This is a genomic window from Pseudarthrobacter sp. TRD_SC_9, assembly GCF_055361265.1.
In genome coordinates this window covers 455923-567502 of the sequence record NZ_CM143956.1, presented here as the reverse complement: position 1 = coordinate 567502, position 111580 = coordinate 455923, and the positions used below count along the sequence as shown (strand labels likewise).

General features: G+C 63.8%; 114 protein-coding genes and 1 pseudogene (2 of these 115 running past the window's edge). 60 read left to right on the top strand and 55 right to left on the bottom strand.

Annotated features, from left to right (window positions below; genetic code table 11):
* The 3 genes from ACWA13_RS02695 to ACWA13_RS02685 all read left to right on the top strand — a co-directional run.
* On the top strand, nucleotides 1–338 hold the 3' portion of the coding sequence (locus tag ACWA13_RS02695; protein WP_463936651.1) for a winged helix-turn-helix transcriptional regulator. 40 nt of this gene lie to the left of the window's left edge; 338 of the gene's 378 nt are visible here — the last part of the coding sequence; its start codon lies beyond the left edge, outside the window; the stop codon is at nucleotides 336–338.
* Nucleotides 322–675, top strand: coding sequence for a hypothetical protein (locus ACWA13_RS02690; protein WP_463936650.1), 354 nt, complete (start codon nucleotides 322–324; stop codon nucleotides 673–675). The genes ACWA13_RS02695 and ACWA13_RS02690 overlap by 17 nt, the downstream gene beginning before the upstream one ends.
* Nucleotides 676–853: 178 nt before the next feature.
* On the top strand, nucleotides 854–1117 hold the full coding sequence (locus ACWA13_RS02685) for a hypothetical protein (RefSeq protein WP_463936649.1): 264 nt from the start codon (nucleotides 854–856) through the stop codon (nucleotides 1115–1117).
* A 53-nt stretch (nucleotides 1118–1170) separates the two neighbouring features.
* Here ACWA13_RS02685 and ACWA13_RS02680 read toward each other — a convergent pair whose 3' ends face one another.
* Together ACWA13_RS02680 and ACWA13_RS02675 are read right to left on the bottom strand one after the other, a co-directional pair.
* Nucleotides 1171–1920 (bottom strand): 3-hydroxybutyrate dehydrogenase, encoded by a 750-nt coding sequence (locus ACWA13_RS02680; protein ID WP_463936648.1) that lies wholly within the window; start codon nucleotides 1918–1920, stop codon nucleotides 1171–1173.
* Between the two features lie 42 nt (nucleotides 1921–1962).
* The gene (locus tag ACWA13_RS02675) at nucleotides 1963–3363 is read right to left on the bottom strand and encodes an MFS transporter (RefSeq protein WP_463936647.1); all 1401 of its coding nucleotides are present in this window, start codon (nucleotides 3361–3363) and stop codon (nucleotides 1963–1965) included.
* A gap of 140 nt (nucleotides 3364–3503) precedes the next feature.
* Here ACWA13_RS02675 and ACWA13_RS02670 point away from each other — a divergent pair, with 140 nt between their 5' ends.
* Complete coding sequence (locus ACWA13_RS02670) at nucleotides 3504–4409, top strand: LysR family transcriptional regulator (RefSeq protein ID WP_463936646.1); 906 nt, start codon at nucleotides 3504–3506, stop codon at nucleotides 4407–4409.
* Between the two features lie 87 nt (nucleotides 4410–4496).
* Here the strand turns inward: ACWA13_RS02670 and ACWA13_RS02665 are convergent, their stop codons facing one another.
* The 3 genes from ACWA13_RS02665 to ACWA13_RS02655 are packed head-to-tail and all read right to left on the bottom strand — an operon-like array spanning nucleotide 4497 to nucleotide 8402.
* A complete protein-coding gene (locus ACWA13_RS02665) occupies nucleotides 4497–5387 on the bottom strand; it encodes a spermidine synthase (protein WP_463936645.1) in 891 nt (296 codons plus the stop codon).
* A gap of 55 nt (nucleotides 5388–5442) precedes the next feature.
* Entirely contained in the window at nucleotides 5443–6951 is a 1509-nt protein-coding gene (gene rfaE2 / locus ACWA13_RS02660) for a D-glycero-beta-D-manno-heptose 1-phosphate adenylyltransferase (RefSeq protein ID WP_463936644.1), read from the bottom strand.
* The gene (locus ACWA13_RS02655; protein WP_463936643.1) at nucleotides 6948–8402 is read right to left on the bottom strand and encodes an aldehyde dehydrogenase family protein; all 1455 of its coding nucleotides are present in this window, start codon (nucleotides 8400–8402) and stop codon (nucleotides 6948–6950) included. The genes rfaE2 and ACWA13_RS02655 overlap by 4 nt, the downstream gene beginning before the upstream one ends.
* 155 nt (nucleotides 8403–8557) lie before the next feature.
* On the opposite strand from ACWA13_RS02655, the gene ACWA13_RS02650 reads away from it, so the two are divergent.
* Nucleotides 8558–9718 carry a glycosyltransferase family 9 protein gene (locus tag ACWA13_RS02650; RefSeq protein ID WP_463936642.1) on the top strand — a complete coding sequence of 387 codons (1161 nt, stop codon included), beginning with the start codon at nucleotides 8558–8560 and terminating at the stop codon, nucleotides 9716–9718.
* Nucleotides 9719–9785: 67 nt separating this feature from the next.
* Here the strand turns inward: ACWA13_RS02650 and ACWA13_RS02645 are convergent, their stop codons facing one another.
* On the bottom strand, nucleotides 9786–10541 hold the full coding sequence (locus ACWA13_RS02645; RefSeq protein ID WP_463936641.1) for a ZIP family metal transporter: 756 nt from the start codon (nucleotides 10539–10541) through the stop codon (nucleotides 9786–9788).
* Between the two features lie 216 nt (nucleotides 10542–10757).
* On the opposite strand from ACWA13_RS02645, the gene ACWA13_RS02640 reads away from it, so the two are divergent.
* Nucleotides 10758–11684, top strand: a complete 927-nt coding sequence (locus ACWA13_RS02640; protein WP_463936640.1) for a ketopantoate reductase family protein — start codon at nucleotides 10758–10760, stop codon at nucleotides 11682–11684.
* 26 nt (nucleotides 11685–11710) lie between these two features.
* Here ACWA13_RS02640 and ACWA13_RS02635 read toward each other — a convergent pair whose 3' ends face one another.
* Nucleotides 11711–12586, bottom strand: coding sequence for a LysR family transcriptional regulator (locus ACWA13_RS02635; RefSeq protein WP_463936639.1), 876 nt, complete (start codon nucleotides 12584–12586; stop codon nucleotides 11711–11713).
* A gap of 88 nt (nucleotides 12587–12674) precedes the next feature.
* On the opposite strand from ACWA13_RS02635, the gene ACWA13_RS02630 reads away from it, so the two are divergent.
* A complete protein-coding gene (locus ACWA13_RS02630; RefSeq protein ID WP_463936638.1) occupies nucleotides 12675–13616 on the top strand; it encodes a DMT family transporter in 942 nt (313 codons plus the stop codon).
* A gap of 213 nt (nucleotides 13617–13829) precedes the next feature.
* Nucleotides 13830–14180 carry a glycosyltransferase family 9 protein gene (locus ACWA13_RS02625; RefSeq protein ID WP_463936637.1) on the top strand — a complete coding sequence of 117 codons (351 nt, stop codon included), beginning with the start codon at nucleotides 13830–13832 and terminating at the stop codon, nucleotides 14178–14180.
* Between the two features lie 7 nt (nucleotides 14181–14187).
* Here the strand turns inward: ACWA13_RS02625 and ACWA13_RS02620 are convergent, their stop codons facing one another.
* The gene (locus tag ACWA13_RS02620) at nucleotides 14188–14358 is read right to left on the bottom strand and encodes a hypothetical protein (protein WP_463936636.1); all 171 of its coding nucleotides are present in this window, start codon (nucleotides 14356–14358) and stop codon (nucleotides 14188–14190) included.
* A 234-nt stretch (nucleotides 14359–14592) separates the two neighbouring features.
* Between ACWA13_RS02620 and ACWA13_RS02615 the strand changes: the two genes are divergently transcribed.
* Entirely contained in the window at nucleotides 14593–14949 is a 357-nt protein-coding gene (locus ACWA13_RS02615) for a VOC family protein (RefSeq protein ID WP_463936635.1), read from the top strand.
* 25 nt (nucleotides 14950–14974) lie between these two features.
* Here ACWA13_RS02615 and ACWA13_RS02610 read toward each other — a convergent pair whose 3' ends face one another.
* From ACWA13_RS02610 to ACWA13_RS02600, 3 genes are read right to left on the bottom strand one after another with little or no spacing between them, the layout of a single operon-like run.
* Nucleotides 14975–15295 (bottom strand): DMT family transporter, encoded by a 321-nt coding sequence (locus tag ACWA13_RS02610; protein ID WP_463936634.1) that lies wholly within the window; start codon nucleotides 15293–15295, stop codon nucleotides 14975–14977.
* Nucleotides 15292–15633 (bottom strand): DMT family transporter, encoded by a 342-nt coding sequence (locus ACWA13_RS02605; protein ID WP_463936633.1) that lies wholly within the window; start codon nucleotides 15631–15633, stop codon nucleotides 15292–15294. Before ACWA13_RS02605 ends, ACWA13_RS02610 begins: the two co-directional genes overlap by 4 nt.
* Entirely contained in the window at nucleotides 15630–16262 is a 633-nt protein-coding gene (locus tag ACWA13_RS02600; RefSeq protein ID WP_463936632.1) for an isochorismatase family protein, read from the bottom strand. The genes ACWA13_RS02605 and ACWA13_RS02600 overlap by 4 nt, the downstream gene beginning before the upstream one ends.
* A 136-nt stretch (nucleotides 16263–16398) precedes the next feature.
* Between ACWA13_RS02600 and ACWA13_RS02595 the strand changes: the two genes are divergently transcribed.
* Entirely contained in the window at nucleotides 16399–17364 is a 966-nt protein-coding gene (locus ACWA13_RS02595) for a GlxA family transcriptional regulator (protein ID WP_463936631.1), read from the top strand.
* A gap of 26 nt (nucleotides 17365–17390) precedes the next feature.
* Here ACWA13_RS02595 and ACWA13_RS02590 read toward each other — a convergent pair whose 3' ends face one another.
* On the bottom strand, nucleotides 17391–17984 hold the full coding sequence (locus ACWA13_RS02590; RefSeq protein WP_463936630.1) for a CGNR zinc finger domain-containing protein: 594 nt from the start codon (nucleotides 17982–17984) through the stop codon (nucleotides 17391–17393).
* A 95-nt stretch (nucleotides 17985–18079) separates the two neighbouring features.
* Here ACWA13_RS02590 and ACWA13_RS02585 point away from each other — a divergent pair, with 95 nt between their 5' ends.
* Nucleotides 18080–19144 carry an LLM class flavin-dependent oxidoreductase gene (locus ACWA13_RS02585; protein ID WP_463936629.1) on the top strand — a complete coding sequence of 355 codons (1065 nt, stop codon included), beginning with the start codon at nucleotides 18080–18082 and terminating at the stop codon, nucleotides 19142–19144.
* On the opposite strand, the gene ACWA13_RS02580 is transcribed toward ACWA13_RS02585, so the two are convergent.
* Nucleotides 19141–19524 (bottom strand): winged helix-turn-helix transcriptional regulator, encoded by a 384-nt coding sequence (locus ACWA13_RS02580; protein ID WP_463936628.1) that lies wholly within the window; start codon nucleotides 19522–19524, stop codon nucleotides 19141–19143. The genes ACWA13_RS02585 and ACWA13_RS02580 overlap by 4 nt on opposite strands.
* Nucleotides 19525–19606: 82 nt before the next feature.
* On the opposite strand from ACWA13_RS02580, the gene ACWA13_RS02575 reads away from it, so the two are divergent.
* Nucleotides 19607–20008 (top strand): nuclear transport factor 2 family protein, encoded by a 402-nt coding sequence (locus ACWA13_RS02575; RefSeq protein WP_463936627.1) that lies wholly within the window; start codon nucleotides 19607–19609, stop codon nucleotides 20006–20008.
* 36 nt (nucleotides 20009–20044) lie between these two features.
* On the opposite strand, the gene ACWA13_RS02570 is transcribed toward ACWA13_RS02575, so the two are convergent.
* Nucleotides 20045–20317 carry a helix-turn-helix domain-containing protein gene (locus ACWA13_RS02570; protein ID WP_463936626.1) on the bottom strand — a complete coding sequence of 91 codons (273 nt, stop codon included), beginning with the start codon at nucleotides 20315–20317 and terminating at the stop codon, nucleotides 20045–20047.
* A gap of 56 nt (nucleotides 20318–20373) precedes the next feature.
* On the opposite strand from ACWA13_RS02570, the gene map reads away from it, so the two are divergent.
* Nucleotides 20374–21144: a type I methionyl aminopeptidase gene (gene map / locus ACWA13_RS02565; protein ID WP_463936625.1), complete on the top strand. Its 771-nt coding sequence runs from the start codon at nucleotides 20374–20376 to the stop codon at nucleotides 21142–21144.
* A 17-nt stretch (nucleotides 21145–21161) separates the two neighbouring features.
* Here the strand turns inward: map and ACWA13_RS02560 are convergent, their stop codons facing one another.
* The 7 genes from ACWA13_RS02560 to ACWA13_RS02530 all read right to left on the bottom strand — a co-directional run bounded on the left by ACWA13_RS02560 (nucleotide 21162) and on the right by ACWA13_RS02530 (nucleotide 28174).
* Nucleotides 21162–21875 carry an SDR family oxidoreductase gene (locus tag ACWA13_RS02560; RefSeq protein WP_463936624.1) on the bottom strand — a complete coding sequence of 238 codons (714 nt, stop codon included), beginning with the start codon at nucleotides 21873–21875 and terminating at the stop codon, nucleotides 21162–21164.
* Nucleotides 21876–21924: 49 nt separating this feature from the next.
* Entirely contained in the window at nucleotides 21925–23295 is a 1371-nt protein-coding gene (locus ACWA13_RS02555) for a PfkB family carbohydrate kinase (RefSeq protein WP_463936623.1), read from the bottom strand.
* Nucleotides 23292–23909 carry a D-sedoheptulose-7-phosphate isomerase gene (locus ACWA13_RS02550; RefSeq protein ID WP_463937996.1) on the bottom strand — a complete coding sequence of 206 codons (618 nt, stop codon included), beginning with the start codon at nucleotides 23907–23909 and terminating at the stop codon, nucleotides 23292–23294. The genes ACWA13_RS02555 and ACWA13_RS02550 overlap by 4 nt, the downstream gene beginning before the upstream one ends.
* Nucleotides 23910–23995: 86 nt before the next feature.
* Nucleotides 23996–25318: a glycosyltransferase gene (locus ACWA13_RS02545; RefSeq protein ID WP_463936622.1), complete on the bottom strand. Its 1323-nt coding sequence runs from the start codon at nucleotides 25316–25318 to the stop codon at nucleotides 23996–23998.
* Nucleotides 25315–26367 (bottom strand): glycosyltransferase, encoded by a 1053-nt coding sequence (locus ACWA13_RS02540; protein WP_463936621.1) that lies wholly within the window; start codon nucleotides 26365–26367, stop codon nucleotides 25315–25317. Before ACWA13_RS02540 ends, ACWA13_RS02545 begins: the two co-directional genes overlap by 4 nt.
* A complete protein-coding gene (locus ACWA13_RS02535; RefSeq protein WP_463936620.1) occupies nucleotides 26367–27530 on the bottom strand; it encodes a glycosyltransferase family 9 protein in 1164 nt (387 codons plus the stop codon). Before ACWA13_RS02535 ends, ACWA13_RS02540 begins: the two co-directional genes overlap by 1 nt.
* Nucleotides 27527–28174: a D-glycero-alpha-D-manno-heptose-1,7-bisphosphate 7-phosphatase gene (locus tag ACWA13_RS02530; protein ID WP_463936619.1), complete on the bottom strand. Its 648-nt coding sequence runs from the start codon at nucleotides 28172–28174 to the stop codon at nucleotides 27527–27529. The genes ACWA13_RS02535 and ACWA13_RS02530 overlap by 4 nt, the downstream gene beginning before the upstream one ends.
* A 215-nt stretch (nucleotides 28175–28389) precedes the next feature.
* Here ACWA13_RS02530 and ACWA13_RS02525 point away from each other — a divergent pair, with 215 nt between their 5' ends.
* Nucleotides 28390–29301, top strand: a complete 912-nt coding sequence (locus tag ACWA13_RS02525) for a glycosyltransferase family 9 protein (RefSeq protein WP_463937995.1) — start codon at nucleotides 28390–28392, stop codon at nucleotides 29299–29301.
* A gap of 53 nt (nucleotides 29302–29354) precedes the next feature.
* Here the strand turns inward: ACWA13_RS02525 and ACWA13_RS02520 are convergent.
* Nucleotides 29355–30122: pseudogene (locus tag ACWA13_RS02520) on the bottom strand (sigma-70 family RNA polymerase sigma factor); the annotation flags it as partial.
* Nucleotides 30123–30372: 250 nt separating this feature from the next.
* Here ACWA13_RS02520 and ACWA13_RS02515 point away from each other — a divergent pair.
* The 4 genes from ACWA13_RS02515 (at nucleotide 30373) to ACWA13_RS02500 (ending at nucleotide 33464) form a co-directional block, all read left to right on the top strand.
* Nucleotides 30373–31245, top strand: a complete 873-nt coding sequence (locus ACWA13_RS02515; protein ID WP_463936618.1) for a hypothetical protein — start codon at nucleotides 30373–30375, stop codon at nucleotides 31243–31245.
* Nucleotides 31242–31670 (top strand): phage holin family protein, encoded by a 429-nt coding sequence (locus ACWA13_RS02510; protein WP_463936617.1) that lies wholly within the window; start codon nucleotides 31242–31244, stop codon nucleotides 31668–31670. Before ACWA13_RS02515 ends, ACWA13_RS02510 begins: the two co-directional genes overlap by 4 nt.
* On the top strand, nucleotides 31667–32275 hold the full coding sequence (locus tag ACWA13_RS02505; RefSeq protein WP_463936616.1) for a DUF3618 domain-containing protein: 609 nt from the start codon (nucleotides 31667–31669) through the stop codon (nucleotides 32273–32275). The genes ACWA13_RS02510 and ACWA13_RS02505 overlap by 4 nt, the downstream gene beginning before the upstream one ends.
* A 115-nt stretch (nucleotides 32276–32390) precedes the next feature.
* Nucleotides 32391–33464 (top strand): YihY/virulence factor BrkB family protein, encoded by a 1074-nt coding sequence (locus ACWA13_RS02500; protein WP_463936614.1) that lies wholly within the window; start codon nucleotides 32391–32393, stop codon nucleotides 33462–33464.
* Between the two features lie 3 nt (nucleotides 33465–33467).
* Here ACWA13_RS02500 and ACWA13_RS02495 read toward each other — a convergent pair whose 3' ends face one another.
* The gene (locus tag ACWA13_RS02495; protein ID WP_463936612.1) at nucleotides 33468–34145 is read right to left on the bottom strand and encodes an O-methyltransferase; all 678 of its coding nucleotides are present in this window, start codon (nucleotides 34143–34145) and stop codon (nucleotides 33468–33470) included.
* 77 nt (nucleotides 34146–34222) lie between these two features.
* Nucleotides 34223–34603, bottom strand: a complete 381-nt coding sequence (locus ACWA13_RS02490; RefSeq protein ID WP_463936610.1) for a thiamine-binding protein — start codon at nucleotides 34601–34603, stop codon at nucleotides 34223–34225.
* A gap of 111 nt (nucleotides 34604–34714) precedes the next feature.
* Here ACWA13_RS02490 and ACWA13_RS02485 point away from each other — a divergent pair, with 111 nt between their 5' ends.
* Nucleotides 34715–35350 carry a TetR/AcrR family transcriptional regulator gene (locus ACWA13_RS02485; protein ID WP_463936609.1) on the top strand — a complete coding sequence of 212 codons (636 nt, stop codon included), beginning with the start codon at nucleotides 34715–34717 and terminating at the stop codon, nucleotides 35348–35350.
* Nucleotides 35351–35417: 67 nt separating this feature from the next.
* Here the strand turns inward: ACWA13_RS02485 and ACWA13_RS02480 are convergent, their stop codons facing one another.
* The 4 genes from ACWA13_RS02480 to ACWA13_RS02465 form a co-directional block, all read right to left on the bottom strand.
* Nucleotides 35418–35600, bottom strand: a complete 183-nt coding sequence (locus tag ACWA13_RS02480) for a hypothetical protein (RefSeq protein WP_463936607.1) — start codon at nucleotides 35598–35600, stop codon at nucleotides 35418–35420.
* A 455-nt stretch (nucleotides 35601–36055) separates the two neighbouring features.
* Nucleotides 36056–36367 (bottom strand): AzlD domain-containing protein, encoded by a 312-nt coding sequence (locus ACWA13_RS02475; RefSeq protein WP_463936605.1) that lies wholly within the window; start codon nucleotides 36365–36367, stop codon nucleotides 36056–36058.
* Entirely contained in the window at nucleotides 36364–37179 is an 816-nt protein-coding gene (locus ACWA13_RS02470) for an AzlC family ABC transporter permease (RefSeq protein ID WP_463936604.1), read from the bottom strand. Before ACWA13_RS02470 ends, ACWA13_RS02475 begins: the two co-directional genes overlap by 4 nt.
* A gap of 14 nt (nucleotides 37180–37193) precedes the next feature.
* A complete protein-coding gene (locus tag ACWA13_RS02465) occupies nucleotides 37194–38099 on the bottom strand; it encodes a glycerophosphodiester phosphodiesterase family protein (RefSeq protein ID WP_463936602.1) in 906 nt (301 codons plus the stop codon).
* Between the two features lie 50 nt (nucleotides 38100–38149).
* Here ACWA13_RS02465 and ACWA13_RS02460 point away from each other — a divergent pair, with 50 nt between their 5' ends.
* Nucleotides 38150–39493 carry a DUF445 domain-containing protein gene (locus ACWA13_RS02460; protein WP_463936600.1) on the top strand — a complete coding sequence of 448 codons (1344 nt, stop codon included), beginning with the start codon at nucleotides 38150–38152 and terminating at the stop codon, nucleotides 39491–39493.
* 29 nt (nucleotides 39494–39522) lie between these two features.
* On the opposite strand, the gene ACWA13_RS02455 is transcribed toward ACWA13_RS02460, so the two are convergent.
* The 4 genes from ACWA13_RS02455 to ACWA13_RS02440 form a co-directional block, all read right to left on the bottom strand.
* The gene (locus tag ACWA13_RS02455; protein ID WP_463936598.1) at nucleotides 39523–40272 is read right to left on the bottom strand and encodes a LamB/YcsF family protein; all 750 of its coding nucleotides are present in this window, start codon (nucleotides 40270–40272) and stop codon (nucleotides 39523–39525) included.
* On the bottom strand, nucleotides 40256–41083 hold the full coding sequence (locus tag ACWA13_RS02450) for a hypothetical protein (protein WP_463936596.1): 828 nt from the start codon (nucleotides 41081–41083) through the stop codon (nucleotides 40256–40258). Before ACWA13_RS02450 ends, ACWA13_RS02455 begins: the two co-directional genes overlap by 17 nt.
* A gap of 118 nt (nucleotides 41084–41201) precedes the next feature.
* Nucleotides 41202–41702 carry an SRPBCC family protein gene (locus ACWA13_RS02445; protein WP_463936594.1) on the bottom strand — a complete coding sequence of 167 codons (501 nt, stop codon included), beginning with the start codon at nucleotides 41700–41702 and terminating at the stop codon, nucleotides 41202–41204.
* A gap of 9 nt (nucleotides 41703–41711) precedes the next feature.
* Complete coding sequence (locus ACWA13_RS02440) at nucleotides 41712–42089, bottom strand: ArsR/SmtB family transcription factor (RefSeq protein WP_463936592.1); 378 nt, start codon at nucleotides 42087–42089, stop codon at nucleotides 41712–41714.
* 90 nt (nucleotides 42090–42179) lie between these two features.
* On the opposite strand from ACWA13_RS02440, the gene ACWA13_RS02435 reads away from it, so the two are divergent.
* Complete coding sequence (locus tag ACWA13_RS02435) at nucleotides 42180–43478, top strand: MFS transporter (protein ID WP_463936590.1); 1299 nt, start codon at nucleotides 42180–42182, stop codon at nucleotides 43476–43478.
* Here ACWA13_RS02435 and ACWA13_RS02430 read toward each other — a convergent pair.
* The 4 genes from ACWA13_RS02430 to ACWA13_RS02415 all read right to left on the bottom strand — a co-directional run bounded on the left by ACWA13_RS02430 (nucleotide 43475) and on the right by ACWA13_RS02415 (nucleotide 47884).
* Nucleotides 43475–45817 carry a glycoside hydrolase family 65 protein gene (locus tag ACWA13_RS02430; RefSeq protein ID WP_463936588.1) on the bottom strand — a complete coding sequence of 781 codons (2343 nt, stop codon included), beginning with the start codon at nucleotides 45815–45817 and terminating at the stop codon, nucleotides 43475–43477. The genes ACWA13_RS02435 and ACWA13_RS02430 overlap by 4 nt on opposite strands.
* Nucleotides 45818–45900: 83 nt before the next feature.
* Entirely contained in the window at nucleotides 45901–46638 is a 738-nt protein-coding gene (locus ACWA13_RS02425; protein WP_463936586.1) for an HAD family hydrolase, read from the bottom strand.
* A 171-nt stretch (nucleotides 46639–46809) separates the two neighbouring features.
* On the bottom strand, nucleotides 46810–47433 hold the full coding sequence (locus ACWA13_RS02420) for an alpha/beta hydrolase (protein ID WP_463936585.1): 624 nt from the start codon (nucleotides 47431–47433) through the stop codon (nucleotides 46810–46812).
* A gap of 61 nt (nucleotides 47434–47494) precedes the next feature.
* The gene (locus ACWA13_RS02415) at nucleotides 47495–47884 is read right to left on the bottom strand and encodes a MerR family transcriptional regulator (protein WP_463936583.1); all 390 of its coding nucleotides are present in this window, start codon (nucleotides 47882–47884) and stop codon (nucleotides 47495–47497) included.
* A gap of 58 nt (nucleotides 47885–47942) precedes the next feature.
* Between ACWA13_RS02415 and ACWA13_RS02410 the strand changes: the two genes are divergently transcribed.
* The 4 genes from ACWA13_RS02410 to ACWA13_RS02395 all read left to right on the top strand — a co-directional run bounded on the left by ACWA13_RS02410 (nucleotide 47943) and on the right by ACWA13_RS02395 (nucleotide 51223).
* Complete coding sequence (locus tag ACWA13_RS02410) at nucleotides 47943–49259, top strand: MFS transporter (RefSeq protein WP_463936581.1); 1317 nt, start codon at nucleotides 47943–47945, stop codon at nucleotides 49257–49259.
* Complete coding sequence (locus ACWA13_RS02405) at nucleotides 49256–49846, top strand: NADPH-dependent FMN reductase (protein WP_463936579.1); 591 nt, start codon at nucleotides 49256–49258, stop codon at nucleotides 49844–49846. The genes ACWA13_RS02410 and ACWA13_RS02405 overlap by 4 nt, the downstream gene beginning before the upstream one ends.
* Before the next feature lie 133 nt (nucleotides 49847–49979).
* A complete protein-coding gene (locus tag ACWA13_RS02400; protein WP_463936577.1) occupies nucleotides 49980–50801 on the top strand; it encodes an alpha/beta fold hydrolase in 822 nt (273 codons plus the stop codon).
* Between the two features lie 164 nt (nucleotides 50802–50965).
* Nucleotides 50966–51223, top strand: coding sequence for a DUF6458 family protein (locus tag ACWA13_RS02395; RefSeq protein ID WP_463936576.1), 258 nt, complete (start codon nucleotides 50966–50968; stop codon nucleotides 51221–51223).
* A gap of 165 nt (nucleotides 51224–51388) precedes the next feature.
* On the opposite strand, the gene ACWA13_RS02390 is transcribed toward ACWA13_RS02395, so the two are convergent.
* Nucleotides 51389–52339, bottom strand: coding sequence for a helix-turn-helix transcriptional regulator (locus ACWA13_RS02390; protein ID WP_463936574.1), 951 nt, complete (start codon nucleotides 52337–52339; stop codon nucleotides 51389–51391).
* Nucleotides 52340–52400: 61 nt separating this feature from the next.
* Between ACWA13_RS02390 and ACWA13_RS02385 the strand changes: the two genes are divergently transcribed.
* The gene (locus tag ACWA13_RS02385; protein WP_463936572.1) at nucleotides 52401–53555 is read left to right on the top strand and encodes an epoxide hydrolase family protein; all 1155 of its coding nucleotides are present in this window, start codon (nucleotides 52401–52403) and stop codon (nucleotides 53553–53555) included.
* A 56-nt stretch (nucleotides 53556–53611) separates the two neighbouring features.
* Here the strand turns inward: ACWA13_RS02385 and ACWA13_RS02380 are convergent, their stop codons facing one another.
* Nucleotides 53612–54403 (bottom strand): ZIP family metal transporter, encoded by a 792-nt coding sequence (locus ACWA13_RS02380; RefSeq protein WP_463936571.1) that lies wholly within the window; start codon nucleotides 54401–54403, stop codon nucleotides 53612–53614.
* Between the two features lie 197 nt (nucleotides 54404–54600).
* Here ACWA13_RS02380 and ACWA13_RS02375 point away from each other — a divergent pair, with 197 nt between their 5' ends.
* The 7 genes from ACWA13_RS02375 (at nucleotide 54601) to ACWA13_RS02345 (ending at nucleotide 61683) form a co-directional block, all read left to right on the top strand.
* The gene (locus tag ACWA13_RS02375; protein WP_463936569.1) at nucleotides 54601–55422 is read left to right on the top strand and encodes a DeoR/GlpR family DNA-binding transcription regulator; all 822 of its coding nucleotides are present in this window, start codon (nucleotides 54601–54603) and stop codon (nucleotides 55420–55422) included.
* Nucleotides 55419–56426 (top strand): 1-phosphofructokinase family hexose kinase, encoded by a 1008-nt coding sequence (locus ACWA13_RS02370; protein ID WP_463936567.1) that lies wholly within the window; start codon nucleotides 55419–55421, stop codon nucleotides 56424–56426. Before ACWA13_RS02375 ends, ACWA13_RS02370 begins: the two co-directional genes overlap by 4 nt.
* A gap of 2 nt (nucleotides 56427–56428) precedes the next feature.
* Entirely contained in the window at nucleotides 56429–58480 is a 2052-nt protein-coding gene (locus tag ACWA13_RS02365; protein ID WP_463936565.1) for a PTS fructose transporter subunit IIABC, read from the top strand.
* Nucleotides 58481–58529: 49 nt separating this feature from the next.
* Complete coding sequence (locus ACWA13_RS02360) at nucleotides 58530–58808, top strand: HPr family phosphocarrier protein (protein ID WP_463936563.1); 279 nt, start codon at nucleotides 58530–58532, stop codon at nucleotides 58806–58808.
* Between the two features lie 158 nt (nucleotides 58809–58966).
* Nucleotides 58967–60148, top strand: coding sequence for a metallophosphoesterase family protein (locus ACWA13_RS02355; RefSeq protein ID WP_463936561.1), 1182 nt, complete (start codon nucleotides 58967–58969; stop codon nucleotides 60146–60148).
* Between the two features lie 117 nt (nucleotides 60149–60265).
* Nucleotides 60266–60919: a maleylpyruvate isomerase family mycothiol-dependent enzyme gene (locus ACWA13_RS02350; protein WP_463936560.1), complete on the top strand. Its 654-nt coding sequence runs from the start codon at nucleotides 60266–60268 to the stop codon at nucleotides 60917–60919.
* Nucleotides 60920–60963: 44 nt separating this feature from the next.
* Nucleotides 60964–61683, top strand: coding sequence for a hypothetical protein (locus ACWA13_RS02345; protein WP_463936558.1), 720 nt, complete (start codon nucleotides 60964–60966; stop codon nucleotides 61681–61683).
* 127 nt (nucleotides 61684–61810) lie between these two features.
* On the opposite strand, the gene ku is transcribed toward ACWA13_RS02345, so the two are convergent.
* Nucleotides 61811–62896 (bottom strand): non-homologous end joining protein Ku, encoded by a 1086-nt coding sequence (gene ku, locus ACWA13_RS02340; protein ID WP_463936557.1) that lies wholly within the window; start codon nucleotides 62894–62896, stop codon nucleotides 61811–61813.
* Nucleotides 62897–62936: 40 nt separating this feature from the next.
* On the opposite strand from ku, the gene ACWA13_RS02335 reads away from it, so the two are divergent.
* Entirely contained in the window at nucleotides 62937–65507 is a 2571-nt protein-coding gene (locus ACWA13_RS02335) for an ATP-dependent DNA ligase (RefSeq protein ID WP_463936556.1), read from the top strand.
* Between the two features lie 126 nt (nucleotides 65508–65633).
* On the opposite strand, the gene ACWA13_RS02330 is transcribed toward ACWA13_RS02335, so the two are convergent.
* Entirely contained in the window at nucleotides 65634–65957 is a 324-nt protein-coding gene (locus tag ACWA13_RS02330) for a hypothetical protein (protein ID WP_463936554.1), read from the bottom strand.
* 59 nt (nucleotides 65958–66016) lie between these two features.
* Nucleotides 66017–66277: a hypothetical protein gene (locus tag ACWA13_RS02325; protein WP_463936553.1), complete on the bottom strand. Its 261-nt coding sequence runs from the start codon at nucleotides 66275–66277 to the stop codon at nucleotides 66017–66019.
* Between the two features lie 626 nt (nucleotides 66278–66903).
* Here ACWA13_RS02325 and ACWA13_RS02320 point away from each other — a divergent pair.
* The 5 genes from ACWA13_RS02320 (at nucleotide 66904) to ACWA13_RS02300 (ending at nucleotide 71695) form a co-directional block, all read left to right on the top strand.
* Nucleotides 66904–68487 carry an MFS transporter gene (locus ACWA13_RS02320; RefSeq protein ID WP_463936552.1) on the top strand — a complete coding sequence of 528 codons (1584 nt, stop codon included), beginning with the start codon at nucleotides 66904–66906 and terminating at the stop codon, nucleotides 68485–68487.
* 148 nt (nucleotides 68488–68635) lie between these two features.
* Nucleotides 68636–69148, top strand: coding sequence for a MarR family winged helix-turn-helix transcriptional regulator (locus tag ACWA13_RS02315; RefSeq protein ID WP_463936550.1), 513 nt, complete (start codon nucleotides 68636–68638; stop codon nucleotides 69146–69148).
* A 147-nt stretch (nucleotides 69149–69295) separates the two neighbouring features.
* A complete protein-coding gene (locus tag ACWA13_RS02310) occupies nucleotides 69296–70069 on the top strand; it encodes a mechanosensitive ion channel family protein (RefSeq protein WP_463936548.1) in 774 nt (257 codons plus the stop codon).
* Nucleotides 70070–70115: 46 nt separating this feature from the next.
* Complete coding sequence (locus ACWA13_RS02305) at nucleotides 70116–70901, top strand: DUF2382 domain-containing protein (RefSeq protein WP_463936546.1); 786 nt, start codon at nucleotides 70116–70118, stop codon at nucleotides 70899–70901.
* A gap of 176 nt (nucleotides 70902–71077) precedes the next feature.
* Nucleotides 71078–71695 (top strand): hypothetical protein, encoded by a 618-nt coding sequence (locus ACWA13_RS02300; protein ID WP_463936545.1) that lies wholly within the window; start codon nucleotides 71078–71080, stop codon nucleotides 71693–71695.
* Between the two features lie 88 nt (nucleotides 71696–71783).
* Here the strand turns inward: ACWA13_RS02300 and ACWA13_RS02295 are convergent, their stop codons facing one another.
* Nucleotides 71784–72299: a MarR family winged helix-turn-helix transcriptional regulator gene (locus tag ACWA13_RS02295; protein ID WP_463936543.1), complete on the bottom strand. Its 516-nt coding sequence runs from the start codon at nucleotides 72297–72299 to the stop codon at nucleotides 71784–71786.
* Nucleotides 72300–72412: 113 nt separating this feature from the next.
* Here ACWA13_RS02295 and ACWA13_RS02290 point away from each other — a divergent pair, with 113 nt between their 5' ends.
* The 3 genes from ACWA13_RS02290 (at nucleotide 72413) to ACWA13_RS02280 (ending at nucleotide 75072) form a co-directional block, all read left to right on the top strand.
* Nucleotides 72413–73204, top strand: coding sequence for an SDR family NAD(P)-dependent oxidoreductase (locus ACWA13_RS02290; protein WP_463936542.1), 792 nt, complete (start codon nucleotides 72413–72415; stop codon nucleotides 73202–73204).
* Nucleotides 73205–73503: 299 nt separating this feature from the next.
* A complete protein-coding gene (locus ACWA13_RS02285; RefSeq protein ID WP_463936541.1) occupies nucleotides 73504–74280 on the top strand; it encodes a GAF and ANTAR domain-containing protein in 777 nt (258 codons plus the stop codon).
* A 177-nt stretch (nucleotides 74281–74457) separates the two neighbouring features.
* Nucleotides 74458–75072, top strand: a complete 615-nt coding sequence (locus tag ACWA13_RS02280) for an NADPH-dependent FMN reductase (RefSeq protein ID WP_463936539.1) — start codon at nucleotides 74458–74460, stop codon at nucleotides 75070–75072.
* A gap of 63 nt (nucleotides 75073–75135) precedes the next feature.
* On the opposite strand, the gene ACWA13_RS02275 is transcribed toward ACWA13_RS02280, so the two are convergent.
* From ACWA13_RS02275 to ACWA13_RS02255, 5 genes are read right to left on the bottom strand one after another with little or no spacing between them, the layout of a single operon-like run.
* Entirely contained in the window at nucleotides 75136–75897 is a 762-nt protein-coding gene (locus ACWA13_RS02275; RefSeq protein ID WP_463936537.1) for an SDR family NAD(P)-dependent oxidoreductase, read from the bottom strand.
* Between the two features lie 16 nt (nucleotides 75898–75913).
* Nucleotides 75914–77803, bottom strand: coding sequence for an IucA/IucC family protein (locus ACWA13_RS02270; RefSeq protein ID WP_463936535.1), 1890 nt, complete (start codon nucleotides 77801–77803; stop codon nucleotides 75914–75916).
* Nucleotides 77800–78360, bottom strand: a complete 561-nt coding sequence (locus tag ACWA13_RS02265; protein ID WP_463936533.1) for a GNAT family N-acetyltransferase — start codon at nucleotides 78358–78360, stop codon at nucleotides 77800–77802. The genes ACWA13_RS02270 and ACWA13_RS02265 overlap by 4 nt, the downstream gene beginning before the upstream one ends.
* Complete coding sequence (locus ACWA13_RS02260) at nucleotides 78357–79718, bottom strand: lysine N(6)-hydroxylase/L-ornithine N(5)-oxygenase family protein (protein ID WP_463936531.1); 1362 nt, start codon at nucleotides 79716–79718, stop codon at nucleotides 78357–78359. Before ACWA13_RS02260 ends, ACWA13_RS02265 begins: the two co-directional genes overlap by 4 nt.
* Nucleotides 79715–81280, bottom strand: coding sequence for a pyridoxal phosphate-dependent decarboxylase family protein (locus tag ACWA13_RS02255; RefSeq protein WP_463937994.1), 1566 nt, complete (start codon nucleotides 81278–81280; stop codon nucleotides 79715–79717). Before ACWA13_RS02255 ends, ACWA13_RS02260 begins: the two co-directional genes overlap by 4 nt.
* 388 nt (nucleotides 81281–81668) lie before the next feature.
* On the opposite strand from ACWA13_RS02255, the gene ACWA13_RS02250 reads away from it, so the two are divergent.
* A complete protein-coding gene (locus ACWA13_RS02250; RefSeq protein WP_463936529.1) occupies nucleotides 81669–82055 on the top strand; it encodes a hypothetical protein in 387 nt (128 codons plus the stop codon).
* Between the two features lie 58 nt (nucleotides 82056–82113).
* Here the strand turns inward: ACWA13_RS02250 and ACWA13_RS02245 are convergent, their stop codons facing one another.
* The 5 genes from ACWA13_RS02245 to ACWA13_RS02225 form a co-directional block, all read right to left on the bottom strand.
* On the bottom strand, nucleotides 82114–82437 hold the full coding sequence (locus tag ACWA13_RS02245) for a GNAT family N-acetyltransferase (protein ID WP_463936527.1): 324 nt from the start codon (nucleotides 82435–82437) through the stop codon (nucleotides 82114–82116).
* A 15-nt stretch (nucleotides 82438–82452) separates the two neighbouring features.
* Nucleotides 82453–83772: an acyltransferase family protein gene (locus ACWA13_RS02240; RefSeq protein WP_463936525.1), complete on the bottom strand. Its 1320-nt coding sequence runs from the start codon at nucleotides 83770–83772 to the stop codon at nucleotides 82453–82455.
* A gap of 134 nt (nucleotides 83773–83906) precedes the next feature.
* A complete protein-coding gene (locus ACWA13_RS02235) occupies nucleotides 83907–84890 on the bottom strand; it encodes a LacI family DNA-binding transcriptional regulator (RefSeq protein WP_463936523.1) in 984 nt (327 codons plus the stop codon).
* 50 nt (nucleotides 84891–84940) lie between these two features.
* On the bottom strand, nucleotides 84941–86518 hold the full coding sequence (locus ACWA13_RS02230; RefSeq protein ID WP_463936521.1) for a glycoside hydrolase family 43 protein: 1578 nt from the start codon (nucleotides 86516–86518) through the stop codon (nucleotides 84941–84943).
* Entirely contained in the window at nucleotides 86515–87453 is a 939-nt protein-coding gene (locus ACWA13_RS02225) for a DUF6807 family protein (protein WP_463936519.1), read from the bottom strand. Before ACWA13_RS02225 ends, ACWA13_RS02230 begins: the two co-directional genes overlap by 4 nt.
* A gap of 289 nt (nucleotides 87454–87742) precedes the next feature.
* Between ACWA13_RS02225 and ACWA13_RS02220 the strand changes: the two genes are divergently transcribed.
* The 6 genes from ACWA13_RS02220 to ACWA13_RS02195 all read left to right on the top strand — a co-directional run bounded on the left by ACWA13_RS02220 (nucleotide 87743) and on the right by ACWA13_RS02195 (nucleotide 94809).
* Nucleotides 87743–89047: an ABC transporter substrate-binding protein gene (locus ACWA13_RS02220; protein WP_463936517.1), complete on the top strand. Its 1305-nt coding sequence runs from the start codon at nucleotides 87743–87745 to the stop codon at nucleotides 89045–89047.
* 49 nt (nucleotides 89048–89096) lie between these two features.
* Entirely contained in the window at nucleotides 89097–90050 is a 954-nt protein-coding gene (locus ACWA13_RS02215; protein WP_463936515.1) for a carbohydrate ABC transporter permease, read from the top strand.
* A 10-nt stretch (nucleotides 90051–90060) separates the two neighbouring features.
* Nucleotides 90061–90966 (top strand): carbohydrate ABC transporter permease, encoded by a 906-nt coding sequence (locus tag ACWA13_RS02210; RefSeq protein WP_463936513.1) that lies wholly within the window; start codon nucleotides 90061–90063, stop codon nucleotides 90964–90966.
* A 64-nt stretch (nucleotides 90967–91030) separates the two neighbouring features.
* Nucleotides 91031–93040 (top strand): pectinesterase family protein, encoded by a 2010-nt coding sequence (locus ACWA13_RS02205; protein ID WP_463936511.1) that lies wholly within the window; start codon nucleotides 91031–91033, stop codon nucleotides 93038–93040.
* Nucleotides 93009–94520 (top strand): pectinesterase family protein, encoded by a 1512-nt coding sequence (locus ACWA13_RS02200; RefSeq protein WP_463936509.1) that lies wholly within the window; start codon nucleotides 93009–93011, stop codon nucleotides 94518–94520. Before ACWA13_RS02205 ends, ACWA13_RS02200 begins: the two co-directional genes overlap by 32 nt.
* Nucleotides 94521–94599: 79 nt before the next feature.
* Nucleotides 94600–94809 carry a dodecin gene (locus ACWA13_RS02195; RefSeq protein ID WP_463936507.1) on the top strand — a complete coding sequence of 70 codons (210 nt, stop codon included), beginning with the start codon at nucleotides 94600–94602 and terminating at the stop codon, nucleotides 94807–94809.
* A gap of 67 nt (nucleotides 94810–94876) precedes the next feature.
* On the opposite strand, the gene ACWA13_RS02190 is transcribed toward ACWA13_RS02195, so the two are convergent.
* The 3 genes from ACWA13_RS02190 to ACWA13_RS02180 all read right to left on the bottom strand — a co-directional run bounded on the left by ACWA13_RS02190 (nucleotide 94877) and on the right by ACWA13_RS02180 (nucleotide 97651).
* Entirely contained in the window at nucleotides 94877–95095 is a 219-nt protein-coding gene (locus tag ACWA13_RS02190; RefSeq protein WP_463936505.1) for a hypothetical protein, read from the bottom strand.
* A gap of 163 nt (nucleotides 95096–95258) precedes the next feature.
* The gene (locus ACWA13_RS02185) at nucleotides 95259–96722 is read right to left on the bottom strand and encodes a protein adenylyltransferase SelO (protein WP_463936504.1); all 1464 of its coding nucleotides are present in this window, start codon (nucleotides 96720–96722) and stop codon (nucleotides 95259–95261) included.
* Nucleotides 96719–97651, bottom strand: coding sequence for a helix-turn-helix domain-containing protein (locus tag ACWA13_RS02180; protein ID WP_463936503.1), 933 nt, complete (start codon nucleotides 97649–97651; stop codon nucleotides 96719–96721). Before ACWA13_RS02180 ends, ACWA13_RS02185 begins: the two co-directional genes overlap by 4 nt.
* A 247-nt stretch (nucleotides 97652–97898) precedes the next feature.
* Between ACWA13_RS02180 and ACWA13_RS02175 the strand changes: the two genes are divergently transcribed.
* From ACWA13_RS02175 to ACWA13_RS02125, 11 genes are all read left to right on the top strand, one after another.
* Nucleotides 97899–98720, top strand: coding sequence for an aldo/keto reductase (locus tag ACWA13_RS02175; protein ID WP_463936502.1), 822 nt, complete (start codon nucleotides 97899–97901; stop codon nucleotides 98718–98720).
* Nucleotides 98721–98813: 93 nt separating this feature from the next.
* Nucleotides 98814–99785, top strand: coding sequence for an aldo/keto reductase (locus ACWA13_RS02170; RefSeq protein ID WP_463936500.1), 972 nt, complete (start codon nucleotides 98814–98816; stop codon nucleotides 99783–99785).
* A complete protein-coding gene (locus ACWA13_RS02165) occupies nucleotides 99779–100810 on the top strand; it encodes an NAD-dependent epimerase/dehydratase family protein (RefSeq protein WP_463936499.1) in 1032 nt (343 codons plus the stop codon). The genes ACWA13_RS02170 and ACWA13_RS02165 overlap by 7 nt, the downstream gene beginning before the upstream one ends.
* A gap of 83 nt (nucleotides 100811–100893) precedes the next feature.
* Nucleotides 100894–102009 (top strand): alpha/beta hydrolase, encoded by a 1116-nt coding sequence (locus tag ACWA13_RS02160; protein WP_463936498.1) that lies wholly within the window; start codon nucleotides 100894–100896, stop codon nucleotides 102007–102009.
* Nucleotides 102010–102134: 125 nt separating this feature from the next.
* Nucleotides 102135–104702: a rhamnogalacturonan lyase gene (locus ACWA13_RS02155; protein ID WP_463936497.1), complete on the top strand. Its 2568-nt coding sequence runs from the start codon at nucleotides 102135–102137 to the stop codon at nucleotides 104700–104702.
* A gap of 25 nt (nucleotides 104703–104727) precedes the next feature.
* Nucleotides 104728–105558 (top strand): aldo/keto reductase, encoded by an 831-nt coding sequence (locus tag ACWA13_RS02150; protein WP_463936496.1) that lies wholly within the window; start codon nucleotides 104728–104730, stop codon nucleotides 105556–105558.
* A gap of 179 nt (nucleotides 105559–105737) precedes the next feature.
* The gene (locus ACWA13_RS02145; protein WP_463936495.1) at nucleotides 105738–106004 is read left to right on the top strand and encodes a GlsB/YeaQ/YmgE family stress response membrane protein; all 267 of its coding nucleotides are present in this window, start codon (nucleotides 105738–105740) and stop codon (nucleotides 106002–106004) included.
* Between the two features lie 109 nt (nucleotides 106005–106113).
* Entirely contained in the window at nucleotides 106114–106740 is a 627-nt protein-coding gene (locus ACWA13_RS02140; protein ID WP_463936493.1) for a hypothetical protein, read from the top strand.
* Between the two features lie 74 nt (nucleotides 106741–106814).
* Nucleotides 106815–107477 carry a DUF2510 domain-containing protein gene (locus ACWA13_RS02135; protein WP_463936491.1) on the top strand — a complete coding sequence of 221 codons (663 nt, stop codon included), beginning with the start codon at nucleotides 106815–106817 and terminating at the stop codon, nucleotides 107475–107477.
* Nucleotides 107478–107543: 66 nt separating this feature from the next.
* Complete coding sequence (locus ACWA13_RS02130) at nucleotides 107544–108596, top strand: lactonase family protein (protein WP_463936489.1); 1053 nt, start codon at nucleotides 107544–107546, stop codon at nucleotides 108594–108596.
* A 161-nt stretch (nucleotides 108597–108757) separates the two neighbouring features.
* Nucleotides 108758–111580: the 5' portion of an alpha-amylase family glycosyl hydrolase gene (locus ACWA13_RS02125; protein WP_463936488.1), read on the top strand. Its footprint extends 249 nt past the window's final position; 2823 of the gene's 3072 nt are visible here — the first part of the coding sequence; the start codon lies at nucleotides 108758–108760; its stop codon lies beyond the right edge, outside the window.

The window sequence follows — 111580 nt, the reverse complement described above, 5'->3', positions numbered from 1 at the left end:
TGGAAAACGGAATTTTTCCTGCCGGCTGTCCCAGCCGTACCGTCCTGGATCACGTCACCAGCAAATGGGGTGTGCTGATCCTGCTGGCGCTGTCCGAACGGGAACACCGGTGGAGCGAACTGCGCCGCCGGGCGGACGGCATCAGCGAGAAGATGTTGGCCCAGACCCTGAAGACCCTAGAACAGGACGGCCTGGTGCACCGCCACTCGCAACCGGTCATCCCGCCCCGGGTGGACTACAGCCTCACCGGGTTGGGCCAGGAAGTAGCGGCCCTCCTGGTACCGCTGGCAACGTGGGCCTTCGAGAATGCTGAGAAAATCGTTGGCGACCGGAACTGAAACGCGGGCCGTCCGCAGCTACTGGCTGATCCTCACCGGCCTGATGGCCGCAGCGGTCCTGATAGTTGGCCTTGTTCCACCGCCCTGGGTTTTTTACGCCGGGCTGGCCGTCCTCACCACGGTGTTGATTGTCGGCTGGAAAATGGGCTGGCAACCGCCGGGTTCCCGGAGCACCACGAACGGACAGTCCACGAAATTTCCGGTCTACGCAGCTTTCCTGGCCCTGCTGGCAGCGCAGCTGCTCCAGGGCTCCGGAGCCGCCGTCGTGCTTGTTCCGGCCGTGGCGCTGGCACTGATCGCGTCAACGGTTGTGTGGCTGCGGCGCGGGGAAAGCTAGCGCTGGCCTTCCACACCAAAAAACAGGTACTTGTTACTGGTGTGACTGCTGGGATTAGTGGATAACCTTGTTTATAGGGTGCCGACCGGAATGGGAAGGCCGTACTTCGCTGGGAGCATTCAGGTTACCTGCACCCCCAAGTGCGCGGCTGGCTGCCGCCCGCGAGGAGATGGTATGCATGGTCAAAGCCCCGGTCCAGGACCTGTCCAGGATGGGCCAGCCAGTCAGCTTGGCCACGGCTGCCGCGCGAGCCTGGAAGAGGCTGGCGAGATTGCCCGCCCCAAGATCGCCTTACAAGATTGGTGACGCAGTAGTGGGAGACGATCCCTTCAACGCCCGGCGTGAGGGGGTGGTGGTGTTCCGGCAGGGCACGTCAATGGGTGTGGATATCGCCCAAGGAGTGTTTTTCTACGATCACCGTCAGCTCAAAGAGCTGGACTAGCCGCTCAGGCGGCCAGCCCAGCCTCGTTCTTTTGCGGACTTTTGCGGACCGGTTCAGCGCGCCGACCAGCCACCGTCCATGGTGTAGCTGGCCCCCGTAACCATTCCGGCAGGATCGGACACGAGCCAGCCCACCAGGGACGCTACTTCCTCCGGTTCCACCAGCCTCTTGATGGCAGATTCCGTCAGCATCACCTTGGTCAGTACCTCTGACTCGGGGATCCCGTGCACCAGTGCCTGGTCTGCGATCTGTTTCTCCACCAGCGGGGTCCGCACGTAACCCGGGTTGATGCAGTTGGACGTAACCCCGTGCTCCCCGCCCTCCAGCGCCGTCACCTTGCTGAGCCCCTCAAGGCCGTGCTTGGCGGAAACGTAAGCGCTTTTGAACGGGGAGGCCCGGAGGCCGTGCACCGAGGAGACGTTGATGATCCTGCCGAACTTGTTCGCGTACATGTGCGGCAACGCGGCCCGGATCAGCAGGAACGGTGCCTCCAGCATCAAGGTGATGATGCGTCGGAAATCCGCCGGATCGAACTCCTCGATGGGGCTGACCCGCTGGATTCCGGCGTTGTTCACCAGGATGTCGCAGTCCAGACTCAACGTTCCGAGCGAGTCCACGTCCAGCAGGTCAATGCCCCAGGCAGTTCCGCCCACTTCATCGGCGAGGCCGGCAGCTCCGGCGGAATCGACGTCGGCCACCACCACCTTTGCTCCGCGGGCGGCGAGTTCGCGCACGCACGCCGCCCCGATGCCGCTGGCACCACCGGTGACCAGGGCCTTGCGGCCGTTCAAATAATTTTCCATAACAGTGCCCTTCCGGCAGTCACCCTGACCGTTCCCTTCCGTTCAGCGGACGACGGCGGCAGAAGCCAGGCCTTCGCGTTTGGCGTCCGCCAGGTCAACCTGCTCCAGGGCGATCCCCTTGGTTTCCTTCAGGCTCAGCACTACCGCGGCGGTGATGCCGCAGGCCACCAGGAGGTAGATGGCGGTGGGAACCCAGGAACCGGTGTCCTTGAGCCACTGGGTGGCCAGAAGCGGAGCCAGTGAACCGGCAAAGATGGACGTCACTTGCGAGCCCAGCGAGACGCCGGAGTAACGCATCCGGGTGGGGAACAGCTCAGCCATGATGGCCGGCTGGCCTGCGTACATAAACGCGTGCAGGCAAAGGCCGATTGTCACTGCTGCAACGATCACCACGGCATTGCGGGTATCGAACATCGGGAAGGCGAAGAACGGCCAGGTGGCACCGGCAATCGCGCCGAACAGGTACACAGGTTTGCGGCCCCAGGAATCTACCAGGCGGCCTACCTGCGGGATGACCAGGAAATGGATAACGTGCGCGATCAGCAGGGCCAGCAGGAGCGAGGACGTGTCGTACTGGTGGACGCTCTTGAGGTAAACGATGGAGAAGCTGACCACCAGGTAGTACATGATGTTCTCCGCAAAGCGCAGTCCCATCGCCTGCAGAATGCCCTTGGGGTACTTGCGGACCACTTCGAAGACGCCGTAGCTGACGGCCTGCTCCTTCTCCACCAGCGCCTTGGCTTCGAGGAAAATGGGAGCTTCGGTCACGTGCGTGCGGATGTAGTAACCAACGAACACGATCACCGCGGACAGCCAGAACGCAACGCGCCAGCCCCAGCCAAGGAACGCCTCGCTGCTGAGGGTGGTGGACATGATGAACAGGACCAGCGTGGCCAGCAGGTTTCCTACCGGTACGGCGGCCTGCGGCCAGCTGGACCAGAATCCGCGGGATTCGTTAGGGCTGTGCTCGGCCACCAGCAGCACGGCACCACCCCATTCACCGCCCAGCGCGAAGCCCTGGATGAAGCGCAGCGCCACCAGCATGGCCGGAGCCGCGTAGCCGATTTCGGCAAAGCCCGGAAGGCAGCCCATCAGGAACGTGGCAACGCCGACGAGCACAATGGTCAGCTGGAGGGTGGGCTTACGGCCGAGTTTGTCGCCGATCTGGCCGAACACAATGCCGCCGAGCGGGCGGGCCACGAAGCCCACGGCGTAGGTGAGGAACGCCTGGATGATGCCGTCCAGTTCGTTGCCGGTGGCGGGGAAGAAATACTTGCCAAAAACGAGGGTGGCTGCGGTGGCGTAAAGGAAGAATTCGTACCACTCCACCACTGTGCCCGCCATGGAAGCCGCCACGATCTTCTTCAGCCCGGAGCCCTTGGCTGCGGATCCGGCAGGGCCCACGTTGTGTGCGCTGCCCGCCCGGTGTTGCTCTGTGCTCATGATGTCTCCTCGGTGTCCACATTGACACGTGCCGACCCCCGGTTTGTGAGCCACGGCACTGTTGTTGTGACTGAGTATTCCTGCACAGCCACAGCCCTTCAATGACCACTTCGGCACCTTATATGTGCACAATTGCAGATATGAAAGTCAACCCTGACGACCTCTTGATCCTGCTCGCGGTGTCCCGCTCAGCAAAATTCACGACGGCGGCACAGAACCTGGGCCTCAGCCACACCACCATCTCACGCAGGATAGCCGCCCTTGAGAAGGAACTGGGCGGCAGGGTCCTCGCCCGGGCGTCCGGCGGCTGGGAGGTGACCGAGTTGGGCGCGGAAGCGGTGCACGCAGCAGAACACGTGGAGGCTGCAGTGGGCACGCTGGGACCGGCGGGCGAGGCACCCGATCCCATTGCCGGCGTCGTACGCATGACCGCAACTGACGGTTTCAGCGCCTACATTGCCGCACCGGCGGTGGCGAAGCTGAGGCGCAGGCACCGGGGACTGAGCGTCGAGGTGGTGACCATGACGCGTCGGGCGCTGCAGCAGCGATCCGGGCTGGACATCGAGGTGGTGGTAGGCGAGCCGCAGGTGCATCGGGCGGAGGCGATCCGGCTGGGTGAGTACATGCTGGGGATGTACGCGTCACGGGCGTACCTCGCCGAAAACGGCACACCCTCCACTGTGGAGGAAGTGACGGAGCACCCGCTGGTGTACTTCGTGGATTCGATGCTGCAGGTGGACGATCTGGACGCGCCGCGGCGGTTGGTTCCCGCCATGCGTGACGGCCTTACCTCCACCAACGTTTTTGTGCACGTGGAAGCGACGCGGGCCGGCGCCGGGATCGGATTCCTGCCGTGTTTTATGGGCAACCGCCATGAGGACCTGGTCCGGCTGCTGCCGACGGAGTTCGCCGAGCTGCTTCCCTACTGGATGGTGCTGCGGCCGGATTCGATGCGCCGGCCCGCCGTGGCCGCCGTCGTCCATGCCCTGCAGGAGGAAATGGCCGCCTATAAGGACGCGTTGCTGGGCCGCGGATCCGGTGGTTGAGACCCGGTGGTTGAGCCCTCTGGTGGTTGAGCTTGTCGAAACCGGGATCTCGGCAGGCTCGATCACAGGCCCGCTCGATCACCGTGATTACGCCGGGTCGTGGCGCACCGGCGAGTTCCTGGCGAAGGAGCGGACCTGGGCGTCGTTCCAGATGTGCGCGGGAACGGCGCCGCCCAGGAGCCGGCGGGCCAGGGACGGATCGTCGTCGAACGGCCGGTCCGAGCCGGCCATCACCATGTTGCCGTAACGCCTGCCCTTGAGCATGGCGGGGTCGGCAATGAGTGCCGTGTATTCGAAGGCGGCTGCGATGGTGGCGGCATCCTCGCGCGCGTTCAACAGGTCCGGAGCATCGCCGGAGTTCACCACGTAGATTCCGCCGGGCGACAGAACGTTGCGGACATGTCCGATGAACTCCAGGGTGGTCAACGGGCGCGGAGTTAAGGAACCGGCAAAGACGTCTCGAATGATGAAGCCGCGGGTGTCCGGAGTCAGCGATTCGGTCACCTCACGGGCCTCCCCCACGCGGAGCCGGAGCATGGGCGCCTTGGGGAGGTTGAACCAGCCGCGGACGTATTCGGCCAGCTTGCCGTCCAGCTCCACCACCACTTGGCGGGCATCCGGATAAGCCGCATGGAAGTACCGTGCGAGGGAGCAGGCACCACCGCCGAGGTGCAAGCCGCGCAGTTTATGGTGCTCATCCGCCGGCCACCGGGACTCAATCAGGGCCGCAATCCAGCGCATGTACTCAAAGTCCAGGAACAGCGGATCGGCAAGGTCGATGTGCGAACTCATCACGCCGTTGATTTTCAGCAGCCAGCCGGTGGAATTGTCCTGGTCCTGGATCAGCTGGCAGTCGCCGGTGTCAATGTAGTAGACACCCTCAACGGGACCATCGGCACGGCTGCCCTTGGGCAGCTCGATGACTCCCGGGATCGAACTTCCCTGGTTCCTGCCGCCGCTTTTGCCGCGCCGCGCCACTATTCCCGCACCCGGTCCCGGAGGGTTTTATTCATGCTTCAACCCTAATCCAGTCTCAGGCGCCCACCTCCCGTGAGCCCCCGTTGCGAATCCTTTCCACCACGGCACTGGTTGACTGCTCCGGCACGTACTCCAGGATGGCCACCTCGCCGCCGCATTCCTCCACCGCGGCAGTCTCCGCCAGCATGGACGCCGTGTAGTCCCCGCCCTTGGCATAAATTTCGGGGCGGATCTGCTGGATCAGCGGGATGGGCGTGGGAGTGTCGAACACTGTCACATAGTCCACGCAACTGAGCGCCCCGATCACTGCCGCCCGATCAGCGACACCGTTGATGGGCCGCCCGGGACCTTTCAGGTTGCGGACGGACTCGTCGCTGTTCAGGGCCACCACCAGCACATCACCCAACTGCCTGGCCTGGTTGAGGTAGCGGGTGTGGCCCCGGTGCAGGACGTCAAAGCAGCCGTTCGTCAGGACAATCCGCCGCCCCTGTGCCCGCTCAGCTTCCAGCCTGGACACCAGCTCCGAAGGCTCCAGCGTAGTTTCCGCGAAACTGCCCAGGTAGCGGCTGAGCTGCTCCGTGCGGCAAATCGCAGTTCCGGCCTGCTGCACCACAACGTCTGCGGCCGCCTGCGCCAGGTCCAGGCTGGTGGTGAGCGGCAGCCCGCACGCCCGGCCAATCGTCAACGCGGCCACAAAGGTATCGCCTGCACCGGATGCCTGTTTCTCGGTTGCCGGCCGGGCCCAGGTGCGGTGCGACGGGCCGTCCGTCAGCAGCATGGTGCCGTCGCGGTCCAACGTGGCCACCACGGCTTTGGCACCCGTGAGTTGCAGCATTTTTTCCCGCTGTCCGGCCAGGAATCCTGCGCGCGCCGCGCCCTCGGGAAGCTTAACGCCCAGCATCCGCGACGCTTCCAAGGCATTGGGGGTAACCAGGTCCGGTTCCAGCACTGACCAGTTCCGGGGATCGTGCGCATCCACCACAGTCAGGGGGCGTCCCTTTGCCAATCCGACGGCGGCACTCACCTTCCCGATCATGCCGTTCTCGAGGGTGCCGGTGCCGTAGTCACAGATAATCACGGCGTCGCGCCCGGCAACAGCCTCCGGCAGCAACGCGGCCAAAGTATCCGTGGCTTCCGCCGGTACAGGGGCGGCACAGTCATCCATCCTGAACATGATCTGGCCGGCGCTGCTCACCCGAATTTTGGTGGGGGTGACCACACCCGGAAGCTGCAGCAGGTAACGGACGTCCACGCCGCCTTCCTGCAACAGGGAACGCAACCTTTCACCGTTGGCATCCATCCCGACGACGCCGGCCAGCGTCACCTTCGCGCCAAGGGCAGCCAGATTCATGGCCGTGTTGGCGGCCCCTCCGGGCGAAAACTCACGCCGCAACAGGTCCACCACCGGCGCCGGGGCTTCACGGCACATCCGCTCGATGTTGCCCGTCCACCAGCCATCCAGCATCACGTCGCCGATCACGGTCACGGCGGGTTGACGCTGGGCGAGAATGTGCGGGAGCGTGTCCGAGAGTGCCCGCTGCGTGGACAGATCCGGGGTTGTCATTGGGCACCGCCGTCTGGTTGTGGGGGTAGCGTGACAGGCGGCGCGCTCAGGTGAACCACCTTCACTCTGGTGAATTCGTCCAGGAGTTCAGGCCCGTAGCCGAAGCCCTGGCCGCTGATGCCGCGCGGCTGGGCTGATCCGCCGGGTGCGCCGCCGAACACCGCGTTGATCTTGACGGTCCCCACGGGAAGTGCGGCGATGGCCTGCTGCGCGTGTTCCAGGCCCGCGGTCAGGACGGTTGCCGCCAGTCCGTAATCACCGGCGGCTGCCAGCGAGAGTCCCTCCGCGAAGGAATCCACCACCCGGACCGGTGCCACCGGTCCGAAGGTTTCCTGGAGCATGATGTCCATGGTGTCCGCGCACCCGGCCAGTACCGTAGCGGGATAAAAGGCGCCCGGACCTTCGGGAACCTCGCCGCCCACCAATGCCTCGGCGCCCCGTGCCAGGGCCTCCGAAACCTGGGCCTCCACTGCGTCGCGCATGCGCGTATCCACCAGTGGAGCCAGGCTCCCGTCCGCATTCCGGCGTCGTGCTTCTTCCGCGAGCGCTTCGCAGAAGGGTCCTGCAATCTCACGGTGCACGTAGATGCGTTCAACGGACGTGCAGATCTGTCCGCTGTTACTGAACGCACCGATCGCCGCCTGTTCAGCAGCCCAGCGGGGATCGACGTCGGCGTCCACCAGGAGCGGATCATTCCCGCCATTTTCGCGGATGACGTGCGCCCCCGTGAGCATGCCGGCACGGGCAATGCGCGCTCCCGCATCACTGGAACCAACGTGCGCGATGACGGCGACAGCGAAGTCCTGGGTAAGGAGCATGCCGACGTCGGGCCCTCCGGAGAGCGTGCTGAACACACCCCCCGGAAAGACCGGCTCCAGTACTTCGCCGAGTTCACGTCCCAGGCGCGGGCACCGTTCGCTGGGTTTGTGGATCACGGTGTTTCCGGTGACCAGCGCGGCGCCGATCAGTCCGCAGGCGACCGCCACAGGATCGTTCCAGGGTGTCAGCACAGCGGCAACGCCACGAGCCTCGGGCACCGTGTAGTCACTGGCGAAGGTGCCGCCGCGGAGGCTGTGTCCCCGGTGCAGCGGGCCCAGTTCGGCGTACTGCCTGAGCGTGCCGATGCCGGCCTCGATCCCTGCCCTGGCTTCGTCCACCGGGCGGCCGGTTTCCAGGGCATTGGTTTCAGCCAGCTGCTGGGCCGAAGCGCTAAGGGCGTCGGCGGCATGATGCAGCATGGCGCCGCGGTCCGCCGCGGGAGTGACTTTCCAGTCTTCCCACGCGGCAACTGCCGCGCCGATAGCGCGGCTGACCTCTTCCTCGGAGGCCACCGGCACCTCCGAGGCGACGTTCCCGGTGCGGGGATTGAAGACGGTCAGGACGGCCGGAACGCCTGCTTCGGTTCCGGTCCTGGTATTGCTTTCCGTTTCCTGCTGCATGTTTGCTTGCATGGCTACCTCCTGGAAGTCAGGTACCCAAGCGGACGGTACTTCACACACCCCGGCGGGGCCTCCCCTCAAGGTGGCGCGTGGGGGCGGCCTGTCATGGCGCGTCTGAAGAAGAAGCACTATGGTGATTTCACAAGATACTAAGGGGGCTTACTGTTTTGCTGATCAAGGAAGCGGGCGCACCCGGCGAAGGTTCCGGCGTCGGGCCCGTACTGGAAAAATTCGACGGCGTCTCCCGGATTGCCGTGCTCCGCGGGGGCGGTTTGGGAGACCTGATGTTTGCCCTGCCTGCCGTTGCCGCGCTCAAGGCGGCCTACCCGCAGGCCACGGTGACCATGCTGGGGACACCACTGCACGCGATGCTGGCTACCGAGATTGACACACCCATGGACGAGGTTTGCGTGCTGCCGTTTGCGGAGGGGGTACGGCCCCCGGGCCCCGGGGACGCCGAGGACCCGGCGGCATCTGAACGTTTCTTCGCGGACATGCAGTCCCGCCACTTTGACCTGGCCGTCCAACTGCACGGCGGCGGGCGCTACTCCAATCCTTTCCTCCACAGGCTGGGCGCCCGGTACACCGTAGGTGCCAGGACTCCCGACGCCGTCCCGTTGGACCGCTCGCTGCCCTACCTCTATTACCAGCACGAGGTCCTCCGCGCCTTGGAGACGGTGGGCCTGGCGGGGTCCGCCCCCGTCGGCCTGGAGTGCCGCCTGCACCCGCTCCCCCGGTTTACGGCTGAGGTCCGCGGGATCCTGGCCAACGGGGCCACGGAAGGAGCTCCCGTCGTCGTGATCCACCCCGGCGCCACCGATCCGAGACGGCGGTGGTCCGCGGAGGCCTTTGGTGAACTTGCCGCAAAGGCGGCCGACGACGGCTGCCGGGTTCTGGTGGTTGGTGCCGGCGAGGATGCGGAACTGGCCGGCGAAGTGGTGGACCAGGCGCGGCAGCAGGCGGCGCCCGGACGGGCCGTGATGGTGGAGTCTCTGGCTGGCCGGCTGGGGCTGGGCCAGCTCGCCGCATTGCTCGCCGCCAGCGACGTGATGGTGGCGAACGACAGTGGCCCCCGGCACCTCGCACAATTTCTGGGGACGCCGACCATTGGCATCTATTGGGCGGGAAACGTCATCAACGCCGGTCCGCTGGGCCGGGCGCTGCACCGGATCCACCTCTCATGGCAGACGAACTGTGCGGTGTGCGGCGCGAACCTCAGCCAGGTGGGTTGGACCGCGCCGCGCTGCCCGCATGACGAGTCGCTGGTGGACTCGGTGGCCGTGAAGGACGTCTATGCGGATGTGGTGGAGCTGCTGTCGGCGGGCTGATCTTCACAACGAGTGATGAGCAGGCACGAGGAGCCCTCGACGCAGCCGCGCGGGCCGGCCGAGCCCTTCAGCCCCCTATGTGGTGGATGGTGAAGGCGGCCAGGAAGCCCACGGCTGCGGTAAGGCCGGTGAGGTTGTGATGCTCTTCGAAGGCTTCAGGGATCATGGTGTCAGCCACCATGGCAAGGATCCCGCCTGCTGCGATGGCTGTGATGAAAGCTATGAGTTCAGCCGGGGCGTTTTCCAGGGCCGTATAGCCAAGGAGCGAGGCAAGCCCGGAGAATACGGCGATCGCCGTCCATACACCGAAGACGTAGCCTGCGCTCCTGCCGGCCCGCTTCATCCCGGCCGTGCTGGAGAGACCTTCGGGGACGTTTGAGATGAAGACGGCGGCGAGCATAGCCGGGCTGACGGTCCCCGAGGCGAGCAGCCCCACCCCGAGAACAACGGATTCGGGGATCCCGTCGATGAGCGCTCCGATGGCGATCGCGGTTCCACTGCCGGGTGAGTCCTTCTCGGACGGATGCTTCTGCCCTGACCGTTTCCGGTGCTTGGCTCCTGCGCGGGACAGGAGAGCGTTGGAGCCGACAAAGATCAGGGCCCCTGCCAGGAAACCCGCCGCGGTGGGCAGTAGTCCCCCACTGTCAACGGCCTCATCAACCAGTTCGAAAGCCAATGCCGAGATCAGCACCCCGGCACCGAAGGCCATCACGGTCGAGACAATCCTGGGCGGGACTTTCCACCACCAGGCGATGCCGGCCCCCAGGACGAGGGCAGCTCCGGCCACGGTGCCCCACATCAGTGCCTGAATCCACGTCGGCATTACCCGCTCCCTCCACAGCACTCCTGCCGTACAAACGGCGGATCATGACGGCCCCTACCCGTAGCGGACCTTACCAGCGAAGGAAGCAGGGCGCTTGTCAGGGGCTCACCCGCAGCCGCGCCCGCTGGGCGTGATCACTTCGCCTGCATGCCGACGTCGGAGGGCAGGACTTGCAGCTGCTCAAGTCCGTTGCGCCCACAGTGAGAGGATGAGCGGATGAGAACGCTTGTTTACGGCGCCGGGGCCATGGGCCTGTATTTTTCCGCACGTCTGGCTCAGGCAGGGCACGACGTGGTCCTCAAATCCCGTTCGGCCACAGAGGGTGCCGAAATTCAGCTAAAGAGTGCACACCGGCAGGAATCCGTAACAGGGGTGCGCGTCATCTCAGAAGTGAGCCGCCAGCTGGACGTCGACGCGGTACTGATCGCCACCAAGGCCTGGCAGGTCAAAGAGGCGCTGGAGGACCTGCGGGGAAAGATCGATGATCGAACGACTTTGGTGACTCTCCAAAACGGCGTTGACGCCCCCGAGGTTGCCCGACGCATCTTCCCTGACTGTCCTGTAATTGCAACAACGTGCGTGGTGATCGTCAAGCGTACCGCCCCGCTGGCTGTTGAACTGGTGGGCGGCGAGGCGAGCCTCGCCGCAGGGCTCTTCGATGCAGTCGGCGCCGGCAGTGGCATCGCCGAGCAGGTAGTGGGCGCCCTCAATGACAGCTCCGTGACCGCCACCCTTGTCCAAGACGTGCACCGGGCGCTATGGAAGAAAATCGCCCTCATTGCCTCTTATGGCGGAGTGGGTGCCGTATCCGGTGTCCCTGTAGGCGTGACTCGGGCCCACCCCGAAACCCGGTCCATGGTTTTGGAAGGCATTACCGAGTGCGCCTCGGTTGCTCATGCCTGTGGCGTGGAATTTTCCCCTGAGGATATTGAGGAGGTGTTCTCTGTGTATACCGACACGTTCGACCCATCCACGACCTCGTCCATGCAGCGGGACCTCGCCGCCGGGCTGCCGTCAGAGCTGGCCGATCAAAACGGGGCAATTGTTGCCCGCGCCGAACTGGTGGGAGTACCCACCCCTACGCACTCCTTCATCCTGCGGTCCCAGTTACCCCGCGAGCGGCAAGCCAGGTCCCGTCCATAACGACCGCTCCGGTCCTGGATAGGATGTCAGTCTGTTGCCACGCTCCCAATCAGCCCGAGCAGGCGTTTAACCTGCGGGTGCCAAGGCCGGTCGGATGGACCGGTGAAAACGAGCCGACGCTCGAGGCACGGGTCGATGTCCACCATCACGAGGGTGCTGGGGAGCATTGAGGACGCAAGCGATGGCATAATCGCCACCCCTATATGGCTCTCCACCATGCTCAAGAGGGTCGAAAGCTCACGCACCCGCTGTGCAGGGTTGTAGCGGACTCCGCTGAGCGCATGAAGTTCTCTGATTTGGCGTTCACACCCGCCTGAGGACACCAACAGCGGCTCCTCGAGCAGCTCGGGCAGCCCCACCTGCGCCAGGGAGCTGAAAGGGTGATCCTCGCGGAGGACAGCCTGAAACCTGTCCTTCACCAGTTCCACGCCGCCGGCCGGCATGGGATCAGGATCGATGAGGATGGCACAATCCACCACTCCGCTGCTGAGCCAATCTTCCAGTTCGTCATCGCCACCTTCAAAGACCCGCACGTCGACATCCGGGAACGCTTGTATCCAATGATTCAGCAGTCTGGGCAGCATGCGGTGCGACGCAGTAGGGGACGCGGCGATCTTCACGGTTCCTGAGGGCCTGCTTTGGCGATGCTCGCTGATCAGGGACTCGATGGCACGTGTTGCGGCCAGCGCGGTGCGCGCGTGCGGTAACAGCGCGCTCCCGAACTCGGTCGGTCGAAGCGGAGCAGAGCGGTTCACCAGCGGAGCACCTGCTGTTCTCTCCAGTGCTGCAACGCTGTGTGACACCGACGACTGATCGACGCCAAGCGCCTCGGCTGCTGCCCCGAACCCGCTCTGCTCCACCACCGCCGTGAGGACCGCCAACTGCTTCAAAGTCACCTTCATTCAATTACCTCATGTCCCGGATGGTGTGGATGCATTGGACTCATACTGCCCCCAACAAGCACGCTACTGGAAGAGGCTAGGAGCGCACATGACAATCGGCACGGAAAAACCAGCAAAGGCATCACTATCCATCGGAGCACAGTACATCGCCGCGGCAGTTGTCTGGGGAGCGAGCTTCCTGTTCATCAAGATCGCAATCGAGGGACTCTCACCCGCTCAGGTCGTCCTCGGCCGGCTGATGGGAGGGGCGCTTCTGTTGGCGGTCATCATGACTATCACGCGCCGCCGGTGGCCGACAGGCACCATTACCTGGTTACACCTGTTCGCCATCGGGATCCTGATGTGCGTCGCCCCGTTCCTCCTTTTCTCATGGGCGGCTCAATACCTGCCATCCGGGCTTTCGAGCATCTTCAACGCGACAACCCCGATCGCAACGATGATCATCGCCCTGGCGGTCCTGCCTGAGGAACGACTCACCAAAATCAAAACCACCGCGATGGTCACAGCAGCCGGGGGAATCACGCTCGTCCTCGGACCGTGGCGACTACTGGCAGACCTGCAGGAAGCAAACATCCTTGCGCAACTGGCATGCTTGGGAGGGACCACCTGCTACGGGCTGGGATTTACCTACACCCGCCGGTTCTTCAGGTCTCACAGCTACGATTCCACGACAGTCGCCGCCAGTCAGATCGGCGCCGGCGCACTCGTGATCGCCGCCCTTGCACCCTTCATCGGCCGCGACCCGGCCATCCTTTCACCTGCGATAGTGGTCAGCATCGTCCTTCTCGGTGCGGTCGGTACCGGCATCGCTTACGTCTGGTACACCAACGTCATCAATGCCTGGGGTGCGACCGTCGCCTCAACCGTCACTTATCTGACGCCTCTCGGAGGCGTGATCCTCGGGATCCTGGTCCTGCAGGAGCAGATTCACTGGAATGAGATCGCTGGCGGAATCGTCGTGGTTCTGGCCGTCCTCGTCAGCCAAGGCAGGCTCACCCTGCGCCGGCAACGCTCCGGCGGGGCAGCGTGAGGAACTGTGCCGGCATCCAGATTCGCGCTACGACGCTTCCTCAAGTGCTTCCATGCCTGGGCTTTGGAGCCGGCTCCAAACGTGGTCGAGGGAGAGATCCAGCTCCTGCGCCAGCGCGGCGGTGGTCCGCGGACTCTTTCGGCGAACTTGCCGCAAAAGCGGCCGACGACGGCTGCCTAGGCACGGCAGCTGGCAGCGCCCGGGCGGGCGGTCATGGTGGAGTCGCTGGCGGACCGGCTGGGGCTGGGCCAACTCGCGGCATTGCTCGCCGCCAGCGACGTGATGGTGGCGAACGACAGCGGCCCCAGGCACCTCGCACAGTTCCTGGGGACGCCCACCATCGGCATTTACTGGGCCGGGAACGTCACCAACGCCGGCGCGCTGGGCCGGGCGTTGCACCGGATCCACATTTCATGGCAGACGCAATGCGGGGTGTGCGGCTCAGACCTCAGCCAAGTGGACTGGACCGCGCCGCGCTGCCCACACGACGAGTCAGTGGTGGGCTCGGTGACCGTGAAGGACGTCTACGCGGATGTGGTTGAGCTGCTGGCAGCGAGGGTCTGAGGCGGAGTCAGGGCTGCGGTATCACGAAGTGCGCGACGACGGTCAGGACCAGGATTACCGGCACGGCGAAGACGGCACTCCGGGACATCGTGCCCAGCCAGCCGCTTGCCCGGGGTCGCAGCAGAAGTCCGACGATGACAGTAACGAACAGTGCGAAGAGAACGCCTGCGCTTATCACCGATGCACGAACTGGCAGCAAATGCGGAGGGCAAATTCCCGGAAAACTAGCAGCACATCCCCAACCGGGCAGGACTGGCTGCGCCATCCAAAGGGCCAGCAAGCCCAGAATGACGACGGAAGCCGCGACTGCAGGTGACCGTGTGGCATCGTGCGTCTGGCGGGGCATGCTGCCAGACTACGCTGGCTCAAACCCATCCATCGCAGGACCACGGCTCAGCTGTAGTCTCGGACAATGATTGGACGAGTGGATGAAGTAGTGGTGGATTGCCAAAACCCGGCGGCACTTGCAGCGTTCTGGGCCTCGATCCTGGGTGGCGAACCCGTGCACCGAAGCGACGCCTGGTCCTACGTTGATCCCCCGGGATGGACACGTCTGGCATTCCAGCGGGTACCCGAGCATAAGCAAGGGAAGAACCGTCTCCATATCGATGTCCATGTTGAAGACATACCGGCAGCCACCGCTGCCGCCGAGGCGCTCGGAGCCGTCCGGACCGGCACGATTCACAGGGACAGTGTCGGCACGTTCCAGGTACTCCAGGATCCGGAAGGCAACGAATGGTGCGTGGTGCGATCGGCGGCAGGAGACTGATCGGGCAGCGGCGGTAACAATCCTGCTAGTGGCCCGCGCTTAATTCAATGAGCAGCACGCCGGTAATGATGAGGCCCAGGCCAACCATCATTACCGGCGTCAGATGCTCCTTGAAGAAAACGCGGCTTGCCACCGCCGTAAGAGCCACGCCGGCAGCTGCCCAGGTTCCGTAAGCGACTCCCAGACTCATCCCTTGCTCCAGCGTGAGGCTCAGCAGAGTGAAGGCAAGCAGGTATCCGGCGCCGACACCTATGTACCAGAGCCTTCTCCCTTGGACGGCCACTCGGAGGCAAAGGGTGGCGCTCACCTCGACCAGGATTGCCGTGGCGAGCAGCAGCCACATCATGCCGCAACCTCGGTTTTGGCGTGTTTTGGCGACCCGAGTTCAACGCACAGCACGCCGCCGATCACCAGCGAGACACCCACAAGCATCATCGGCGTCAACGGTTCCCTGAAGATGGCTGCGGCCAGCAACACGGTAAGGATGACCCCGAGTGCAGCCCAAATTCCGTAGGCGACTCCGAGTGCCATCCCGGCACGGAGGACCCCCGCTAGAAAGATAAAGGACGCGGCGTATCCGGCAACGACGATGATGAAGAACGAGGGCTCAACCAGCGCAGCTTTCAGGGAGAGCGATGCGCCCACCTCGCTGATGATCGCGCCGCCCAAAAGGATCCATTTCATGCCAGGCGTGCAGCCCCGGCCATGGCCGAGCTGCCCAGGTCGCTCTTCACCAGAGCATGCTGCGATTCAATGGCATCGATCCAGGCGTCGGTGGTGTCAACGGCTGCCCAGTTGGAGTTCAGCAACGCCATTAGTGTGGTGTGGACTGTTTTTGCATCCGCGAAACCCGCGTCGTTGCCAATATTGATGGCCCCGGTGGCGTCCGAGAGGACCTCGGTGGAAAAGCCGAGGAACTCCGCCTCAACCGACGATGCCAGAATGCAGTTATTGGTCATGTAGCCCACGAGGGTGACGGTGTCGACGTCGTGCTCCCGCAGCCAACCGGCAAGGCCAGTGCCCGCGTAGACGGAACCGTACTGCTTAACGAGGCTCATCCACTCGGCGGTCCTGCGGCGTTCGACGTCGGGGTGCAGCTCGAACTCCGGCGTGCCGGGCGCGAAGACCGGCGCGTTCTCTCCTGCTGTGTGCTGTACTGCCACGACGGGAAGGCCTGCGGCAGTGGCGGCGTCGATGGCTCGCCCGATCATCGGCAGGGATTCCTTGTGGTGTGGGTACTGGATCTCAAGGGGACCTGCGAAATACTGCTGCTGGATATCAACCAGGACAAGGGCGCGGCGCGGTGTGCTCATTGGTTATTACTCTCCTGAATGGTTCGGGTTCTCTGCCTGATGGCTCCCTTCCATCATTCGCCGTTCACACATCTGCCACCAGTGGCACGAATGCCTTGATACGATTGATTTGCGCCAATAAGGAAATGAGACCCGAATGCGAATTGCTGTGTACGCCTTCGACGACGTAACGATGTTTCACCTCTCCGTCCCGCAGATGGTGTTCCGCGAGGTCACACGCCAGGGCCTGGCGACGTGGGATACGGCCTTATTCTCCGACCACGCAGGCAGCATCCGCACCAGCGAGGGCTATCAACTGGGAGGAATCCAGGGCCCTGAAGCGGCGGCAGACGCTGATGTTGTGGTGGTGCCTTCCTGGTTTGATGACGGCCGGCAGCCCAGTGAAACCCTGCGCGGAGCACTGCAGCAGGCACACGAACGCGAAGCGGCGATCGTGGGGCTTTGCCTGGGTGCCATTCCCGTTGCCGACGCCGGCCTGCTCACCGGACGCTCTGCCGTGACGCACTGGCAGGCGTTCAACACCCTCGCCTCCAGGCACCCCGACGTCTCACTCGATCAGACAGTGCTCTACATTGACCACGGTGATGTTTTGACCTCCGCCGGCACCGCATCCGGGCTGGATGCCTGTCTGCATGTTGTCAGGTCCCGCCTTGGCGCGGACGCGGCGAACCAGGTGGCGCGCAGCCTGGTGATCGCCCCGCACCGGGAGGGCGGACAGGCGCAGTACATCGAGCACCCGGTTCCCGCGCGTTCCACGGAGGATCCGATTGCCCGCCTGCTCGAATGGGCGCTGGCCCGGCTGGGCGAACCCCTGAATATCGATCATCTCGCCGCCCAGGCCCACATGAGCCGCAGAACGTTTATCCGAGCATTCCGGGCTTCAACGGGAACGACGCCGTCTGCCTGGATTCGAACCCGGAGGCTGGATGCTGCCAGGAGGCTCCTGGAAACAACAGACCTGTCCGTTGATCAGGTCGCTGTTGATTGCGGGTTTGGAAGTGCCGTGACGCTCCGGCAAAACTTCGCAGCCGCGTTCTCCACCACGCCGACGGACTATCGACGCCGCTTCGACGCGCGGCTGGAGTCTGGTCCCGCCACCTGATCCGATCGGAAGCCCAGGCGCAAGAGTCAGCCCGCCTGCGAGCCAGCCTCCTGCTTACGGGCATACGCACGGCTGGCCCGATGCCTGGCACCACACCGGCTGGAGCACCACTGACGCCTTCCATGCGTCCGGACCATAAACCTGTCACAAGGCGCAGACGCACATCTCGCGACCCGGTCAGCATCAGGACCCGTCAAAAGCGCAGCTGCATCTTCTGCGATCTGCGCCATGGCATGGTCGACTATCCGGGTCAACGGATGATTGGCAACACGGCTCATGCCGCCACCGGGCACATATTGCAGTAACGCGGCACTGGGCACGGCCGAAAGGGCGCGATTGAGCCCCTCCAGCGACCCAGAGTCCGGGGCCACGCCCTCGGCATGTGCCGTCAGCACCGCCCGGAGCTTTCGCCTGAGGTCGGCGAGTTGAAGCTGGCAGTATTCCAGCAGCCCCGTTCCCTGCGGGGCCAGATCATGATTGACCAGCCATGCCGTGGCGTTAGCAGGTGTGTCGAGCTCATCCACCCGCCGCCCGCCTGGAAGCGTGACGATGCTGTTGGCAAGCGCCAGACACAAGTGCTCGGGTGTTCCCGGAGCGCTGGGGAGCGGAACCAAAGTCATGCAATCACGGTATCAGTTGCAATTTAACGTGATAACCATCTACGGTAATAATCACGCTAAAAACATTCATACACCGTGATAGATGAGGTAATTCCATGATTCGTCCGCACAATTCCGGCACAGCACCGTTCGTCCTATCGGTGCTAGATAACGCCCTTACGGGGGTCGGCTATTCGGCCCGCGACGTCCTCAAAGATGTCATCGGGCTCGCCCGACTGGCCGATCAACGCGGATACCAGCGGTTTTGGATGTCGGAGCATCACGCCATGCCCGGGGCCTCCATCCCGTCCCCTCAGCTGATGGTGGCCCGCCTCATCGGCGAGACCCGGAATATCAGGCTCGGCGCTGGCGGAATCATGCTGCCCAATCACGTCCCACTCGTAGTTGCCGAGCAAATCGGCCTGCTGGGCGAATTGGCCCCGGGACGAATCGATCTAGGCCTGGGCAGGGCTCCTGGGACTGACGGCGCAACGGCATCCGCCCTGCGACGCCACCATGGGGCAAATGATGACTTCCCCGGACAAGTAGAGGAATTACTGGGTTTTTTGGAGAACGACTTTCCAGACAGCCACCCCTACCGTGGGGTGCCGGCTGTACCCGGCCCCTGGCAGGCGGAGCAGAACCGAGTGTCGCACACCGGTTCACCCGCTGACATTTGGATCTTGGGATCCTCCACATATTCGGCGCATCTCGCGGCAAGCTTGGGCCGGCCCTACGCCTTCGCCCTGCAGTTTGGCAGCGCGGATGTCCTGGGTGCCATGCGCATCTACCGCGAGAATTTTCAGCCCTCCCAGTTCCTGGACCAGCCCTACAGCCTGGTGAGCGTTGGAGTTGTCGCGGATGATGACGCGGCGGAGGCGCGGCGCCAATCCTCGTCCACGGCGCTGGCAATGCTGAGGATGTTCCAGCGCAAGACTTTTTCGATCTTTCCGCCTGAAGATGTGGCAGCTTTCCAAGGCACACCCCAGGAGCGGCAGGTAATTGATGAGTACACCGATCGGGTCATCCATGGCACGGCAGCTGAGGTAGCGCAGGGGTTGGAAGAACTTCACAGCCAGACCCGAGTTGATGAGGTAATGCTGGTGGTGCAGGGTCACGCCCGTACCGCGCAGGCCCGCACAGTTGAACTGCTGGCTGACCACTACAACATGTCCGCCTAGGCCAGGGCAGCCGGGCTTGTCCTGTCGTCATAGGAGTCCCGGGCCCGCAGGACTTCCTCGATGTACTGCTCGGCCCAACGGCCCAGCGCCGTCAGGGGTTCACGCAGCGTTTGCCCAAGAGGGGTCAGTTCGTATTCAACGCGTGGCGGCATCTGATCGTAAGCGGTCCGGCTAATGATGCCGTCACGCTCCAAATCCCGCAGGGTGTCCGCGAGAACTTTTCCGCTGATGCCCGCAACGGCGTCGCGCAGTTCACCGAACCTCAGTGAGCCATCACTGAGGGCTATGACGATCATGGCGGTCCACTTGTTGGCGATCTTCGCCAGGGAAGTCCGGGAGGGGCAGGTAGCCAACATGACGTTCCAAACGGGCGTGCTCACCGCACAGCCTCCTTAGTTACGTTGAGGTAACAGGTTACCAAATGTAACCATGAATACATACCCACCAAACAAGGAGATCACCATGACTGTCCAAACACCTGCCGCAGTAGCCACTTCCTATTTCGACGCACTCGGCCGCGGAGACGTCCCTTCGGCAATGGCGCTGATCAGCCCCGACGTCGAATGGCACCAGCCGGGCCTGAACCGCTTCTCCGGTGATCACCAGGGCCTCGACGGCGTGGGCGCACTGCTGGGCGGAATGATGGAAACGAGCCAGGGCACCTTCCAGCTCGCGGTCACCGGGCCGATAATGGTCAACGGCGAGCTCGTGGCGGTGCCGGTTCAGTTCTCCGGCAACCGGGCGGATGCTTCCATGGATATGCCCGGCGTGGACCTCCTCACGGTCCGCGAAGGAAAAATCGTGGGGGTCCGGCTCTTCTCAGCCGACGGCCAAGCGGAGGACGCCTTCTGGGGGCAGCCCTGATCCCAGCCTGCCGGCAACTCTAGCGAAAAGACAGCCCTAGGACGCTTCCTCGAGCGGTTCCACAGACGGGCTCTGAAGCTGCGTCCAGACGGAGTCGAGAGACAACCCCAACTCGTCAGCAAGTACGGCGACGATCCCGAAGGACGGCGTGGCAATCCGTCCAGTCTCAATTTTCCGGAGGGTTTCCGGGGAAACGCCGGCGCTCAAAGCCACTTGGCCCAAGGTGCGATCCCCCCTTGCTTCGCGGAGCACTTCGCCCAAGAGCTTGCCTCGGTGGATCTCTTCAGGACTCAGGGGGATTCTAACCATCCCCCAATAGTAATACCGTTATAGTAATACCGGTATATCTATAACGGAGGATGACTGTGATCGAAGTACTTACGCCCCGGGAAGTGAAAGCCGCGCGCCCTTCAGGCCAGTTTGTGGCACGGACACTCGCCGAGCTCAGGAAGAAAGCCAAGCCCGGCGTCAACCTGCTGCACCTGAACGCCTGGGCAGCGTCCATGATCGAGGAAGCCGGGGCCCGCTCCTGCTATGTGGACTATGCGCCGTCGTTCGGCCGTGGACCGTTCGGGAAAGTCATCTGCACGTCCGTGAACGATGCCGTGCTCCACGGTCTCCCCCACGACTACGTGCTGAAGGACGGGGACCTGCTCACGCTCGACTTCGCGGCCAGCCTCAATGGCTGGGTCACCGACGCCGCCATCAGCTTCACCGTGGGAGATATGGCCAGGGACGAGGACCGTCGCATGATCGACGCCACCCAACGGGCGCTGGCCGCGGGGATTGGGGCAGTCCGGCCCGGAGCACGAATTGGCGACATCTCATACGCGATCGGCTCAGTCCTGGAAGGAGCCGGCTTTGACGTCAACACCGAATTTGGCGGCCATGGGGTGGGCAGCACCATGCACCAGGATCCGCACATCGCCAACAAGGGACTTCCGGGCCGGGGCTATAAGCTGCGCCCCGGCCTTCTCCTGGCCATTGAGCCCTGGGTGATGGACGGCACCAGCGAACTCATTGTGGATCCTGACGGCTGGACGCTGCGCAGCGCCAACGGCGGCCGGACGGCGCACCACGAACACACCGTCGCCGTCACAGAATCCGGTCCCGTCATCCTCACTCAGCTGGACTGAGCGAAGACTAAAGGGATTTACGGCCAGGAGCCTTCCTCTTCGTGGCAGATCAGCATCTCCCGTACTTCGCAACCCTTCGGCTGGGACAGCGCAAACAGGATCGCCTGCGCCACGTTTTCGGGATCGTTGAGCCGGGAGTCGTCCTGAGGCTTATACTGCTCGGTGCGGTCGTCGAAGAAGCGCGTCTTCATGCCGCCCGGAATCATGGTGGTGACACCGATTGATCCGCCGGTTTCCGCGGCGAGCGCGTGACTGAAGCCGACCACCCCGAACTTGGACGCGCAGTACGCTGTGGCATCCGCAACAGCCCTCTTGCCCAGCGTAGAGGCCACGGTAATCACCCGGCCGTGGGTTTCCACCAGGTATGGCAACGCCGCGCGAACCACGGACACCGTACCCATCAGGTTCACGCCGATCACCCGCTCCCACTCACCGGCGTCCACGTCCGCCAGCTTTCCGCAACGGTCAATCCCCGCAGCGGTCACCACGGCGTCCAATCCGCCCAAGGTCTCTGCCGCCTCACGGACGGCTGCTTCCACAGCCGCCCGATCAGAGACATCCACCTCGTACGCTTTTGCCTCGGCAACCGCGCTGATATCCCGGTCCAGCACCACGGGCGTTCCGCCTGCCTGAATCACGGCGTGGACGACGGCGGCGCCAAGCCCGGACCCGCCGCCCGTCACGAGAACGCGGCCCGGGTTGGCGGTGAAAGTTGGAGAAGGCTGGTTCATGGGGTTTCCTTTCGTCAGGGGAAATCGGGTAAGTGAAGCAGGGAGGAGCTCAGCTCACCTTCGCGAGCGCCTCGGCCAGTCCGGTAGTGGAGCGTGCCGGGTGGTACGGCACCGTTTCACAGCGGCCACCCCAGCTCTCGACGAGGGCCGCCTCAGGCAACCGTTCGCCGTCGTAATCTCCGCCCTTGACCCAGATATCCGGACGGAACCGGGCCAGGCACGCCTCCGGGGTGTCCTCCTCGAAGATCTCGACGGCGTCAACGCACTCAAGTGCCAGGAGCAGCTCCAGCCGGTCCTGTTGGTTCATAATGGGCCGCTGGTCCCCCTTGAGCTGGCGCACCGAGGCGTCCGAGTTGAGGCAGACCACCAGGCAGTCGCCCATTTGGCGTGCGGCGGCGAGCGCGCGGACGTGGCCGGCGTGCAGGAGGTCGAAGCAGCCTCCAGTCGCCACCACCACCCCGCCGTCTGCCCGGACGGCGGCGGACAGGGCCGCGGCCTCCGAAGGAAGGACGACGGCGGCCGGCCGCTCCGGAAGCGTTCCCACCCCGCCGCGGCCCAGGAAATCTGCCGCTTCGTGGACTGCCAGAACCGCTGCGTCCGGCACCGACTGCCCGTCGGCCAGATGCGCTGCCAGACTTGCGGCGAGACGGTCACCGGCGCCACAGGGATCGCTGACGGCAGTCCGGGGTGCCGGGAGAACCAGGGGCTCAGGATTACGCCGGCTAACCAGCGTGGCCCCCTGCGCCCCCATAGTCACCAGCACGGCCCTGCTGGCCCAACGCCACATCAGTCCTGCGGCCAGTTCGCCGGGCTGCGCGCCGTTCAGGGCGGCCCCCGCCTCACCTGCTGAAGCGGCGAACTTCTGCGCCTCACCAAGGTTCGGGGTGACGACCGCGACACCCGGCACCGGATCGGCCCCGGACGGATGCGGGTCCCACACAATAGGGACGTCGTCCGCCAGCTCAGCAAGCAGCTCACGCAGCTCCGAATTCCGGGCCAGCCCCCGGCCGTAATCCGCGACGACGATCGCTCCGGCCTGCCTGATCGCAGCCAGCATCGCCGGGGTCACGGCCGGGACGGGTACAGGCGCACAGCCTTCATCCACACGCACGACGGCCTGCTGCCCCGCCTGCACCCGCGTCTTCACCGGCGTACTGGTTCCCGAAGGGCCCGCCACAACCCGCACCCCTGAGAGGGCGCGTTCCAGCGGCAGCCGGGAATCGTCGGCGGACATCACTGTTACCAAGGTGACGGCATGGCCGTCCTCCAGCAGCATCCGGGCCACCAGCCCGGCCCCGCCTGCCCGGCGCCGGGTACTGGAAACGTCCACCACCGGCACTGGCGCATCCGGGCAAAGGCGGGTGGCCTCCCCCTTGATGTCTACATCCAGCAGGACATCACCCACAACTACAATCCTCATGCCCGCCCTCCTTTCACCACGGTCCGGAGGGGGATCCGGGCCGGGGTCCGATGCACCGGAACCTGCCGGGATCCGCGGCGCGCCACTTCAGCATCGAAAGCCCGGCACACCGCATGGATGGCGATGAGGTGGCCTTCCTGCGCGTTGGCCGCGATGCCGCTGACACATACGGATTCGTCACAGGCCGCAGCCAGCGGATTCGGCCCCGAACCGGTCAGGGCCCACGTGGTAACCCCTACCCGGCGGGCGGATTCGGCGGCGCGCAGCAGGTTAGGACTCTTGCCGCTGGTGGACAGGAGCAGCAGCACGTCACCGGCACGCCCATGGGCCCGGACCTGGCGGGCAAACACTTCCTCATAGCCGTAATCGTTGCCGATCGCCGTCAGCGCCGAACTCTCCGCATGCAGGGATATTGCGGAAAACGGGATGCGCTCGCCGTCAAACCGCCCTACCAGCTCCGCGGTAAGGTGCTGGGCCTCTGCGGCTGAACCGCCGTTTCCCGCGGCCAGGAGCCGCTGTCCGGCCAGCAGCCGCTGAGCCAGCTCAACGCCCCATCCCGCCAGCGTTCCGGTCTGTTCCCGAAGTGATTCAAGGGCCGGGAGCACGTTGTCCAGGTGGGCTGAAACGAGCCCGACGGCGGTCGCGGCACCAGAAGTACCGCCGGGAGTACCGGTGCCGGTTGGAACTACAGCCTGCGTACTCACAGCGCCACCTCCTGCATCGATGCGTACTCCGTTGCGGCCGTTCCCTGCAGTGCCTTCCGGTAGGCCTTCTCCGTCTCCTGCGCCACCCGGTCCCAGGAGTAACGCGCCCGCGCCCGGCGCTCGCCGGCCTGGCCATAAGCCGCCGCCATCTCCGGATTATCCAGCAGGCGGGCGATTGCTGCCGCGGTTGCCTCCGCATCCTTGGGCGGGACGTGCAGGCCCGTGCGGTGGTTCAGGACAGTGTCCCCCAGCCCGCCGACGGCCGCGGCCACAACCGGAACCCCGCAGGCCATAGCCTCGAGCGGGACAATGCCAAACGGCTCGTACCATGGCGTGCACACCACGGCGCTGGCGCTGCGGAAGATGCCCGGCATGGCGTCCCGGGACACCTGCCCGCGGAAAACCACCCGGTCCCCAACGCCCAGTTCCCGAGCCAGCTCCTGCAGCCGCCGGCCCTCGGGGTCTGCAGCGAGGTCATCGGCAGTGCCGCCGCCACCTACAATGACGAGTTCGACGTCGTCACGCCCCTTTTCGGCCAGCTGCGCCAATGCGGAGATCACCAGGTCCACGCCCTTCCGGGGGACAAGCCGGCCTACCGACAGAATGCGATGCTTACGACCCCTCTGCTCTGCGGAACCCTGATCCGAAAACAGGTCAAGGTCCACACCGCAGGGCGCCACCGAGATTTTGGCCGCAGCGATCCCCATCGACTTGAGCTCGAACACTTCATCGGAGCAGGTGGCAATGATCCTGTCCACGGCCTGCCCCACGGACGGTTCAAGGAACTGCCTGTCCGCCGGGCTGGTGTCCTGAACGCCCTGGTGCCGCCGCTTCACGGTTCCCAAAGCATGGAATGTCTGCAGGACAGGAATCCGGGATACCGTACGGGAGGTCCGGCCGCGGCCGTTACGGCCGGCGGCCTGCAGCCGGACCGCGTCCAGCGCTGCCAGTCCGGACATCCAGAAATGTGCATGCACCACGTCCGGCGGCCCTGATTCTCCAGCTCCACCCGTCTGGAAGGCAGCCGACTCCCAATCGGCGGCCACGCCTGCGCCGAGTGCCGGGATGAACGGCAGGAGCTCGTCCTTGGGCACATGCGTGGGCGGTCCGGCGTCGATATGGACAACCTCCACCCCCCTGCCCACTTGCACCCGCGCCGGCAGGTCCACCGAGTCCCTGCGGGTGTACACGGTCACGCTGTGGCCGCGCCGTGCCAGTGCCGTTGCCAGTGCCGCAACATGGACATTCTGGCCACCCGCATCAACCCCGCCCAACGCTGCCAGCGGGCTCGCGTGTTCGGAAATCATGGCGACTTTCATGGGATGTTCCTTTCCGCAGGGAGCAACAGTGGGTGGGTGGACAACGCGGGGTTGGCCCGGGTGTTACTGGCCCGATTGGTGCTTCCCCTGCCTGAGGCGAGGTCGGCCAGGATCGTGTCCCAGTCCGACAGGAACCTGGCCAGGCCGTACCTGGCCAGGGCTGCCTCGCGGGCGGCGAGGCCACGGCGCCTGGCTTCCTCCGGATCCTTCATCAGGAGGGCGGCGCAGCGCTGCAGTTCGGTGATGTTGTTGCTGACCAGTCCGGCTTCCGGCGGCACGGCCCTGGACGCCTCGGTAGTGTCCAGGGCCAGCACTGGCATGCCCAGGTGCATCGCCTCCAGGAGCGCCAGGCCCAGCGACGTCCAGCGCAGCGGGTGAAGGTATGCCCGGCAGTCGGCCAGTTCGCGGTGCAGCCGGGCGGTGGGCAGATCACCACGGATGGTGAGCCGGTCTGCAGAAAGTCCGACCGCGGCGGGCAACCCGTCGCCACCCATCCCGAACACCTGCAGCGGGGCCGTCTCAGCGAAACGCGGCAGCAGGTCAGTTCCCGTCACCCTGCCCCGCCGCACGGGTTCATTCACCACCACAGCCAAGGATTCGTCATCGCCGGTGTACAGGTATCCGGGATCCGCGATGCCGTGCTCCACCACAGTTGTCAGGGCCTCGCCGGAGTCCCAAAAGAGATCATTAAAGTAACTGACGTGGACTATCGGAATCCTGCGCTGCTCCGCCAACGGATGACGGGTGGAGGGAACGTCCCCCTTCGGGGTGTTGTGCTCAACGTAGACGGCCGGCAGATCAACGCCCGGGCGCCTGCCCAAGGTACGCTGCACTTCCGCCACTTCTTCCGGTCGCTGCAAAACCACCACATCAACGCTGTCCGGGTCGAGCTCGGCCAGGACCGCCTCCGTGGCCGCCGGCCAGTCCCGGCCGGCCCGTCCGAGCCCCCACGGTCCGCCCTCCGGGAACACTGGAAGCAGGTACTCGTGACTGCCCCTCACAAAGGCATCCGTCCATGAACCATGGACATGCCACAACAGAATGCGCATCAAATCCTCCCTCTTCGCTGCCTTGCGGCAGCACGCCGGTGACCGGTGCTCAGCCGGGTGCTCAGGGAGCTGACTCCACTGATCAGTCGTTCGACCGCTTCGGCCACCTGCTCAGGAGATACTGAATCCAGGCAAGGATGGCCGGGCACCGGGCAGTAACGCGCCCGCGTCAGCCGGCATTCGGCCGTCTGGTCCCCCAGCAGCTCCAGCGGAACGCCGTACGGCGCCCATTTGATAGCCGGCACCACGGGCGAAAACAGGCAGGCCACCGGGGTGCCAACCGCTGCGGCCAAGTGGGCCGGTCCGGTGTTCCCCACCACGACGGCGTCAGCCCCCGCCAGCACCCCTGACAGGGTCCGCAGGTCCGTTCGTCCGCCCAGGTCAAGGGCTCCCGGTCCCGCCACCGTCGCGGTCAGGGCTGTCTCCCCTCTGCCACCGGTCACCACCACGCGGTGTCCGGCACCTTCAAGAAGTTCGACGGCGGCAGCATGATGCAGCGGCGGCCAGGCCCTGGCCGGTGCGCTGGCACCGGGGTGCACCACCACGTAGGGACCCTCGCCCACAAGGTCTGTAACGTCCGGCGGATCGACGACTCTAAGGAGGCCTTCATCGCCAGCGGGAAGCTGGAAACCCGCAGCTTCAGCGATGGTGAGGGCACGTAATGCCTCGGGCAGATCCTCGGGGAAGTCCTCCCCGGGTTTCAGCCGCACATCCAGGAGACTGCCGGCGTAGTCAGTGGAAGCAGCAGTAATTTTCGCCACCCCGGCGAGCCGCAACAGCAGGGCCAGCGGCAGCGGTGACTGGTGGAAAGACGTCAGGATTACGGCCTCGGAGATCCTGGAATTGCGGACGTAGGCGATGAGGGACTGCACGGATTCGGCCGTGATGTCCGGCGCCGGGTTCATAATCCACGGGCTCGGCCAGGTATAGACGTCTGTCACACCGGGGAGGAGCTGGGCCGCTGCTTCGCCCTGGGGTCCGCAGAGCACCAACACGTCATTGGTGCCGGTTTTGCCGGTCAGACTGATTGGTGTTGGGTGGCCGTTCTTGTTGGTGATGCTAGTGGCGCCATCGGGCCTGCCCGCAGCGACCGCACGGATTGCAGGGCCAGCCAGCAGCATGTCGCCCACACTGTCCAGCCGGGCCACCAATACCCGGCTCACGGTGCACTCCCCGGGGATGGGAGTGAACGACGATTCAAGCCATGCAGTTCGTGCAGTTCCGGGTCTGGCATTTCTGATATCGGCTTTGCTTCCTGCTCTTTGGCTTCCGGTGCCGCTCCCAGGATCAGGTCCACGGCTTCTTCGAGAGAGGCGGCCACCTCCGGCGCGGCTGCTATTTCTTTGGGCAGGGTGACCGGCGTCGGCACCAGGATTCCGCGGACTCCTGCTGCGGCAGCAGCCTCCATGTCGGAGCCGATGTCTCCTACAAAGACGGCCTGCTCCGGTTGGATGCCAAGGTGATTGCAGGCCGACAGCAGCATTCCGGGTTGTGGCTTACGGCAACGGCAGGCGTCCTCTGGCCCGTGCGGACAGTATTCCCAGACATCGAAGGGGCCCAGCAACGACTCCACCCGGAGATTCACGGAGTGCATCTGATGCACGGTCAACAGGCCCTTCGCAATTCCCGACTGGTTGGTGACTACACCCGTGAACAGGCCCGATTTCCGCAGGCGGGAAACAGCGGCCAGGGCACCGGGTGATGGGCGGACCAAATCCGGTTCGTTGTTGTAGGGCACATCAAGGACCAGCGTCCCGTCTCGGTCGAACAGGACGGCCTTGAGCTGGTGGCGCCAAGAGATTGCCATACAGGCTAGGTTCCCCGCCTCCGGAGAAGCTAAACAGTAGACTTACTACTTCTTCTACTGATCCTCGTTTGAGGGTCAGTTTTCCGCAGCCGCACCACTTGCCGAACGGAAGGAAGCACCGCGTGGCCCCAGCACCTTCATCAGCCCCGTCCGCCACACATTCCGCAACGCCCTTCACTGCGTCCTCACCTGGATCCTCCCGCAGCGGGCAGCCCATACTCCTTGTGCTGCGGGCCCTGAAGCTCGGCGATCTGCTGGTGGCGGTCCCGGCCCTGCACGCCCTGCAGCGGGCCTTCCCGGAGCACCGCAGGCTGTACGCGGCCCAAGGCTGGCTCGCTGACGCCGTCGAGCTTGTGGGAGGTTGGGAACTGCTCCCCACGCACGGCCTGGACGTACCCGTACCGCTGCCACCTGGCGTGGTGGATATTGCCGTAAACCTGCACGGTAGCGGGCCGGAGAGCCAACACCGGATCGGCGCCCTGGATGCTGCCCGGGTGATTACCCATGAGGGAGCAGGATTCAACGGCCCGCCTTGGTGCGACGAACTAGCGGAACGGGAGCGCTGGACCCGCCTGTTGCAGTGGCACGGCATCGAAGCGGACCCCCTGGACTGCCGGCTCCAGCCGCCCGGCGTCGCCAGTCCCGCTCCAGGAGCGGCCGTGGTGCACGTGGGCGCGGCGTACGGCAGCAGGCTATGGCCGGTTGATCGGTTCGCGGCCGTGGCGACCCAGCTGGTTGGCGCCGGCCATGAGGTCATCTTTACAGGAAGCCAGGCGGAGCGAGAGCGTGCCCTGAATGTGGCGGAGCAGGCAGGGCTGCCCTCCGGTACGGTTGTGGCCGGCGAGCTTTCCTTGGCCGAATTCGCCGCAGCCGTTGCAGCAGCCTGCCTGGTTTTTTCCGCGGATACCGGCGCGGCCCACCTGGCTTCCGCCTACGGAACGCCGTCGGTGGTGTTGTTCGGCCCCGCGCCTGTGGAAATCTGGGGGCCGCCACCAGGTCCTCACCTGGCGCTGACGCGTCCCGAGTTCCGCCGCGGTGACACTTTTGCTGCGACACCGGACCCGGCACTGCTGGCCGTGACCGTTGACGATTCCCTGGCCGCCATCCGGGAGCTCAAGCTGCTTTGAGGGTTTTCCTGGAAGCTGCCCTGAAAGTCAGAATCGTCCACCAACCGTCGCTGCAGGGCCACCAGAATGCGGGCGAGCCTCCGGGAGACCTGCATCTGGGACATGCCAAACTTCCGGCCCAGCTCTGCCTGTGATTCCTCGCAGTAGTACCGGCCGTACAGCAGCGCCCGGTCTGCGGGGTCCAGTTCGCGGATGGCCTGACCCAGGCAGAGGACGTCCACCAGATCGCCGTCTTCGTTGGTGCCGTGCGGCAGCGATTCGGCCAGGGACGGTACCTGGTCATGGCTCGCGGCGCTGTCCAGGGAATCCGGCCGCATGCTCGAATAGGCCATGTAGGCCTCGCGGATCTCGCGAACATCCACGTCAAGTTCTGCAGCCAACTCAGCTTCGGTGGGTTCCCGGCGAAGCTGCTGGCCCAATTCCCGCTCGGCCCGCAGGAGCTGCGAGCGCAGATCCTGGATATGCCGGGGCGGACGAACCATCCAGCAGCGGTCACGCAGGTAGCGCTTCAGCTCGCCGGTAATGGTGGGGGCTGCGTAGGCGGCGAAGCTGTCCCCCTTGGACTCCTCAAAGCCCTTGGCCGCCTTGACCAGGCCAAGGTAGGCAACCTGCGTCAGGTCCGCCCGATCGCGGCCATGCGTGGCGAACTTCGAAGCAATGGACTCAGCCAGGTTCAGGTAGTCAAGAACCAGGTGCTCCCTGAACGTCTGCTGAAGCCGGCCCGCTCCCCGCGGCGGGACCGTCACACGTTGAATTTCCGCGACCTGAAACGCTTCTGCCGGCGGCGGGCAATCAACGAGTGCAGCTTGAAAGTCGGGCATGGGCTGGCTCCTTCTGTTCCCCGGGTCACGGGAAGCCTGCGGCAAGACTTATCAAACAGGAAACCATAAGCCTACTTATTAAACAACGTTCTCCTGAACGTCCCTTAACGGGCGAAAAATTTGTCGCCTGCTGTGTAGAAAGCCCCTTGCGGGGGTAGGTACCCTATTGATAGTAATCATGCTTACTATCTTGCGGCCAGTACCGCTGGTTCTGCATCAGTACCCTGCTTCCTGGAAAGAGAGAGCGAAGATGACAGAGAACCAATGGACCGAGGACCCCGCCTACACGCGTCCTCCGGACCCACTAAATCCAACACCGGCTACCGGTACCACCGGCACGGCATCCACCACCGGCGCGAACCAGGGTTCCTCCACCAAGGAAGCCGTTAAGGGTGAGGCCGCAGAGGTTGCCCAGACCGCCAGGCAATCCGCGCAGCATGTGGCGGAGACCGCCAGGGATGAGGCCTCCACCGTCGCTGCCGAGGCCAAGAACAACGCCAAGGACCTCCTCCACCAAGCGCGGGAGGACCTGGCCGGCCAGGCGGGCGCACAGCAGCAGAAGGTCGCTTCCGGAATCCGGTCCATCTCTGATGAGCTGCAGTCCATGGCCTCATCCTCGGACCAGCAAGGAATGGCGACCGACCTGGTCCGCCAGGCCGCGGACCGTTCCGCTTCCGTTGCCCAGTGGCTGGAAGGCCGGGACCCCGGATCCCTCCTCGACGAGGTCAAGTCATTTGCCCGGCAACGGCCCGGCACGTTCCTTCTGCTGGCTGCCGGAGCCGGCGTCCTGGCCGGGCGGCTTAGCCGGAGCCTGGCCGGGGGCGGGGATTCCGGCGCAGATGACCGGACACGCAGCACCGCCTATGGCGCAGGAGCACCGGTGCGGCCTGCCTATGGTGGCGCAGTACCGCCGCCTGCCGTCGAACTGCCGGGCCCCGCGACCACAACCGCGGGCTACACCGGCGCCGGTACCGATCCGCACACCGGGGCCGGTACCGATCCGTACACCGGAGCAGGCACCAGCACGGGAGCAGGCCCCTACCCGGGAACCGGCCCAGGCACCGGAACTCCGCTTGCGGATGACCCCGAGACGGGCTGGCCGGAAACAGGGGGTCCCCGATGAGTTCGTCGTCCGAGATGCCCCCCAGCGAGGCGCACGTCAAGGCGGACAACACCTCGCTCGGCGACTTGCTCGGTGACGTCACCCGCGATATGTCCACCCTGATCCGTCAGGAAGTGGAGTTGGCCAAGGCGGAGATGAAGCAGACGGCAAGCCGTGCCGGAAAAGGCGGCGGCATGCTGGCCGGCGCCGGCGTTGCCGGGCACTTCGTACTGCTCTTCCTCTCCATCGCCCTTTGGTACGCCTTGGGTGAGCTGATGGGACTGGGTTGGTCCGCCGTCGTCGTGGCAGTGCTCTGGGGCATTGTGGCAGCCATTCTGGCCAGTATTGGCCGTAAGAAGCTCAAGGAAGTACAGGGCCTCCCCCAAACCACCGAGACCCTTCAGGAAATTCCATCAACACTCAAACCCGGTGAGGACAGAAAATGAGCGAGAACCCGGACGCCATCCGTGCAGATATCGAAGCAACCCGCCGTCGGCTTGGTACCAACGTCGACGCCGTGGCCGACAAGGTCACTCCATCAAACGTCGTCCACCGGCAGACGGATAAGGTCAAAAGCGCCATTTTCGGCGCCAAGGAAAAGGTGATGGGCACTGCCGACAACACCGGATCCAGCATGGGCTCGGCAATGCACGACGCCGGATCCAGCATGGGTTCGGCAATGCACGACGCCGGCGATGCCGTTAAGGACGCACCGTACCAGGTCAAGGCCAAGACGCAGGGAAACCCGCTCGCCGCCGGCCTGGTTGCCTTCGGCGCCGGGCTCCTGCTGGGGTCCCTGCTCCCGGCCAGCGAAAAGGAGCGCCAAGCCGCCCAACAGCTGAAGTCCGCAGCGGAACCGGTCACCAGTGGACTGACCGAGGCCGCCAAGGATATGGCCGAGGGTCTGAAGGAACCGGCCATGGAAGCCGTCGAAAACGTCAAGGCCACCGCGGCCGAGGCCGCCGAGCACGTCAAGGCCGAGGGCCAGGACGCTGCCTCGGAGGTCAAGGGCCGGGCCGACGACGCCAGGGGTAATCTCAGCAACTCCTGATCCTCAGCATCCTGCCACCGGCCGGCTGTCCCGCACCATGGGAGGGCCGGCCGCGCTGCTTGACCGGCAGGAACCATTGCCTGCAGGAACATGCCAGCATCGAAAGGATAGCCAAGTGGCCGCCAGTAACAACCAGCCCGAAACCAGCACTGCAAAAAGTGCCAACGCACCCGCACCGGACGATTCACGGAAGCCGGACAGCCCAGCGGACCTCAACAAACCGTCCTGGAAATATATCGCCGGAAAAACCTTCCGTGAATTCAGCCAGGACCAGTGCCCGGACCTCGCCGCAGCCCTGACGTATTTCGCCGTGTTGTCCCTGTTTCCCGGCATCCTTGCCCTCGTCTCCATCCTTGGCCTTTTTGGAGATCCCTCCCGGACAACCTCCGCGCTGCTGGAGATTGTCCAGGGCGTCGCGCCAGGCTCCACGATGGACACCATCCGCGGACCCATCGAGGAACTTGCGGCATCACCTGCGGCAGGATTCACCTTCGTGATCGGCCTCCTGACGGCCCTTTGGTCAGCCTCCGGCTATGTGGGGGCCTTTGGCCGGGCAATGAACCGCGTCTACGAAGTGGACGAGGGCCGGCCGTTCCTTAAACTCCGTGGCACCATGCTGGCGGTAACGCTGCTGTCCCTTGTCGCCGTCGCACTTTTGGCAGGCATGCTGGTGCTCAGCGGGCCGGTGGCCGAGGCGGTGGGCGGCGCACTTGGCCTCAGTGAGGTGTTGTTGACGGTGTGGAACATCGCTAAGTGGCCGGTAATTGTGGTCCTGGTGGTGCTCCTGATTGCGGTGCTGTACTACGCCACGCCCAACGTCAAGCAGCCCAAGTTCCGGTGGATGAGTATGGGCTCATTCATCGCGCTGCTGGTATTTGTGGTCGCGTCGCTCGGATTTGGCTTTTACGTGGCAAACTTCGGCAACTACAACAAGACCTACGGAGCCATCGGTGGCGTGATCATCATGCTGCTGTGGCTCTGGATCTTGAATATGTCACTTCTGTTCGGTGCCGAATTCGACGCCGAGACCGAGCGGGGCCGCCAGCTTCAGGCCGGCATCGAAGCGGAAGAAACCATTCAACTGCCGCCCCGCGACACGAAGAAGAGCGAGAAACTGCAGGCGCAGGAAGAGGAGGACGTCAGGCGCGGGCGGGAACTGCGCGAACAGCAGAACGGGGATAAGAGGTAGCCGCTAGCGCACCACTGCCAGGGCGAATCCGTCCCACCCCTTGGCGCCGACGGTCTGTATCACCGTTGCCTCCAGGCGGGGGTCCTCTCCCAGCATCTGCAGGGCCTTTTTGATGCCGGGTCCGTTGACATCGTCGATCGACGGGTCCAGCATCACGCCTTCCCAGACCGCGTTGTCCAGGACGATGACAGTTCCCGGCCTGCCCAGCCTGATGGCCCAATCAAGGTAATCGGTGTTGTGCTGCTTGTCCGCGTCGATGAACACGAAATCGAAGGGCTCGGACCCGTCAGCTTCCAGCGTCGGGAGGATATCCAGGGCCGCGCCCACCCGGATCTCCACTTTCTGGTCCACGCTGGCCACCTCCAGGTTTGCTTGCGCAACGGCTGCGTGCTCGGGCAGGTATTCGCACGTGACAAGGCGGCCGGCCTCCGGCAGGGCCTGTGCCATCCAGATGGTGCTGTATCCGGCCAGGGTGCCGATCTCCAGGACCCTTTTAGCGCCGGAAATCCGCACCAGCAGGTTGAGCAGCTTTCCTGCGTTCGGTGCCACCTCTATGGCAGGCATCCCGGCTTCGGTGGCAGACTCCACCGCACGCTGAAGCGACGAATCAGGACGGACGACGGCGGCACTGAGGTACTGCTCCACCGCCGCCCAGGATGGCTGGACCTTGTGTTCGAACATGGCCCACAGTCTGGCACCGGATGGTCCAAGGCGGAAGGGCCTGCTTGAGATTTGCGGCTTTCGTCGTGCGCGGCGCGCTAGTCCTGCTTGCCGAGCGCTTCCTCGAGCCGGTCCACTTTGGCTGTGAGCTCGCCGGAGTAGCCCGGGCGGATGTCGGCCTTGATCACCAGGGAGACCCGGCTGCCGTAGCGGCCCACTGCCTCGGTGGCGCGTTTGACGACGTCAAATACCTCGTCCCACTCACCCTCGATCTCCGTGAACATGGAGCTGGTCCGGTTGGGCAATCCGGACTCCCTGACCACTTTGACGGCGGCCGCAACGGCGTCGTGGACTGACGCGCCGGAGGCGCCCGGAGTGGAGGCGCCTGCCGGGGTGGCCCCTGCAGGACCGGCGCCGCTACCGGAGGCAACGGATTCGGATGGCGTTCCGGACGGGGCAACAGAAAATGCAAGCAACATAAGGCCAGTCTGCCATGCGTCTGCAGCCTGCAGCAGGCCCGCCAGCGTCACAAATTTGGGCTACTGCAGGGTAACCCACCACCGGTGGCACGCGTTGGCTAATCTGGTGGAATGAACGTCGCTGCAGACCGCAAGCCCCTCCGCGCGGATGCCGCCCGAAACGTGGACAAAATCATTTCCGCAGCCACCCAGTGCTTCCGGGAATACGGCCCCGATGTGCCCTTGCAGACCATCGCCACAGCGGCGGGAGTGGGTCCCGCTACGTTGTTCCGGAATTTCGCAGACAAGGAGGACCTGGTCTTGGCGGCCCTGGACCGGCAGTTGCGCAGCCGCGTCGATCCGGTGATCGCCCAGGCACTCCAGGAGGAAGATTCGGCAGCCGGACTCTTCCAGGTGATGGAGGCCATCATGTCGGCCTCCAGCGAGGACGCCAACCTGTTGGGAGCGGTGGCCGGCCGGCGTCAACTGCTGATCGGCATTACCGAAAGCCTCATCGAATCAGTTGGTGTCCTGTTAGGCCGTGGCCAGCGCCAGGGGACCCTGCGCGACGATGTTTCACTGACGGACATGGTGCGCCTGCTGGCAATGCTGATTGGCGCTGTGGACACCATGGAACCCGGCTCGGATGCCTGGCGACGCCCGCTGGCGCTGGTGGAGGATGCCCTCCGCACCCAGCGGCTGGCCCGTAAGCTTCCGGCGCAGGTGCCCCTGCCCGGTGATCCCTTCCCGGGAACCACGCTGGGCTGACCGGCCGGGATCTACACGTACCTGAGCTATAAGTACAGGGTTCTTCCCGCGTACTTGCCGGTATGCGTTACTCGCGCACGTGATCGTGGCCCTCGTGCAGCCCTTCGTTGGGCGTGTGGTGCTCAGCTTCCTTGAGGTGCTGCTGTAGCTTCTCCTCGGCTTCCCGACGACGGCGGGCAAGGTCGCGGAGTTCGCGCGTAGACAGGGATCCGGTGGAGTCCCCGGGGCGAGCGGCTGATTCGTGGTTCATGGAATGGCGGTCCTTCCAGTTCGCGGCTTGGTTGCTACGGCATGCTTCCCGCTTCTCCCTTACTGGCAAACGGGTCCGGTGACCGGCCTGCCCGCAGTCTCAATTCCTGGTCGACCGCCGCTAAGAGCACCCATGAGGAGCTTGAGGCCTCCGGGCCTGCAGCGTCCTGAAGATAGAACTGCAAGGTAACCAGTTCGTCTACGGGTACAGCCTGCAGCGCAGGAAACTCCCGGTAGAAGCGTTTGGGCCTTGTTCCGGCCACTGCCTGGACGGCTGGAACACAAATGGAATTGTCAGCTTTGGAATTATTGGTGCGATGCCGATTCTTGTCCATGCTCCCCACTTACAACGACGAAGTCCGCCGACGGTCAGGTTCATGGCCAACTGCATAGCCACTCTCATGCTAACCCGGGTGGCCGTTTACCACCACAGCACCAGAGGTGCGGGCCCTTGCCCTAACCCCAGCCGAGAAGCCTTAGTCCTGCCGCTGTCCCCGCGCCGGCGAGCACTACCACCAGGAAGGGGGCGCGAAGGGTGAGGTCAATCGCAGCGGCCGCCAAGGCACCAATGCGCGCATCCAGAACCAGCGACTGCCCCGTGGCCAGGGCATTGACCACGGTCAGGGATGCCAGCAGGCCGATGGTCATGGTCCCGGCAATCCGGGACATCCGGGGGTTCTCCATCAGCTTCGTTGGCACAAGGTAGCCGGCCACTTTCCACGCATAGGCTAGGGCACAGGCGATCAGGATCCACAGCCAGAGGTTCATAGTAGGTCCTCCTGCTGGTGCCTTGCTGCCGGGCTCCCCTGGCTCTCGCCCTGAGCCTTCCCTTCGGTCTTCCCTTTGGTGTTCCCTCTGGGACGGTGCGTGTGTTCCTCGTCGTAAGGGTCGACGTCGGGCTCCAGTCCTTCATCCCTGCGCCCGTGGCTGAACCACCCCACGGCGGCAGCCACCACAGCGGCCACCAGGATCGGGACGCCGGCCGGAACAAAGGGGACCGCCAGGACAGTGGCCAGAGCACAGACGACGGCAATCGCCACCGGTTCGCGGCCCTTGAGCCTCGGCCACAACAACGCCAGGAAAGCAGCGACTGCTGCGCCGTCCAGCCCCCACTGTTTCGGATCGCCAAGGCCGCTTCCGGCCAAAGCCCCGACGGCGGTGAACAGGTTCCAGAGGACGTAAATGCCGATCCCGGCTGCCCAGAAACCACGGCGCTGTTCGTCAGGATCGGTCTGCCCGGTGCTGGTGGCTGTTGATTCGTCGATGGTCACCTGCGCGGCGGCGAACCTGCGCCAGCCCTTCGGCCGCAACAGGGCGTTGAGCTGCATGCCGTATATGCCGTTGCGCATGCCCAGCAGGGTGGCGGCACTCATAGCTGCAACCCCGGAGCCACCACCGCCCACCACGCCGATGAAGGCAAACTGCGAGCCGCCGCTGAACAGGAGCAGGCTCAGCGCCATGGTCTGCCAGAAATCAAGGCCTGAGGTGACGGACAGCGCGCCGAAGGAGACGCCATAGAGGCCTGTGGCAACGCTGAGGGACAGTCCAACCCGGACGGCCGGCGATTCCAGCAGCTTCACACGCATCCCCCTACTCAATCACAGGCTGCGGTGGCTACCCGACTGCCGATCTGGGCCAGGACCTTGGCTGGCTTGTTGGTGGTGATCTCATGGATGCCCAGTCCCTGGCACAGCGCCACGTCCCTCTCGCTGTCCACTGTCCAGACGCGAAAACGGCGACCCGAGTCCATCCAGCGCTGCACCGTCCGGGCGTGCTGGCGTACATACTCGATGCCGGGGCCGGCGAGCAGCACCTGGCAGTCGTCCAGAACTCGTTCTGCATCCAGCTGGGCGGCCCTCATCACGTTGGCCACGGCGCTGCCGGCGATCGGGCCAAGCCCGTGGTCCTCGCGAAGGTCCTGCAGATCCACCTCGTGGACGAGCTGGCAGATGAAATCGCCCGGAACAGTGCGCAACAGGTGGGAAATGGAGTCGGAGCTGAAGCTCATAAAAGAGACGCTGATGTTATCCACCACAGATCCCTCCGGAGTCCAGCCATGTTCCTCCAGAACCTCCAGCACCCGGTCCTCCAGCTTGAGCTGATACGGGCTGGGATGCTTGAGCTCGATGGCAAGGCCAACAGGACGGCCGGCGCCCAGCAGGATTTCCAGGAGGTCCTCCAGCGTCAGGAACTGTTCCGATTTGGCCCCGTAAGCCTCCGGAATTCGAGTGCCCTTCCACGAAGAAAAATCCAGCTGGCGCAGTTCATGCAACGTGTGCTCGGCTACCGGTCCGGTACCGTCCGAGGTGCGGTCCAGTGTGGTGTCGTGAATCAGCACCACATGGCCGTCGCGGGTCAGGTGGACATCGCATTCCACGCCGTCAGCGCCTTCTGCCAGGGCCTGCATAAATGCGGCACGGGTGTGTTCGGCAAACGCGGCACTGGCTCCCCGGTGGGCGTAGACCAGCGGACGGGCAGGTGAGGACTCGTCAAATGTCATGAAGAAACCTTAGCCAACCCTGTGTCAGTGACCGGCACTAGGCTGGGCACATGCAGGTGAACACTGAGCCAACACCCCCCGCAGGTCCCGGCCACCACGAGGCTCCGCCCTTCCGGAAGCCTCCCGCCGCCGTAGGACCCTCCGATCTCAGCGCCGGCGATGCCGAAAAAGCTGCCGCGCTGCGCCGGATGAAAGCCCTGGCGCTGGCCCTGCTGCTGTTCATGGCAGTGATCTTTGTCGTCGCGTTCGCGCTTCAGGATGACTATCCGTGGCTTGAGTATGTGCGCGCCGCGGCCGAGGGCGGCATGGTGGGCGCCCTCGCGGACTGGTTCGCCGTGACGGCGCTTTTCAAGTACCCCATGGGCATCAAGATCCCGCACACGGCCATCATCCCGCGCCGCAAGGACCAGATCGGTGCGTCCCTGGGCGAATTCGTGGAGACCAACTTCCTCTCCGAGCAGGTGGTCCAGGAAAAACTGGCCAGCATCAACGTCGCCCGCAAGGCCGGGCAGTGGCTGTCCGGTCCCGGCGGTGCCGAGCGGGTGGCCAAGGAGGGTGCAGCCGCCATCCGCGGGGCATTTAAGGTTTTGAACGACGACGACGTCCAGGCAGTGATCGAGGCAATGGTGCGTAAGCATCTGCTGGCTCCGCCATGGGGGCCTCCCGTGGGCCGGCTCGCCGAACGGATTTTCACCGAAGGCCACCATCACTCGTTGGTTGACTTGCTGGTCGACCGTGCAGCCGACTGGGTCCGCGACAACCACCAGACGGTCACCAGGCTGGTGGCGGACCGCTCGCCGACGTGGGTTCCGCAGTTCGTGGATGGGATCGTTGCGGACAAGGTGTACCTGGAAATCCTGAGGTTTGCCCAGGCAGTGCAGGCAGACCAGGAGCACCAGGTCCGGAAATCCATCGACACCTACCTGAACACGCTGGCCAAGGATCTGCAGCATGATCCAGCCATGATCGCCCGCGCTGAGCACATTAAGTCCCAGATCCTGGGCGATCCCGAGGTCCGCGAACTGGCCTCACGCACCTGGGCTACCGTCAAGAACGCGCTCCTCACCGCCGTCGAAGATCCGGAGAGCGAACTCACCATCCGGTTCAAGAGCGCTGTGCGCGACTTCGGCAACCGGCTGGTTGACGACGTCGAGCTGGCCGGAAAGGTGAACACCTGGATTGGCGACGCTGCGGGGTACCTCGTGCGCACCTATCGTTCGGACATCGCCGGCGTGATCACTGATACCGTGTCCCGCTGGGATGCCGAGGACACTTCACGGAAGATCGAGCTCCAGGTGGGCAAGGACCTGCAGTTCATCCGGATCAACGGCACCGTAGTGGGATCGTTGGCCGGGCTGGCGATCTTCACGGTGGCACACCTGGTGTTCGGGTAGGGACCCCGGCCGGGCGGCCGCTGGAGCTGTTAAGCGAACGGCCCGAGTTCCACGCCGGAACGCTGCAGTGCATCCCGCACGGCAACGGCCATGTCCACCGCACCCGGAGTGTCGCCGTGGATGCACAGCGAGTCGGGGCGGACGTTCACCACGCTGCCGTCGATCGCGACCACCTCGCCCTGCGTCGCCAGGCGGACGGCCCGCTCGGCGATCATGCCGGCGTCGTGCAGCACTGCACCGTCCTGGCTGCGCGGCACCAGAGTTCCATCCGGCTGGTAGGCGCGGTCCACGAAGGCCTCGATAAAGACCGGATGGCCTGCCTCGCGCGCCTGCTCCAGCAGTTGTGATCCGGGGAGGCCCAGGATTGGCAGGCCGGGATCGTAGGCCTGGATGGCGGCCACCACCGCGGAGGCCTGCTCGATGTCGTGGAAGGTCCGGTTGTAGAGCGCTCCGTGCGGCTTCACGTAGTCAACGGAGGCACCCACGGCGTGCGCCACGCCGTCGAGTGCTCCCAGCTGGTAGAGGACGTCGCCGAACAGCTCGTCGAAGGACATCTCGATGGCCCGGCGGCCGAAGCCCGCCAGATCGCGGTACCCCACGTGGGCCCCCACCGTGACGTCGAGTTCAAAGGCCGCACGGCAGCTGTCCAACATGGTCACAGGATCACCGGCGTGGAATCCGCAGGCCACGTTGGCGCTGGTGACAATCTGGAACATGGCTGGATCGTTGCCCATGGTCCAGGAGCCGAATGATTCGCCGAGGTCAGCGTTGAGATCCAAGGGTGTTGCCTTCCGGGCCGGGCGTTTCAATCGCCGGTGGCTCCGCGGCGGTGGCCACCGCACGGAGTTCGCCCGGAATGGTGTCCGGGAGCGGACCGAACGCCTCCTTCGCATTGGCGATGACGGCGCGGCCCATCACGAGGTTACCGGCACCGCCCACCACTGCCCCAATGCCGAACGGCAGGGCCCGGCCCAGCAGCGCTGTGCCCTGCCGTTTGAGCAGGCTGCGCAGGAAGGCTTTCTGGATCCGTGCGCGGACTGATCCGAAACCGGAGAGCGGCATGGCCTTGGACAGGATGCCACCCCAGGCTTTGGGTGCGCCGCCGCCCGCGCCCCGTGCCTGCCCGCTGAGGCTGCCGAGCAGGGTGGTTCCTTCCTCGCCCAGCATGATGGCCATGACCATGGTGCTGGCTTTGTCCGGGTTGGTCAGCCGGATGCCGTGCAGTTCAGCGAGCGAGGTCGCGTACAGGGCCGTAGCTTCGAGGAACCCGACGGTCGCCACTGCGGACAGTCCCAGCGACGCCACCGTTCCCACCCCAGGCACGACGGCGGTAGCGCCCACGAGTGCCCCGCCCCCGGTTACTGCGCCGAGGTAGTTGCGTTCAAGGATGGCGGCCAACTGCGCCGCTGTGGCTTGAGGATGCCTTCGCTGCAACCGGCGAAGGTTGGCCAGCACCAGCGGACGCTGGATTTCGACGGCGCGGAGCAGCATATTGTGGACGCCGGGCTTGGGTTTGCCCTCGGCGTCGAATACGGCATCGTGGGCCTTCTGCTGGGCAATTTTTACGGCAGGGTTTGCGCGCTTGGCCATGGTCACCTTCGTTCAGGTCCGCTTCGTTTACGTGCACGGCAGCGGTTGCTGCCTGCGCCTCTCCATCCTAAGCCGATCGACACTAAGCACGCTTAATACTTCTCCTATCTTCCGGCCATCAGTCCTCCGCTCCCTTCCGAAGGATCTCTGCGACGTAGGCAGCCAGGTTGCCCAGCGTCTGCTGACCACCCTCGATCGCGCCGTGCTTCTCGATCGCCTCATTGCGCAATTCTTTGGTGGGGAACACCGTGAGCATCTCCATCCGGGTCTTCTCCCCGTCGGCTGCAAACGTGATGACCGATTCGAATGCATCCGGGTCACCGCGGTACTCTCCGTGGAGCATCACTATCCGCTCCGGCGAGACGATCTCCGTCCAGGTGATCCACTCGCTGTAGTCGGTGCCGTCCGGTCCGTGCATCACGAAGTCCCACTCAGCGCCGGTGCGGAACTCGAAGGACCGGGTGGTGGTGGTGAACCCTTCCGGGCCCCACCACTGCGACAGGTGCCGAACGTCGGTGAACGCTTCAAACACCAGCTCCCGCGGGGCGTCGATCACTCGGGAGATCACGATCTCCCGGTCGGCCGTCGCGGACGGCGCCAGCGATTCTCTTCCAGTCATATTCATCATCTACTCCTCTTGCCTTTCCTGTTTAAGATCCTGTACGTATGCCTCCAGGCGATCGAAGCTCGCGTTCCAGAACTGCTCGAACCCGCCGGTCCACTCGTGAACCGCCTGCAGCCCGCGGGCGTCAAGGCCGTACAGGCGTTGCTTGCCAGCCTTGCGGTCACGCACCAGCCCCACCTCCCGGAGCACCCGCAGGTGTTTGGATGCCCCCGGCTGGGTCATCGCCAGCTCCCGGCACAACTCGGCCACAGGACGCTCACCGGTCCGCAGAAGCGCCAGGATCTCCCGCCGCCGGGGCTCGGCAATCGCGTTAAAGACGTCCGACGTGGTCGCTGCTCGTGCCATGGCAACAAACATATACCCATATGGGTAAGCGTTCAAGGGTTCCTCCTTGATCGGGTAAATCTGCAGTTTTAACCTGCAGCACGAGAGGTGGCGCTACCCGGTTGGCCGCCGCCTAGACTTGCTTCCATGCCCACCATCCGAGCCCTGCGTCCCTTCGTGCACCGTGACTACCGGGTGCTGATCGCGGCGCTGGCCATCTCGATTTTCGGCTCGGGCATGTGGGCCGTTGCCATGGTGTACCAGGTCATTGCGCTCGGCGGCGGGCCCTTGGAACTGTCGCTGGTCGCTGCCGCCGGCAGCACGGGCCTGGTGGCTTTTGTCCTGGCGGGCGGCATTGCCGCGGACCGGCTCCCGCAGCGGCTGCTGATCATCGGCGTCGAAGGGGCCAACCTTGCCGTCATCGCCGGCATCACCGGCCTGGCCATGTCGGGATGGCTGCAGATGTGGCACCTGGCCGTTGGCGCGTTCATCCTGGGAGTTGGTGCGGCCTTTTTCTTCCCGGCATACTCGGCGATCCTGCCGCGGATCCTACCTCCCATGGACCTGCTGGCGGCCAACGGCATGGAAGGGACCATCCGGCCCGTGCTGCAGCAGGCGGCCGGGCCCGCCGTCGCCGGTTTGGTGGTGGCGTCGCTCTCGCCGTCGTACGCCGTGGCCGGGGTGGCAGCCTGCCACCTGCTGGCCTTCCTGGTCCTGAACATGCTGGGCCGCAACACCCTGAACACGCCCGCGCCCGCCGCCAAAACAACACTCCTGCACGATCTGCGGGAGGGCATCGGCTACACGCTGCGCACCCCCTGGCTTCTGTGGACCCTGTTGTGGGCATGCCTTTCCGTGCTGTTTATGATCGGCCCCATCGAGGTGCTGATCCCGTTCGTGGTGCGGGACCAGCTCGGCGGGGACGCCCGGATGTTCGGCTTCCTGCTCGCCATCATGGGAGTCGGCGGGGCGATTGGTTCCCTGGTCACCGCCTCGCTGAAGCTCCCCCGGCGCTACCTCACGGTGATGATGACGCTCTGGGCGGCCGGGGCGATGCCGCTTGCCGCCGTCGGACTGATTCAAAGCTTCTGGGTGCTGGCGGCGGCACTGTTGATCTTTGGTGCCACCGGCAGTGCGGGGATGGTTATTTGGGGTACGTTGTTGCAGCGCCGGGTTCCGCCGCATCTGCTGGGCCGGGTTTCCAGCCTGGACTTTTTTGTGTCGCTGGCGCTGCTGCCACTGTCCATGGCACTGGCAGGACCGGCTGCTGAGGTAATGCCCCTGTGGCTGATCTTCCTGGTGGCGGGCGCTATTGGTCCGGTGCTGGCCGTCGTCGCCATGATTGCCGCTAAAATGCCACAGGACGAACTGGCCCACCCCTTGGATGCTGAAGGCAGCGACCAAGGGGTGGAGCCAGCAACAAGCCCCGTCCTCCCCGGAGGCTAGATTCCGGTCCGCACCACCGGGATGCTCGCCGTCGGGAGTCCGGACGGGAAGACAGTTGGCTCCGGGACGGGAATGGTGTCCAGCGGAACGCTGACGCCCTCAGGCCCTACCTGGACCAGCTTGCCGCGGACGTCGACGTCGAGCGTCATCCCGTCCGTACGCAGGGACAGCTGGCCCGGGGTCAGGTCCACGGAAAGCAGCCCGCCGCGGATCCGCACATGGAAGGACAGGCCGCTCCACTCCTGGGGCAACCGCGGATCGAAGAACGGCACCGGGCCCTGGTCCCGCAGACCGGCAAAGCCGCAGACCAGCGAGCTCCAGACGCCGCCGGCGGATGCGATATGCACGCCGTCGATCGTATTGCTGTGCGAATTGTCCAGGTCGATGAACACCGCGTTCGTGAAGTGGTCCAGGGCAGCCTTGGTGTAGCCGACTTCGGCCGCCATGATTCCCTGCACGCACGCGGACAAGGTTGAGTCGCCGGTGGTGATGGGATCGTAGAAGTCGAAGGCCCGCTGCTTTTCGTCAGCGGTGAAATCCTGCCACTGCAGGAACATGGCCAGCACGGTGTCCGCTTGCTTCAGCACCTGGTGGCGGTAAATCACCAGCGGGTGGAAGTTCAGCAGCAGAGGATACTTATCCCGCGGAGTGGTCCAGTCCCACTGCTCCAGGGTCATGAAGTCGTTGTCCTGCGAGTACACCTGCAGCCGGTCATCAAACGGCAACTGCATCAGGTCCGCGGCGGCCCGCCACAGCTGCCGCTCGTCGTCGTTAATGTCCGGGTGTTCCAGCGCCGCGGCGGCCCGGAGATTAAAGCGGGCCATCACGTTGGTGTACAAGTTGTCATTGACGACGGCGGTGTACTCATCCGGGCCGGTGACGCCGTGGATGTGGAATTGCCCGTCCTTGCCGAAGAACCCGAGGGAGACCCACATCCGGGCGGTTTCGATCAGCAGTTCGGCTCCCATTCCCTCGCGGAAGCCGTCATCACCACTGGCCCACAGGTACCGGTTGGTGGCGAAGGCGATCGCCGCAGCGATGTGGAACTGGGCAGTGCCGGCAGCGTAGTACGCGCTGGCTTCCAGGCCGTTAATGGTCCGCCACGGGAAGAGGGCGCCGTCCACGCTGAGCTCCTTGGCGCGGATCCGGGCCTCGGGCAGCATCGAGTGCCTGAACTCCAGGACTTTCCGGGCGCCTTCGGGGTTGGTGTACGTCAGGTACGGCATCAGGTACACCTCCTGGTCCCAGAAATAGTGGCCATCGTAGCCGGACCCGCTGACTCCCTTGGCGGGGATGCCGCCAACGTCTGCCCGCGCGGTGGCCTGCGCCAGCTGGAACAGGTTCCAGCGGATGGCCTGCTGCAGCCCGTCCGGGCCACCCACCTGGATGTCCGCAGTGGCCCAGTACTGCTCGAAGTGCCGCCGGCTCTCCGCGAAGATCTCCGCCACGGGCAACAGCGCCGCCTCAGCGATTTCCGCCGTGTCCAGGGCGTCTTCCTCCTGCTGGGCGCGGGCCACCGCGTAGCTGACGCTCTTCTCAAGCCGGAACGGCTCGCCCGGGTTCAGGGCCAGGATGTACCGGACCCTGCTGTCGTCCTGGTCAACCACCGTCTCGAATGGCTGCAGTCCGGCTGAATTCCAGTGGTCCACGGCGATTCCGACCCGCTGCTTCGACACTGCAGCCTCCCAGGACAGGCGCAAGGAGCCGTCGGAACCTTCCGTGCGCACCGGCAGGAGCACGCGCCCGGCGTGCCGGCCGGAACGGCGCGGATCATGTTCTGAGTGGTCCTCCACAGGCTGGTCCTGCCGGTTGATCACAGAAGAAGTGATGTCCGCGGATACTGCCCTGTCGGCGTCGATCTCCAGGGAAATCCCCAGGTTGCCGCGGGCGTCGTAACCCACAGCCCTGCGTTCGGTGGTAGTTACCAGGGCGCCGGAGCGGCTCTGCCAGGTAATGCGGCATTCGTAGATGCCGGTGGCGAAATCGACCGTGCGCCGGTAGTCCCGAACGGTGGATTCCGCGAGGGTGAGCGGCTCGCCGTCGATAATCACGGTGAAGTTGTTGGCGTCCGGTATGTAGAGGATGCGCTGGCCGGTGCGGGCAAATCCGAAGGCATTTTCCGCGTGCCGGATGTCCCAGATCTCGTGCAGTCCGTTGATGAAACTGCCGGGAAGTTCGACGTCGGCAGCAGACCAATGTGCGCCACGGACACCCAGGTGCCCATTGCCCAGGGCGAAAAGGGTTTCCAGGGTGCCCGCGTCACCGGGACGGTGGGTGGTTTCGACCAGCTTCCAGGGATCATCAGGGAAACGTAGGCGATCTTGTGTTACCAGTGCCATGGTGTTGGGGTCCTTAGGCAGTTGTTCTAAAAAGTTTCTTGCTGTGGCGGCTGAGTGGCACCCGGGGAAGGCGCCCTTTCCTGCTACAGGAGTTCGTCGAGATCGTTGACCACCAGCGTGGCTCCGGCGTCCGTCAGCGTCTGGCGTCCCGCGCCGCGGTCCACGCCGATCACCGCATGGAAGGAACCGGCTTTGCCGGCCTGAACGCCGGAGACGGCGTCTTCCACGACCACGCAGTCTTCGCTGGGCAGACCCAGCAGGCGCGCGGCGTAGGTGTAGGTGTCCGGGCTTGGCTTACCTGGCAGGCCCTCGGCAGCTGCCACGACGCCGTCCACCACCACTTCGAAGCGGTGGTCCAGGCCGGCAGCCTTCAGGACAGCGGGGGCGTTGCGGGAGGAAGAGACGACGGCAAGCTGGAGTCCGCGCTCCTCGGCAGCATCCATGAACTTAACCGAGCCGGGGTACGGATCCACACCCGCGGCAACAATGCTGTTGAACACTTTGTTCTTGCGGTTGCCCAGGCCGTGGACAGTTTCATTCCCGGGATCGTCGTCCAGCGGGCCCTCAGGGAGCACAATGCCGCGGGACGCGAGGAAGTCCCGGACGCCGTCGAACCTTGGCTTGCCGTCGATGTGGTCGAAGTAATCGCTCGAAGCGTATGCAGGCACGTCCGGGTGCCGCTGCTGAAGGTAACCTTCGAACAGCTGCTGCCAGGCGCGTTCGTGGATGATGGCCGTGGGGGTCAGTACGCCGTCGAGGTCAAAGAGAATGGCCGCGGCACCTGTCCAGGCCGTGGTGTTGTCAGCAATGTATTCGCTCATAGGGTTTGCAGCGTCCTCTCGGGTGGGCGGGCAGCAGGCAATCCTTCCGGTTTCCCGGTCCCGCAGCCCGCCAGGTTTACTCGTACCCGCCGCGCGCAGGTCAGAACGTGGCCAAGACACAGAGTGTAAGCGCTTGCAGAAGTGCTTGCAACTGGATTTATGGCCCGTAGGTCAGGGGTTGTTCAGTACGTAGTGGCGCAAAAACGCGGAGACATCCACCATCTCCTGTGCACTGATCGAATGCCCCATTCCCGGATAGGTACGGGCCGTCAGTGCGGTGCTTTGCTCCAACCACCGGGCGGTGTGCTCGATGGCGTCCTCGTTGATAACGAGGTCATCCCGGTCCCGGCCCCAAAAAAAGGGCGGCGGGGTGGAGAACTGTTCGCTCATGGCCAGCAGTTCGTTGTCCAGGACAAATCCGGAAAGGCCTACTACTGCCTTGTATTTTTCCGGATGTAAACGTAACAACGTACTTGCCATGGCCATTCCCTGCGAGTATCCAAGGAGGGTAACGCTGCTGTGCCCGGGCCGGAGCGAGTCGATCCAGGTATGCACCTTGTTGGTGGCCGAGACGACGTCCGCGAAGTCGTTGGTCAGGAAGTAATCCAGGAGAAACCAGCCGAACGCATCGCCAATGGCCATGGGTGCCCGGGGTGCGGCGCAGGTGAACTCCTGCGGCAGCATCCCGAAGAGCTTTTCCATCCGCGTTTCATCGGTGCCGTAGCCATGCATCATTACCAGCAGGGGCGTACCGGCACGTTCGGATTCAGGTTTGGACCAGGCAACTGTTTGCACTGCCCCAGCCTAGTCAGTCAGTGGGCCGGGAGAGGCAAGGCAGGGCACTGAAATCACCGAACTATGGATTAGTCGGAGCTAGTTCACAGAGGTTTGCGTCGGAAGCGAGGTCCGTAAGGACCGTATTAAGTTCGGCAATGCGTTTGTTCGTTTCTTGGGTGAGCGCCTGTTGCAGCTTCGCCCAGTCGTCCTTGCTGGGTTCAGTTTCTGCGGGCAGTACAGCCAGGAGGGTTTTGATTTCCTGGACGGAGATGCCAACGCGTTGGGCTACGCGGATCACTTTGATTCGGCAGCCGTCGGAGGTTGTGAACCGGCGCTGATTACCTGCCGTTCGGGTGGCGGCGATCAGGCCGTGGTGTTCGTAGAACCGGACGGCGGAGGGCGCGACACCGCTCTCGCGAGCTAAGTCGCCGACGGTCAGCATGGGCAGTGCGGTGACTGTTGCACTCATGGTGGTACCACCTCTTGGTATTTGACTTCAACCTTTGTTGAAGTTCTAGCGTACGGGTATGACTGAACCCGGTAACCGTTCCACCCTGACTGCACCACACCGCCTATTGACCTGGTCACTACTCTTGGCAAGTACCTTGACGGTGATGGCGGGAGCGACGATCTCGCCGGCGTTACCGGCAATGGGTGCACACTTTGCCAGCATTGGGCAGCCGGAAGTGTTTAGTCGTCTGGTGCTAACTGCCACGGCCTTGGCCATCGCCGTATCTGCCCCTTTTGCTGGCGCGTTGATCGGCCGGGTGGGAAGTAAGCGCGTTCTGCTGTGGTCAACGGTCCTGTACGCAGCGGCGGGATCATCGGGTCTGGTAGTCGAAAGCCTCGGTTTGCTTCTCGTCTCCCGGCTGGTGCTCGGCGCAGCGGTGAGCGCAGTGATGGTGTCTACTCTCACTCTGCTCACGGAGTGGCACACAGGAAAGTCCCGTAACAGAATCTTGGGGTTTCAGGCAGCCTTTTCAGGGCTCGGGGGCGTGGTCTTCTTATCCCTGGGCGGCTTGCTGGCCGGCATTAGTTGGCGGGGTCCCTTCGGCGTATACCTCCTCGCGCTGCCCATCGCCGTCCTCATCATGCTGTACGTGAAAGAACCCGCAGGACAAGAAACCCTGAGCCGAGCAACCGTGGGACCAGCCTTTCCTCTCCGCCAAAACGTAACGGGTGAGGATCCTAAAATCAGCGCTACAGGAGCGGAGACGGGCTCCCGGGTTCTGGTGTTCTCGTTGTTCGTTCTGGCCTTTGCCGCGCAGGTCATTTTCTACACCATTCCCACCCAGTTGCCGTTCCATCTCGCGACCGTCACCGGCAGTGGGGCGGCCACTGCCGGGTTCGTGATGGCATGGATGGTTGCCGTCCAATCCGGGGCAAGTCTCATCTATGTTTTCACTGCCCGAATAGGCAATACAGCAAACGCCGCCATCAGCTTCAGTCTCATGGGAATCGGCCTGGTCGTCCTTGCCTTGGTCGACGCTCTCCCATCTGCCGTCCTCGCGTTGACCATAACCGCCCTCGGGACCGGCCTGGTGATGCCTAACCTCAATGCGTGGGTAGCCTCCACCGTTCCCGGCGAGGGTAGGGCCAAAGCCTTCGGCGGACTGACTTCTGCGATGTTCGCCGGCCAGTTCGTCTCACCACTGCTGGCCCAGCCGCTCATCAGCAACGCGAACATCAGTCCCGTCTACCTTGGAGCGGCAGGGTTGGCAGCGCTCGTCGCAATCCTCCTTCCCCTGCAGTCCCTCATACCCAGGACTTCCCACACGGTCCCGCCCGTGACCCGGACCAACGAACACCTCATTGATCACCACAAGACAGGAACACCTGCATGATTCGCATAGGTATCATCATCGGCAGCACTCGTCCGGGGCGCGCCTGCCCTTCCGTTGCGCGCTGGGTCCACGAAATTGCCACGGCCCGATTCGACGCCGACTACGACATTCTCGATATCGTCGACTACCAACTGCCCCATCTGGACGAGCCGACGCCGGCAGCAATGGGACCCCACTACACTCACGAGCACACCCTGAAATGGTCAGCTGCTGTAGCGTCCTACGACGGATTCATCGTCGTTACCCCCGAGTACAACCACTCCATTCCCGGGGCTTTGAAAGACGCGATCGATTACCTCTATACCGAGTGGCACAACAAAGCCATCGGATTTGTAGGCTATGGATTGGCCGGGGGAACCCGCGCCGTCGAACATTTGCGTTGTATAGCAGGAGAACTTCAACTGGCAGATGTCCGAGCACAAGTCGCACTGTCACTCTTCACCGACTTCGAAAACAACATGATCTCCAGCCCTGCACCGCATCACGCAGCAACACTGACAGCAATGCTGGACCAGCTCACCCAATGGAGCCGAGCCATGCAGGCACTGCGCCTCGGCCAACTCAATACCGTCTCCCACAGCAGCTGAGTACTGGCATAGCTTGAAGGGGTTCTACGCACCGCATGTGGACCGGATATTTAACCTGGTACTCGGGGCGGCAGCAGGCACTACTGAAAAGCCGAGTACGTCTTTGGCATCCTGCAAGTCATTAGGGAGAAAAATGAACGATCCTCTTGCTGACCACCAAGTCACTGAGGTGACGCTGGAATCTGACCATGGGACACTCACCGCACTGGCCCGGACGGGGAAAGGAGTCCCCGTCGTACTCGTGCATGGCGTAATGGCGGACGCGCGTGCGTGGCTCCGGGTCGTCGGCGCTATGGCGCCGGGACGCCCAGTCCTTGTGCTCAATCGCCGAGGGCGCGCTCCGAGTGCCCCCTTGAATGAAGGGTATGACCTCAACACTGAGGTTCGAGACCTCCTGCTGTGGCTGGCGACCCTTGAGAGTCCTGTTGACCTCGTTGCCCATAGCTACGGCGGACTCATCGCGGTTGAGGCCATTAGGCAAGGTGCTGATGCCCGATCGCTCGTACTCTACGAGCCGGTCGCACATCCGTTCGGCGTCACGGCCCTGCCCCTCGTGACGGCAGCCGTCAACGCAGGCGACCTTGACGCCGCCGTTGAGATCATCAACATCGACCTCTCGGGCTACACCCAGGAACACGTCAAAGCGCTCCGGTCGAGTCCGGCCTGGCCTAAGCTCATGCAGTTAGCAGCACCGGCCAGTGCTGAACTGTTGACGATCAACCAGTTCGCCTTCACCGCACCGACGTCATGGACCATTCCTACAACGATCATCGCGGGCGAGCACAGCAGGAATCGACCACCCTACGGGCCAAGTGTCGATATCTTCCTGGAAGCACTGCAGATCAACGACGTCACAATCCTGTCGAATGAAGACCACCTCGCGCACGTGACCGCCCCACAGGACTTAGCCCTAGCGATCAATTACGGCCTTGATCGCTGGCCATCACCCCGTTAAAGCAACCAGCAAGGAGCAACTCCATCGAAATCATCGTGCGGCGCGTCCAACACGCTCAGCAACTCAGTCTTCATTGAAACCCCAGCTCAGTGGCAGTAGCGTAAACTTGACAGCATGCTTATCAATGCCGCGGGAAGCCCGTGGCGTACAGAAGGAGCAAGTCCATGAGAATCGGCTCATCCATTTTCCTCATCGCCCTGGGAGCAATTCTGGCCTGGGCCATCACCCCAGGACTGATCCCCTACGTTGACCAGACGCTGATCGGCTACATCCTGATGGCGGTAGGCATCATCGGCCTGGTTGCCTCCCTGATTCTCGCCTCCCCCGGACGCCGCCACCGGGTCAGCGAAACCCGTACCGTGGCAGACCCGCAAACCGGCGAGCGGATAACGCGCCACGACACCCGCGACGGCGGCCTCTGACGCCAACGCTTAACAACCAGCACCAACACGAACCTCTACGCAAGCGCAGGCCCGGATCGCCACGATCCGGGCCTGCGCCTTTTTTGGCGCCGTGCATCTTGGCCCCGTGCATGTTGGCGCTGCACCAATCCGCAGTCCGGCTGCTGAGCTGCGGCAAACCGCCTCTTAATCGCTGGCGTTAGCAAGCCTGGCTGCCAGCGTCCTGACGTGCTCCACAAGCTCCGGGGGTTCGTGCACCTGGAAGTCGAACCCTTTCGTTGCTACATAGATGGCCAACTCGTCCAGGGAGTTGGCTCCTGCATGCAGCGTGCAGTGGTGCTCGTCGATCGGCTCCAGCGCACCGGTGGTGGGGGCAATCCGCTCAGCCGCCGTCGCAGCGCTGACGTGCAGGGTGAACCGGCCCTGGTAGCGGTAGGCCGACGTCGTAATCGCCTGCGAAGTGTAGCCGCCGAGGTCTGCGGCCGGCGGGGTGCGCGGGGTGAACCTGGGGCCGGCGGGTGTGCGCGGGTCCAGGCGATCCACACGGTAGGTGCGCCAGTCCTGCCGGTCCACGTCCCAGCCGACGAGGTACCAGCGCCACCCCGCATGTACCAGCCGGTGCGGCTCAGTCGTGCGGATACTGCTGGTTCCGTCGTGCCTGCGGTAATCGAAGCGCAGGCACAGCGCGTCGCGGCATGCGGCGGCGATGGCGGTAAGCGTGTCCGGAGAGACGGTAGGTCCGGTGCTGGACAACGGCACAACTACCGCCTGCAGGCCGTTGATTCGGTGCCGCAGCCGGGACGGCAGCACCTGTTCGAGCTTGGCCAGGGCCCGCACCGATGACTCCTCGATGCCGGTAATGGAACCACCCGCGGCCGTCCGCAACCCAACCGCTACGGCCACGGCCTCGTCGTCGTCAAGCAGCAACGGCGGAAGAGCCGCCCCCGCACTAAGCCGGTAGCCGGCAGCACCGGCGGTGGCCAGCACTGGATAGCCCAGGCCGCGCAGCCGGTCGATGTCCCGCCGCACGGTCCGCGGGGTGACTTCCAGCCGCTCGGCCAGCTCGGTACCGGACCAGTCGCGCCGGGCCTGGAGCAGCGAGAGCAGCCGCAACAACCGTGCCGAAGTTTCCCACATGACTAAATCCTGCCACGACCTAGGACCGAAACTGACCTAAGCCACTTCTAGGGTTGTTCGTATGGACAACAACAGAGACATAAAGCCCTTCGCCATAGACATTCCGCAGGCTGACCTGGATGACCTGCGGGACAGGATCACCAGAACCCGATGGACCACGGATCTGCCGGATGTGGGCTGGAGCCGCGGCGTGCCGGCAAGCTATCTCAAAGGGCTCGCCGAGTATTGGCGCGATGGGTACGACTGGCGGGTCTTCGAGCAGGCACTGAACAAGTACCCGCAGTTCACTACGGAGATCGACGGGCAAAACATCCATTTCCTGCACGTCCGCTCGCCCGAACCGGACGCGCTGCCGCTGATCCTGATCCACGGTTGGCCCGGTTCAATCGTCGAGTTTCTGAACGTGATTGGCCCGCTGACCGACCCCAGGTCACACGGCGGAAATCCGGAAGACGCATTCCATCTGGTGATCCCGTCAATCCCCGGCAGCGGCTTCTCCGGTCCCACCGGAGAAACCGGCTGGGACACCAACCGAGTGACCAGGGCGTTCGCCGGGCTGATGGAACGGCTCGGCTACGACCGCTACGGCGCGCAGGGCGGAGACACCGGAGCTGTCATATCCCCGGGGCTCGGCCGGCTCAACCCAGGCAAGGTGGTTGGGGTTCATGCAAATGGTCTGGCGGCCTTTACCGGCGTCAGCCCAGGCGAAAAGGCGGAATTGACCGAGGCGGAGCGGGCGCGGCTGAGGCACTTGCAGTACCTGGAAAGAGAGCAGTCCGGCTACGCGATGATCCAGATCAGCCGCCCACAAACACTGGCCCACGGGCTGCACGACTCCCCGGTGGGGCAACTGGCCTGGATCGTGGAGAAGTTCAAGGAGTGGACCGATCCGGCCGCCAATCTGCCCGAGGATGCGGTGGACCGGGATCTGTTACTCACCAACGTGATGCTGTATTGGCTGACCGGAACCGCAGGCTCCTCGGCCAACAGCTACTACGAAACCGCGCATGCCGGCGCCTGGGGCGCGAGTGAGCGTTCGTCCGTACCGACCGGCGTCGCAGTATTCCCCTTGGATGTGTCCATTCGGCGGACTGTGGAACTTGAGCACACAGTGGTCCACTGGTCCGAATTTGACCGCGGGGGCCACTTCGCCGCCATGGAGGCACCGGACCTGCTCGTGGCTGACATCCGGAAATTTTTCAACGGGCTGCGCTGAAACCAAGGCAACAAGCCCGCGCGCCCACACTGCCGACGGCAGTCGCCGACGCGCTTTCACATAAGGGATAGGACGAAGGAGAGGACGAAGCCGGCCGCCGTGCTCATTGCTACAGCCGGTCCGCCGTGTTCGTAGGCTTCGGGCATAAGGGTGTCAGCCAGGGATGCGATCACAGCGCCGGCGGCGAATGCCAAAGGCAAGGAGATGGTTTCCGTGTCTACCTCTGAAAGGGGGCCTGCACCGATCACGACGGCGATAACGAGCAATACTGCACAGGCACCCCACAAGCCGAAGACGGCGCCGGCGCTTCTGCCCTGTGCGCGCATTGATGATGCTCCAACCAGTGCCTCAGGAAAGTTGGAAACGAAGATCGCAGCCAGGAGGGCCAGTCCACCGGTGCCTCCGCCCAGCGCTACTCCCAGCGCCACGTTTTCCGGCACACCGTCAAGGGTGACAGCAGCGAGGAGGGCCAGACCTGCCGCGCCGCGCGTCGATGCCTTGGAGGACGGGCGCTCCGTCGCGGCAGCATCGGTATCGAGCTTTGCGCTGCCTTCGTATTCATCGGCCGGTGTCGCTTCTGAACCTGGCTGGGCCCAACGGTCCAGCAGCGCGCTGAGGACGGTAAAGACAAGGGCGCCTGCCAGCAGACCTATGGCTGCCCGCCAAATGCCGCCTCGTTCATAGGCGTCCTCGAAGAGTTCAAAAGCCAGGGCGGTGATGAGGGACCCGGCAGCAAACGACAGGAGGATCGCCAATAAGCGTTTGGGCAGATTGAACCGGACGCCGACCAACGCTCCAATAACCAGGGCACTGGAAGCCACTACGCCGAACAGCAGCGACATCATCATGAAGCCAGTATAGGAATCCAACCCACCAAATGAGGAGAAGCTTCGAAGGTCCACCCGAGTCCGTTTCCATGGCTTCCCATCGCAACCGTTGACAATCCAACAGAAACAAAGATAAAGTCAACTAATTCCACATTGGAGTGATAGCTGTCACTTCAGTCGGAACAAGCACCTAAAGCACACTCGCGATGGAGGGTACCGTGTTCGCCGAGGAACGCCAGCAGAAGATCGCAGGTCTCGTTGCTGATACCGGCCGGGTCGGCGTGACGGATCTCGCGGAGAGCTTCAGCATCACCACGGAAACTGTCCGCAGGGACCTCGCTGCCTTGGAAGCTGCCGGAACCGTCCGCCGGGTCCATGGTGGCGCCGTCGCCGCAGACCGCTTCACCACCACCGAGGAAAGCGTCACCGAACGCACGGTCCAGCGTCCCGAGCAGAAACTGCGGATTGCGAAGGCGGCCCTGAAGCTGGTTCCGCACAGTTCGGCCGGCAGCGTCCTCCTCGACGCCGGGACCACCACGGAAGTCCTTGCGGACCTGCTTGCCCGGCAGCACGGCCCGACCAACGGCAACGCAGAAACAACACAATCCAACACAGTCGGCCCGGACCTCGTAGTCATCACCCATGCACTGCCCATTGCTGCGAAGCTCTCCAGCACGCCCGGCATCGCCCTGCACCTGTTGGGCGGGCGGGTCCGCGGACTGACGCAGGCCGCTGTGGGGCAATCCACGACCGAGGCGGCGGCCCGGCTCCGCCCGGACGTTGTTTTCCTGGGGACCAACGGCATCCACGCGTCGTTTGGTCTCAGCACGCCCGATCCTGAAGAAGCCGCCGTCAAGGCAGCCTTCGTTCATTCGGCACGCCGCATTGTGGTGCTGGCCGATTCCTCCAAGCTGGACGCCGAGACGCTGGTCCAGTTCGCCTCCCTAAAAGATCTGGACACCGTGATTACTGACAGTGAACCCAGCCCCGAACTGGCCGCGGCCCTTGCCGACGCCGGCGTTGACGTGGTGATCGCATGATCGTTACGCTTACGGCCAACCCCAGCTTGGACCGCACCGTAGCCCTCCCGGGTGCACTCGAACGCGGAGAGGTCCAGCGCGCAGTTTCGGTCCGGCAGGAATCCGGCGGCAAGGGAGTCAACGTCTCCCGCGCGCTGGTAGCCTCCGGCCTGGATACCGTCGCCGTCCTCCCCGGGGCAGACCCGGATCCAGTCCTGGCCGGCCTCCGCGAAGCCAAGGTCCCGTACAGTGCCCTGCCTATCAGCGAACCGCTGCGCACCAACGTGGCGCTCACCGAACCGGACGGCACCACCACCAAGATCAACGAGCCCGGCCCCATCCTGGACGACGCCCAGCGGGAAGAACTGATTGTCCTGCTCCTGGAGCGCTCCCGCGGCGCCCGTTGGGTAGTCCTGGCCGGTTCCCTGCCACCGGGTTTCCCTTCAAATTTCTACGCCACCGTGACCCGGCGGCTAAGAATGTCCGACGGCGGCGCTCCCCTGATTGCCGTCGACTCCTCCGGCGCTCCACTTGCCGGAGCCGTGGCCGGCAACAGCCCGCAGGGCACTACAGGTGAGGACACCTCCGGGAAGCCGGATCTGCTCAAACCCAATGCCGAAGAACTCGCCGAATTGGCGGCTGCGGCCGGATCCAGCCAGTCCTACACAGGTGAGCAGCTCGAGGCGAACCCTGAGATGGCAGCCGCTGCGGCAGCCGCCGTCGTACGTTCCGGTGTGCGAGCCGTGCTGGCCACGCTCGGTTCCAAAGGCGCCGTCCTGGTAACAGCCGACGGCGCGTGGCTTGCCACGCACCCGCCGGTCACCGCCGTCAGTACCGTCGGCGCGGGCGATTCCGCGTTGGCCGGTTACCTGCTGGCCCACGGTCAGGGCGCCGCCCCGGCTGATTGCCTCCGTCAGGCAGTGGCACACGGTGCCGCCGCCGCCTCGCTGCCGGGTTCCACTGTCCCGGCAGTCCATCAGACCACCCCTGAAGCCGTCACCGTCACGGCCCTTCGAAAGGATTGACAGTGTCCCAGCTCATCACCACAGAACTGGTCGACCTCGACCAGAACCTGGGCTCCTCGCCCGAGGCCGTGATCCGGCACCTGGCCAGCAAAGTTGCTGCCACCGGACGCGCCACCGAGGTAGAAGGCCTCTTTACGGACGCCTTCGCCCGGGAACAGAAAACCGCAACGGGAGTACCCGGCGGCATCGCTATCCCGCACTGCCGATCGACTGCCGTCACCGTCCCCACCCTGGCGATGGCCCGGCTCTCCAGCCCCGTGGATTTCGGCGCAAAGGACGGCCCCGCGGACCTGATCTTCTTCATCGCCGCTCCAGACGGTGCAGACCAGGAACACCTCAAACTGCTGTCCAAGCTGGCACGCTCATTGATCAAAAAGGACTTCACGGGGGCGCTGCGCAACGCATCTTCACCGGAAGAAATCGTGGAACTGGTGACCGCAGCGATTGGTGACGGGCGCGCGCCCAGCGCCGCCGCTGATGGGGGCCCGGGAGCGGCTTCGGGCGTCCGCGAAGCGGGCGGGGCCCCCATCAGCGGTGGCACCCCCTCAACCACCGGACCCAAGCGACTCGTCGCCGTGACTGCCTGCCCCACCGGCATCGCGCACACCTATATGGCTGCTGATTCCCTCGTTGCGGCCGCAAAGGAAGCCGGCGTGGACCTGCAGGTGGAGACGCAGGGTTCCTCCGGAGCCAAGCCGCTGGATCCGGCCGTCATCGCTGCCGCCGACGCCGTCATCTTCGCAGTTGATGTGGACGTCCGCGGCAAGGAGCGCTTCGCCGGCAAGCCTGTGATCAGCGCCCCGGTCAAGCGCGGCATTGATGAGCCCGCCAAGATGGTCCAGGAGGCGCTGTCCGCCGCGGACAACCCCAATGCCCGGAGGGTCGCCGGCGGTGGCGGCGCGGAAGCTGCCAACGAAGGAGATTCCAGGGACGGTGAGCACTTCGGCCAGAAGCTGAAGAAGGCGCTGCTGACCGGCGTCAGCTACATGATTCCTTTTGTAGCCGGTGGCGGTCTGCTGATCGCACTCGGCTTCCTCCTGGGCGGCTATGACATCACCGACATCGCGGACACCATCGTGCTGGAGAACAACTTCGGCAACCTCCCCGAGGGCGGCCTGAGCATCTACCTCGGTGCCGTCTTGTTCAAGATCGGTGCCTTGTCCATTGGCTTCCTCGTTCCGGCACTGGCAGGCTACATCGCCTACGCTCTGGCGGACCGTCCCGGAATTGCCCCCGGCTTCACCGCCGGCGCAGTTGCCGGTTTCATGGGCGCCGGCTTCCTCGGCGGCCTGGTGGGTGGCCTGCTGGCAGGTTTCGTGGCGCACTGGATCGGCACCTGGCAGGTACCGCGCTGGTTGCGCGGCCTGATGCCCGTGGTGATCATCCCGCTGCTGGCCTCCATCGTTGCCTCCGGCCTGATGTTCCTGGTGCTGGGTGGCCCCATCGCCGGACTGACTGTTGCACTGAATTCCTGGCTGTCCGGCATGACCGGTGCATCCGCCGTCGTACTGGGCATCATCCTTGGCCTCATGATGTGCTTTGACCTCGGCGGCCCGGTCAACAAGGTTGCGTACTCGTTCGCTGTGGCCGGCCTGGGTGCCGGCAGCCTGATCGACAATCCCGCGCCTCTGCAGATCATGGCCACCGTCATGGCGGCCGGCATGGTTCCGCCGCTGGCCATGGCCCTGGCTACCACGCTGGACCAGAAGCGCTTCAGCCTGGCTGAGCGGGAGAACGGCAAGGCCGCCTGGCTGCTGGGGGCCTCGTTCATCTCCGAAGGCGCCATCCCGTTCGCCGCTGCGGACCCGCTGCGCGTCATCCCGGCAAGCATGCTGGGCGGGGCTGTGACCGGTGCCATCGCCATGGCTGCTGGCGTCACTTCCCAGGCCCCGCACGGAGGCATCTTCGTCTTCTTCGCGATCGGCAACCTGCTGATGTTCGTGCTGTCCATCCTGGTGGGCACGGTCATCAGCGCGCTGGCCGTCCTGGCCCTGAAACGCTGGGCCGTCCGCGAGCCCGCTGCTACGGTGGAAGCTGTCCCGGCCACCGTCTGATCCGGCCTTCCAAAGGCCACCCGATTTACACCATAAAGGAGCACACCCCATGTCCGAACGCACCGCAACCGTTGCCAGCCGCGTTGGCCTGCACGCCCGTCCGGCCGCCATCTTCGCCGAAGCTGCCGGCGAATACGATCTGGACATCACGATCGCCCGCGAAGGCGAGCCGGCCGACGAAGCCATGGACGCTGCCAGCATCCTCTCCCTGATGAGCCTGGGTGCCTCGCACGGTGACGTTGTGGTGCTTCGGGCCGAAGGCGACGGCTCAGACGCAGCCCTCGACCGTTTGGTCCAGATCCTCGAAACGGACCACGACGCCGAGTAACTTGCCGCGTCAGCGGCAACAGTGGCCAGTACCTGCGGCAGGTACTGGCCACTGGCGGTTAACCGCACGTTGTCAGGCCCGCCACTTACGCCGTCTACGGTCCAGTATGACCACGGCCTGATCAGGGCCTGAGCAGCAGTGACGGAGCGTAGAGACAAATGGAAAAAATGCAAGGGGCCGGTTTCAGCAGGCGAACGGCACTCGCGGCCGCCGGAACGTTGGGCGCGCTGGGCATCGGCTTAACGGCGGCGTCCCCCGGCATGGCCAAAACGGGACCGAAAGCGCAGAAGCCGGCCTTGACGTTCCGGCCCGACGGCGGGTTCAAAGTTGTCCAGTTCAACGACACCCAGGATGACGAACGGACGGACCGTCGGACCATTGAGCTGATGAACGGCGTCCTGGACGCAGAAAAGCCTGACTTCGCAGTGATCAACGGCGACGTGATCAACGGTGGCTGTGACACCGAACTGGAAGTCAAGCAAGCACTGAACCACGTGGTCCAGCCAATGGAAAGCCGCAGGATTCCGTGGGCTGTGACGTTCGGCAACCACGACGAAGATTCGGCCCAGCGAACCGGCATGACGGAGGACCGCACGCTGGAGTTCCTGCAGAGCTACGAATTCAACGTCAACGCTGACTCAATCCCGGGATTGACGGGAACCTCGAACACCCAGCTGCTCCTGCAGTCCTCGCGCTCCAAAGACCCGGTCTTCGGCCTCTGGTTGATGGACACCGGCCGGTATGCGCCGGATTCCATCAATGGCCAGGACTTCGCGGGTTACCCGGACTGGGACTGGGTACGGATGGACCAGGTGACCTGGTACCGCAACCTGTCCATCGCCACGGAACAGAAGTACGGCAAGAAGATCCCGTCGCTGATGTGGGGCCACATTGCCCTCCACGAGCACCGCAACATGTGGTTCGCCAGCATTGATTCCCGCACTGACGCAGACCATGCCCGGGCTGTTGCGAAGCACAACATTGTTGGCGAGCGGAACGAGGACGAGTGCCCGGGCCCGTTCAACTCGGGATTGTTCAATGCGTTCCTGGAGCGTGGCGACGTCCTTGGCTACTTTGTAGGCCACGACCACGTGAACACCTACGTGGGCAACTACTACGGCGTGCAGCTCGGTTACGCACCCGGAACCGGGTTCGGCGCTTACGGGCTTTCAGGCGCGGAGCGGAACCGCCTCCGGGGTGCCCGGGTCTTCGAACTGAACGAGGACCACCCGGGCATCTACAAGGACACCCGGGTGGTCTTTGCCAAGGATCTGGGCATCGACCTCACCGCCAACGACCAGCCGATCGAGCCACTGCCGCTTAGCGCGCCGCAGCAGTAGCAGTGTCAGCCGGGTACCGCCATCGACTGTACGACGGCGGCACCCGGCTCAGGCACCCATCCGCCCCGTACGGGCCACATACTTCGCGGAAACCGTGAACGGTGGAAGGATCGAAGCATGGCGAAAGCGCAGAATAACCACCTGTGGGCGTTGGTCCACGAAGAGCGGGCGGCGCTGGCGGAGGACTTGTCCAACATCAGCGCAGAGCAGTGGCGCCATCACACACTGTGTGGGCAATGGAACGTCGAGCAGGTCCTTGCCCATCTCACGGCGGCGGCCAGCCTGAATCAGTGGCAGTGGATCGGCAGTATCTTCAGGGCCCGGTTGCGTCCCGACGTGCACAACCAGCGAGCGCTGGCCGCGCACCTTGGGAAGACTCCTGGCGACACGCTCGAACGCTTCCGGAAGATCATCGCCAGCACCACGGCACCTTCCGGGCACACTCCGGCTTATCTGGGCGAGGTGGTGGTTCACGCCCAGGACATCCGGCAGCCCCTCGGGATCACCCGGACGCCCAGTGTTGAAGCGCTCACCCCCGTGGCCGCGTTTTTCGTAGCGAACAACTTCACCGTTAGCAGCCGCTCGTACGTCGCCGGGCTGCAACTAAAGGCCGACGATGGGCCATTCGCTGCCGGCAGAGGTTTATTAGTCACGGGTCCAACCCTCGCCCTGGTGATGAGCATGGCCGGCCGCACCGCGTACCTTGGCCAGCTGGCAGGCCCGGGCCTGCCCACCTTGCGGCAGCGTCTCGAAGGATCCAAGGCCCGATAGGCGCCGCAGGTAGAATCGCCTGAACGACCGTTCTTTGGGGGAATATGACACTGGCCAGCGGCGCTATGCCGAAAATTCGTGATGGCGATCAGCGGCCCTTGCTCTTGCGTATCCTTCGGGTGATCAGCGTGATCTATATGGTCACAACCGTCATAGGCACGGCTATCCTGGCAGTTCAGGCGGTTGTTCCCGGCGCGGCAGTCCTGGTGTCCCTCCCCGTTCAGCCCTTCTGGCCACAGCCACCGCATGGCGTGGTGGTTACTCACGGCCCCGCCGCTGAAGTAGTCCGCGGCCTGACCCTCGCAGAGGTGGAGGTGAAGAACCTGGACTGGGCCGCGCGACTATGCCTCGCCGCCGGCCACGTAGTCCTTGGCACGGTGAATGTCCTCGCCGGATTGGCCGCTTACCGAATTTCCGGATTGTTCCGTTACCCCGGTCAACCGGTTTTCCAGCCCCCCATCACCCGCATCGTCGAGCTGTTCGCCAGAAGTCTTATGGTGGGAGGCTTGGCCTGGCAGCTGCTGTTCACCGTGTCAGGGTCAATGGCGGCCCAACAGACCCTGACCTTTAGCGGGTGGAGCGAGCAAACGGACATTCTGGCCCCCGATGCAACAGCGAATGGACCGCTCGGAATCGCCCCAGCATTGGGCATCAATGTCGATTTCTGGCCAGTCTTTGTGGGTCTGGAGCTCTTAGCTGTGACAGCTGTGCTCCGGCACGGTGAAAAGCTGGAAGCTACGGCCAATAAAGGCGTGGGTGCCTAACCGACACGAGCGGCCGTGACCCGCAAGAGCGGTGTTGGCCAGCACGGCTCGTGCGGGCGAGGGCCGTTCATACCAAGTTGGGGATGGCTCAGGGCGAAGTCCTGAACGTCCGACGGCGGCACCCGGCTTAGGCGCCCTTCCGGGCCCGGGCGCCTGTGGACTTCGCCGCGCTGGACTTTGCCGCTGTGGACTTCGAAGTGCTGGACTTGGCGGCGGACTTCCGCGCCGGAGCCTTGGTGCCGGCGTCGTCCTTGTCTTCGCTGTCCTTGGCAGTAGCGCCCTTCGAAGAGGATGCCTTCGCGCCACTGGACCGGGTGCTCCGGCTCTTGGCAGGGGCCTTCTTCGCGGCACCCGAGTCCGTCTCGTCGTCGGACTCTTCCTCGTCTTTGGAGCCAGACTTGGATCCGGAACCGGTTGCTTCCCCGCCCTTGCCACGCTTCTTGTCCAGGCTCCGTTTGAGTGCCTCCATGAGGTCGATGACCTCCCCCTTGCTTTCACCCTCCGCAGCGCCGAAGGTCTCCTCGGTGTCCAGGGCGTCGCCCTTCTCCAGCTTGGCCTCAATGAGCTGGCGAAGCTGGACCTGGTAATCGTCGGTGAACTGCTCGGGCTCAAAGTCGGCGGCCATGGATTCCACCAGGGCGGCGGACATATCCCGTTCCTGCGCGGAGATCTTCACGGAGGTGTCCAACGCCGGGAAGTTCACCTCGCGCACCTCGTCATGCCACAGCAGCGCCTGCAGCACCAGAACGTCATCCCGGATTCGCAACGCGCCCAGGCGGGTTTTCTCGCGCAGGGCGTACTGCACGATCGCCACCCTGTCAGTATCCTCCAGCGCGCTCCGCAGCAGCACATAGGCTTTGGGCGACTTGGAATCCGGCTCCAGGTAGTAACTTTTTTCGAAAGTCATGGGATCCAGTTGCTCGGAGGGCACAAACTGCACCACCTCGATCTCATGCGAGTTCTCCGCAGGGATGGACTTCAACTCTTCCTTGCTCAGGATCACCGTGCGGCCGTCTTCCTCGAAGGCCTTCTCGATGTCCGAGTAATCCACCACCTCGCTGCAAACCTCGCAGCGCCGCTGGTACCTGATCCTGCCGCCGTCGGCATTGTGAACCTGGTGCAGACTAATGTCATGATCCTCAGTGGCGCTGTAGACCTTGACGGGCACATTGACCAGCCCAAACGCGATGGCACCTTTCCAAATGGCTCTCATCCCTCAAGTGAACCCCAGCTTGGCCGGAAGGAGAAGCCCCATGCCTGGACCTAGGGAACGTGTCAGGGTGGCGGGCCGCGAATTGACCCTCACCAACCTGGACAAGGTGCTCTACCCGGAGACGGGCACCACCAAGGCCGATGTGCTGGCCTATTACGCCTCGGTGGCACACGTTCTCATCCCGGCCTCTGCCAGTCGTCCGGCCACCCGGAAGCGCTGGGTCAACGGCGTGGGGACCGCCGAGGAACCCGGCCAGATGTTCTTCCAGAAAAACCTGGACGAGTCCACGCCCGGGTGGGTTCCCCGCGCCGCGATAACCCACAAGGACCGCACCATCCACTACCCGCTGGTCAACGATCCCGCGACCCTGGCCTGGTTCGGCCAGATCGGCTCGCTGGAAATCCACGTGCCGCAGTGGCAGGTGGATTCGCACGGCAACGCGCTACCGCCTGACCGGCTGGTGCTGGACCTTGATCCCGGTCCGGGCGCGGGACTTCCGGAATGCGTTGAGGTGGCGCTGCTGGCGCGGACCATCCTGCAGGACGTGGGCTTGGAACCGGCCCCGGTGACCAGCGGCAGCAAAGGCATCCACCTCTATGCCAAGCTGGACGGCAGTCAGAGCTCGGACCAGATTTCCGCCTTCGCACACGAGTTGGCACGAGCACTGGAAGCGGACCACCCGGACCTGGCAGTCAGCGACATGAAGAAGTCGCTGCGCCAGGGCAAGGTGCTGGTGGACTGGAGCCAGAACAGCGCCGCGAAAACCACCATCGTCCCCTACTCACTACGGGGGCGCCTCACGCCGACCGTGGCCGCTCCCCGCACCTGGGAGGAGCTGGAATCGGGCTCACTGAAGCATCTGGACTACCGGGAAGTGCTCCAGCGTGTGGAGGCCGGCGAGGATCCGTTCGCGCCGATCTCCGGCGGGTATGGCGGCAATGCCACGGCCACCGATTCAGACAGCGACGGCGGCGACAACCCGCGCCTCGCAAAGTACCGTTCCATGCGTGATCCTGTTAAAACTCCGGAGCCCTTCACCGGCACCCCTGACGAACGGATTGGCGAGAACCGGACGTTCGTCATCCAGGAACACCATGCAAGCCGACTGCACTACGACTTGCGGCTGGAACACGACGGCGTGCTGGTCTCCTGGGCGATTCCCAAAGGAGTGCCCGATACCGCAGACAAGAACCACCTGGCCGTGCAGACCGAGGACCACCCGCTCGATTACGCCACGTTTGAAGGCACCATTCCCAAGGGCGAGTACGGCGCCGGCGAGATGACCATCTGGGACCACGGCACGTACGAGACGCACAAATGGATCAACGGCAAGGAAGTGATAGTTACCCTCACCGGGACCGACGGCGGCGGGCTCGGCGGGACGCGGAAGTTCGCCTTGATCAGGACCGGACGCAGCGACGGCAAGGACCAGTGGCTGATCCACCTGATGGAGAAGGAATCACACCGGTATCCCAGGCGGCGGCCCGAGGACGATCCCGAGGACCTGGTTGCTGTTGGTGGGACGCCGGAAGGTGAGACGGCAACCGGTAAAACTCCAGGACCGGAAGCGGCGAAACCGGGCGCTGAGCACAGCACCTCCGACGAACGGGGCGCCGCTGACCAGACCCTAGAGCCGCCGTCGTCCATGGATTTCCGGCCGATGATGGCAACCTCCGGGTCACCGGCTGAGCTGAGCGGCAGCGACTGGCAGTTTGAGCTGAAGTGGGACGGCGTCCGCGCCATCATCATCGGCGGCGGCGGGAGTGTGCGCATCTTCAGCCGGAACGGCATCGACGTTTCCGCCACGTACCCGGAGTTCACCGACCCCGCCCTGTGGCCGGACCGCATGTTCGCCGCTGATGGCGAGATCATCGCCGTGGGGCCTTCCGGGAAACCTGATTTCGGGCTGCTGCAGGGCCGGATGAAACTGACCCGGCCGGGCGACGTCCGCAAGGCACAACGCACCATCCCGGTGCGGCTGGTCCTTTTTGACTTGCTGTTCGACGGCGGCACCGACCTCCGAGCCATGCCGTTACGCCGGCGCCGGACACGCCTGGAAACGTTCTATGGCCAGGCTGATGCCCCCCTGTCGGAGGCTTCGATCGAGCTGTCCCCTGTGCTGGACGAGGACATTGAGGACCTGTTGGACAGTGCCGGCGAGCTGGGCCTGGAGGGAATCATGGCCAAGCGCGCGGACACCCGTTACGTCAGCGGTCAGCGCACCCGGACGTGGATCAAGCTCAAACTGGAGCAGACCCAGGAAGTGGTGGTAGGTGGCTGGCGGACCGGCAAGGGCGGACGCTCAAGCACTGTGGGCTCGCTGTTGCTGGGGATCCCGGAGGGCGGCGGCCTGCGGTACGTGGGCCGGGTGGGCAGCGGATTCAGCGGCCGCGAACTGGCCGAGATCAAGGAAAAAATGGACGGGCTGGCCCGGAAAACCTCGCCCTTCCACGACGTCCCGGCCGTTGACGCGTCCGACGCACACTGGGCCAAACCCGAATTGGTGGGCGAGGTGACGTTTGGCGAATGGACCGAATCGGGGCGGCTGCGCCATCCCGTGTGGCGCGGATGGCGGGTGGATAAAACGCCCGACGACGTGGTGCCCGGCTGAGTGCCCTGGGTGGCTGGTTGGACCGCCGGGCCCGCCGGAACGGTGCCAGGACGCCGTAACGTTACGGCGTTCCGGCACCATTCGGGCGAGTGGACGGAACTGTGCTGAGCCGTCCGACTGGCGCAGCTAGCTCGAGTGCTTCACCTGCGGCCGACTGGTCCGGTGCACGGCGGTAACGGCTGCTTCGTGGCCGGGCCTGCTGTGCGCAACGAACTGATCGTGGCTGTGCTCCTGGCGGTGCCGCTTGGCGTCACCGTTCGAAACCGCTGCCCGTGGCTGGTTCAGGCCCCCAGCTGCAGCCGGCGGAGCCGCTGCCAGCTGCGCCCTCATGGATTCGGCAAGATGCCGTGCGAGCTCCGGATCGAGTTTCCCCCCGGAGTCGTCAGGCATTCCTGCAGAACTGGGCGTCCTAGCGGACCTGGACGCCCTTGCGGTTTTGTTCCTGGCCATGGTTCTTCCTTCCTCTTTGAATGAAGCTGTTCCTGTTTCAAGCACTCTGGGCAGGGTTCCTACCAGCGCGTTTTCTTCTCCACAGGCCCCTTCTTGCCGCTGGCCTGGGTGGGCTGGTGGCTCTTGCCCACGCTCTGCACGTGCCCGCCGCCGCCTCTGGACTTGCTGGCAAGCACGGCCCGCTGCGCCTCGCTCAAGCGGGATTTGATGCCGGAGGCTGGAGGCGTGGTGGACTCAGACTCTGTTGGTTCGCTGGAAGCTGCCGAGTTCGAAGCAGGGTTCGATGCGGCCTGGTTGCTGTTGGATTCAGGGGTGGTCATGGTGACCCTTTCGGTAGCGGCCTGTTTCAGACGGGCGATGCGCGACCGGCGATGCATCGGTCCCATCGGGACTGCGACAGCCGAACAGACAGGACCACGGGAAAAATGAGCACCAACCAGCCTGAACAGGCATGGACTTACGGACGTTGGAAGACGACGGGACCAGCAGGAGGACTGTGGTCAGACCGTGGCACTTCTACTCAAAAATTAGTGTTCCCATGGACCAACCATAAGCATCGGCAGGCGCTTTGGGAACCCCGCACTGCATGCACCCGCGCCCGGGCATTTCCCGTGTGCAAACTCGGGACAAATACTTGATAGCTGCGAGCCAGGGCTGCTGGTGAAATCCGGGCCGAATTGCTCCCTATCTACCCAAGAATGCCCCCGGAACGGGGGTTCTATGCAGAGAGATACAACACATGGCCTGCTAGGGCCGCGGATCCCTTTATTGACGCGGATCCGCAGGGGTACCGCAGGCCGCGTGGACTGTCCGATTTCCGCTAGAACCAGGCACTTTCAGGCGATTCGAATTCTGACTTCGACGTCATTCCGCGTAAAATTGATAGCCTGCCCGGAGCCGGGCAGCTACACGTCGCAAGCAAATGACCTCCCTAGGAGTGGCCCAAATGCCCACAGACCTAAGCACGACCGACTCTTCCACAGGCACCAGGAACGCCAGCAGGACCAGTAAACCGAGCCTCCTCCGGCGTCGGCGCCTCAAGGAGTCCGACGTTAACGTGGTGGACCAGCCGATGTTGAAGAAGGCCCTTGGCGGCACGATCGTCGGCAACACCATGGAGTGGTACGACGTCGGCGTGTTCGGCTACCTCATCACCACCATGGGACCGGTATTCCTTCCTGAAGCCGACGCCTCGGTTCAGACCCTCTTCCTCCTGGGCACCTTCGCCGCAACGTTTATTGCCCGTCCTCTTGGCGGCGTGGTGTTTGGCTGGCTGGGAGACAAGATCGGCCGCCAGAAGGTCCTCGCTGCAACCCTGATGCTGATGGCCGCGAGTACCTTCGCCGTCGGGCTTCTTCCGGGCTACGCACAGATCGGTATGTGGGCCGCTGCCCTGCTGGTACTGCTGAAGATCGTTCAGGGCTTCTCCACCGGCGGTGAATACGCCGGTGCCACCACCTTCGTGAGCGAATACGCCCCGGACAAACGCCGCGGCTTCTTCGCGAGCTTCCTGGACATGGGCAGCTACCTTGGCTTCGCCCTCGGCGCCGCCCTTGTTTCCGGGCTGCAACTGACCCTGGGCCAGGCCGCCATGGAAGAGTGGGGTTGGAGGATCCCGTTCCTCCTCGCCGGCCCGCTGGGGCTGATTGCGGTCTACTTCCGCAACAAGATCGAAGAATCCCCGCAGTTCCAAGCTACCTTGGACGCCCAGGTAGACCAGGCCAAGGACGCAACCGCCCTGGACACCACCGCTTCCAAGGGCCCGGTAGGCATCGTCAAGGCATACTGGCGTTCGCTCATCGTGGCCATGATCCTGGTGGCAGCCGCGAACACAGCAGGCTACGCCCTCACGTCTTACATGCCGACCTACCTGACGGAGTCCAAGGGGTATGACCCGGTCCACGGCACCCTGCTGACGATCCCCGTGCTCGTCGTCATGAGCCTGTGCATTCCGCTGACCGGTAAGCTATCGGACCGGATCGGCCGCCGGCCGGTGCTGTGGATTGGCGCCATGAGCACCGTGGTCCTGGCCGCCCCAGCGTTCCTGCTGATCGGAATCGGTGAGGTCTGGTCCACCCTGCTGGGCCTCAGCCTGATCGCTTTCCCGGTGACGTTCTACGTAGCCAACCTGGCCTCTGCCCTGCCGGCACAGTTTCCGACGGCCAGCCGCTACGGAGCCATGGGCATTGCGTATAACTTCGCGGTAGCCATCTTCGGCGGAACTACCCCGTTCATCGTCGCGGCCCTCATCACGGCCACCGGCGATGACATGATGCCGGCCTATTACCTGATGGCCACCTCCGCAGTCGGGGCTGTTGCGATCTACTTCCTTAAGGAATCGGCCCAGCGCCCCCTGCCGGGTTCCATGCCCAGTGTGGATACACCGGCCGAGGCCCGCGAACTCGTGGCCACCCAGGATGAAAACCCCCTGATCGACCTGGCGGAAATGCCCTTTGAGCAGCAGGACGCCATGGAGCGGGAAATAACAGAGCGCGCTGCTGATGACGAGCGTGACCTGGCCCGCACGTAATTCGCCGTACCTGGTGCGCCGGTGGGCGACGTGCTCTGCACCGACAACCGGTCCGCGGGCAGCTGAGGCCTTGCCGCCGTTCCCATGGACGTGGGTCAGGTCGGAGTCCCACGGGTTCACCAACTCCGCGGAGATCTAAGATGATCCCATGAGTCCCACAGCTAACGAAGGCTCCGGCTACTGGTATGGGGCGGACGGACATCTGGATTCCAGCGCTGCGGTGCTGAAGTCCCTGCGTGACTACCGGGCGGCCGAGAGGGCCGTTCGCCGCTCCACCAGGAATTCCATGGGTATGGGGGAAACTGACATTCTGGCGCTGCGCTATCTCCTGCGCGCCCAGGCCTCCGGAAAAATGGCAGCACCCAAGGACCTAAGCCAGTTCCTGAAAATCACCAGCGCCTCTACCACGTCACTGATCGACCGACTGGTTGCCAGCGGCCACGTGCGACGGGAAGAACACCCGACCGATCGCCGATCGGTCGTCGTCATCCCTACCGTTGACACGGACAAAGAGGTCCGAGAGACGCTGGGAGCGATGCACCGCCAAATGATGGACGTGGCGGAAACCCTAACCGCCCACCAGGCCCGCGTCGTGGTTGAGTTCCTGCAGCAGATGACTGAGGCCCTGAACACCAGCCGAAGTGCAATTGAAAAGAAGTAACCTCCGAAAGAATAATCGCTAGACAACCAAGTAATAAGCATGCTTTCCTTATTTGTAACGGTCACATCTCGGATGCGGACCGGGGCGTGGGGAACCCTTTCCAAGGCACAAGGCAGCTAGGGCTGCACAGGATCACGTGGAGGATACATGCTCGAAACGCTGCAGGCAGGGCTGGTGCAGGTGGTGGAATTCGTTCCCAAGCTGCTGTTGTTCCTGGTCATTTTGGTTGTCGGACTTCTGATCGCCAAGGCGATATCCAAAGCGCTGAACAAGCTTTTGGAGAAAGTCGGTTTTGACCGGTTGGTTGAACGCGGCGGGATCAAAAAAGCGTTGGCGCGGTCGTCCATGGACGCCAGCGACATCATCAGCAAGATTGTCTATTACGCGCTGGTGCTTTTCGTGCTTCAATTTGCCTTTGGCGTTTTGGGGCCCAACCCGGTCAGTGACCTTCTGGCCGGAATTATCGCCTTCCTGCCCAAGATCGTGGTCGCGATCATCATCGTCATCATCAGCGCCGCCATCGCAGCAGCCGTGAAGACGCTCATCCAAGGCTCTCTGGGTGGTCTTTCCTACGGTAAAACCCTGGCTAATATCGCCAGCATCTTTATCCTCGGGATCGGCATCATCGCGGCCCTGAATCAGGTGGACATTGCAACCACGGTCACCACGCCGATCCTTATCGCTGTTCTGGCCGCTGTCGTTGGTGTCATCGTCGTCGGCGTCGGTGGTGGCCTCATAGCCCCGATGTCCCGTCGCTGGGAAACGTACCTGAACAAAGCCGAAGCCGAGGCCCCGCGGATCAAGGCCGAAGCAGCATCTTCACCTTCGGCAAAGGATCAATTGAGCGCCAAGGCAAGGGAAGCCACGGACACCCAGTCCTCCGGCGGCGCCCATGCCACCATCAATAACCCCCTGGCCTGACCCAGCACCGCACAACTAATACCTGCAGTACGAAAAGGAGAACATCATGATTAACGCTGAAAACCTTTCTGCACTCAGCAACTCAGGCGGCGACGTCATTGGGTCCGACGGAAGCAAGATCGGCTCCATCGGCCAGATCTACGCCGACGACGCGACCTCGGAGCCGACGTGGGTCACCGTTAAAACCGGCCTCTTCGGATCCTCCGAATCCTTCGTCCCGCTCGATGCGGCTACCCAGGACGGCAACGACATAGTCGTTCCCTACACCAAGGACAAGGTTAAGGACGCACCGAACGTCGCACCGGACGGTCATCTGGAACCTGAGGAAGAAGACCGCCTTTACACCCACTACGGACTCACCGGCGGCACCTCCTACGCCGACACCGACCGGGGCGTAGCCGAGGACTACTCAGGCACGAGGGGCACTGTGGGGCATGACACCTCCGGGCCTACCACCGATGATGCGATGACGCGCTCGGAGGAGCAGCTCAACGTAGGAACCCGCAAGGAACAGGTCGGACGCGCCCGGCTGCGCAAGTACGTGGTCACCGAGAACGTCACCCAGACCGTCCCTGTCCAGCGGGAAGAAGTCCGGATTGAACGCGAGCCCATCACTGACGCCAACGTGGGCCGTGCCATGGACGGACCTGCCATCAGCGAGGAGGAACACGAAGTCATCCTCCACGAGGAACGGCCCGTCGTTGAGAAGGAAGCCGTCCCCGTCGAACGAGTCCGCCTGGACAAAGACACGGTGACCGAAAACGTCACCGTCAACGATGAAGTCCGCAAGGAAGAGATCGAAATCGACGACGACGGCCGCAACCGCCGCTAAGCAGCACCGACCAAAGATTGTGCAGGTTGTGCTTCCCCTCGGGACTGGGTATGACTACCCGCCCGAGGGGAGCGCCCGGCAGAGGAACGCAGCGTCCCTGCACATCTCTCATCGAATGTGAGAGGACCGGTGGACTGGCCCGTCACCGGCAGAACCGTAAGGGATAAGGTCAAAGCATGGCAGCGAAATACCCTAGGGGCTCCAGTACCCCTAAGGACCGCAGAAATGACCTGGTGGCCGGAGAAAGGGAACGCTTCGGTGGCATCAAGTGGGGCTCCGCGTTCTTCGGCTGGCTCACGGCCATTGGGATGACTGTCCTGCTCAGCGCTCTTGCCACGGCGATCGGCGCGGGCGCCGCCAACACCAATGCCGCCGAGGACGCTGTAGAACAGGCAACACAGAACGCCGAAACCCTCGGGATTCTGGGCGGCATCGTATTGGTCGTTATCCTCCTGCTGGCGTACTACTGCGGCGGATACGTCGCCGGCCGCATGGCACGCTTTGACGGAGTCAAGCAGGGCCTCGCGGTATGGCTGTGGGGCATCATCGTCGCAATCGTCGTAGCAATACTCGCCGCAGTCGCCGGCAACCAGTTCAATATCCTCGACAAACTCGGCGGAGCGCCCCACATTCCTGTCGATGGAAGCGCCTTCACCACCGGTGGCCTGATCGGGCTCGCCATCGCCATTCTCGTCCCCCTCATCGGAGCCCTCCTCGGCGGCAAGGCAGGAATGCACTTCCACCGAAAAGTCGACCAGGCGGGCATCGATCACCAGACGGGCATCACCGACTAGGACAGACCCAGGAGGGGCTGTCCCACTCCCTTAGAACCCGAATGTTGTCCCAATGACTCCCGCGACAATCGATCGTCGCAGAGGCAAGCTAGTCCGATGCGGCGGGAGAGCGAGCACCCTGCGGTGGTCGCCATCCCTCTTGCGACCCTATGGCCCGCTGGATACGCAAGGTGATGTCACGCAACTGGCGTTTCTGAGCCACTGTCAGGGGGTCCAGAACCAACTTCCTGACTGTGCTGACATGACCGGGAGTTGCCTCATTGAGCACCTCGAGGCCGGCGTCGGTCAGGGTTGCCAGGGTCGATCTCCCATCCTCGGGGTCCTGGGAGCGCTGAACCCAGTGTCGGTTCTGGAGCCGCGACACTGCACGGGAAAGCCTTGACAGGGAGCTATTGGCAAAACCAGCCAGATCACTCATGCGAAGTGTGCGATCAGGCGCGCCAGCCAACGCGAAAAGGATGCCGTACTCGAAGTGGGTGAGGTCAAAATCCTGCACCAACTGCGCATCGAGCGCGGGCGGCAACCACTCCAAAATCGTAGCCAGTCCCGCCCATGTTTCAAGATCTTCCCCGGTAAGACCTCCTGGGGGGCGGGTAGCAGTCATAGAACCAGTGTAGGAGATTCCAGCAGACCACACCGATTCTTTACTTGACCAGGCAACCATCGCTGCGTAACATTTTGGTTTCCCAGGCAAGTAAAAGGTGAGGTACAAAAAGCATGGATATGCAGTTAGCTGCCAAACGGGCCTTCGTCAGTGGTTCCACCCAAGGCATTGGTTTCTCGATTGCGAAAGCGCTTCTTCAGGAGGGAGTGTCTGTCGTCGTCAACGGGCGCGTTGAGAGTCGGGTCGAGAACGCGGTTCTGAAACTGAAGTCAGAGGTACCCGGCGCGAATGTCTCAGGCATTACAGCTGACTTCCACGAACCGGCGGCGGTGAAACGTCTGCTGAGTTCCCTCAATGGCATCGACATTCTCGTGAACAATGTCGGACTCTTTGACGTGAAACCTTTCGTAGAGATCTCGGATGATGACTGGGGGCGTTACTTTGATGTCAACGTCATGAGTGGGGTGCGGCTGTCACGGGCAGTACTTCCCAAGATGATCGACGCCAACTGGGGTCGGATCATCTTCATCGGCAGCGAATCAGGAGTAAACATCCCTGCGGATATGACGCACTATGGTGTCACGAAGGCTGGGCTGCTTGCCTTGAGTAACGGGCTCGCCAAATTGACCCGCGGCACTGGCGTTACCGTCAACACCATCCTTGGCAGACCTACCTATTCAGACGGGGTCGCCCAAGCAATCGAGCGGATTGCCGAGACGCAACAGCTTTCGACAAGTGAGCTCAAGGCGGTCATCATCAATGGAAATCAGACCTCGCTCCTGGAGCGGTTCATAGAGCCTGCAGAAATTGCCAACCTGGCAGTCTTCCTCGCCAGCCCCCTGTCATCTGCAACCAACGGGGCTGCCGTGCGTGCCGACGGAGGCGTTCTCACCTCGACGCTCTGACGAGCATAAGCGACAACCACCGGCCACTCCCCCTGGCTGGTGAGGCCAGTGATCAGAGGCGTGAGGTTGGTGGTGTCCCGCTCGCCGGGGAGCCAGCCGCGTTGGACTTCGACTGAACATCCAGACATACCAAGAGCCACAGTGGTGAGCACGCCAACAGTAAAGTGGCAGGAGCTTCAATGATTGGCTGGTCGGGTTTAGGATTAGCCTACTCATCGAGCAGATCAGGGAAATCACTGGTAACGCCGGGCCTTCCAGGCTCGACCGCGACGTTGGGAATCGCTGAAAGTCGGAACAGTATGTCTGATAACCACACACGCACTGATATCCCTGCTGATATCCGTGCTGATGCAAATATCAATGTCTCCGTACCGGGGATGCTGCAGGACATGGTCCTCGAGAGTTTTGACGTCGAAGGATTCCTGACGAACCTGGCGAAACTGGCCTCAGGAAAGTTTTCTTCCCCTGACGCTGAGGTCCTCGCCGCGGTGACACTCCTGCGGCCGCGAACAAAAGTCACCGTGGCCAGTAGCAATGAACACGCGCAGAAGCTGGATGAGGTTCAGTACGCGTTCGACGACGGCCCTTGCCTGCGGGCCGCTCGGGAAGAGAGAACCTACACGGTCTCGGACTTCCGCACCGAAACCAGGTTCGGCCGGTACCCGGAGGCTATTGCTGACCACGGCATTCTTTCAGCAATCGGCGTCCCCATCCTGCTCGACGACGACGCAAATGCAGGACTAAACCTGTATTCACCCGAACCGGGCCACTTCACCGCCGAGCACATTGCAGAAGCAGAACTGCTCGCACGCCAGGCGTCGAAGGCTCTGCGCATGGCCGTACGGATCGCCAAGGCCACTGAAACCAGCGAACACCTCAAGGCCGCCATGAACTCCCGCACAGTCATCGACGTGGCTGCCGGCATCATCATGGCTCAGAACAGGTGCAGCCACGACACAGCCATGACTATCCTCAAAGCCGCTTCCAGCGGGCGGAACATCAAACTCAACGCGGTAGCCGCGGCTGTTGTGCAATCCCTGGGTCAGGAAATTCCCAGCACCCATTTCGACGGATAACCGGAACCTGATCAGCTGGCGCAGCAATATCAGCCGGCGCCGGCGTTTCTCATTCCCCCTGTCGGCGGGAATCTATCTGTGTTGAACTGTTCTAGCGGGCTGCGTCCCAGTCCCGCCCCAATGTCCACGGCCACACCGGCCTGACTACCGCAGGTCGGCATCGGGAAGGATTGAGCTATGGCAGCAACGTATAAGATCGGCTATTTCGTGGGGAGCCTGGCTACGGGCTCTATTAACCGCATCCTCTCAAAAGCGTTAATAAAACTTGCCCCGGAGGGCCTCGAGTTCACCGAAATTCCCATAGGGAATCTCCCGCTCTACAGCTACGACTACGATGCTGACTTCCCTCCGGAAGGCCGCGCACTCAAGGAAGCCATCGAATCGTCCGACGGCATCCTCTTTGTATCTCCCGAGTACAACCGCTCGATTCCTGGCGCGCTCAAGAATGCCATCGACTGGGGCTCCCGCCCCTGGGGCTCGAATTCCTTCGCCCGTAAACCCACTGGAATCATCGGCGCCTCCCCCGGCAGCATCGGCACCGCTGTGATGCAGTCCTCCTTCCGCAGCGTCCTGAGCTTCCTGGACGCTCCTCAGCTGAACGCGCCCGAGGCATACGTCCACTACGACGCTGCCGTGTTCGGTGAGGACGGCGAAGTTAAGGATGAGTCCACCGCGAAGTTCCTCCGCCACTACATGGACGAATACGGTGCCTTCGTGGCCCGCGTCCTGGCTGCCAACGCGCCGGGGCACATCGGTGATATGGAACCGGACGCCAGCAAGCTGTCGCGCTAGGAGGAAATGAGCGGCGATTGTCTTCCGCTCCGGCATCAGCCTGGCCGTGGTGGTCCTGGTGCGTCAGCGCAAGGCAAGGGCTACCACGCGGTCCGGCAGCAGCCGGGCACAGGTCACCAACGCCTTGTAACGCCTGGACGGGATGGACACGGCCCTGCCATGCGCGTTGTCCGCCAAGCCTTCGCGGACCACCCGTTCGGCATTTAGCCACAACCACCCCGGTGCCACTGACTTGTCCATGCCCATCCGCTGGTGGAACTCGGTGTGTGTCAGTCCCGGGCAGACGGCCGTTACCTTCACCCCGCGGCGACGGTAACTCACCGCGGCCGAGCGGCTGAAGCTCACGAGCCAGGGTTTGGCGGCGGAATAGGTGCCGCCCGGGGTGAAGGCGGCCACGCTGGCGACGTTGATAATCCGCCCTGAGCCGCGCACCACCATCCCCTGCAACCCCGCATGGCTGAGCACCAGCGCCGCCTCGCAGTGCAGCCTGAGGAGATCCCGTTCAGCATCCGCGGCGTTTTCTTCAAACCGGCCCAGCAGGCCCATTCCCGCATTGTTCACCAGCATCTCCACCGGCCGCGCGGGATCGGTGAGGCGTCCGACGACGGCGCCCAGGCCGGCGTCGTCCGTCAGGTCCGCGGGAAGCACCTCAGCCGTGGTGCCGTATTCGGATTCCAGTCCCCGGGCCACAGATTCGAGCCGGTCCCGGTTCCTGGCCACCAGCACCAGCTGCCAGCCGGCCGCCGCGAGCTGACCAGCGAATTCCGCACCGAGGCCGGCGCTGGCGCCCGTGATCAGAGCGGTGTGAGGTGTGAATGGCGTCATGCGGCCAGCCTAGCTGTTACCGGCCCGCGAACCTGGCCAGCGGGTTCACCAGCCTGCCGGCCATCTGCAGCCCGCCGGACGGATCCGTGAGGTCCAGCATCTGCTGGTTGTTGCGCAGCTGCAGGCGGTTCAGGCAGGACAGCTCGAAGTCCGGGGCGAAGAGATCGTGCATGGCGAACTGGTCGGCAAGCTCCGGGTGCCGTTGTTGGTAGTCACGCACGACGGCGGCCGTCACCTTCCAGAATTCATCCTCGGCCAGGGTGCCGTCCTCCGCGAGAATTGCGGACAGGAAGCGGAAGATGCAGTCGAAGACGTCCGTGAAGATTGCCAGCACCATCTCTTCGGCCGGAATGTCGGCTTTGATGCGGGAAACGTCCTCCGACAGCTCCAGGTCCCCCATCACCACAATTTCCTCAGCGATGTCCTTCATGATGGCCCGCACCGGAACGCCATTCTCCAGGACCAGGATGACGTTCTCGCCATGCGGCATAAAGGCGAGTTCGTACTCGAAGAGGCAGTGGACCAGGGGCACCAGGTAGGCCTCCAAGTAGCGGCGCAGCCAGTCGGCCGGCTCCAGCCCTGAACGCTTGATGAGCTGGGACGCCACAGAAACGCCGTCGGAATCAACGTGCAGCAGCGAAGCCATGGTGGCGAGCTGCTGGCCGTCTTCGAGCAGCGGAAGGGGACTCTCCCTCCACAGCGCGGAGAGCATCTTGCGGTAGGCCGAGCCCTTGGCCGAAGCAGCCTCGTAGTAGTGATTGTGATAGCCGATCGCGGCCGTCTCCCGGATCATGGCCAGTCCGCGGTCCTGGAGTTCCCGGTCCTGGCCGATGAGGTCCTGCAGCCAGTCGTTGATGGCAGGGGTGGCCTTCATGTACTGCGGCGACAGGCCACGCATGAAGCCCATGTTCAGCACCGACATCGCGGTCTTGACGTAGGCCTTACGTGGCTTGGTTGTGTTAAAAAAGGTCCTGATGGACTGCTGCGCCTGGTAGGCGTCGGCCCCGGTACCGAGATGCACGATGTGCCGCTGCGCGATCTCCGCGGCAAACGTCACCGTGAGCTTGTTCTCCCACTGCCACGGATGCACCGGCATCAGCAGGTACTGGCGGGGATCCAGGCCGGCCTTCGCAAGCCCGGCATCGAAGCAGGCCAGGACGTCGGCGCCCAGCTCGGCTTCGAAGTGGCTGCGGTAGTCCAGTCCGGCACTGGACGTGAAGACAGCCTTGTTCTTGTGTACGGCAATCCACTCCAGCTGGACCGCTGCCCCGGTTTCCGGTGCAAAGGCGTGGTAATCAGTGATGCCGAAGCCCAGGCGGCCGTTGTTGGCCACAAAGCAGGGATGCCCCTCGGTCATGCTGCGCTCGATGGCCTGGAAGTCGGCAGCAGTGTCGGCGCCGCCGGTGATGCCCGCCACGAGCTCTGCGGAGCCCGTGCTGGAACCCTGCTTGTAGGCGTGGCTGGAGAGTGTGCTGCTGATTTCTTCGAGGTAGACCGGCAACATCTCCTCGCGGATGGCCAACTGCTCCCGGAATTCGGTGATGAAGGCCAGGGCATCCAACGGCAATTCCACGGACCCTTCGATCCGCAGGATGGACTCCGCCGGAATACTCCAGTGCTCCAGCTCCAGCACGCGGGCCCGGAAGCGGTACTCCACTGTCGCGTCGTCACTCACTACGCGGTACAGGCCGCCGCCCGCTCCGCCCACTTCCTTGAGCAGCTCCGGGACCAGTATCCGTTCGTGTGAGAACTCGGCGAGCGCCTTACGGAGCAGATGACGGTTCGCGGCGGCCCAGCGGGTGGGCGTGAGGTGGTCCACGGAGCCAGTTGCTTTGGCGCGGGCGGGCGGCTGGATGCCGGTGGTTTCGGGGGCAGTTTTGTTGGGGGCTTCAATAATGGTGGTCATCTGGTCTCACTTACAGTCAGGGTTTCGAGGAAATCAGCACGGGTGCAGAAGCTCAGGAGCGCTTCCTTGCAGGTTTCGGACGGGTCGACGGCGGGTAAGGTCACCACGGCGCTGGGCCGGAAACCCACCCGTTTGTTCAGGGCCTGGATCTTGCGGTTGCGGGCATCCGGTTCCACCACAATGCGTTCCGTTGCAGAGTCCTCGAAGAGACGGGAGACCACTGAGCGCATCACGTCCAGGGTGTAACCGGGCCGGGGACCGGTTGCCGCTGGGGCCACCAGGAGGTGCATTCCCCGGTCGCCCGGCTGCATCGCGTAGACGGCGGCCAGCGGTGAGGCGGCGGGAACGTACTCCTCCATCAGGAAGGCGGGGACGCCGTCGTCGAGCCCCAACAGTGCGTGGTGGTGGCCACTGGACTGGATCCTTGAGTACTCCTCCACAACGTCCTGGACCGTGGCGGACAGCATGCCCCAGAACGAAGCGTAGGGCTGTGAAACCCAGCTGTGGAGGAGCGGTGCATCCTGGATGGGATCCACACAGCGGAAGGTGAAGGTCACAGCGCTGCTCCCGCGAGTCCGGAGACACTTGTAGGCCCAGGCGTCCCGGAGCCATCCGGCTGTTGGGGTGCCCCGAACTGCTGGAAGGCGATGCTCCGCTCCACCGGGTAGACCTCGCGCCCGGTGATGTCCCGCAGGATGCAGGAGTTCCGGTAAGCGGCCATGCCCAGGTCCGGGGTGACGAAGCCGTGGGTGTGCAGCTCGGCGTTCTGGACGAAGATTTCGCCGGGTTCCACGCCGGTGGAGTAGTTACGGGCGACGTCGAACCGGCCCTGGGAGTCGCGGGCAATCCGGTCCTGGATTCCGGCCAGGAATGCGGGCTCCCGGTAGCCGTAGCCGGTAGACAGGACCACTGCCTCGCTCTCCAGCGCGTAGTCCTTGCCGTGCTCCTCGTGGCGCAGCTTGAGGGTGTGCAGGCCGGCCGATGGATTCCAGCTGGCGTCGTTCAGGGCCGAATGGGTGAGCAGCTGGCTGTCCACCATCCCGGAGAGGCTCTTCGTGTAAAGGAGGTCGTAGATGGCGTCTATCAGCTCGGAATTGATGCCCTTGTAGAGGTTCTTTTGGCTTTTGATCAGGCCATCGCGCTGTTCGGACGGGAGGCTGTGGAAGTAGTCCACATACTCCGGCGACGTCATCTCCAGGGTCAGCTTGGTGTATTCCAGCGGGAAGAACCTGCCGGACCGGGTCACCCAGTTCAGCTGGTACCCGTATACGTCGATGTCCTGCAGCAGCTCGTAGTAAATCTCCGCGGCGCTCTGGCCGCTGCCCACAATCGTGATACTGCGGGCGGCCTGCAGTTCACTCTTCCTCGACAGATAGTCGGCGTTGTGGAGGACAAGTCCGCCGCTGTCGCCGTCCACTATTCCTGCACACGACGCCGGCACATACGGTGACGTGCCCGTCCCCAACACCAGCCGCCGGGCCAAAAGTACCTGGGTGCCTGTGGAGGATGCGACGGTCAGCCGGTACACCCCGCCGTCGTACTTCACGTCGGTGACGTCGGAGCCAAACCGGATGGACCGCAGCTGCCCGGCAACCCACTGACAGTACTGGTTGTATTCGGCACGCAGGGGATAGAAGTTCTCGCGGATATAGAAGCGGTAGAGGCGGCCGGTCTGCTTGAGGAAGTTGAGGAAGGAATAGGGCGAGGTGGGGTCCGCGAGGGTCACGAGGTCTGCCATAAACGGAACTTGCAGGTGGGCCGGCTCCAGCATCATGCCCGGATGCCAGTCGAAGGAATCGCGGCGTTCCAGGAACACGCCGTTCAGGCCGGGGATGGGCTCGCTGAGGGCGGCAAGGCCAAGGTTGAACGGCCCCAGGCCGATTCCGGCGAAGTCGTAAACAGTTTCCGCGCTCATGCCGCGTCCTCACTGGCCATGGAAGCCTGGGCAGTTGAGGCCTGGCTGGTAGCTCCCTGCGGCATGTTCTCCTCCATGGTGGCCAGCAGTGAAGCGCCGGTGCAGCGGAGGAGTTCGATGATCTCGCGGATGTCGCCCAGGGTTGCCTCCGCGTTGAGAAGCGTGAATTTCAGGTAATGCCTGCCCGCCACCGTAGTTCCGGCCACCACTGCCTGCCCGGAGGCGAACACGGCCGCACGGATAGCAGGGTTCAGCACGTCGCTGCCATCCTCATCGAGGCGGGAACCGCCCACCACCGGCCGGTAGCGGAAGACGAGCGTACTCAGCCGGGGTGCCGCGGCGAGCTCGAAGTCCGGGTCTGCAGCCAGCACCGTTCCCACCCGGGCCGCCAGGTCAATGGCCTCGTCGAACAATGCCCCGATTGCTTCCGCGCCCATGATCCGCAGGGTCAGCCACAGCTTCAAGGCGTCAAAGCGGCGGGTGGTCTGGATACTCTTGTCCACCTGGTTTGGGATCTCGGCGCGGGCGGCGCTCTCCGGGTTGAGGTAGTCGGCGTAGTACGTGACGTGCTGCAGCATGGCCCGGTCACGGACCAGCAGGGCACTGGAGCTGACGGGTTGGAAGAAAGTCTTGTGGAAGTCCACGGTGACGGAATCAGCCAGCTGGCTCCCGTCCAGCAGGTGCCGGTAACGGTTGGACACCATCAGCCCGCCGCCGTACGCCGCATCGACATGGAACCAGGCACCGTAGGCGCGGGCCAGGGCCGCCATTTCCGCCAGCGGATCCACGGCCCCGAAGTCGGTGGTTCCGGCAGTGGCCACGACCGCCATGGCCAGCAGCCCGGCGTCGTGCGTTTGCGCCATCGCTTCCGCCAACGCCGACGGGTCCAGCCGGTGGTCCTCAGTGCACGCTACCGGGACCACGGCGTCGTAGCCCATCCCCAGCATGGACGCCGACTTCTGGATGCTGAAGTGGCTGTCCGCGGAGGTGAAGATCCGCAAGCGCTCCAGCAGCTGCGGGAGCCGGAGGTGCTCGTTCCCGGGCTCGCGCCGCAGCGCCCCCACGGCGTGGTTGCGGGCGATCAGCAGAGCCTGGAAGTTTGACTGGCTGCCACCGGACGTGAAGACGCCGTCTGCATCGGGCCCAAGGCCCAGCCGATCAGCTGTCCAGTCGACGAGCCTCCGCTCGATCATGGTGGCGCCGGCGCTTTGGTCCCACGTGTCCATCGAGGAATTCACCGCGGACAGAACAGCCTCCCCCACCAGCGCGGGAATGACCACCGGGCAGTTCAGGTGCGCTGCGTACTTGGCGTCATGGAAGTAGATGGCGTCCTTGAGGTACACGTCTTCCAGCTCGGCCAGCGCGGCGGCGGTGTCCGGCAGCGGACGGTCAAGATCGACGGCGGTAATCCTTGCCTTCATCTGCGCGGGTGCGATCCCTGTGAACGGCTGCCTGGTCCTGTCCAGTTTGGTAGCGACTGCGTTGACGCCCTGCAGCACCTGGGCAACGTAACGGGGCGAATTGCGCGCGTTGAACAAGTGGTTCGAGGCGGAGAGCGCCAGCTCGACCCGGGCGCCAAAGCCCTCATCCGCGTCGTTGTCGTTGGCGCGGCCACTGCCTGTGCGGTTAGTCGCGAAACTTGCGGGCGGAGCCGGGGGTTGTTCGATGCGGGGCGGTGGGGTCACGGGGTCATCCTTTGTTCTGACGTGTGTAGTGCACGACTAGCAAGGACAGCCTTACTTAGGCAACCCTTTTAGTCAAACTTCTGTTCCCTAATTGCTGCGAGTCGCGTCATTGACTTTCCCAAACCGCCCGGAGGGTCCAAAATGTCCACTTCATCGGCTTCCGCAGCAGGATGAAACGCCGGCGCGGAACCGCCGTCGGCAGCCGAAGCACAGCTGTAGGGTGTTGGGAATGGCGCCGCCCGGGCGCCGGGATACGGGGGCAACGATGGATCAACGCGAGGGTATCTCCAACTTCCGGGAGATCGATGCTAACGGGAATCCTGTTCCAGCACCCGGCCCGGGGAGTCGGCAGCTCGATGCGTGGGGCCAACCCGTAGGCGAAGACGCCGATTCCGACTCTGCATTCCTGCAAAAGATTAACCCGTTCATCGTCATTCTCTGGTTACTGGCGGCATTCCTGCTGGGGTGTGGCCTGTGGTTCTTTATGGAGTCAACGACGGGTTTCATCGGCCCTCCCGGACCCGCGTCCCAGTTCACCTACATGATGATGACTTTCGCACCCTGGGCGGTGATCGCGGGGCTTGCCACCCTTGCATGTTTGCTCTTCTGGCATGCCAACCAGTGGCAAAGGCGGCGCAACACACTCGGCTAGTTCCGGCGTCGGGCATTATCTGTCCCTCGCAAGCAGAGGGCGCCGGTGCGCTACGGTATCAGGGCCAGTCAACGCACTGTTCGTAGTCTTTGTGCTTGCGGAGGTACCCCGCGATGAACGGGCAATGCGGAATGATCCGCTTGCCCGAGGCCACAACATCGTCCAGCGCGAAGTGCGCCAGCACGCCGGCATAGCCGCGACCCCGGAACTCGTCATCCGATTCTGTGTGGGTGAAGTCTATGTGGCCGGGAAGTTCCACAAAATGCGTCTGCACCGCCACTTTTCCGCCCACCAACAGCTCATAACGTTGCTGCGCATCGTTGCGGACGGTGGTAACGTCGGCGCGGAACGCGTCCTGCTCCATCTCCGTGTTCTCAGTCATCCTTCGAGATTGGCACTACTTGGTGCGGCTGGCAATGCTCCGCTGATCCCGGTCTTGACGGGCTGGACCTGCCTCGGGGCCATCCGCTCCAAGCAGCAGCACCGCCAGCGCAAAGCATGCCGCACCGCCACCCAGCAGTCCCAGCGACAGCCCGTGCAGCGCCGCCTCAACGACAGGCAGGAAAACCACCACGGCCGCGGTGACCACAATGGCCGGTGCCCCGCCCCGGGGGTAGCCCGGCGCCGTCGGACGTTCCTCCAGACGGCCAAAGAGCGCTGCCGTGGGAAGCAGGAGAAGGACGACGGCGGCAAGCACCAAGGGGCGCGACCACCACCATCCTGCACTCCCGGCGGAAGGCAGGGGCAGGTCGGTGAGCAGCAGGAGTCCCAGCAGGGCCCCCACCAGCGGAAGGTGCCAGAGGTAGATGGTCATGCACCGGGCTCCGGCCAGCCGGACCGTCGCATTGATCCAACGCACGCTGCTAAGGAAACCCAGGACCGGGCGGGCCATCTGGAATACGGCGGTTTGTGCAACAGCAAGGAGGAACAGGGGCAGGTTGGGCGGGTTGAGGTTCACCAGCATGTTCCCGGAGTACAGCCCCACACCGGTGACCACACCCAGTGCCAGGTTTGCGGCCAGGGCCAAAGCCAGGCAGCCGGACGTTCCCAGCCGGGCGAAGGCGGAATCCGCCAGCAGGAAGCCCAGTTGCTGTACGGCGCACCAGACGAACACCATGTTCAGGTGGGCCACCAGGGGAAGGCCTCCGCGGAGGGAATCCACGGTCACCACCAACGCCACCAGGGCCGCCAATGTCAGCCAGGGAGCCCTCGCGTGCAGGCTGGCAAGCAGCGGAAGGGACAGTTGCGTGGTGAGGTAGGCGGCCAGGAACCACAGCGGCATCCCGGCGCCAGCCGCCAGGAGCTGGACCACCTGGGGATGGACTCCTGCGACCAACGCCAGCCACAGGCCCATAAACATGGCGGCCAGCAAAGCGGCAGTGGGCCTGATAAGCCGCAGCATCCGGGTCTGCGCGTACTGGACGACCGTCCCACCCCGGGCCCTCAGCCGGCGCCACGACTGCAGGCCCGTGTAGCCGCCCGCGACGAAGAATACCGGCATCACCATGAGGACCCAGATGACCGGCGTGAACCAGGGCTGATCGCCGAGGGTGTTCTGGGTGGTGACCGTGCCGTCGTCGTGAAGTTGGGGGCTGACCATCAGGCAATGGCCCATCACAACCAGCCCGAGGCAGATGAACCGGAGCACGTCTATGGCCGCGTCCCGCTCAGCAGCCGCTCCGCACTGGGCATTGGGTGGCACGTTTACACCAGACATATGAGCCCCTGAAGACTGGACGCTTTACGTCCATTGTCCTCCCGATGCGCCAGAGGGCGCTTACCAGCTGTGCGGGCGCCGGGACTCCCCCTGAGTGCTGTCTGGCCCGTCAACAACTCAGGACTTCAGGGCTCTCAGGGCAAGGCGGCCGGCGGGGCGGTTGTGCCCCTGATGACCAGTTCTGTGGCCATTTCCAATGCGCCGGGAATGTCCCGGTGCTCCTGCTGATCGGCCAGGATTCCCACGGCCATCGAGGCAAGCTGGGCCAACGGCTGCCGGACTGTGGTCAGCGGCGGCGACATCAGGGCCGCCTGGGCAATGTCGTCAAAACCCACCACGCTGAGCTGCTCGGGTATCTTCAGCGAGCGCTGCGTGGCGGCGTTCATCACACCCAATGCCTGGAGGTCGCTTCCGGTAAAGATAGCGGTGGGCCGCTCGGCGAGGTCCAGGAGGTCCCCGCCATGCCGGATACCCGATTCAATGCTGAAGTCCCCATCCCGCACCAGCTCCGGCAGCACCGGCAGACCGGCTTCGTGGAGGGCGGCGGCGTACGCGGCGTAGCGGGCGCGGCCATGGCCGGGACTATGTTTGCGGCCGGTGATGATGCCGATGCGCCGGTGGCCCTGGGCCAACAGATGGCCCACCGCCGCAAGGGCGCCGGAGAACGACGCCGGGCTGACGCTGGGGATGTCCAGGCCTTCGGTGCCTTCGGGGTCGATCGCAACAGCCGGGATGTTCAGGCTCCGCAGCGAGGTGACCAACTTGGATTCCCGCCGGGGTGCCAGCAAGATCACGCCGTCCAGCCGGTTGCCGGACGATTCGCGCAGTTTCCGCCAACTGTCCGGGGTAGCGTGCTCCGCCCGGGTGTAAACCGTGGTGTAGCCGAGCCGGGCCGCGGCGGCCTCGACGCCTTCCATCGTGGCCAGCACCCAGGGCGAGTCAAAGTTGTTAACTACCAGCTGCAACAGCCCGGGCTGCTGCGCAGGGGCGTTCCGCTTGCTGTAGTCCAGGTCCGCCAGCGCCTTCCGCACCTTGGTCCGGGTGGCTTCGGAAACGTGGGACCGGCCATTGAGGACTTTGGACACGGTGGGGACGGAGACGCCCGCTGCTGCAGCCACATCCGCAATCTTCGGGCGCGGAGCGGCGGTCAACGGGGTAGTCCTCACGATCACAGAGAAGCGGCGGCAAGATGCGGGGCTGAAACCCGGCGGACCGGTGCAACATCCACGCGCACAGGACCAACGATAACACCGCCTTTTTCCTCGGATCCCAGCGGAGAGGTGGCGAACAGGCCCAGTTCCGCGCCGATCCACTGCCCCTTGGCGACCTCGAAGTTCCAACCTTGCACTTCCCAGGGATCGCCCTCGCCTGCCCGCCAGGCGAAGGTCGAGCGCGGCGTTCCGTCGGTGCGGATCTGCAGCTCAATCCTTGGTCCGGCCAGCAGCAGTTGGCGCCCCGGCTTCTGCTCCTGCGGGCCTTCTCCCCCGATGCCGCTGCCCAGGACATACCCCTCTGCCGTCCGGATAATTCCCAGCCAGGCGTACTCCAGGCCAAGGACAACGACGCCGGCCCGGGTGCCTACCGGAACGTCGTCCAGTTCCAGCGTGGTACTGAAGGTGGACGGTGTGCCGGGCAGGATCTGTGCCAGGACGTTGGGCAGCTCGCGCAGGTTGATCGGGTCATTGGCCAGAGGCACCAGGACCCGGCGGCCGGGCCCGTCATGAAAGGACCATGAATCGTCCGGGTTTGCCTGCCAGTGCCATTGCGGGCCAAGCACTGGCGAATCGAAGGAGTCGCTGCTGGGCGGCGCAACGTTGTCCGGTGAAGTACCTTCCGGATAGGGGTGGCTGAGCACCGGAACTCCGGGACCGCCGTCGGGGTCCCTGTCACCCATCCACGGCCAGCCATCAGCGCCCCAGCCCATCGGCTGCAGGTGGACCACCCTGCCGTAGGGGCCGCGGTCCTGGAAGTGCAGGAACCAGTCCTGGCCCTCAGGAGTGGTGACCCATGCTCCCTGGTGAGGGCCGTTGACGTCAGAGGAACCCTGCTCCAAGACCCGTCGTTCCTCGTAGGGGCCGAACGGGGAACGGGAACGGAAGACAGACTGCCAGCCCGTGGCGACCCCGCCGGCCGGGGCAAAGATCCAGTACCAGCCGTCCCGCTTGTAAAACTTGGGGCCTTCCAGGGTGGTGAAGCCGGGCAGGTCCTCGCCGTTGATGACGTGGGTGCCGTGGTCCAGCAGGCGGCTCGCGTCCGGGCTCATGCGGTGGACGGTGAGCCGGTTCTTGACGCCGATCCGGCTCTTCGCCCAGCCGTGCACCAGGTACGCCTGGCCGTCGTCGTCCCACAGCGGGCAGGGGTCGATCAACCCGCGTCCGGGGTAGAGCAGATGCGGGGCGGTCCAGGGCCCCTCGGCCTTCTCAGCGCTCAACACGAAGATGCCGTGGTCTGGATCCGGGTAGAAGATCCAAAACCGTCCCTCGTGGTACCGGAGCGCGGGTGCCCACACGCCGCAACCGTGCCGTACCAGCGAGTAGTGGCTGTCCTGCGGCAGGGCCTGGAGTGCATGGCCGGCGTGCTCCCAGTCCACGAGGTTCCGGGACCGCAGAACCGGAAGCCCGGGGACCCGGTTGAAGCTTGAGGCGATGAGGTAATACATACCATCCACCTGCACCGCATCCGGGTCAGGCCAGTCGCCGTTGAGGATCGGGTTGCTGTAGACGGGGGTAGGGAGCCGGGTTGTCATGGTGTCCTGTCGGGAGAGCGGGGGCCGTTTAATGCGGGGTGGTGCTGGAGCAATTCCAAGGCGCGGACGGGGGTTTCCGCCAGGCCGTCATGGATCACCGCGTGGAGGCTGAGTTCCAAAGGATGGTGGTGGTCTCCGCGGGCGGGCTCGGACCAGGCCACGGCCGGTCCGGCGCCCAGGTAATCCCCGGCACGGATAAACCAGGGGAACCGGGCCCGGCGCGTTGATTCAGCGATGGGTTGGATGACCGGCTCAGCATCCTGGGCCAGGACGATGCTCACTGGACCATCAGGCAGGAAGACGGTGATGGACAACCAGGGAGATCGTGAGCCGTGGGCGGCGGCTTCGCCCGTACCGTCCGCGGACATGATCAGCGGCGCGCCGGAGCCCCGGGGGAACCGCCAGAAGATTCCGCCATAGCCGGCCCCTTTCCTGCCCTTGACGGCCGACGACGACACCTCCAAAGCGTCCGCGCCGGCTCCCGGAACCATCACCGAGTCAAGCGTCAGGCTCCAGGTTCCAGCCTCCGGGTTACCCAAGGCCCTGATGGTTCTCTTCTCGAGGCCCAGTTCGACTCCCGCGGCAGAGCGCCAGGACACCGAGCCGGCCGCATGGCTCCCGTCATACTGCCAGCCCGACGGAACCTGGGTTCCGTGGTTTGGCAACAATGCCGGCCCGCTGGAGGTGTAGGTGGATCCACCCCAAAAGTTAGTTCCGTTGAGGTCCGCGAACGCCACGGAAAGGCCCAGATGATGTGGATGGTCGGCAGGTTCAACCTCGGTGATGGTGGTGCCGGCCAGGGACGTCACCGGGTGCAGGTAGGGCCTCGGAGCGTGGACTGCGGGCTGCAGCTGGCCGCTGTGGTGGGCGGCAACCTGCTGCCCCTTCACGGTGAGGGCGGAGCCCAAAACCGCCGGTGCATCATTGCCTGGCATGGGTTCCTCCGCGTCTTTGCGCTGGTTGGTCGGGTGTGGTGGAGATCAGCATATCCATGCAGAAAACCATCGGCAAGTACTAAAGAAAGTTTCTTCTTAAGTCCGGTCACATATTTTGGGGAACGTGTTGACAGTCACAGGGTTTCCTTGGTAGAAATCGTTTACTCACTATTCCTCCCGGTCTTCGCTCATATTGTTGCAGCCAAGATTCCGGCAATTTTGACGGAACCGGTAAAGAAACTTTCTGACCCACTTCCGCATAACCGCACCACTTGAGAGGCGTCATTCAATGAAGAAGACAGTCAGCACCCCCATCCCGCGGAGGATCTTCCTCGGCGGTGCCATCACAGCTGCCGGCCTGGCTCTCAGCGCATGCGGCGGAGGTTCCTCGCCGGCGGCAAGTGGCCCCGTCGAACTGAACTTCGTTTACTGGGGCGACTCCAACCGGGCCAAGATGACCGACGCGGCAATCAAAGTCTTCGAGGAAAAGAACCCCGGCATCACTGTCAAGAGCGAATACCAGGACAGCGGCCCCTATGCGGACAAGCTGGCCACCCGGTTTGCTGGCGGAAACCCGCCTGATGTGTTGAACATGGCGAACCGCAGCTTGCTGGAGTATGCCCAGCGCGGCACCTTGGCAGACCTGAAGTCCTTCCCGGAACTTAACGTCGACGAAGTTCCTGCAGCCATCCAGAGCCGTGGAGAGGTGGACGGGAAGCTTTACGGCCTGGCCACCGGCGTGACCACTATCGGCATTGTGGTCAACAAGACCATTACGGACCAGGCCGGCGTGACCATTCCGGATGACAAGACCTGGAGCTGGGAGGATTACGCCAAGTTCGCCACCGAGGTAACGCAAAAGACCGGCGGAAAAGTCTACGGCGCCGGGTTCGACGTCGCTACCGAGACCGGGCCGATCATGCTCGCCCGGCAGCGCGGCGAGGACTTCTACACGAAGGACAACAAGCTCGGCGTCAGCGAGGAAACCATCCGGGACTGGTTCCAGTACAGCGTGGACCTGCGCGCTGCAGGGGGCTACCCGCCAGCCGGCTTCTTCGAACAAGTCGGCGGTTCAGCTGCCCAGTCATACCTGGCCAAGGGCACCGTGGCCTCCCAGATCATCCCCATCAACAACTACAAGGGCTACAACGAGGCCGCTGGCGGCAACGTGGTGCTGCTGCGCGTGCCTGGCGAAACCACCGAAGAACGCCGGGGATATTCTGCCGATCCCAGCATGCTGTGGTCCATAGCAGCGAAGTCGAAGCACCCCAAAGAGGCTGCGAAACTGCTGGATTTCCTGATCAACGACGTCGACGGGGCCGCCGAAACACTCACACAGCGCGGCGTACCGATCAACCCTAAGGTGGTCGAAGCCATCATGCCGAAGCTCGGCGCGGATGACACCAAATTCGTGCAGATGGTGGCGGATATCCAGAAGGACGAACTGGCCCCCGCCTACGTCTACCCGAAGGGCGCCAGTGTTGTGGCGGACACCCTCAAGCAGCTGGCCACTGAGGTGGAATTCGGCCGGATCACACCGGCTGACGCTGCCAAGACCTTCCTCGAGAAGAGCAATGCAGCCATTAACAAGTAGCCGTTCCGCCCGCACACCGCTCCACCTGAAGCAGATAGGAGCCTGACGCATGTCAGTGCTGACCAAACAAGCCCCCGGCGCGGTCGCCGCCCTCGCTTCGGGAGGTACGGGCAAAGCCAAACGGGGCACGCCGCGACGGAAGAACCAGCGCTCCGGCTACCTGTTCCTGCTGCCGTGGTTCCTGGGCATGCTGTTCACCATCATTCCGTTCTTCGCTTCGCTGTACCTGGCGTTCACGGACTACAACCTGTTCACCGAGCCCAATTTAATAGGCCTGGCCAACTTCCAGGCAATGATGGAAGACCCGCGCCTCCTGCAGTCACTGAAGGTCACGTTCATCTACACCTTTGTGTCGGTGCCGATCTCGCTGGCCGCCGCTCTGGGGATCGCTCTGGTCCTGAACAGGGGACTCCAGGGGCTGGCAATCTACCGCTCCGTGTATTACCTGCCGTCCCTGCTGGGAGGCAGCGTGGCAATCGTGATGCTGTGGCGCTACATCTTCGGCAACGACGGAATCGTCAACAGCTTCCTGGGCCTGTTCGGAATCCAGGGGCCCGCATGGGTTACGGATCCGGAGTTCGCCCTCAGCACCCTCATTGTGCTGAACGTGTGGACGTTCGGTTCGCCCATGGTGATCTTCCTGGCCGGCCTGCGCCAGGTCCCCACCATGTATTACGAGGCGGCCGCCATCGACGGGGCATCGAAAGCGCGGCAGTTCCGCAGCATCACCTTGCCGCTCATCAGCCCCATCATCTTCTTCAACCTGATCATGCAGCTCATCGGTTCTTTCCAGACCTTCACGCAGGGCTACGTCATGAGTGGAGGTACCGGCGGTCCAGCGGATTCAACCCTTTTCTACAACCTCTACCTGTACCAGAAGGGCTTCACGGAGTTCGAGATGGGGTACGCCTCCGCCATGGCCTGGCTGCTGCTGATGATCATTGCGATCTTCACCGCCATCAACTTCATCGCGTCCAAGTTCTGGGTCTTCTACGACAATTAAGGCAACCGCAATGGCTCTCCTCGAACAATCCCTCAAGCCCAAGCAGGTCAAGCCCGCAAAGGAAACAGCGCCGGAGGATGCCCTCACGGGCACCAGCGGCACCCGCTTTTCCCGCCACCTGATCCTGTGCCTGGTGGGCCTGGTGATGCTGTACCCGCTCCTGTGGATGGTCTCCAGCTCCTTGAAGCCCAGCAATGACATCTTCCGGCAGTTGGGGCTATGGCCCGAAAACTGGGATTTCAGCAACTACGAACAGGGCTGGACGGCCCTCAACCAGCCCTTCCACGTGTACCTGATCAACTCCATGATCATTGTGGTGTTCTCCATAGTGGGCAATATCTTCTCCTGTGCACTGGCCGCCTACGCCTTTGCCCGCATGGAATTCACCGGCCGGAAGCTGTTCTTCGCGCTGATGCTGGGGACCCTGATGCTGCCGGGCCATGTCCTTCTGGTGCCGCAGTACATCATCTTCTCCCAGCTGGGTTGGCTGGATACGTATCTGCCGTTGATCGTGCCAAACTTCATGGCCACGAACGCTTTCTTCATCTTCCTGATGGTCCAATTCATGAAGGCTCTGCCCCAGGAGCTGGATGACGCCGCCCAGATCGACGGTTGTGGACCCTTCCGCACGTTCCTCCGCGTCATCATGCCGCTGTGCATCCCGGCCATGGCCACCACAGCGATCTTCACCTTCATCTCCACCTGGAATGAGTTCTTCGGTCCACTCCTCTACATCCAGAACCAGGACCTGTACACGGTCCCGCTGGCACTGCGGGCGTTCATGGACTCAGAGGGCCAGAGCATGTGGGGGCCCATGTTCGCAATGTCCGTGGTATCCATTGCGCCGATCATCGGATTCTTCATCGCCGGCCAGAAATACCTCATCAACGGCATCGCCACCACCGGCCTGAAGTAGGCCCACAGTCTCCACGTATCACCGCTCCAACATCTCTGACTGACACAAAACAAAGGAGTTTTGCATGAGTTTGCGACGTCTACTCGGCGCGGCCACCGCCGTCGTCATCCTGGGAAGCCTCACCGCTGTTCCGGCCCAGGCAGCGCCCTCCGGCGCACTAACGCTTCCGACGGCGGTGCCCGCAACTTCCGGCGCCACCGGTACCCCCGAAGCGCTGTGGAAGCAAAAACCCGACGGTTTTGCATCCCTTCCCGGCAACGGGCTTGCCGGAACCACCGGCGGCCAGGCGGGCCGCATAGTCACCGCCACCACCCTGCAGGAGCTCAAGGACTACGCCTCGGCCAGTGAGCCGCTGGTGATCTTCCTCGAAGGCACCCTTTCTGCCGACCAGTATGTGAAGATTCCGGTGGCCGCGGACAAAAGCTTCATCGGCGCCGGCGCCGGCGCCGAACTGGTCAACGCCGGCTTCAAACTCATCAACGTCTCCAACGTGATCTTCCGGAACTTCACCATACGGGACTCGTATATCCCCGGCGACTGGGACGGAAAACGCCCGGACAATGACCGCGACGGGATCCAGATCGATACCTCCCACCACATATGGGTGGATCACATGAAGATCCAACGCATGGGCGACGGCCTGATCGATACCCGCAAGGATTCCGACTACCTCACCTATTCCTGGAACGTCTTCGCTGACAACAACAAGGCCCTGGGCGTGGGCTGGACGGCCAACGCCGTGACCAAAATGACCATCCACCACAACTGGATCCGCAACACCACCCAGCGCAACTTCAGCATCGACAACACTGCAGCTGCCCACGTGTACAACAACTACCTGCAGGACATCGGCCAGTACGGAATGATGGGCCGCGGCGCCGCCAAGGTAGTGGTTGAGGCAAACAACTTCACCGCGGTCCAGGACCCGGTTGTGGCCAAGGACCCTGGAACGGAAGTGCGGAACAGCGGCAACATCTTCAACGGCACGCGCGGCCGCAAGGACAACGTGGGCACGGCCTTCGATCCCACGGCTTTCTATGCCTACCAGAAGGACGATGCTGCGCGCGTTCCGGAAATCGTTGCGTCCGGCGCCGGACCACGGGAAAACAACGCCCCCAACAACGCGACTGAGATCACTGTGGCGTTGGATGGCAGCGGCGACTTCGGCAGCCTCCAGGCAGCCATTGGTTCCATCCCCAGCGGCAGCACCATTCCGCGCACCATTACGGTGAAACCCGGCATCTACCGGGAAGCGGTGAATATCTGGGCCGACCGGCCCAACCTGACCGTCCAGGGCGCGACAGCCCACCCGGCCGACGTCGTCATCACCTATGACACCCCCGCTAACGGCATCAAGTTCTTTGGAGGCACCTGGGGTACCAGCGGCAGCGCCACCATCAACGTCCTCGCCTCGGACACCACCGTGCGGAACCTGACGGTGGAGAACTCCTATGACGAAGCTGCCAATGGCTCCAGCCAGGCACTGGCCGTCCGTTCCGTGGGCGACCGCGTGACCTTCGACGGCACCCGCTTTCTTGGCAACCAGGATACCTACCTGGCGGACACCACCGGGCGCGATGCCACGGCCCGGACCTACCTCCAGAACTGCTACATCGAGGGCGACGTGGACTTCATTTACGGCCGCGGCACGGCCGTGTTCGACGGCTGCACCATCCACTCGCTGGACCGCGGCAGCGCCACCAATAACGGCTACATTGTTGCTCCCAGCACCAAGAACTCCAACCCCTTCGGCTTCCTGATCGTGGACAGCAACCTGACCAGCAACGCGGCTCCCGGAACTGTCAGCCTGGGCCGGCCCTGGTTTGCCAGCAGTGATCCCAATGCCCACCCCATGGCCGTCATCCGGGACTCCACCCTGGGCAGCCACATCGCGGTCCAGGGCTGGGCGGATATGAGCGGACACCACTGGTCCGAGGGCCGGTTCGCGGAATTCAACAACGGCGGACCCGGTGCGCACATAAATGAGTTCCATCCCCAGCTCAGCGCCGACGAAGCACCCGCCTTCACCAAGGAGACCTTCCTTGGCGACTGGACCCCCGAAGGACGTGGTTGAGATGGCGGCATTTGACCGGGCATTCCCCGCCTCCGGGCTGCCACGCCGGACTGTGCTCACCAGTGGCCTGGCGGCGGGCGGACTGTTCGCATCCGGCCTTCTCGCCGCAGCCGGACCGGCCGCAGCACAACCGGCAGTGGCACAACCGGCAGTGGCGAACGGCTATGCCGAAGCCGGGTTGCCCCGCAACCTGGCGCTGAACGGCACGGTATGGACCGACGCTCCGGAAGGTTACGCCGGAATCTCCGGCCACGGACGGGACAGCACCACCGGCGGCACCGGAGGAAGGATTGTGCACGCCTCTACTCCGGAACAGCTTAGGGAGTTCGCCGCCAGTCCCGATCCCCTGGTGGTGATTATTGACGGCGTTTTGACGTTCCTCGTGTACGAGAAACTGCGGGTCACAGCCAACAAGTCGTTCTTGGGCAAAGGCCAAGGAGCCGCCGTGGTGAACGCCGGCTTCAAGCTCATCAATGTTTCCAACGTTATCTTCCGCAACTTCACCGTCCGGGACTCCTACATTCCGGGCGACTTCGCAGGGAAGCGACCGGATAACGATCGTGACGGCATCCAAATGGATACCTGCACACATGTCTGGGTGGATCACATGTACCTCACCCGGCTAGGCGACGGGCTGGTGGACATCCGGAAGGACTGCGACAACGTCACCTTGTCCTGGAACGTCTTCGCTGACCACAACAAGGCTTTGGGCGAGGGGTGGACCCAGAACGTTGTCACGCGGGTGACACTGCACCATAACTGGGTCAGGAATACCCACCAACGCAACGCCAGCCTGGACAACACAGCTGCGTCCCACGTCTACAACAACTACCTGGAGAACATCTCCAGCTACGGAATGCTGGGACGCAACGCAGCCCTGCTGGTAGTGGAGGGAAACTACTTCCGCGATGTCCGGAACCCGCTGCACCACCAGGGCCCGGGAGGCGAGCTGGTAGCTCGCCACAACGTATTTGAGCAATGCAGCGGAAATACCGGCGAGCAGCGGGGAAGCTCTTTTGTTCCTCCCTACCCGTACACGTTGACGCCGGCAGAAGCCGTGCCGGGAGTTGTGCGGGCCTTCGCCGGGCCTGCGGGAGGAACAGCTCCCACGGACCGCAGCGTGATCACGGTGGCCCTGGATGGTACCGGGGACTTTGCCAGCATCCGGGCTGCGATTGGTGCCATCCCGTCCAACAACCCCGGCCCGGTCACGGTCCTGGTCAAGCCCGGCACTTATCACGAGCCGGCGGTAATCTGGGGCGACCGCCGGAACGTCACCTTGGCCGGAGCCACCGGCCAGGCGGCGGACGTGGTGTTGACCAACAGCGAGGGAACCACCCTGCTGGTTGCGGCGGCCGGTTCCAGCATCAGGGACCTCACCGTCACGTCCGACACCCCTCAGCACGGTCACGTCCTCAGGACAACCGGCCGTCATGTCAGCACCAGCAATGTGGTGATACTCAACGGCACCTCCGGCTGAGCTCTGGCCCCCGCTTCGAACTACTACTAGTCTTCAGGGACAGCCCAAGTGGGAGATTCACGAGACTGAGGAGAGCATTATGACTAACAACACCTACAGCATTTCCGAGATCGTCGGCACCTCAAACACGGGCGTGGACGACGCAGTCCGCAACGGAATTGCCGAGGCCGCCAAAACTCTCCGGAACCTGGACTGGTTCGAGGTCAAGGAGATCCGGGGGCATCTGGAGAACGGCGAAGTAGCTGACTGGCAGGTCACCATCAAGCTGGGCTTCCGCCTGGAACGCTGAACCACCACTCGCCAACCAGGTAGCAGTAGACGCCGTTTAGAGTTCTGGAAACGGCAACTACTGCTACCTAGTTGGGTGAGATGACGCCTGCGGAAACCCGCCGCCATACTGTGGGCACGCCGTCGAACGCGGGGAACACGGTGCCCTCGAAAACGGACAGCACGGTTGTGGGATCCGATTCCGGGCTCCAAAGGCCCGAGACCGGGCAATGCGAGCCGGTGGCCGTGACCTGGCCTTGGCCGGCAGCCGACGCCTGGCGTTCCTTGAGCAGCGAGATGCGTTTCATCGTTGAAGACCATCCTTGGTGGAGAAAACGGAGATAGCTCCAGCCTAGGAAAAGGCCAGCGGGGTCCCAATGGGCTGCTGGCTAGATTCGTGCGGCCACGCTGGACAATTGCACAGCGGACAATTACACAGCGGCGCGGAAAACAACAGGAAACCGGAAAATCTCAGGTGCCGCAGAACGTGCGGTATTTACCGAAGTCTCCCGGGGCCCCTTCGGCATACCGTTCCAGGCCGGGACGTTCGTTGAAGGGATCTGTGACCGCAGCCAGAAGCTGATTGAAGGGTGCCAGATCGCCTTCGGTAGCCGCAGCGAGAGCCTCCTCCACCAGGTGGTTGCGTGGGATGTAGACCGGGTTGATCTGATCCATCAGCTCAGCGTCAGGAGACAGGGCAAGCCAGCGCTGCGTCCATGAGTCAAAAGCAGCGAGATCCAAAACCATCCGACGTGCCGGCTCGGCATTTCCCCGTGCGGCTTCTCCCAGGTTCCGGAAGAATGACGTGTAATCCACCGGGCTTTCCTGGAGCAGCGCCAGGAGGTCGTTAACCACGGGCGAGGCAACGGCGTCGTCCAGGTCTGCCGGAAGGCCTAATTTGACGTTGAGCCCTGAAGACCACGCAGCACCGTACAGTCGGCGGAACCCGCCCAGCGTCTCCACAGCGATATCCACGGCCTTCTGCTCGTCCTCATGGAGCAGCGGGAGCAGCGTTTCCGCCAGCCGGGCGAGATTCCATTCGGCTATTACGGGCTGGTTCCGGTAGGCATAGCGCCCCATTTCGTCGATCGAACTGTAGACCGCCGCGGGATCGAAATCGTCCAGGAAGGCGCAGGGCCCGTAATCGATGGTTTCTCCCGAGATGGCCATGTTGTCCGTGTTCATGACGCCGTGAACGAATCCCACCAGCATCCACTTGGCCACCAGTGCGGCCTGCGCTGCCATGACCTCCCGGAACAAGGCCAAGTAGGGGTTCTCAGCCGAAGCGGCGGACGGGTAATGCCGCTCGATGGCGTAGTCGGCGAGCCGGCGGACCAGGTCTATGTCGCCGCTGGCCCGGGCGTACTGGAAGGTGCCGACCCTTACATGGCTTCCGGCAATCCTGGCCAGCACGGCTCCGGGCAGGACAGTCTCGCGCTGCACAGGTCGTCCTGTTCCGACCACTGCGAGGGCCCGGGTGGTTGGAACACCGAGCGCGTACATCGCTTCGCTTACCAGGTACTCACGCAGCATGGGGCCCACCACGGCACGGCCGTCGCCTCCGCGTGCGAAGGGAGTGCGGCCGGAGCCTTTGAGGTGCAGGTCGCGCAGGTGTCCGTCCTGGTGGAGGATTTCGCCCAGCAGCAGGGCGCGGCCGTCGCCGAGCCGGGGTGAGTACCCGCCGAACTGATGGCCGGCATAGGCCTGGGCCACCGGAACCACGCCCGGCGGCACAGCATTACCGGTCAGCAGGCGCACTCCTTCGGGACTGCGCAGGAAGGCCGGGTCGAGGCCGAGCTCGGCGGCAAGGGGTTCGTTGAGCGCCAGCAACTCGGGGCGGGGAACCTCCTCCGCACGCCAGGAAATGGCCAGTTCCTTCAGCTGTTCGGCGAACCGGCGCTCAAGCATGACGGCGGACAGTGCGGTGTCACTCATCTATCAATGATACCGGCGTCACCTTCTGCAGGAACGGGCGATGTGGTACCTCCGGCCATCTGCGAGGGCGATTCCCGGGAAGACTCCTGATGCGCGCCCGCCCCCAGACTGCCCAGCATTGCCAGTGCATCGGCCGAAGGGGATCCGGGCTTCGCGGAATACACCCTCAGCACCTGGTCCGAATCGTCCGGGAGGACCAGGTTTTCAAAGTTCAGTTCAAGATCGCCGACGGCGGCATGGTGGAGCCGCACGCTGCCGGCGGACCGTGCCGCAACCCTGTGCCCTGCCCACCATTGGCGGAAATGCTCGCTGTGGACAGCGAGTTCCCCCACCAGCTGGTTTGCCCGGGCATCATTGGGGTGCCGGCCCACGTCCACGCGAAGAGCTCCGGCCGCCTCTTCCGCGACCATCTTCCAGTCCCGGAAAAGCTCCCGTGCCAGGGGATCCAGGATGAGCCAGCGGGTCAGGTTGCGCTCCTGCGCGGGAAGCTCCTGGAAGTCCGTGAACAACAGGAAGGCCAGTCTGTTTCCGGCCAACACATCGGTGCGCCGGCCCAGCACCAGGGCCGGGACGTCTCCTACGGCTTCGAGCAGGTGGCGGAGGGCGGGACGGACGCCTTGGGGTGGTGCGGGAGCGTGGCTGGCTGCCGAGCAGTTCTCCAGCAGGTCCATCATGTGGGCGTGTTCGCTGCTGTCCAGCCGGAGCGCTTTGGACACCGAATCCAGTACCGCCCTGGAAGGACGGATGTTCCTGCCTTGCTCCAGCCGGACGTAGTAATCCGTGCTCACTCCAGCAAGCAGGGCCACCTCCTCGCGGCGCAGCCCCGGAACCCTGCGGGCGCCAGTGTTTCCCGCGCCCCCTGCATCCTCCGGACTCAGCCGGGACCGCATGGCTTTCAGGAATTTTCCGAACTCGGCGCTCTGACCCATGCCCACCATTGTGCACGCTGGTCCCCCGGAAGTTCTACACACTTTTTAGGACGAGGGTAGGACTGCCAGTCCTAGGAAAAACAGGGACACGATCAGGGGCTGACGCGCGCGGTAAAAATGCATAGGCTCAATACAGGGCCCCGCGAAACCGCTTTCTGACGTTCCCGTGGGCTTCAGCACACGGTGTATACAGCACCGTGCGTGCGAACTACGAACACAGCACTGCCTGCAACCAAGGAGCCACACCATGAAAGAGCTGACCCTGAACAATGGCGTCACCATTCCCCAGCTCGGCCTCGGGGTTTTCCAGGTCCCGCCGGAAGAAACGCAGCGCGTCGTCGAGGATGCCCTGCAAGCCGGGTACCGGCACATCGATACCGCAGCCGCCTACCGGAACGAGGCAGGAGTGGGCGCAGCAATCGCGGCCACCGGCGTTTCCCGCGAGGAAATATTTATCACCACCAAGCTCCGCAACGGCGAGCAGGGCCAAGCCCGGGAAGCTTTTCTGAGCAGCCGCAAGGCCCTCGGTCTGGATTACCTGGATCTCTACCTCATCCACTGGCCGGTCCCGTCACAGGGCCTGTTCACCCAGGCCTGGAAGGAGATGGAACGGCTCTATGCCAACAACCAGATCCGGGCCATCGGGGTCTCCAACTTCCTGGCTGACCACCTTGATACCCTGCTGGAATCCGCTGAGGTGGTGCCTGCAGTGAATCAGATCGAACTGCACCCCAGCTACCAGCAGGCAGCTCTGGCCGCAAAATGCCGTTCGCTTGGGATCGCCGTGGAAGCTTACAGCCCGCTTGGCCAGGGCGGCGACCTCAACGGCAGCGCCGTTACTGCCATCGCAGAGGCACACCACGCCAGCACGGCCCAGGTGATCCTCGCCTGGCAGCTGGCGTCGGGCAACATCGTGATCCCCAAATCTGCCAATCCCGCCAGGATCAGAGAAAATCTCGCAGCCTCGTCCCTCACCCTGTCTGAGGACGAACTTGCAGCCATCACGGCGCTGGAGTCCGGCGCACGCCTCGGTTCGGACCCAGCCGTCGCCGCCTTCACCCAGATGTAGGTCTCGACAGGCTCGACCACCGAACGACGGTTTCGACAGGCTCAACCACCGGAAGACAGGCTCAACCACCAGAACCACCGAAAGGATCCACCAATGCAGTACACCCACTTGGGCCGCTCCGGCCTCCAGGTTTCCCGGCTTTGCCTGGGCACCATGAACTTCGGCCCGCAGACTGAGGAAGCCGATGCCCACAGCATTATGGATTCCGCCCAGGAAGCAGGCATTAACTTCTTCGACACCGCCAACGTCTACGGCGGCGCTGACCACCGTGGCTGGACGGAAGAGATCATCGGCCGCTGGTTCGCCAAGGGCAATGAACGCCGCGAGCACACGGTTCTGGCTACCAAGCTTTACGGCACCATGACGGAGCGGCCCAATGAATCCAAGCTCTCCGCCCTGAACATCCGGCGCGCGCTGGACGCCAGCCTTAAGCGATTGCAGACGGACTACATCGACGTCTATCAGTTCCACCACATTGACCGGAACACCCCATGGGACGAGATCTGGCAGGCCATCGAAGTGGCCGTCCAACAAGGCAAGATCCTCTACTCCGGCAGCAGCAACTTCGCCGGCTGGCACATCGCCCAGGCGCAGGAAGCCGCGCAGCGCCGCAACTACACCGGGCTGGTCAGCGAGCAATCCATCTACAACCTGTTCATGCGCCAGGTGGAACTCGAGGTCATTCCGGCGGCCCAGCAGTACGGGCTGGGCCTGATTCCCTGGTCCCCGCTGCAGGGCGGCCTCCTGGGCGGTGTTCTGAAGAAGGAAAACGACGGGGTCCGGCGAAACGAGGGCCGTGCCCTGGAAACGTTGAAGGCGCACCGGGAGCAGATCCAGCAGTATGAGGACCTGGCTGATGACTTGGGCCACGAGCCCGGCGATGTCGCCCTGGCCTGGCTGCTTCACCAGCCGGCGGTGACCGCGCCCATCGTGGGGCCGCGCACCCAGGAACAGCTCGACGCCGCCATCCGGGCTTTGGATGTCACACTCGACGCCGATGCGCTCAAGCGTCTCGATGACATCTTCCCGGGGCACCGCACCGCTCCCGAAGACTACGCGTGGTGAATCCGCTGGCACCGGACGCGGATACGGTGGCGCCGAGGAACATTCTCTTCATTGGCGGTACCGGGGTGATCAGCGCGGCGGCGGCAGAACTCGCCGTCGCGCTGGGCCACCGGCTCACCATCCTTAACCGCGGGCAGTCCACCGGCAGGCCGGTTCCGGACGGCGCCGAAGTGCTGCACGCGGACGTCCGTGATGCAACAGCCGTGCAGGAGGTGCTGAAGGGACGGGAGTTCGACGCCGTCGCGGACTTTATTGCCTTCACTCCGGATCATGCCCGGGCAAGCATGGAACTGTTTCACGGGCGGACAGGGCAGTACGTTTTCATCAGTTCGGCATCGGCGTACCAGAAGCCGCCCACGCGGCTGCCGATCCTCGAGTCCACTCCCCTGAAGAACCCGTTCTGGCAGTACTCACGCGACAAGATCGCTTGCGAGGACCTCTTGTTCGAGGCATACCGTTCCGTTGATTTCCCGCTGACCGTGGTCCGGCCGTCGCACACTTACGACCGCACCAAGATCGCCATGGCGGGCGGCTGGACGGACATTCACCGGATGCGCGAAGGCCTCCCGGTCCTGGTGCATGGTGATGGGACCTCGCTCTGGACACTCACCCACAGCAATGACTTCGCCAAAGCCTTTGTGGGATTGCTGGGGCGGCCGCAGGCGGTGGGCGAGAGCTACACCATCACCTCGGACGAATATCTGCCGTGGAACCAGATCTACCAACTGTTCGCGCGGGCAGCAGGCGTTCGGGACCCGCACCTGACCCATGTGGCTTCGGAGACCATCGCCGCCCATGATCCGGTATTGGGTGCCAACCTTCTGGGCGACAGGTCCCATTCCGTGGTGTTCGACAACACCAAGATCAAGTCGCTGGTTCCGTCCTACTCGGCCACCATTCCGTTTGCGGACGGCGCCCGGGAGATTGTGGCCTGGTACGACTCGCACCCGGATCTGCAGGTTGTTGACCGCAAGTACATGGAGCTCAGCGACAGGTTGACCGGTTTGGCGGGGGCAAGCAGCTGACCTGCGTGAACGTGCGGGCGGCTTGGCTTATTCTGGCGGAGTAACGTCCACATTGGATGGGACTACCGGGGGGATGAGCACACATGGGCGCACTGGAGCAGGCTGACACCGGAACTGCCGCTGGACAAGCCGCAGGACAAACCGTCGAAGAAGGGACCGATGCTGCTGGTTCCAGGGGCAACGGCAGAAGCGGGACCAAACAAAAGCGGCAACGCCGACGGCGGCGCTGGTGGGCAGCGATTGCGCTCACAGTCCTGGCGGTGGCCCTGGTGCTGTCCCTGACGCCATGGCCGTCCGCCATGCTGATCCGGAGCGTCTTCGAACAGGGCGCGAAGTCCACGGTGGCCGAAATGCTCCCCTACGTTCCGGACACCCCGCTCCGCGAGCAAATGGATATTGCCTACGCCCCGGACGGGCGGATGGACAGCTACACGCCCGCCGACGCCAAAGGCCCGCTCCCCACAGTGGTGTGGATCCATGGCGGTGCGTGGATTTCCGGGGACAAGCGGGACGTGGCCCCTTATCTGCAAATCCTTGCGGCGAAGGGCTACACAACCATTGGCCTCAGCTATCCAATCGCCCCGGAGACCACGTATCCCAACGCCGTCGAGGACATCAATGAAGCCCTTACTTACATCAAGGACCACGCGGCCGAACTGAACGTGGACGCCAAGCAGATTGTCCTGGCAGGCGACTCGGCCGGGGCCCAGCTGGCCAGCCAAATGGCTACCCTGACCGTGAATCCGGACTATGCGCAGCTGCTCGGTATCCAGCCTGCCCTGGCGAAGGAAGACCTCGCCGCCACCATCCTGCACTGTGGGGTCTATGACCTGAGGGCAATGGCGGAGCTGGATGGGTTGGCGGCCTGGGGCTTCAAGATTGCCCTGTGGGGATACACCGGGACGAAGGACTGGTCGGAAACCTATGCAGGCGCCACCATGTCCACCATTGAGTTCGCCAGCGGAGACCTTCCGCCAACCTTCATCAGTGGCGGGAACGCGGACGGCCTCACCTGGCTGCAGTCCATCCCCTACAGCAACAAGCTCAAGTCCGAGGGTGTGCCGGTGACGCAATTATTCTGGGCAGCGCACCACTCAACGGATCTCCCCCACGAATACCAGTTCCATCTGGACTTCCCCGAAGCCCAGGAGGCAAGGGACAAAACCTTTGATTTCCTCGCCCAGCACACGTCACCCTGACTCCGGGTCCACCACGCCCTAAATACTGCACGAGCCGGCCTGACGCAAGGCTTGTTTTCGTCCCCCGACGGCCACTAAGTTACCAAGGAAGCGTTTTCCCACTCTCGAATTGAAAGGATTCACTGATGAATCCGAACAGGAAATCCGTGCGCCGTCTTTCGGTGGCCGCGGCTGCCGGCGTGGCACTGACCCTCGGCTGCCTGACCACCCCGGCCTCCGCCGTCGGGCCTTCCTCCCGCGACTCCGCGAAACCGGCCGCAGCAGGAGTCCAGCTGGATCACCTGGACCGCGGCCTGGTGGCCGCCGGAACCAGCGAAGGTGTCTTCCTGAGCTGGCGCCTCCTGGGCCACGAGGCCACCGGATCCAGTGCAACGGGACTCACCGGCACCGACTTCAATGTCTACCGTGACGGCCAGAAAATCGCCACAGTCACGGACAGCACCAACTTCCTTGATCCGGACGGGACGGGAACATCGGCATACGAGGTGAGTGCCGTCGTCGGGGGCGTTGAACTGGACAAGAGCGACACCGCAACCTCCTGGGGCGGAAACTTCCGGGACATCCCGCTGACCAAGCCTGCCGACGGCGTTACTCCTGCCGGAGAGGCCTACACGTACCGTGCCAACGACGCCAGCGTGGGTGACGTGGACGGCGACGGGCAGTACGAATTCGTGGTCAAGTGGGACCCCACCAACTCCAAGGACGTGTCCCAGGTGGGCTACACCGGAGCCACTTACGTGGACACCTACAAAGCGGACGGCACCCTGCTCCACCGCATCGACCTCGGCGTCAACATCCGCTCCGGCGCGCACTACACGCAGCTGCTGGTCAATGACTTCGACGGCGACGGCCGCGCGGAGCTGATGTTTAAGACGGCGCCGGGCACCAAAACCACCTCCTACAACGCTGACGGCAGCGTGGCAGGCGAGTCCTTCATCTCGCTGTTGCAGGAGGACATTGACGCCGGATACTCCCACTCGGATGACTACCGGATGAGTGCAGCGGACTACTACCAGCACATGGTGGAGATGTTCATGGGCTGGAGCCAGCACCCGGAGGTGCTGGCCGGCAACTGGCCTGCAACCCTGGAACAGGCCTTCGGCCAGGCTCCCCAGTACCAGCACCCGCTGTCCCGTACCGACGCGGAGAAGGTGGCGGACTACTTCATGGACACGTACGCTCCCAGCCGCAGCGCCCGCAACAACCTGCGTGCCTTCGAAGGCTTTGTAGTGGACGGCCCGGAGTACTTGAGCGTCTTCGAGGGGGCTACCGGCAAGGAGCTGAAGACTGTCGCCTACGAGCCCGGCCGGCTCGACGACGGCCTGATGTGGGGCGACTACGCCATGGCCCGGATTGAACCCGGCAACCGCGTTGACCGCTTCCTGGCAGGGGTGGCCTACCTGGACGGCAAAAAGCCCGCGGCTGTGTTTGCCCGCGGTTACTACACCCGCACCACCCTGGCCAGCTACACCTGGGACGGCACCAACCTCAACCCGGTATGGGATGTGGACTCCGGCTGGACCCCCATGTCAAACCCTTTCAACGCTTCACCGCATGGTGTTGACGGCACAGACCCGGTGTTCGGCAAGCTGACTACCCAGGGCTTCCACTCCCTGAGCGCCGCCGACGTTGACGGCGACGGCAAACAGGAAGTCGTCTACGGCTCAGCCACCATCGACGACGACGGCTCCCTCCTCTACAGCTCCTTCGACACCATGCCCGCCCAGAGCGCTGCTCCCGGCCAGGAAGCACGGCTGGGCCACGGCGACGCCATGCACGTGACGGACATCGATCCGGACCGGCCGGGCAAGGAAATTTTCACCGTGCATGAAGGCGGCACCTGGGCACCCTACGGCTACGCCATGCGGGATGCCGCTACCGGCGAAGTGCTGTTCGGCGCCTACTCCGGCAGGGACACCGGCCGCGGCATGATCGGCGACGTCGATCCCAACGTCCGTGGCATCGAAAACTGGGCCATCGGCATGCAGTCCGCAGCCGGCCAGAAAATCTCCAACAGCATTCCCGGTACCAACATGAGCATCAAGTGGGCCGCGGACATGACCACCCAACTGGTGAACGGCTCACGGGACCAGACGCCGACGATCGATGACTGGAAGCGCGGCCGCCTGCTGACCGCCACGGACACCCTCACCAACAATGACACCAAGGGCAACCCCAGCCTCGTGGCGGACGTGGTGGGCGACTGGCGCGAAGAGCTGCTGGTCCGCACCACGGACAGCTCCGCGTTGCGCATGTACCTGAGCACCGAGGTCACCACCCACAAGCTCTACACGCTCATGCATGATCCGCAGTACCGGGCTGAAGTGGCCAGACAGAACACCTCCTACAACCAGCCCGCTTACACGGACTTCTATTTCGCATCCGACATGGACTTCAGTAACGTCCCGTTGCGGGCCGCCTGGACGCCCGGCAGCGTAATGGCCCTGCAGCAGGTCCTCGAAGGCCTGGTGGAGTCGGGCGAGGTGTCCGGTCCGGTAGCCGCCCAGCTCACCGCCAGTGTGCAGCAGGCAGCCACTGCAGTTGACGACGGCGACAGCACTAAGGCGGGCCAGGCCGTCCGGCGTTTTGTTGGCTTCCTCGGCCAGCAGAAGCGACCCGACCAGGTGAGCGATTCAGCCAGGACCCTCCTGGAATACCATGCCGGCAATATTCTTCGGGCATTCCAGGGCTAGGCCAACCAAGGGAGACACTGTTCAGATGACACTTTCACCGCTGATCACGCTCAACGACGGGCATCAGATTCCGCAACTGGGACTCGGGACTTGGCCGCTGGACGATGCACAGGCGGCTGCTGCTGTCGTCCAGGCGGTGGACGCCGGTTACCGGCATATCGATACAGCAGTGAAGTACGGGAACGAATTGGGGGTGGGCGACGGCATCCGACGTGCCGGCGTCGACCGTTCCGAGCTGTTCATTACCACCAAGCTGGACGGCACCTACCAGGGCCAGGACCGCGCCGTTGAGGGCCTGGAAGGTTCGTTGCAGCGGTTGGGACTGGATTATGTGGACCTGCTGCTGATCCACTGGCCGCTGCCCGGCCGGGACGAGTTTGTGTCCACCTGGAAGACGTTTGAGCGCCTCCAGGCTGAAGGGAAGGCACGGACAATCGGCGTCTCCAACTTCAAGCCTTCGCATCTGGAGCGGTTGATTGCGGAGACCGATGTGGTGCCGGCGGTCAACCAAATCCAGCTGAGCCCGGCCATTATCCGCACCGAAGAGCGGGCATATAACGCCGCTCACGGAATTGTTACGGAGTCGTGGAGTCCGCTGGGAGCCGGCACGGATCTGCTGTCCGCGCCGATCTTGTTCGTGCTGGCCGAGAAGTACTCCAAAACCCCGGCCCAGATTGTGCTCCGCTGGCATCTCCAGAACGGCCTGGTTGCCATCCCGAAGACGGCTAATCCCCAGCGACTGCGGGAGAATCTGGACGTTTTCGACTTCGTGCTGGACCGGCTGGATCTGGCAGAACTCGCAGTCCTGGATGAGGGCCCCCAAGCCGGTGTCGATTCGGATGTCCGGGGGCACTAAGTAGGTCGCCAATGCCGCTGGAAATGAGCATCAAGACACGCCTAAAAGCCGTGTCAACTGCACTGATAACGCTTCGGCGACTGGCAAAAATTTACTAAGCATGTTTAGTATTGAGGCAGAAGGAATCAAGCGTATCCGGCAATCCGGTGCCTCCTTTATGAAGGAAGAGGGAAGACAAAATGGGTTTTTTTGCATTTCTGATCCTTGGGCTTATCGCTGGTGCGATCGCTAAGGCAATCCTGCCGGGCAAGCAGGGCGGCGGTATTTTCATCACGTTGCTGCTCGGCGTCGTCGGCGCGTTCCTTGGCGGTTGGCTCGGAAGCGTGCTGTTCAATGCACCGCTGCAGGAGTTCTTCTCGCTGCAGACCTGGCTCCTCGCGATCGGTGGCGCCATCATCGTGCTGCTGGTCTACGGGCTGGTCACCAAGCGGAGCGTCCGCAGCTAACACAGCTTCGGCCGAAAGCCGGCCCCAGGTACTCCTGGGGCCGGCTTTTCTTTTCACTTTTGCACACCATCCCCACCCGTGGTCTCCATCAACTGAGCAGGAGTTCATCATGAAATCAAAGCTTCTATTGAGCATCGGCCTTGCCGCCGGCTATGTCCTCGGAGCGCGGTCCGGACGGGCCGCCTACGAAAAAATCAAGGCCAAGGCCACCGGAATCTGGGAAAGCGAACCCGTCCAGCAGAAGGTCGCAGCCGCCACGGAAACCCTCAAGGAGAAGGCACCCGAGGTAGCCGACCAGTTGGGCGAGGCTGCCCGCCGCGCGGGCACGGTAATCGGCCAGTCAGTGCATCGCGAATCCGGGGACACCAAGACTGCAGACCAGGGCACTTCTGGTGGGGGTACTTCTGAAAGCGGTACCTCAGCAGGCTCATCAGGCCCTTCCGGCGCCGATGCTGCGGTTCCCGGCCACAGCACGCATGCCGGCACCCCAAACCTGGACACGCATATCAGCCCCGACGCCGGCGCGGCGGATTCCAGCGTCTATGAGACTGCCGATGGAATTGTGGAGGTGGCCGAAGAACACGACCGGGCTGCCGACGTCGCCGGTTTACATGCCCGGACCGCAGACGTTGATTCGGATCCGGCCCTTAACAATGCCACCGGCCAGGACTGGACAGACGAAGGCGGCGCAACACGCTCCGGCGCTGCCACTAATACAGACCGGAACGAACAGTAAGTTCCGCGGCCTCCCCGCTTCGCCACGGGCAGTCCCCAGCCTGAACAGCTACAAGGAACGGTTAGGGGTTACACGTGAGCGAAGCGGGGAACCAGGGCGTACCGCCGGGTTGGTACAACGATCCGGCGGGATCCGCGCAGCAGCGGTGGTGGAACGGCACGGCGTGGACCGGGCACGTCAGCCAACCAAGTCCCTACGTGGCGCCCGGTTACGCCGCCGGGTACCCAGTGACTTACTCCGCCGGATACCTGCCCGAGCGGCCCCGAATTAGCGACCAGACGCCGGTTTACAACCCGATGATCTGGATTATCACCTTGCTGCCCCTCATCACGGTGGCGCTGCTGCTGGCCTGGAACCCCGACTTCAGCGCCTTGTACGTTGATCCGCGCGGTGACTACAGCCCCGCTATGGACCCCGGCGCAATCTTCACCCCCGCTTACCTGTTACTGGTCGGCTCAAGCCTCCCGCTCTATGGCGCCACCGTGGTGCTGGCCTATTTCGACAGCGAACGACTTAAGCGCGACGGCGTCGTCCGGCCGTTTCACTGGGCGTGGAGCTTCCTGGGAACCGCCGTCTATGTGATCGGACGGAGCGTGATTGTGCGCAAAGTAGCGCCAGGACGCAGCCTGGTTCCTGTTTGGGTCCTGATTGGCGTGGTGGTGCTCAGCATCGTGGTCAGCACAGTGAAGGTTACGGCCCTTACGTCCTCCATGATCGATACTCTCTCCACCTACTGACGGGCAGCTAATGATACGGAGCCAAAAAGCAACCCGTAAGGCGCCAGAAGTTGGCAGGATAGGGCTATGACTCCTGCCACAGCGCGCACAATCATCTGGACCGGTACCTACACCCCCGACGGCGGAGGCAGGGCCGAAGGAATCGGCGCCTTGGCCGCGCACAGCGACGGCCGGCTCGAGTGGCTGGGGACGGCTGTGGCGGCTGATTCGCCGTCGTTCCTTGCCGTGCACCCCACGTTTCCCGTGGTGTACGCGGTAGCTGAGCAGCGTCGCAAGGTCCAGGCCTACCGACGCACCGGCGAGTTCGAACTGGAGCCGCTTGGCGACGCTCAGGACGCGGGCGAGGGCTGCTGCCATGTGGCAGTTGACCCTCAGGGCCGCTTTGCCGTGGCTACCTGCTATGGCGACGGCCAGGTCCTGCTCTACGAATTGAACCACGACGGCGGCCTGGGCGCGCGGTTCCCCACCGCGCCTTCGGTTGATCCGTACCCGGGCGCCAGCGCTGCGGGACACCGCCAAAGCCGCGCCCACGCCAGCCTGGTGCTGGCAGACGGGCGCGTCATGACGACAGACCTGGGCCACGATACGCTCCGCATCTGGAAATACATTCCCGGTCAGGGCCTTGTACCGAACCATGAGGTAGTGCTGCCCGCCGCATCCGGCCCCCGTCACCTGCTGCAGCACCACACTGGCAGCGTTCTTGTGGTTACCGAGTATTCGTTGGAGGTACTGGCGGTGAAAACGGACGACGGCGGGACGTTCCGTTTGGTCAGCCAGGGACCGGCAACCTCCGGCGGAACCCTCCCGGGTGATTCAGCCGCCGAGATTTGCCTGGGCCCGGACGGGACCTACGCTTACGTCGGTATCCGGGGATCAAACATCATTGGCGTCCTGACCGTCAGCCCCGACGGCACCCAGGCAACCCCTAAACGGCACTATGCCAGCGGCGGTGATTGGCCACGCCACCACCTGGTCCGTGGCCATTGGCTCTACGTGGCGCACGAACGATCCGACGAAATTGCCACCTTTGCCCTGGACCCGAAGACCGGCCTGCCCGGGTCCCGGGTGCAGTTGCTGGCAGTACCCTCCCCCACGGCGCTGGTGGTGTCAGCGGACTAGCTGCTCCTGGTCCCGGATGGTGATGGCGCATTCGGGTGCAAGCGCTTACACTTTGATTTCAGTCACGCACGCCTCTCGCGCGCTGCTGGCTGCTGTCCCATTCCCTGAAGCAATGCCGCTACCAGGAAGGCCTCATAGCAGTGTCATTACGCACCCGAATAATGCCCCCGTCCCGATCCCTGTTCCCTCACGAACCCCGCACGGCCGCCCGAGCCGCCGCGGCCGTCCTACTGACCGCCGCCGTAGCCGTGTCCACAGCAGTACTTCCCGCTCAGGCAGCGCCTGGCGGTAAAAGCCCTGAGCCGGCGTCGGCCCTTCATTCCCTCCGTGCACCGGTGACAGACGAAAACTTCTACTTCGTCATGGCGGACCGCTTCAGCAACGGCGACGCGGGCAACGACGACGGCGGACTCGGTTCGGACCCAATGGTCTCCGGCTTCGACCCCACCCGGAAGGGCTTCTACAACGGCGGCGACCTGGCAGGACTGCTGGACAAGATCGACTACATCCAGGGCCTGGGCACCACGTCCATCTGGCTGACCCCTAGCTTCAAGAACAAGGCGGTACAGCCGGAGGACAACTCGGCCGGCTACCACGGTTACTGGATCACGGATTTTACCCAGATCGATCCGCATCTTGGCACCAATGACGAGCTCAAGGCCCTGATCGACGAAGCCCACGCCCGAGGCATGAAGGTCTACTTCGACATCATCACCAACCACACAGCGGACGTGATCGGCTACCAGGAAGGCGCCCGCAAGGCCTACGTGTCCAAGGACGAGGTGCCCTACCAGACGGCGGACGGCGTGGAGTTCGATGACCGCGACTTTGCCGGCTCACCGGACTTTCCGGCCCTGAGTGCGGAAACGTCCTTCCCCTATACGCCTGTGCTGGACCCGGCCGAAGAGGACCTCAAGGTGCCCGGCTGGCTGAACGATCCCACGCTCTACCACAACCGCGGTGACACCACCTTTGTGGGCGAAGACGCCTACTACGGTGACTTCTTCGGCCTGGACGATCTTTTCACTGAGCACCCCACCGTGGTGGAGGGCATGAAGGACATCTACAAGACGTGGATCGGCGACTTCGGCGTTGACGGCTTCCGGATCGACACCATGAAGCATGTCAACAATGAGTTCTGGCAGGACTTCGGCCCGGACGTCCTCAACTACGCCCACGAACAGGGTAAGGACGAGTTCTTCATGTTCGGCGAGGTGTTTGACACCACCAAGAGCTTCACCTCGCAGTTCACCACCCGCAGTCAGATGCAGGCTGTGCTGGACTTCCCGTTCCAGGAAGCAGCCCGCAACTTCGCCTCCAAGAGCCAGGACACCCAGGCGCTGGAAACGTTCTTCGCCGGCGACGACTGGTACACTGACGCCGATTCCAACGTCTACCAGCTGCCTACGTTCCTGGGAAACCACGACATGGGCCGTATTGGCAGCTTCATCGCCACTGACAATCCCGGGGCAACGGACGCAGAGCAGCTGGCACGCGATCAGCTGGCGCACGAACTGATGTACTTTTCCCGCGGCAACCCGGTGATCTACTACGGCGACGAACAGGGTTTCACGGGTCCCGGCGGTGACCAGGATGCGCGCCAGACACTGTTCGCCAGCCAGGTTCCGGAGTACCTTGACGACGACCTGCTGGGTACCGACGCAACGCATGCCACGGACAACTTCAGTCAGGACCACCCGCTGTACGCCAAGATCAGCGAGCTCGCGGCCCTCACAAAGGAACACCCGGCCCTTCGCGACGGCGCCCACCAGCACCGCTATGCGTCGGACGGCGCCGGCATCTATGCCTTCTCCCGCACCGATGCGAAGGACCAGCGCGAGTACGTGGTGGCCCTGAACAACAGCGAGGAGCCGCAGACCGCCCAGGTGCCGACCTATATCGCAAAGCGCAACTACACCTTGGTCTATGGCGATTCGGGGGTTGCCGCCGCGGAGGTGAAAACGTCCAGCGCCGGCACCCTTGCCGTCACGGTCCCGCCGCTTTCAGCCGTGGTGTACCAGTCCTCTGGCCGTCTTCCGCACTCAAAGGAGGCGCCCGCCGTCGTACTTCAGGATCCTGCCCCGGCAGCCGGTGACAACGGCCGCCTTAAGGTCACTGCCGACGTCGACGGTACTTCGTTCTACGAGGTCACCTTTGAGGCCAAGACGGCAGGCGGCGCGTGGGAGCCGATCGGCACCGACGACACCGCGCCCTACCAGGTGTTCCATGACGTCGCCGCCCTCGATGCCGGCACTTCCGTTGAGTACCGCGCAACGGTGCTGGACAATGGCGGCCATACGTCCGTCAGCCAGCCGCGCACGGGAGCAGTTCCGGCACCGGTCCTGACCATGCAGACTCCGGCGGAGGGGAACAGTGTGGAGGGCTCGGTCACCGTCAGTGCCACGGCTGATCCGGAAAAGGCCAGCCATGTGGTGTCTTTCGAGCGCAGTGTGGACGGCGGCGGGTGGACCGCCATCGGCTCCGACGATTCATCTCCGGTGTACTCGGTGACCGATGACCTCACACCCCTGGCACTGGATGACGGCACGAAGGTGCAGTACCGGGCCCTGATGAGCGGTACCGGATTCAGTGTGGTCAGCGAGCCACGCACGGTAGTGGTGGGTGAGGCGCCGCAGCCCGACTCGGTCACTGTGGCCGGCGATCTGAACGCGCTGATGGGCTGTCCGGAATGGGATCCGTCCTGCCCTCAAACCATGATGGTGCTGGATCCCGCGGACAAGATCTGGCGGCTCACGGTTGACCTGCCGGCCGGCCAGTACCGGTACAAGGCAGCGATGAATGGCGGCTGGGACGAGAACTACGGTGCCGGCGGCGACTTCAACGGCGCCAACATCGTGCTGGACCATCCCGGCGGGCCCGTCACGTTCCGCTATGACCACAGCACGCACGTTCTCGACGCGGTCTACGCATCCCGGCAGCCGCAGTCCGTGACCGTCGCGGGCAGCCTGAACTCGGAAATGGGC

Bases quoted from the DNA above. Each gene is read 5' to 3' on its own strand.
- ACWA13_RS02685 (WP_463936649.1), top strand. From the start codon at position 854: ATGGTCAAAGCCCCGGTCCAGGACCTGTCCAGGATGGGCCAGCCAGTC.
- ACWA13_RS02680 (WP_463936648.1), bottom strand. From the start codon at position 1,920: ATGGAAAATTATTTGAACGGCCGCAAGGCCCTGGTCACCGGTGGTGCC.
- ACWA13_RS02675 (WP_463936647.1), bottom strand. From the start codon at position 3,363: ATGAGCACAGAGCAACACCGGGCGGGCAGCGCACACAACGTGGGCCCT.
- ACWA13_RS02670 (WP_463936646.1), top strand. From the start codon at position 3,504: ATGAAAGTCAACCCTGACGACCTCTTGATCCTGCTCGCGGTGTCCCGC.
- rfaE2 (WP_463936644.1), bottom strand. From the start codon at position 6,951: ATGACAACCCCGGATCTGTCCACGCAGCGGGCACTCTCGGACACGCTC.
- ACWA13_RS02655 (WP_463936643.1), bottom strand. From the start codon at position 8,402: ATGCAAGCAAACATGCAGCAGGAAACGGAAAGCAATACCAGGACCGGA.
- ACWA13_RS02645 (WP_463936641.1), bottom strand. From the start codon at position 10,541: ATGCCGACGTGGATTCAGGCACTGATGTGGGGCACCGTGGCCGGAGCT.
- ACWA13_RS02640 (WP_463936640.1), top strand. From the start codon at position 10,758: ATGAGAACGCTTGTTTACGGCGCCGGGGCCATGGGCCTGTATTTTTCC.
- ACWA13_RS02635 (WP_463936639.1), bottom strand. From the start codon at position 12,586: ATGAAGGTGACTTTGAAGCAGTTGGCGGTCCTCACGGCGGTGGTGGAG.
- ACWA13_RS02630 (WP_463936638.1), top strand. From the start codon at position 12,675: ATGACAATCGGCACGGAAAAACCAGCAAAGGCATCACTATCCATCGGA.
- ACWA13_RS02625 (WP_463936637.1), top strand. From the start codon at position 13,830: ATGGTGGAGTCGCTGGCGGACCGGCTGGGGCTGGGCCAACTCGCGGCA.
- ACWA13_RS02615 (WP_463936635.1), top strand. From the start codon at position 14,593: ATGATTGGACGAGTGGATGAAGTAGTGGTGGATTGCCAAAACCCGGCG.
- ACWA13_RS02610 (WP_463936634.1), bottom strand. From the start codon at position 15,295: ATGATGTGGCTGCTGCTCGCCACGGCAATCCTGGTCGAGGTGAGCGCC.
- ACWA13_RS02605 (WP_463936633.1), bottom strand. From the start codon at position 15,633: ATGAAATGGATCCTTTTGGGCGGCGCGATCATCAGCGAGGTGGGCGCA.
- ACWA13_RS02600 (WP_463936632.1), bottom strand. From the start codon at position 16,262: ATGAGCACACCGCGCCGCGCCCTTGTCCTGGTTGATATCCAGCAGCAG.
- ACWA13_RS02595 (WP_463936631.1), top strand. From the start codon at position 16,399: ATGCGAATTGCTGTGTACGCCTTCGACGACGTAACGATGTTTCACCTC.
- ACWA13_RS02590 (WP_463936630.1), bottom strand. From the start codon at position 17,984: ATGACTTTGGTTCCGCTCCCCAGCGCTCCGGGAACACCCGAGCACTTG.
- ACWA13_RS02585 (WP_463936629.1), top strand. From the start codon at position 18,080: ATGATTCGTCCGCACAATTCCGGCACAGCACCGTTCGTCCTATCGGTG.
- ACWA13_RS02575 (WP_463936627.1), top strand. From the start codon at position 19,607: ATGACTGTCCAAACACCTGCCGCAGTAGCCACTTCCTATTTCGACGCA.
- ACWA13_RS02570 (WP_463936626.1), bottom strand. From the start codon at position 20,317: ATGGTTAGAATCCCCCTGAGTCCTGAAGAGATCCACCGAGGCAAGCTC.
- ACWA13_RS02560 (WP_463936624.1), bottom strand. From the start codon at position 21,875: ATGAACCAGCCTTCTCCAACTTTCACCGCCAACCCGGGCCGCGTTCTC.
- ACWA13_RS02555 (WP_463936623.1), bottom strand. From the start codon at position 23,295: ATGAGGATTGTAGTTGTGGGTGATGTCCTGCTGGATGTAGACATCAAG.
- ACWA13_RS02545 (WP_463936622.1), bottom strand. From the start codon at position 25,318: ATGAAAGTCGCCATGATTTCCGAACACGCGAGCCCGCTGGCAGCGTTG.
- ACWA13_RS02540 (WP_463936621.1), bottom strand. From the start codon at position 26,367: ATGCGCATTCTGTTGTGGCATGTCCATGGTTCATGGACGGATGCCTTT.
- ACWA13_RS02530 (WP_463936619.1), bottom strand. From the start codon at position 28,174: ATGGCAATCTCTTGGCGCCACCAGCTCAAGGCCGTCCTGTTCGACCGA.
- ACWA13_RS02515 (WP_463936618.1), top strand. From the start codon at position 30,373: ATGACAGAGAACCAATGGACCGAGGACCCCGCCTACACGCGTCCTCCG.
- ACWA13_RS02510 (WP_463936617.1), top strand. From the start codon at position 31,242: ATGAGTTCGTCGTCCGAGATGCCCCCCAGCGAGGCGCACGTCAAGGCG.
- ACWA13_RS02505 (WP_463936616.1), top strand. From the start codon at position 31,667: ATGAGCGAGAACCCGGACGCCATCCGTGCAGATATCGAAGCAACCCGC.
- ACWA13_RS02495 (WP_463936612.1), bottom strand. From the start codon at position 34,145: ATGTTCGAACACAAGGTCCAGCCATCCTGGGCGGCGGTGGAGCAGTAC.
- ACWA13_RS02490 (WP_463936610.1), bottom strand. From the start codon at position 34,603: ATGTTGCTTGCATTTTCTGTTGCCCCGTCCGGAACGCCATCCGAATCC.
- ACWA13_RS02485 (WP_463936609.1), top strand. From the start codon at position 34,715: ATGAACGTCGCTGCAGACCGCAAGCCCCTCCGCGCGGATGCCGCCCGA.
- ACWA13_RS02480 (WP_463936607.1), bottom strand. From the start codon at position 35,600: ATGAACCACGAATCAGCCGCTCGCCCCGGGGACTCCACCGGATCCCTG.
- ACWA13_RS02475 (WP_463936605.1), bottom strand. From the start codon at position 36,367: ATGAACCTCTGGCTGTGGATCCTGATCGCCTGTGCCCTAGCCTATGCG.
- ACWA13_RS02465 (WP_463936602.1), bottom strand. From the start codon at position 38,099: ATGACATTTGACGAGTCCTCACCTGCCCGTCCGCTGGTCTACGCCCAC.
- ACWA13_RS02460 (WP_463936600.1), top strand. From the start codon at position 38,150: ATGCAGGTGAACACTGAGCCAACACCCCCCGCAGGTCCCGGCCACCAC.
- ACWA13_RS02450 (WP_463936596.1), bottom strand. From the start codon at position 41,083: ATGGCCAAGCGCGCAAACCCTGCCGTAAAAATTGCCCAGCAGAAGGCC.
- ACWA13_RS02445 (WP_463936594.1), bottom strand. From the start codon at position 41,702: ATGACTGGAAGAGAATCGCTGGCGCCGTCCGCGACGGCCGACCGGGAG.
- ACWA13_RS02435 (WP_463936590.1), top strand. From the start codon at position 42,180: ATGCCCACCATCCGAGCCCTGCGTCCCTTCGTGCACCGTGACTACCGG.
- ACWA13_RS02430 (WP_463936588.1), bottom strand. From the start codon at position 45,817: ATGGCACTGGTAACACAAGATCGCCTACGTTTCCCTGATGATCCCTGG.
- ACWA13_RS02425 (WP_463936586.1), bottom strand. From the start codon at position 46,638: ATGAGCGAATACATTGCTGACAACACCACGGCCTGGACAGGTGCCGCG.
- ACWA13_RS02415 (WP_463936583.1), bottom strand. From the start codon at position 47,884: ATGAGTGCAACAGTCACCGCACTGCCCATGCTGACCGTCGGCGACTTA.
- ACWA13_RS02410 (WP_463936581.1), top strand. From the start codon at position 47,943: ATGACTGAACCCGGTAACCGTTCCACCCTGACTGCACCACACCGCCTA.
- ACWA13_RS02405 (WP_463936579.1), top strand. From the start codon at position 49,256: ATGATTCGCATAGGTATCATCATCGGCAGCACTCGTCCGGGGCGCGCC.
- ACWA13_RS02400 (WP_463936577.1), top strand. From the start codon at position 49,980: ATGAACGATCCTCTTGCTGACCACCAAGTCACTGAGGTGACGCTGGAA.
- ACWA13_RS02395 (WP_463936576.1), top strand. From the start codon at position 50,966: ATGAGAATCGGCTCATCCATTTTCCTCATCGCCCTGGGAGCAATTCTG.
- ACWA13_RS02390 (WP_463936574.1), bottom strand. From the start codon at position 52,339: ATGTGGGAAACTTCGGCACGGTTGTTGCGGCTGCTCTCGCTGCTCCAG.
- ACWA13_RS02385 (WP_463936572.1), top strand. From the start codon at position 52,401: ATGGACAACAACAGAGACATAAAGCCCTTCGCCATAGACATTCCGCAG.
- ACWA13_RS02380 (WP_463936571.1), bottom strand. From the start codon at position 54,403: ATGATGATGTCGCTGCTGTTCGGCGTAGTGGCTTCCAGTGCCCTGGTT.
- ACWA13_RS02370 (WP_463936567.1), top strand. From the start codon at position 55,419: ATGATCGTTACGCTTACGGCCAACCCCAGCTTGGACCGCACCGTAGCC.
- ACWA13_RS02360 (WP_463936563.1), top strand. From the start codon at position 58,530: ATGTCCGAACGCACCGCAACCGTTGCCAGCCGCGTTGGCCTGCACGCC.
- ACWA13_RS02355 (WP_463936561.1), top strand. From the start codon at position 58,967: ATGGAAAAAATGCAAGGGGCCGGTTTCAGCAGGCGAACGGCACTCGCG.
- ACWA13_RS02350 (WP_463936560.1), top strand. From the start codon at position 60,266: ATGGCGAAAGCGCAGAATAACCACCTGTGGGCGTTGGTCCACGAAGAG.
- ACWA13_RS02345 (WP_463936558.1), top strand. From the start codon at position 60,964: ATGACACTGGCCAGCGGCGCTATGCCGAAAATTCGTGATGGCGATCAG.
- ku (WP_463936557.1), bottom strand. From the start codon at position 62,896: ATGAGAGCCATTTGGAAAGGTGCCATCGCGTTTGGGCTGGTCAATGTG.
- ACWA13_RS02335 (WP_463936556.1), top strand. From the start codon at position 62,937: ATGCCTGGACCTAGGGAACGTGTCAGGGTGGCGGGCCGCGAATTGACC.
- ACWA13_RS02330 (WP_463936554.1), bottom strand. From the start codon at position 65,957: ATGGCCAGGAACAAAACCGCAAGGGCGTCCAGGTCCGCTAGGACGCCC.
- ACWA13_RS02325 (WP_463936553.1), bottom strand. From the start codon at position 66,277: ATGACCACCCCTGAATCCAACAGCAACCAGGCCGCATCGAACCCTGCT.
- ACWA13_RS02320 (WP_463936552.1), top strand. From the start codon at position 66,904: ATGCCCACAGACCTAAGCACGACCGACTCTTCCACAGGCACCAGGAAC.
- ACWA13_RS02315 (WP_463936550.1), top strand. From the start codon at position 68,636: ATGAGTCCCACAGCTAACGAAGGCTCCGGCTACTGGTATGGGGCGGAC.
- ACWA13_RS02310 (WP_463936548.1), top strand. From the start codon at position 69,296: ATGCTCGAAACGCTGCAGGCAGGGCTGGTGCAGGTGGTGGAATTCGTT.
- ACWA13_RS02305 (WP_463936546.1), top strand. From the start codon at position 70,116: ATGATTAACGCTGAAAACCTTTCTGCACTCAGCAACTCAGGCGGCGAC.
- ACWA13_RS02300 (WP_463936545.1), top strand. From the start codon at position 71,078: ATGGCAGCGAAATACCCTAGGGGCTCCAGTACCCCTAAGGACCGCAGA.
- ACWA13_RS02295 (WP_463936543.1), bottom strand. From the start codon at position 72,299: ATGACTGCTACCCGCCCCCCAGGAGGTCTTACCGGGGAAGATCTTGAA.
- ACWA13_RS02290 (WP_463936542.1), top strand. From the start codon at position 72,413: ATGGATATGCAGTTAGCTGCCAAACGGGCCTTCGTCAGTGGTTCCACC.
- ACWA13_RS02285 (WP_463936541.1), top strand. From the start codon at position 73,504: ATGTCTGATAACCACACACGCACTGATATCCCTGCTGATATCCGTGCT.
- ACWA13_RS02280 (WP_463936539.1), top strand. From the start codon at position 74,458: ATGGCAGCAACGTATAAGATCGGCTATTTCGTGGGGAGCCTGGCTACG.
- ACWA13_RS02275 (WP_463936537.1), bottom strand. From the start codon at position 75,897: ATGACGCCATTCACACCTCACACCGCTCTGATCACGGGCGCCAGCGCC.
- ACWA13_RS02270 (WP_463936535.1), bottom strand. From the start codon at position 77,803: ATGACCACCATTATTGAAGCCCCCAACAAAACTGCCCCCGAAACCACC.
- ACWA13_RS02260 (WP_463936531.1), bottom strand. From the start codon at position 79,718: ATGAGCGCGGAAACTGTTTACGACTTCGCCGGAATCGGCCTGGGGCCG.
- ACWA13_RS02250 (WP_463936529.1), top strand. From the start codon at position 81,669: ATGGATCAACGCGAGGGTATCTCCAACTTCCGGGAGATCGATGCTAAC.
- ACWA13_RS02245 (WP_463936527.1), bottom strand. From the start codon at position 82,437: ATGACTGAGAACACGGAGATGGAGCAGGACGCGTTCCGCGCCGACGTT.
- ACWA13_RS02240 (WP_463936525.1), bottom strand. From the start codon at position 83,772: ATGTCTGGTGTAAACGTGCCACCCAATGCCCAGTGCGGAGCGGCTGCT.
- ACWA13_RS02230 (WP_463936521.1), bottom strand. From the start codon at position 86,518: ATGACAACCCGGCTCCCTACCCCCGTCTACAGCAACCCGATCCTCAAC.
- ACWA13_RS02225 (WP_463936519.1), bottom strand. From the start codon at position 87,453: ATGCCAGGCAATGATGCACCGGCGGTTTTGGGCTCCGCCCTCACCGTG.
- ACWA13_RS02220 (WP_463936517.1), top strand. From the start codon at position 87,743: ATGAAGAAGACAGTCAGCACCCCCATCCCGCGGAGGATCTTCCTCGGC.
- ACWA13_RS02215 (WP_463936515.1), top strand. From the start codon at position 89,097: ATGTCAGTGCTGACCAAACAAGCCCCCGGCGCGGTCGCCGCCCTCGCT.
- ACWA13_RS02210 (WP_463936513.1), top strand. From the start codon at position 90,061: ATGGCTCTCCTCGAACAATCCCTCAAGCCCAAGCAGGTCAAGCCCGCA.
- ACWA13_RS02205 (WP_463936511.1), top strand. From the start codon at position 91,031: ATGAGTTTGCGACGTCTACTCGGCGCGGCCACCGCCGTCGTCATCCTG.
- ACWA13_RS02195 (WP_463936507.1), top strand. From the start codon at position 94,600: ATGACTAACAACACCTACAGCATTTCCGAGATCGTCGGCACCTCAAAC.
- ACWA13_RS02190 (WP_463936505.1), bottom strand. From the start codon at position 95,095: ATGAAACGCATCTCGCTGCTCAAGGAACGCCAGGCGTCGGCTGCCGGC.
- ACWA13_RS02185 (WP_463936504.1), bottom strand. From the start codon at position 96,722: ATGAGTGACACCGCACTGTCCGCCGTCATGCTTGAGCGCCGGTTCGCC.
- ACWA13_RS02180 (WP_463936503.1), bottom strand. From the start codon at position 97,651: ATGGGTCAGAGCGCCGAGTTCGGAAAATTCCTGAAAGCCATGCGGTCC.
- ACWA13_RS02175 (WP_463936502.1), top strand. From the start codon at position 97,899: ATGAAAGAGCTGACCCTGAACAATGGCGTCACCATTCCCCAGCTCGGC.
- ACWA13_RS02170 (WP_463936500.1), top strand. From the start codon at position 98,814: ATGCAGTACACCCACTTGGGCCGCTCCGGCCTCCAGGTTTCCCGGCTT.
- ACWA13_RS02160 (WP_463936498.1), top strand. From the start codon at position 100,894: ATGGGCGCACTGGAGCAGGCTGACACCGGAACTGCCGCTGGACAAGCC.
- ACWA13_RS02155 (WP_463936497.1), top strand. From the start codon at position 102,135: ATGAATCCGAACAGGAAATCCGTGCGCCGTCTTTCGGTGGCCGCGGCT.
- ACWA13_RS02150 (WP_463936496.1), top strand. From the start codon at position 104,728: ATGACACTTTCACCGCTGATCACGCTCAACGACGGGCATCAGATTCCG.
- ACWA13_RS02145 (WP_463936495.1), top strand. From the start codon at position 105,738: ATGGGTTTTTTTGCATTTCTGATCCTTGGGCTTATCGCTGGTGCGATC.
- ACWA13_RS02140 (WP_463936493.1), top strand. From the start codon at position 106,114: ATGAAATCAAAGCTTCTATTGAGCATCGGCCTTGCCGCCGGCTATGTC.
- ACWA13_RS02130 (WP_463936489.1), top strand. From the start codon at position 107,544: ATGACTCCTGCCACAGCGCGCACAATCATCTGGACCGGTACCTACACC.